Source organism: Amycolatopsis sp. NPDC102522 (assembly GCF_055584485.1).
Map to the genome: position 1 here is coordinate 280,202 of NZ_JBVJLY010000002.1, position 115,343 is coordinate 395,544.

Genomic DNA, 115,343 nt, shown 5'->3' on the forward strand with positions numbered 1-115,343 from the left:
CACATTTTGCTGCGCTCCACTCCCCCCCTCCCCCCCCCGGGGGGGTGTCTGCCTCGGGGGGGTGTGTTGTTGTGGGGTTGTTGCGTACCCCACCCCCCCCCCCCCACCCACGACCCACCCAGCCCGTACGGCGAAAGACCCCTTCAGCCGCCCGTCAGAAGGCGAAAGCGGCGCAGAACGACGTCGCCGTCTTGGCCGGGTCGGCGATCGACGTCGCGGTCAGCTTGATCTGCGCGATGTGGTCACCGCCCGCGGCCCGTTTGGCGTGCGCCGTCGCCGAAGACCGCCCACCGAACGGGACGGTGGACAGCTCGTTCGGCAGCCGGACCTCCCAGCCCTTCGCGGTGGTGGACGCGCTCAGGCGGTAAGTGTCGGTGTCGTAGGGCGCCGCGGCACCCTTCGCGTCGCCGGTGTTGAGTACCGGGAACGAGCAGGTCGCGAGCCCCTGCTTGGCGAACGCCGGGACCGACGGCCACAGCGAAACGCCCCTGGCCCGCGTGCCGCCGCCGTCGAGCGAGGCCACCGTGACGACGTAAGACAGCACGCCCTTGCGGTCGCGCTCGACGTCCGTGACGAGGAACTTCAGCCTGTTCGCCTCATCGGTGTACTCGTACTTGCTCGCCGAACCGGTGCCCGCCTTGAAGGCGGCGTCGTTGAGCTGCCGGTAGTCGCCGATGGGGATCGGGACCGGAGTACCGTCCGGCTTCTTGTAGTCGGTCATGCCGATGTCGGCCGGATGCGCGTCGACGATCCATTCGAACGGCGCGTTGTCCTGGTTCTTCGTCTTCGCGATGATGACGCCGGAATCGGGGGCGAAGGAATCGCTGCCCATCCGGTCGACGACCTCGAGGGTGTAATTGTCGAAGCCGCCGCCGTCGCAGAACGGATCCTTCGAGCGATCGCATTTCGGCGAATGGTCCCCGCCGGTCAGCGCGATGGTGATTCCACTGTAGGCGCCCTGTCCCGGCAGGACCGAACGCGCCGTGATCCGCGTCGAAACCGGGCCGGTCTCGGCGAGGGAGTTCCGGTCGAGCTTCAGCACGTCTTCCTGGTCGATGATGTCGAGCTTCATCTTGGTGCGCAGCATGTGGTGCGACCCCATCGAGCCGCCCTGAATCGCCGGGATCTGCCAGCGTGTGTGCGGTCCGCCGGGTCCGTTGAAGCTGCCGCGCGACATCATCTCCCACGGGCCGGTGTAGGTCCTGGACGGCGGAGTGCCGAACGGGTTGTTGTAGTTGTCGCCGATGCCGAGAATGTGACTCAATTCGTGCGCGTAAACCGCCTGGCCCGAGCTTTCGGCCTGGGTCGAGGAGCCGGTGACCGCGTTCGGCCAGATGCTCGCCGCGGATTTCCACGACGTCCACGGGACATAGCGGGTGGACGCGGCGTTCGGCATTCCGGCGACACCGGGACCGAATTCGGCGGGCACGTTGCCCGGCTCGCCGAATTTCATCACGCCGAATTCCTGCCAGGTCGCGCTCTCGTCCTGACCGGCGGAAAGATAGAAGACGAAGTCGAACTGTTTGGCGACGTCACCGACGTCCGCCTTCCAGGCGGCGCCCGCGTCGGCACGCAGGTCACGCTTGCAGTTCGCGCCGGGCGGGCACGCGTCGGGCTGGAACTCCATGCCGTATTCGAAGGACTTGCCGGGCAGCCGGTACGGCCCGAACGCGGTCAGTTCGACGCCCATCCTGCCGCCGGAGTCCTCCATCCAGTACTCGTTGATCGTGTGGCCCTGGTTGAGCGCCTGCGGCTTGTTGAGGAAGTCCTGGTAGAACTTCGCGACGTTTGCCCGCGGGATGTTGTTGGCGGCGGGGCCGGGGTTGCCGAACACCGTCGAACGCGGGGGCTGCGTGACGGCGAAGTCCTGGTCCGGGTAGTCCGCGAGGACCACGGCACCCCTGAACGTCCGCTTGGTCGGCTTCAGCGTGGGATCGGCCCAGTTGGTGCCGGGCGGCTTGCGGTAGTCGTCCCACGTCATGTGGTCCTGGTTCTCCCAGGTCGACCCGTCGATCGGGGCGGGCCAGCCCTTCGTCGGCACCGCGGCGGACGCCGGCTGGGCGACCAGACCCGGCAGCAGTACGACGGTGGCGAGGACGGCGAGTGTTCTGAGTGGGGCTCGTCGGAGAGACGATCGCATCGGGGTACACCTCCCAGTCGGACCGCCGAGGAGGCGGCCGTGATCGACGTTAGGAGGCGGGCTTTGTCCTGGGCACCGCCGGAAGTCGTGAGTCCCGCTAACTACCGCCGGATGCTTCGGCTCCCTTTCGCATTCAGTCCTCTGAACGCGGGGTGGGAGGAGCGTCAGGAGACGCGGAGGGCGGTGACGAAACGGGGGCGTCCGGCCAGGTCCAGGTGGCCTCGGACGTCGGTCAGCACGCGTCGCGCCCGCACCAGGGCCGGGACGGCGGAGCCGTGCGTGTCGTCGTGCTCGATCGCCATCCCGCCGGTGGGCCGCAGCAGCCGCGCGGCGGCGGCGATCGCGTGCCGGATCACGGCCAGGCCGCTTTCCTCCGCGAACACCGCCCGCGCCGGGTCGTGCTCGGCGACTTCCGCCGGTACCGGCGTGCCTTCCGGGACGTACGGCGGGTTGCACAGGACCAGGTCGACGAGCCCGTCGAGTTCGGCGAACATCGTGCTGTCCGCGACGTCGCCGGAGTACAGCCGGATGGGCGTGTCCCCCGCGTCGGCGTGGACGTCGGCGTTGTGCCGCGCCCAGGCGAGCGCCTGGGCGTCGATGTCGACGGCGTAGACCACGGCGTCCGGCCGCGCGTGCTGCACGGCCAGCGCCAGCGCCCCGGAGCCGGTGCACAGGTCGACCACCACCGGGTACTCGCGCCCGTGCAGCAGTTTGACGCCCCATTCCAGGAGCAGTTCGGTCTCCGGACGCGGGACGAACACCCCGGCGCCGACGTTGACCGTGATGTCGCCGAGCGCCGCCCAGCCGGTGAGGTACTGCAGCGGGATCCGTTTGGCCCGCTGGTTCACGAGCTGGCCGATCGCGTCGATGACCGGCGGGTCCACCAGCGGCACCATCGGCAGGCGGCCGCGTTCGACGCCGAGGACATGGGAGGCGATCAGTTCCGCGTCCGAACGTGGTGACGCCACGCCGGCCTCGGTGAGAATGCGGGTCGCTTCCATGATGGCGAGGCGCAGCGGCTGCCGGTTCACTGGTGTTCCTTCACAGAGTCAAGCCTGACACACGAGGCACGCGTGCCGGGGTCGATACACGCGGGCTCAGGGTATCGATTGCTTTCAGCGCACCCGCCACGAGAGCGACGACAACGTCAGCGCCGCTTCGGCTACTCGCCGCGCGAGGTCGGTCTGCAGGCTCTTCGTCGCCGAAGCGATCCACTCGTCGACGTTCTGTACGCCGACGTCGCGGTACTCGACGGCCTGAAGCAGCATCTCCAGCTTGTCCGCGTCGCGTGCGTACAGCGCCTCCGGGCTCTCCGCGGTTTCGTACTCGTCGACGGCGTCGCGGACCGAGCCGCGCGCGGCGCCGGGGAGCGCGGACGTCTGCGCGGCGGTGATCGCCCGGGGGTCCGGCTTCTCGACGAAACCCTTGATCGTGTGCGGGAGGTCGCCGGTCCGCGTCTCCTGCGTGTCGTGCCAGAGCGCGAGGTACGCCGCCCGCGCCGGGTCGGCGCCGCCCTCGGCCGCAAGCAGGCCAGCCAGCTGCGCGACCCGCGTGGTGTGCTCGGCGACCGACTCGGGATCACGGACCCCGGCCTGCCACCATCCGGCCCGCCGGATCCGCTTGAGCACACCCAGTTCGAATCCGAACCTGGCCAGGGCTTCCACGCTGCTTCCCTCCGTGTCGACGACGAGCTGTCCGGCCAGTCTCCTCTGCCGCCGCCCAGGCGTGCCGCCCTGGTTCGACAGGGCACGAACTGATCACCCTCCGGAATCTCCTAAGGTGGCGCGAGTGAAGATCCGGGAACTGAGACTGGCCTTGGGCGTGTTTTCCGCCGCGCTCGGTGTGCTTCTCGTCCGTTTCCTGCTTCCGCGTCCGATCGGCATGGCGGACAACGGCGACGGCTGGCGCATCCTGTGCCAGTTCGGCGCGCGCGAACTCGACAGGCCTTCGGAACGCTTCGTCCGCTTTTCCTACGGCCCCGCCCCTGCCTGCAACAGCGAGTACATCTCCAGCCAGAGCTGGATCGACAAGATCGCCAGTGAGATCGGGCAGCTGCTCGGCTCGTCCTCGATCCTGAACCTGCTGGTCCTGGGCGTGCTCGGCTGTCTGCTGGTCGCGGGCGGGATCGCCGCGATCGTGACCGGCCTGCGCCTTACGGTCCGCGGCAGTGTCGTCGCCACGGCCGCGCTGCTGCTGGTCGCGGCGGACTCGGCCTTCTTCGGGTACTTCGCCTCCGTGCTGAGCGAGGGCGCCGCCTTCATCGGCATGCTTCTGCTCGCCGGCGGGCTCCTGCTGATGCACCGCACCGGGCCTTGGCGCTACACCGGAGCCGCGGTCACCGTGCTCGGCGCGATGATCGGGATCAACGCGAAATCGCAGACGCTGCTGCTGATCCCGCTGTTCGCGCTCGCGCTGCTGTTCGTCCGGCCCGCGGGCAGCCGCGGCCTCGCACGCTGGGCGCTGCCGCTGGCCGTGCTCGCCGTCGTCGGCGCGGGTACCGCGCTGGTGCAGGGGGCGGGCGACTCGGCCAACGCGGAGTACCGCGAGGCCAACATGTACCACGTCGTGTTCAACGGGATCGTGGACGGGAAACACGACACCACCGGCGACCTCGCCGCGCTGGGCCTCCCGCCGGAGTTCGCGAAGTACGTCGGCACCGGCTGGTGGAGCGAGAACGCGGCCTGGCACGACCCCGTGTACGCCCAGTACCGCGACAAGATCAGCCGCCGCAACGTCGCCCAGTACTACCTGGACCACCCCGTGCGCGTCGTCGAGATGCTGCACCGGTCCGCGCAGGAGACGCTGACCGCGCGGGTGCCGAACCTCGGCAGCTTCGGCGAGCACGCCGGGCAGCCGCCGCTGGCCAAGGAGTACCGGATCCCGGTCCTGTCCGGGATCACCGGCTGGATCGCCCCGCTGGGGCTGTTCGCCCTGCTGCCGATCTGGCTGCTCATCGGCTGGGCGGGCCTGCGCGCCTTCCGGAAACGCACCGGACGCCGCGACGTCGGCATCGTGGTGTTCGTGTTCCTGTTCTTCGCGATGGGCCAGATGCTGGTCTCCTGCCTCGCGGAAGGCATCGAGAACGTCAAGCACCAGCAGCTGACGATCTACCCGACCCTGCTGGCCGCCGCGTTCGCCGCGCTCTCGTTCCTGCCTCGGCGCGAAGAAGAACCGTCGACGGCCGAAGAAGTCGAGCCGGAGACAGCGTCCGTCGCCGGCTGACGCTCAGCGTGCCGGTGCCCAGAATCCCGCGAAGCTGCCGCACGCGACCTTCGCGCCCGTGAGCTTCTCCCGGATCCGCGGCTCCACACTGCTGTACCCGGTCGTCGGCGCGTCCGGGGTGACGGCGTCGGGCACCGGTGCGCCCGCGGTCAGCGCGACGGCCTTGACCGTCTGGAAGAGCACGAGATAGTCCCCTTCCCGGTCGAGGCGTTCCGCCGCCTCGACCATCCTTTCCGGACTGTCACCGGTCAGTTCCAGCGCGAGCGGCCAGTCCAGCGGGAACGGGTTGCGGACCCCGAAGACCGGCGCGACGAACGGGTTGTCCGGCAGGATCGCCACCTTCGACGCCGGGTAGCGGTCGAGGCAGCCGCGGATCTGGGCGACGTAGGTGTACACGCTGGGATTCGTGCGGACGCCGCGTAACGACGGCGCGATGTCCCCGAGGTCCTTCGTCAGTTCACCCTGTGGCCTGTCCGCGTACGGCGCCTTGTCGTGCGCGGAGATCAGCAGCAGTCCGGCGAGCGTGAACGCGGTGGCACCGAGGACGCCGCCCACGAGCTTGGGCAGGCGTGGCGGATCCGACGGCACGACGGCTTCCAGCACACCCAGCGCGAAGATCCCGGTGAGCAGTCCCGGAAGCGGGTAGCCCCAAGACAGGCTGGCCATCCAGCCGAGAGCGGCGATCGCCAGGTGCTGCCAGGGCAACCGTCTTCGGACGACGGCGTCGAGCAGCGCGGCGGCCACGAAGAGCCACAGCAACGTGATCGGCCAGCTGCCCGCGTGTTCGAACCCGCCGTCAGCCACGACGAACACCACCACGGCCACGACGCACAGGCCCGTCACGACGCGGAGCCAGCGGCCCGGCTCGCCGAGCCGTTCGCGGGCGGACCACGTCACGGCGACGACGAGCATTCCGAGCACGACCGGGAGGAGGTACGTCCTCGGATCGGTGCGGCCGGTGAAATCCGCCGTCCAGAACCCGTAGAGGCCTTCACCCCACGTCTGTTTGCCGCCGGTGAGCTGCTCGATCGCCGAGCGCAGTCCCCCGGCGACGGTGACCATGCCGAAGTACAGCAACGGCGCCGCACCGAGCACGAGGACGTCGCCGAGCAGGCGCGGCCATTTCTTCGGCGGCGCGCCGGGGTGGAACAGCAGGATCAGCAGTCCGATCGGGGCGGCGAACAGGAAGCTCTGCTTGACGATGGCCGCGAACCCGAGGCAGAACAGGCCGAGCAGGCGTTGCCATCGCGAGCCGGAGCGCAGTCCGCTGTCGAGCTGCCACCAGCCGACCGCGACCAGGAAGACACCGTCGACGGTGTGCCAGGCCATCAGTGGATAGGTGTTCAGGCAGACCAGCGCGGCGGCGAAGACCAGCCCGAGCCGCAGCGGGCCCCAGTCCAGCGGCGAAGTCCTGGTCACCAACGCGGCGAGGGCGATCGTGGCGACGGTGAGTTGCACCATCATCACGAAACTCGAGCCGATCATCAGCGGCGCGGGGACGAGATGGTCGATCAGGTGCAGATAGGCCGAACCGAACGGCCTCGGCCCGAGGACGTCGACGTGCGGGATCTCCCCGTTCAGGACCCGCCGCACCTGTGCCAGCACGAATCCCTGGTCGGTCGGATTGAAACCGAACCGGCCGATCCTGGCGACGATGACCGCGCTGAGCAGGACCGTTCCGGCTCCGAGCACGAAGGCTCGCAGGAGACGTTTCCGAGTCTCCGGAAGCGGTCTTTCCTTGATGTCCACATCACTTGCACTGGCCACGAAACAGTGTTCCCCCGGGAAATGATTTTCTTACTACAAGGAACCGTAGCGGCGGCGGGGAATCATCGATAGGCCCGTTCGGCCGCACTACCGCGACGCCCGTACGCTGAACACATCCGCACTCGCCGAAGGGCCCGCGAAATAGTCATGGATCTCCGGGAAACAGCAGTTGTCACGCGGATATCCGCGAATGTCGAAACCGAGGATTTCGCCGCGGCCGCCGCGCTGGGCGAACGCTTCATCGGCGAGTTCGAGGCGACCGAGCTGGAGATCTGCCGGGCGGATCCCGAAGGCGGCTGGACGGGGTACTCGGTCTCCGTCGGCTATCGCACGCCTCCGGCGGAAGACGAGGAGCTCGCCGACACCCTGCACCGCGCCGCGGTACCGGCGCTTTTCCACTTCGGCCTGAACGCGGAATTCTTCGAAATCCGCGGCACGCCCGAGACCGGCCAATACGGAAGCTACGACGCCGCCGACACACCGATGGACGGCTGCACGCTCTATTCGCTGATGGCGGCCGTCGGCGGTACCGATCCGCGCGAACCGGCGTACGTCCCCCGGCACGATTTCTCCCCGCGCGCGGAAACCGATGTCATTTCGCGGGTACACCTTTACGTCCCCACCGGTGACCTCCGGCTGGCCGTGGGCCTGTGCGGCCGTCCCGCCGTCGACCTTTCGGCGTCCCTGGTCCGGATCAGCACGGACGCGGGCCCCTGCGAAGCAGTATTGCTGTCGGCATTCCCGGCTTTCGCCGGGGAAAGCGGCGAAGAAGCGCTCAGCCGGGTCACGGCCGAGGTGACCGACAGGCTCTCAGACGTGGGCATGTCCGTCCGGGCCATCCACACCGGACTCGAGGACGACCCCTTCTACACCGAACCCGGCTAGCGATCAGCCGGCGTGGGCGGCGAGCCGCTCCTCGCGGTCCGCGGTGATGAGCGCGTTCAGCACGCCGTCGAGGTCGCCGTCGAGGACCTGGTCCAGGTTGTAGGCCTTGTAGTTCACCCGGTGGTCCGCGATGCGGTTCTCGGCGAAGTTGTAGGTGCGGACCCGCTCGGAACGGTCGACGGTCCGGACCTGCGAGCGACGAGCGTCCGACGCCTTCGCGGCGGCCTCTTCCTCGGCGATCGCCTGGAGGCGGGCCTGCAGCACCTGCAGGGCGCGGGCGCGGTTCTGGATCTGCGACTTCTCGTTCTGGCACGAGACGACCACACCGGTCGGGAGGTGCGTGATGCGCACGGCCGAGTCGGTCGTGTTCACGCTCTGGCCTCCGGGGCCGGACGAGCGGTAGACGTCGATCCGCAGGTCGTTCGGGTCGATCTCGACCTCGACGTCCTCGGGTTCTGGGTAGATGAGCACGCCGGACGCGGAGGTGTGGATACGGCCCTGCGATTCGGTGGCGGGCACGCGCTGTACGCGGTGCACCCCGCCCTCGAACTTGAGCCGCGCCCAGACACCGTCGGCATCGGCCGAGCGGCTCTTGATGGACACGGTGACGTCCTTGAAGCCGCCGAGGTCCGAGTCGACCGAGTCGAGCACCTCGGCCTTCCAGCCGTGACGCTCGGCGTAGCGCAGGTACATGCGCAGCAGGTCGCCGGCGAACAGCGCCGACTCCTCGCCGCCTTCACCCGATTTGATCTCCATGACCACGTCGGATCCGTCATATGGGTCGCGCGGCAGGAGCAGTTCGGTGAGCTTGGCTTCGAGCACGGGGATCTTGGCCGAGATCTCCTCGGCCTCGGCCGCGAAGGACGAGTCTTCGGCCGCCAGCTCCTTCGCCGTCTCGAGGTCTTCGCGGGCGGTGTCGAGCTCGCGGACCGTCTTGACGACAGGGCTCAGCTCCGCGTAACGGCGGCCGAGCTTGCGTGCGCGCGCCTGGTCGGCGTGCACGGACGGGTCGGCCAGCTGCTCTTCCAGCCGGACGTGCTCTTCGAGCAGACCCTTGAGCGAACTCGAATCCACCACTCCACCTCTCAACACCCTGGATAGAAACCATGAAAAACGGCGCCTACCCGGACATGCGGGTAGGCGCCGTTGTTCAAGCTACTTGGCGTCTTCGGCCTTCTTGCGCTTGCCGTAGCGAGCCTCGAAGCGCGCGACGCGGCCGCCGGTGTCCATGAGCTTCTGCTTGCCGGTGTAGAACGGGTGGCAGTTCGAGCAGATCTCGACGTGGAGAGCGCCGGAGGTCTTGGTGCTGCGCGTGGTGAATTCGTTGCCACAGTCACAGTTCACGTGCGTGACGACGTACTCGGGGTGAATACCGCTTTTCATGGTGTCCTCTCTCGTTGGCCCCGGGTCCCCGTGCGGGGTGAACCGGTGCCGGACTTCAGCGGATGATTTTGCCAGAGGCGCTGGCAGTGGGGTTAACGCACCCCTCCCTCGGCATATTCCAACACGTTGAGTTATCAACTATCTACGCCGAGTTGTACGAAATTTGTACTCGCTCACGAGACAATCCTTCTGTTGGTTAATACTCAACAGGAGGTTTGCATCATGCGTACCATCCTCGCCAAGGTGGCGAAGCCGGCGGCCGTCGCCGCGCTGGCCATCGCGGCCCTCGCCGTGGCTCCGGTCGCCGGCGCCGCTCCGGCCGCCCCCGAAGCGGGCTCCACCATCACCGCCGCCGACATCAACCCGGCCGCGGGGACGTTCACCACCGTGCCCGAAGGTGACCTGTCCATCCAGGGCGCCGGCGACGGCACGCCCGCCGGCGCCGTCCAGTGGTACAAGAACCACGCCGGCTCCACCGCGTACCAGGGCCTCTGCGAAAAGGCCGCCGAGAACGCGTACGGGACCACCGGCGTCTGGGCCTCGGCCAACGCGCACTGGAACGGCGCCAGCCCGAAGCACACGACCGGGACGCCGCCGAAGGGCTCCTTCGTGTACTGGAACATCAGCCAGTGGGGCCACGTCGGCATCGCCGACGGCTCCGGCGGGATCTACGCCTCCAGCATCGGCGGCAAGATCGGCCACGCGTCGAGCGTGAACTACTTCAACAACTACCGCGGCTGGACCCCCGCGGCCGTTCCGCACCGCTGAGCATCTAAGCATCGGGGTCGCGCGTGAAGGCCCCCTTCCCTTCGCTGAGCGGAGGGAAGGGGGCCTTCACGCGCTTCAGGGTGTGGGCGCGGCGAGGACGGTTCTAGTGCGAAGAAGCGTGATCAGAGACGGATCTCGCGTGATCAGGCGGCGATCTCGCGTGATCAGAGACGGATCTCGCGTGATCGGACGACGTTCACCGAGTTCGCCGTCTGATCACGCGAGATCCGTTCCTGATCACGCGAGTTACGTCTCTGATCACCTCGGGTTCGGACACGACGGCGCCGTCGCCTTACCCCTCAACTCACGAGGGCCAACCAGCGCTTCGTCGCGCGCGGCGAGGTCAACCGCACCACCGGCACCTCCGGATCCGCGGCCCAGCCGCGGATCGTGCGCCGTTTGCGGGCGAAGGACTTGAAGTGCCAGAGGATGATCGAGTCGCGGGAGACCATCCCCCGCAGCGTTTCGACGTTGCCGTTGCAGATCCGGCGGCGCGTGACGCAGCGCACCACGGTCCGGCGCAGCAGCCTGCCCAGCGAGACCCAGCGCGGATAGTCCAGCGCCACGATCAGTTCGGCACGGGGCTGCGCGATGTCGCGCCATTTGCTGAACATGCCGTCGATGATCCAGCGGTCGCCCGCGACCAACGCGGTGATCCGGCGCCGTTGCTCGTCGTCGGGGACGGGCACCCAGCCCGGCTGCCAGCAGAGGTCGTCGTCGACCGAATGCCGCGGCAACCCGGTCCGCTCGGCCAGTTTCCGGGCCAGCGTCGACTTGCCCGAACCGGTGACCCCGTACACAACGATCCGCCCTGGTCCCGCAGCCACGACATCCTCCTGCGCCTCAAGTACATGAAGGCCCCCTTCCTTGCGTCTAGCGCAAGGAAGGGGGCCTTCATGTACTTACCAGACCGAGAACTCAGTCGTCGTCGTTCGAGCCGAGGGCCGTCTTCGAGACCTGCATGAGGAACTCGATGTTGGTCTTCGTCTTGCGCAGACGCGAGATCAGCAGGTCGATGGCCTGCTGCGAGTCCAGCGCGTGCAGCACCCGGTGCAGCTTGTGGGTGACAGCGAGCTCGTCCGGCGAGAGCAGCAGATCTTCCTTGCGGGTACCGGACGGGTTGATGTCCACCGCGGGGAACACGCGCCGCTCGGCGATCTTCCGGTCGAGCTTGAGGTCCGCGTTCGCGGTGCCCTTGAACTCTTCGAAGATGACCGTGTCACCGGTGGACCCGGTCTCGACCATCGTCGTGGCGAAGATCGTCAGCGAGCCGCCGTTCTCGATGTTGCGCGCCGCGCCGAGGAAACGCTTCGGCGGGAACAGCGCCGTCGAGTCGACACCACCGGAGAGGATCCGGCCGGACGCGGGGGCCGCCAGGTTGTAGGCACGACCCAGACGGGTGATCGAGTCGAGCAGCACGACGACGTCGTGGCCCATCTCGACCAGCCGCTTCGCCCGCTCGATGGCGAGCTCCGCGACCGAGGTGTGGTCGGACGGCGGACGGTCGAAGGTGGAGGCGATGACCTCACCCTTCACCGACCGCTGCATGTCGGTGACCTCTTCCGGACGCTCGTCCACGAGCACGACCATCAGGTGGCACTCGGGGTTGTTCGTCGAGATCGCGTTCGCGATGTCCTGCATGATCGTCGTCTTGCCCGCCTTCGGCGGCGACACGATCAGGGCACGCTGTCCCTTGCCGACCGGCATCACCAGGTCGATGACGCGGGTGGTGAGCTTGTGCGGCTCGGTCTCGAGGCGCAGTCGCTCGTTCGGGTACAGCGGGGTCAGCTTGGTGAACTCGGGACGGTGCTTGGACTCGTCCGGCTCCAGGCCGTTGATCGAGTCGACGCGCACCAGCGGGTTGAACTTCTGCCGCTGCTGCTCGCCGTCACGCGGCTGGCGCACGAAACCGGTGATGGCGTCACCGCGGCGCAGGCCGTACTTGCGGACCAGCGAAAGCGAGACGTACACGTCGTTCGGCCCGGCGAGGTAGCCCGAGGTACGCACGAACGCGTAGTTGTCGAGCACGTCCAGGATGCCCGCGACGGGCAGCAGGACGTCGTCCTCGCGGATCTCGGTGTCGGGCGAGCCGCCCTGCTCGCGGCCACCGCCGGTACCCCGGCGACGACGGTCGCGGAAGCGACGGCCGCGACGGCCGCCTTCCTCGTCGTCGTCACCCTGCGGGCCCTGGCCCTGACGCTGGCTGTTGTCCTGGCCGCCGCCCTGCTGGTTGCGCTGGCGGTTGTCCTGGCCGCGGTTGTCGCGGTTGCCGTCACGGCCGCCGTCGCGGTTGCCCTGGCGGTTGCCGCCCTGCTCACCACGGTCGCCCCGCTCGTTGCGGTCAGCACGGTCACCACGTTCGTTGCGGTCACCGCGCTCGCCACGCTCACGCTGCTGGCCACCCTGCTCGGGCGCACCCGCGGCGCGGTTGGAGCCACGGCGACGACGGCTGCGGCCGCCCTCTTCCTGCTGCGACTGGCCGTCCTGCTGCCCGTTGTCCTGCTGGGCGGGCCGCTCGGCGGGCGCGGAGCCGTTCTCCGAAGACCTCTCAGACTTTTCAGCCTTCTCGGCGCGCGGGGCTTCGGCCGGGGCGGCTTCCGTCTTGGGCGCTTCGGCCTTCGGGGCCTCCTGCTTCGGGGCCTCCGTCTTGGGCGCTTCGGCCTTGGGAGCCTTGCGCGGTGCATCGATGCCCTCGAGCGGAAGCGTTTCGCTCGCCGCGGCGGGGGTCTTGCGCTTGGTCTTGCCCTGGCGCTCGCGGATGGCCGCGATCAGGTCGCCCTTACGCATACCCGTCGTCTCGCCGATGCCGAGATCCCCAGCGATCGAGCGCAGCTCGGCGACGGTCTTGCCGGTCAATCCGCCGACCGTGCGCTTGGGAGCGACGGCGCCGTTCGACTCGGCGGCGCCACCTTCGACGTCGCTCAAAAGATCGGTGTTGCTCACAAATGTCCTTCCTGACCGATCCACGCCTCCAGGCGGATCAGCGGACCGCCGCTCGCGTCCGATTGCGAAACGGCGTAGTTGGCTCCCGATACGGGCGATCAGCTCCTCAGCCGTGTTGAACACAGCGGAGCTGTTCCAACAGGACCAAGAAAAGGCCTCCAGCACAGGGATTTGCGTCCTCCAAACGGAGGAAGCGGAATTCGGCACCGCCGGAACCGGGAACCCGCCTGTGTCGGTCTGTCAGCCCCGCTTGCCAGGCTGTGCTTTTGCCGGACTCTGTGCGGAACTGGCGGATCAACGAAGGATGCGGGCCAAGGATGACACTGGTCACCTGGACCGGCACCGGGTGCGGAAACGCACGGTGATCGAACGCCCCCGAGGGTAGACCGCGCCACGGCCGGGTGCAACAACCACCCCCCGCGTGGCGGGATGGGCTCCGGCATGTGACCGAGGCTTTACTGAGCCGCAACCTGAACGCCGCCAGGATCGATCGGCAGCTCGGTGACGTCGAAGGATGTAACGTCGACACCCGTCGGGAGTATTCCGCCGGTGGTCAGCGCGAGCACGGTCGGACCGGCTCCGGAGATGGCCGCGGCCACTCCTTCGGCCCTCAGCGCGCGCACCAGTTCGCTGCTCGCCGGGTACGCGGGCGCCCGGTAATGCTGGTGGAGCCGATCTTCGGTCGCGGAGAGCAACAGGTCGGGGCGCGCCGTGAGCGCGTGGACGGCGAGCGCCGCCCGGCCCGCGGTGAACGCCGCGTCCACGTGCGGGACCTGGGCGGGAAGCAGCCCGCGCGTCGCGTCGGTCGAGGACCGCAGCGCCGGGACGGCGACCACGGGCCGGATGTCGTGATGCGGCTGGAGCCGTTCGGCGCGGAACCGCTCACCCTCGTTCCAGGCGACCACAAAGCCGCCCAGCAGGCTCGCCGCGGCGTTGTCGGCGTGCCCCTCGAACCCGGCGGCCAGCTGCAGCGCGTCGTCGTCCAAGGGCTTCTCCGCCAGCGCGTACGCCGCCGCGACGCCGGTCACGACAGCGGCTGCGGACGAACCGAGGCCGCGGGCGTGCGGGATGGCGTTGAAGCAGCGCAGGTGCACACCGGGCGGCCGGAGGCCGAGGTGCTCGCAACCACGCCGGAAAGCCCTGATGACCAGGTGCGATTCGTCGGTCGGGACGTCGTCCGCGTCACCGGCGCCGGCGTCGACCACCTCGATCTTGAGCCCGGCGTCGGTGATCCGGAGTTCGACCCGGTCGTACAGCGCCAGTGCCAGGCCCAGCGTGTCGAACCCCGGGCCGAGGTTCGCCGAAGACGCCGGGACCTTGACCTTGAGCAGCGTCATCGCAGGTCCAGCGCGGCGGCGACGGCGGTCGGGTCGACGGCGAGCGGCTCGACCTCGACGTTGCCTTCCAGCGCCGTGGCCGGGTCCTTCAGCCCGTGTCCGGTGACGGTGCACACAACGGTCGAGCCCTTCGGCAGGCGTCCGTCGGCGGCCGTGGCGAGCAGGCCCGCGACGCTGGTCGCCGAAGCGGGCTCGACGAACACGCCCTCCTTCCGGGCGAGCAGCCGATACGCCTCGAGGATCTTCTCGTCGGTGATCGCTTCGAACAGCCCGGCGGACGCGTTCTTCGCCTTCATCGCGCCGTCCCAGGACGCGGGGCTGCCGATGCGGATCGCGGTCGCGATGGTGTCCGGATCGGCCACCGGTTCGCCGTGCACCAGCGGCGCGGCACCGGCCGCCTGGAACCCGAACATCCGCGGGGTGTTCTTCACCACACCGTCACCGGCGTACTCGGAATATCCGGCCCAGTAGGCGGTGATGTTGCCCGCGTTGCCGACCGGCAGGCAGTGGATGTCCGGTGCCTTGCCGAGGACGTCGCAGATCTCGAACGCGGCGGACTTCTGGCCGGCGATGCGCACCGGGTTGACCGAGTTGACCAAGGTCACCGGGTAGTCGATCGCGGTCTTCTGCGCCAGTTCGAGGCAGTCGTCGAAGTTGCCGTCCACCTGCAGGATCCGCGCGCCGTGCTGGACGGCCTGGGCGAGTTTGCCCATCGCGATCTTGCCCTGCGGGACGAGTACCGCGCAGGTGAGCCCGGCACGGGCCGCGTAGGCCGCGGCCGACGCGGAGGTGTTGCCCGTGGAGGCGCAGATGACCGCCTTGAGCCCGCTGGCGAGCGCGTGCGTGATGGCCACGGTCATCCCGCGGTCCTTGAAGGACCCCGTCGGGTTCACGCCCTCGACCTTGAGGTGGACCTCGCAGCCGGTGAGTTCCGAGAGGTGCGGCGCGGGCAGCAACGGGGTGTTGCCCTCGCCGAGGGTGATCACCTTCGCACCGGCCGGGACCGGGATCCGGTCGGGATAGGCCTGGATGATTCCTGGCCACGGTTGGGGAATCACTGGTCTTCGCCTTCCACGCGCATCACACTGACGACCTGGTTCACCACGTCGAGCTTGGCAATTTCGTCCACAGTGGACCGCAATGCCGCGTCCGGCGCCAGGTGGGTGACGACGACCAGGCTGGCCGTGTCGTCGGCGTCACGCTGCCGCACCGCGGCGATGCTGACGCCGTGCCCGGCGAACGCCTGGGCCACCTGGGCGAGGACGCCCGCTCGATCGGCCACGTCGAGACTGACGTGGTACCGCGTCGGCGTCTGGCCCATCGGCCTGACCGGGAGCGCGGCGTGCGCGGATTCGCGCGGGCCACGGCCGCCGACGACCCGGTTTCGAGCCACCGCGACGAGGTCGCCGAGCACGGCACTCGCGGTCGGCGCGCCACCGGCGCCCTGACCGTAGAACATCAGCTCACCGGCGGCGTCGGCCTCGACGTAGACGGCGTTGTACGCGCCGCCGACCCCGGCGAGCTGGTGCCCGCGCGGGATCATCACCGGATGCACGCGCGCCGAAACGGATTCGGTGCCGTCGTCGGAGGTGACGCGCTCGCAGATGGCGAGCAGCTTCACCGTGCGGCCCAGCACGTTCGCGGCGGCGAGGTCCGACGCGGTCACGTCGGCGATGCCTTCACGATGCACATCGGACGCCGTCACCCGGGTGTGGAACGCGAGCGAGGCGAGGATCGCGGCCTTGGACGCGGCGTCGTAGCCGTCGACGTCGGCTGTCGGGTCCGCCTCGGCGTATCCGAGCCTGCTGGCCTCTTCCAGTGTTTCCGCGTAGCCGGCACCGGTGGAGTCCATCGCGGACAGGATGAAGTTGGTGGTGCCGTTGACGATCCCCATCACGCGGGTGATGCGGTCGCCTGCCAGCGATTCGCGCAGCGGGCGCAGCAACGGGATCGCCCCGGCGACGGCCGCCTCGAAGTACAGGTCGACGCCCGCCGCGTCGGCGGCCTCGAACAGCTCCGCGGAATGCTCGGCCATCAGCGCTTTGTTCGCCGTGACAACGGATTTCCCGGCCTTGAGCGCGTCGAGCAGCCACTCCCGCACCGGTTCGATGCCACCGACCAGTTCGACGACGACGTCGACGTCCGGGGAGGTGACGAGCTTCGTCACGTCCGAGGTCACCAGTTCCGGCGGCAGCTCGGGGTGCTTGTCGGGGCGCCGCACCGCGATGCCCGCCAGCTCCACCCTGGCGCCCGCCCTGGCGGCGAGCTCTTCGGCCTGCTCGGTGAGCAGCCGGACGACCTCGCCGCCGACCGTTCCGCAGCCCAGCAGGGCGACCCTGATCACGCGTCCGTCCACAGTAGACACTTGCTAGACCTCCAGGCGCAGCATGTCGTCCGTCGTCTCCCGCCGCAACAGCAAGCGGGCGCTGCCGTTGCGCACGGCCACCACCGCGGGCCGCGGCTGCCGGTTGTACCCGCTGGCCATCGAGTAGCAGTACGCCCCGGTGGCCGCCACGGCGAGCAGGTCGCCGGGAGCAAGGGTGTCGGGCAGCCAGCAGTCGCGGACGACGATGTCGCCGGACTCACAGTGTTTTCCCACGACCCGGGACAGCGCGGCGGCGGCCTGGCCGTCCCCGTCGTCGTCGGAGGAGCGGGAAACGAGACGGCAGTCGTACACCGCGTCGTAGAGCGCGGTGCGGATGTTGTCGCTCATCCCGCCGTCGACGCTGACGTAGCGCCGGGCGGCCTTGTCTCCGAGCGAGACGTCCTTGATGGTGCCGACCTCGTACAGCGTGATCGTGCCGGGACCGGCGATGGCGCGGCCTGGCTCACCGGCGATCTTCGGCACCGGCAGGCCCGCGTACTCGCATTCCTTGCGGACGATCTCGCGGATCTGCGTGATCATCTGCGCGGGCGGGGGCGGGTTGTCCTTGTCGGTGTAGGCGATACCGAAACCGCCGCCGAGGTCGACGATGGACAGCTGGTCGAGCAGGTCGGTGCCGTGCTCCTTGGCGAGTTCGCCCAGCAGGCCGACCACGCGGCGGGCGGCGACCTCGAAGCCGTCGGCGTCGAAGATCTGCGAACCGATGTGGCTGTGCAGGCCGATCAGCTTGAGCGACGGCGCGTTGAGCACCCGGCGCACGGCCTCGGCCGCGTCACCGGAAGCCAGCGAGAAGCCGAACTTCTGGTCCTCGTGCGCGGTCGCGATGAACTCGTGGGTGTGCGCCTCGACGCCGACGGTGACCCGGATCAGCACGTCCTGCACGACGTCGTGCCGGGCGGCCACGTCGGCCAGCCGCGCGATCTCGTAGTAGGAGTCGACCACGACCGTGCCGACACCCCCCTCGACGGCCACTTCGAGCTCGGCGAGGGATTTGTTGTTGCCGTGGAAGGTGATCCGCTCGGCCGGGAAGTTCGCGCGCTGCGCGACGGCGAGTTCGCCGCCACTGCAGACGTCCAGGCTCAGCCCCTGCTCGGCCACCCAGCGGGCGATCTCGATGGACAGGAACGCCTTGGACGCGTAGTGCACGAGCGCCGGGTCGTCGAACGCCTCGGCGTAGTCGGCGCAACGGGACTTGAAGTCGGCCTCGTCGACGACGAACAGCGGCGTGCCGTAGTTCTCGGCGAGTTCGCGAACGTCGACTCCGGCGATGCGCACGACGCCGTCACCGCCGCGAAAGGTGTTGCGGGGCCAGACCTTCGGGTACAGCCTGTCGAGTTCCGCCGGACTCGACGGCGGGAAACCGGAGGCGTCGGCGTGGGGGTAGACGTCGGCGTGGCGGGGGCCCGCGGGGTGAGCCATCGATTACATCCGTTCCGGAGCAGAGACACCGAGCACGCGAAGGCCGTTCGCCAGCACCTGGCGGGTCGCTTCACACAGCGCGAGACGGGAGAACGTGAGCGGGGTGACCTCTTCGTCGCCCTTCGGCAGGACCCGGCCGACGGCGTTCCACTTGTGGTAGGCGCCGGCGAGTTCTTCGAGGTACCGGGCGACGCGGTGCGGTTCGCGCAGCTGCGCCGCTCGGCGGAGGACGGTCGGGAATTCGCCGAGTGTACGGATCAGGTCGCCCTCGGCGGGCAGGGTGAGCAGGCCGAGGTCGGCTTCGCCCTCGAATGTGACACCGAGGTCGGAAGCGTTGCGCTGCAACGAGGCCAGCCGCGCGTGGGCGTACTGGACGTAGTAGACCGGGTTGTCGTTCGAATGCTTGCGCAGCAGGTCGAGGTCGACGTCCAAAGTGGAGTCGACCGAGTAACGGATCAGCTCGTAGCGGGCCGCGTCGACACCGACGGTGCCGACCAGGTCCTCCATGGTGATCACGGTACCGGCGCGCTTGCTCATCCGGACGGGTTTGCCGTCGGAGACCAGGTTGACCATCTGCCCGATCAGGACCTCGACCACGGCCGGGTCGTCGCCGAAGGCGGCCGCGGCGGCCTTGAGCCGGGCGATGTAGCCGTGGTGATCCGCGCCCAGCATGTAGATGCAGAGGTCGAAGCCGCGCTCGCGCTTGTCCTGGAAGTAGGCGAGGTCACCGGCGATGTAGGCCGGGTTGCCGTCCTTCTTGATGACGACGCGGTCCTTGTCGTCGCCGTGCTCCTTGGACTTGAGCCACCAGGCGCCGTCCTCGAAATACAGGTTCCCGGAGTCCTTCAGCCGCTGGACCGAGGACGCGACCGCGCCGGACTCGTGCAGCGAGTTCTCGTGGAAGTAGACGTCGAAGTCGGTGCCGAAGTCGTGCAGGCTCTGCTTGATCTCGGTGAACATCAGCTCGATGCCGACCCTGCGGAACGTCTCGGCCCGCTCGTCTTCCGGCAGCGAAAGCGCGCTCGGCTCCTGGCGGATGACCTCGGCGGCGATGTCGTTGATGTAGCCGCCCGCGTAACCGTCCTCGGGGGCGGGCTCGCCCTTGGCGGCGGCGACCAGCGACCGGACGAAGCGGTCGATCTGCGCGCCGTGGTCGTTGAAGTAGTACTCCCGGGTGACCAGGCCGCCCTGCGCGGACAGCACGCGGCCCAGCGCGTCGCCGACCGCGGCCCAGCGGGTGCCGCCGAGGTGGATCGGGCCGGTCGGGTTCGCCGAGACGAACTCGAGGTTGATCTTGAGGCCGGCCAGCTCGTCGCCGAGGCCGTACTTCTCGCCGGCGTCGAGGACCTGCTGGACGATCTGGCCCTGCGCGTCGGCGGCGAGCCGCAGGTTGAGGAAGCCCGGCCCGGCGACCTCGGCCGAGTCGATGCCGTCGGTGGCGGCGAGGGCCTCGGCCAGCGCGTCGGCGAAGTCGCGGGGCTTCATCCCCGCCTTCTTCGCCACCTGCAACGCCAGGTTGGTCGCGTAATCGCCGTGCTCGGGGTTGCGGGGACGTTCGATCGTCACCTTCTCCGGCAGCACGGAATCGTCGAGACCGCGCGCGGTGAGAACCTGCACGGCTGAGTTACGGACCAGGTCGGCGAGAGCTGCGGGAGTCACTCGCGGAATTCTAGGTGTGACCTGGTCCGGGCTTCGCAGCGACCGCCGGAAGGTGTGAGCCAAGCCGGTGATCTTCCAGCTGTTCACGGTGATCAGACGCGCGGTCTCTACACTGGCCCGCGCAGGGACCACCCCCTTTGGAGAACGCAGGAGCCATGGCTAACGGGACAACAAGAAAAAAGGGCGCGTCGTCGAAGAACGCCATGAAGGCCGCCCGTAGTTCCGTCGTGTCCAAGAAGGGCACGCCCTGGGGCACGATCATCGCCGTCGTCGCGATCGTCGCCCTGGCGGCCTCGGTGGTCACCTACTACATGGTCGCCTCGGCACCGAAGCGCGAGCAGAAGACCCGCGAAGAGACCGCGGCCGCCTTCGCGCCCTCGCAGCAGGACCCGGATCCGTCCAAGCGGATCAACGGCGTGACCACGACCACCTACGAGGGCTCCGTGCACGTCACGGCCGCCGAGCGCGTGGCCTACGACAAGACCCCGCCCTACGGTGGCCCCCACGACCAGGCCTGGGCCGCGTGCAACGGCGTCGTCTACGAGAAGGCCGTCCGCAACGAGAACATGGTCCACGGTCTCGAGCACGGCGCGGTCTGGATCGCCTACAACCCGGCGCAGATCTCCGGCGACGCGCTGGAGCTGCTGCGGGTCCGCGTCGAGGGCAAGCCGTACACCACGATGTCGCCGTACCCGAACCTCGACAAGCCGATCTCGGTGCAGTCCTGGGGCCACCAGCTGAAGCTGGACAGCGCCTCCGACGAGCGGATCGACCAGTTCATCGCGGCGCTGCGCACCAACCCGTACGGCGCGTACCCCGAGCGTGACGCCACCTGCGACGCGCAGATCGAGCCGGGCGACTTCGACCCGACCCCGCCGGGGCCGGGCGCGAAGCCGATGGACTACAAGGGCACCGCGGGCACCCAGCAGGACCAGCCCGGCGCCGGTCAGAGCGGCGTGCCGTCCGTGCCCGCCACCCAGCCCTCGGCGCCCGCGAGCAAGTAATGAGCCAGACGGACCCCGATCTCCAGTACATCGACGAACCGGACGACACTTCGCGGTCGGCCAAGAGCCGTTGGCTGGTGGTCGGGGCCGCCCTGGTCGTCATGCTGATCGTCGGCTTCGGCCTCGGCGCCTTGACGACCAGGCTGGTCGACTCCGATCCGGAGCCGACGACCCCGGGGACGGGCTCGGTCGAGGTCGGCTTCGCGCAGGACATGTCGGTGCACCACCTCCAGGCCGTCACCATGGCGGGCTGGGCGCGGGACCACACGACCGATCCGGCGATCAAGACCCTCGCGTTCGACATCGAGCGCACGCAGACCGGCCAGGTCGGCCGGATGAAGGGCTGGCTGGGCCTGTGGGGCCAGCCCGAGCAGACGACCGGCGAGTACATGACCTGGATGACCGAGCCGATGGCGGGCCATTCCGGGCACGGCGGCGCCGACATGAAGCCGTCGAACGGCGCGCCGATGCCGGGCATGGCGACTTCGGCCGAACTCGCCAAACTGCGATCGCTGACCGGCAAGGAGATGGACGTCTTCTTCCTCCAGCTGATGCTTCGGCACCACATGGGCGGGACGGAGATGGCTCAGTACGGCAACGACCACACGTCCATCGCGGACGTGAAGTCGCTGACGCGGAGCATGCTCGTCTCGCAGGGTGCGGAGATGGACCTGATGAAGGGGCTGCTGCAGGAGCGCGGCGCTTCCCCGCTCCCCGCCTGACGGTCCTTTCAGCTCTCACGGATGTCATGAAAGGGTCGTTCAGGACATTTTTCGTCCTGAACGACCCTTTCATGACATCTGGCGGCTACCAGGAGAGTTCCCGGCAGCGTTGAGCGCACTGGGGCACTTCTATCTGCAGGGTCGCGTGCTCGATCGAGTAGCGGTTCGCCAGGAGGTTCTGCGCCTCGGTGAGCACCGCGGCCTGCTCGACGGTCGGCGCGATGGTGAGGTGCGCCGAAGCGACCTCCATCCCCGACGTCAGCGTCCAGACGTGCAGGTCGTGGACGTCCTCGACGCCCTTCAGCCCGCCAAGCTCGGCCTGTATCCCAGCGACGTCGACCCCCTTGGGCGCGTGCTGGAACAGGATCCGCAGGGCGCGCCGAGCCAGCGCGTACGTGCGGGGCAGGACGAACAAGCCGATCGCGACACCGATGATCGGGTCGGCGTAGCGCCAGCCGGTCAGCAGCGTGATCGCGCCGCTCAGCAGCACACCGACGGAGCCGATCAGGTCGGCGAGGACTTCGAGGTACGCGCCACGGACGTTGATGCTCTCCTCCGCGCCCTTGCGCAGGATCAGGAAGGAGATGATGTTCGCGACGAGCCCCGCGGCTGCGGCCAGCAGGACGGGCAGGCCGGGGACGGCGGGCGGGTCGCTGATCCGGCCGAGGGCCTCGACCAGGACGTAGCCCGCGACGCCGAACAACAGGATGGCGTTGCCCAGCGCCGCGAGCACTTCGGCCCGGTAGAACCCGAAGGTGCGGGTGAGGGTCGGGCCGCTGCGCCGGGCCAGCATGATCGCTGCCAGCGCCATGCCGACCCCGAGGACGTCGGTGAACATGTGCGCGGCGTCGGAGATCAGCGCGAGCGAGCCCGTGGCGAACCCGACGATGAACTCCATGACCATGAAGCCGGCGCCGATGACCAGGGCGATCGTCAGGCTCTTGAGGTATCGGCCTGACGCGCTCGACGGCGAGGCCGTCCCATGCCCGTGCCCGTGACCCATTGCTCCGCCTCTCGTGAAGTCGACAGGCCGAATATATTGTCACATGCGCATATGTGCAATACAGGTGAGCCTAAGTTCACCATGTCTTAAGCCACACAAGGAAGCCATCCCCCATGAGGGCCTTCCCGAAACTTGAACCCGACACGGACCGCTACCGAAGCGACCGGAAGAACCCCCGCAGCTGGCCGACGAAGATCTCGGGCTGCTCGAACGCGGCGAAGTGGCCGCCCTTGGACAGGACCTCGTACCAGCGAAGATCGGTGTAGCGCAGCTCCGCCCAGCGCCGCGACGGGCGGATGATCTCGCGCGGGAAGATCGAGATACCCGAAGGAACTTCAACCGCGGAGGCGTCCCGCTCCTTGTTCTCCCAGTAGATCCGCGCCGACGAAGCCGCCGTCCCGGTGAACCAGTAGACCGAGATCGCGTCGAGCATCTGCCGCCAGGACAACGCGGTCTCCGGCGAGCCGTCGTTGTCGGTCCACTCCCAGAACTTCTCGGCGATCCACGCCGCCTGCGCCGCAGGCGAGTCGGTGAGCCCGTAGCCGACCGTCTGGGGGCGCGTGGCCTGCTGCTGCGAGTACGCGGACCCGACCGCGCGGAACCGGGCCAGATCGCCGATCGCCGCCTTCTCCTCCGCCGTCGGCTCCCCCAGCTTGGCCTCGTCGTACGGCACGCCCGCCATGTTCACGTGGACGGCGATCAGCCGCTCCTTCGCGACCTTGGCGAGCATGTTCGTCACCCCGGCACCCCAGTCGCCACCCTGCGCGGCGTAGCGCTCGTAGCCGAGCCGCCCCATCAGCTCGTCCCAGGCCCGCGCGATGCGCTCGACGTTCCACCCCGTCGACGACGGCTTGTCACTCCAGCCGAACCCCGGCAGCGAGGGCGCGACGACGTGGAACGCGTCCGCCGGATCGCCGCCGTGCGCGGCGGGGTCGGTCAACGGGCCGAGCACGTCGAGGAACTCGGCCACCGAACCCGGCCAGCCGTGCGTGAGCACGAGCGGCGTCGCGTCCGGCTCCGGCGACCGCACGTGCAGGAAGTGGATCCCGAGACCGTCCACAGTGGTCTTGAAACCCGGGAAAGCGTTGACACGGTCCGCCAAACCGAAGTCGTAGTCCTCCGCCCAGTACCGGCACAGCTCCCGCGCGAACTCCAGCGGGACACCCTGTTCCCAGTCATCCACAGTGGCCGGCTCGGGCCAGCGCGTGGCCCGCAGCCGGGCCCGCAGATCGGCGATGGCGGCTTCGGGGATCCGTACTTCGAAGGGTTCGATCACGACGTCCTCCCAGTTCATTGGTGTCACCAACGCTACGCTTTCCTGATGAGTACCGCCCCCGCCCGACTTCGCGGCAAGGCCAGCTGGCTGGTCAATCAGGCCGCCACCGTGGCCCATCGGCTCGCGATGGACGAGTTCGCCCGCAGCGGCGCCCGCCGGTACCACTACGGGATCCTCGCGGCCATCGACGAGAACGGCCCGTCGAGCCAGGCCACCCTGAGCCGCTGCACCGGCATCGACCGCAGCGACGTCGTCGCCGTCATCAACGAACTCTGCGACGCGGGCTACGTCGAGCGCGCCCCCGACCCTGCCGACGGCAGGCGCAACCTGATCACCCTCACCGACACGGGCACCCACCGGCTCCAGCACCTGGAAGACCTGGTCAGCGAGACCCAGGACGTCTTCCTCGCACCGCTCGACCCCGCCGAACGAAAGCAGCTGACGCGGCTCCTCGCCCGCGTCGTGGAGCATCACCAGGGTTAACGACCACCTCGCGAGAGGAGGCCGGGCGGGGTGCGCTAAGCTTTCGAAGTCGCCCAGGCGGCAACGCCCTCGTAGCTCAGGGGATAGAGCACTGCCCTCCGGAGGCAGGTGTCGCAGGTTCGAATCCTGCCGAGGGCACACTTCCGATCGAACCAAACGCCGTTCGCCAGTCTGAGCTGGACGGTTACGTGACAAGACTTCCACAACTGTGAGTCACCGTAACGCTGTTCTCCGTCGCCATTCTGCGACTCCATCAGTCGGCTCACTCCGGGTGCGGGCCTACGTCTGCGGCGTCGTCTTGGCGAGCGTGTGGCACCGAGAAAGCCGCTATTGAGGAGAAGAGCAAAGGTGGCGTGACTCGGCCTGGGCGCCGTGACACAACACTCGCGTGCCCAGACCCGGATCTCGCGTGCTTGGAGACGGAACTCACGTGCTCAGACCCCGCACACCCGAGCGGGGCAACCAAGCACACGAGACGCCACCGCACCGACAGTCACCCCGGCAAACGAACCCACCCACGACTATGACACGTTTGCCTTACCTTCAATAGATCCGCTCTCCCTGCCGACGGATACCCCATGCCTCAAAGAGGGCCGACGCCAGCCAATGACGTCTTTGGAAGGCCATATGTTCGGCGGTAACACCGCAACCGCCATCCGAAGGACGCTTTGGGTCCGCTCCTCGCGCCAGCAAGTAGGCCGTGACGTCCACGTGCAGCGGCTCACCCGTCTGCGTGTGACTGTCGATCTCGACATCAACGGCATGGTGCAACAACGTGAACCCGCCACACTCTTCATTGATGTCAGCGCCGCCATCGAGGAGTTCACGAAGCAGCGGAAGATCACACATCTCGACAGCTCGATGGGCAGGACACAGGTCGTTCACCATCAACCATCCCCAATAGCAACACGAAGTCAAGCCAGCGTCGAGCGCCCGGTTTCGACGCTCGAAATCATATACCCATTCCAGCAATTCGAAAGAATTGTCCACACATTCGGAAATACTTCTGCGACGCTCGCAAGCACAAGCCATGCTACTCCAGGCGAGTGACACTTGCAGTCAATATGTCACACTGCCCGGTGATCTTTGCTAGCGTCCGGGCAACCGACTTGAGGGGGCTGGGGCGATGGCAGGGGATCTCGGACGACGGGCGGCCTTCGGGGTGGCGGCGACCGCTGGTGGCGCATTGCTGGCCGGTGGCACCGCGGGCGCGGCGGAGTCCACTGTCGACTCAGCGGTGAACGACAAGCACCAGGTGAGCCCGTCGTTCACCGTGGTGGACAAGCGAGGGCGGCAGCGATTCCTGCTCGACAGCCGTAAACCGCCGCTGATCATCGACGGCCAGACCTACCCGCCCGAGCGGCGCTCCGGGCCGGAGAACGGCTCTTATCTGATCTTCAACGACGAGACCGGCGACGAAAAGGGCGGCTTGCTCGTCCACCCCACCGGCGGCCACCTCGCCTTCGACTATCCGCACGCGGTGGACGGGATCAGCCTCAGCCTGTCCGCGAAGGACGGCGTGGGTGGCGCGGGTCTGACCATCAACGGCCTTCCGGATCCCGACGCCGGACCCGGCGCCCGTGCCACGCCGCGCGCGCTCTTCGGCTCCCACACCACCTTCGGCGCGCAACTGGCGTTGTGCGATTCCCGAGGGCGTCCGCGAATCGTGCTCCAGGTCGACGAGAACGACCGCCCGACCATCAAGATCCTGGACGGAGACGGCAAAACGGTCAACGAACTGGCCTAGCCGAGATCGTCCCGCTCGATCACTCTCGCGGCGAGTTCGTCTCCTCTTCGGCCGCCCTGTCCGCGTGCACGAGGGAGAACAAGGACGACAGGAGGCCGATCGAGCGCATGTTCATCAGCTGCCAGGCGCGGGCGATGCCGACACCGAGATTGGCCACCATCAGGTAGCACAGTGTCTGGAGCCCGTCCGTGACGTCGCCGTTCCGGACCAGCTCGACGCCGGCTCGGACTTCGAAACCCACGATGACGAGCAGCACCAGGACCAGGGTCAGGGAGCTCCACTTCCCGGTGCCCCGGCGGGCGGCGGTAATGATCGAGCGGGCGATCGCCGCCGCGAAAGCCGTCATCGTCACGGCCACCGCGAGGGCCCACCACCCGGCGGACACCCCCGGGATCAGCAGCGCCAGCGACAACAGCAGCGTATCCAGGAACAGCAGCAACGCGGCCGACGCGCGGGCGTGGTATTCGACGTGCGTCGCCGCTTTCCAGATGCGTTCCGGGAACACCGAAAGCGCGACGAACAGCAGACCTATCAAGGCGCCGCTGGCGCCTGCCGCGGCGACCGCGAACTCACGGAACTCATCGGGAAGGATCACCGGCACACCGTAGCCAGTGCCACCGGATGGAGATTTTCTCCACCCGGGTCGCCCAGGTCGGTTCGATCTTTGGTCAATTCCCGGACGGGACGCCGGTGTTGTCGCTACATTCCCCAGGTCCGATCGAACTGGGGGTTCGAATGAGGAAATTCCTCACCATCGGCCTGTCCGCGCTGCTCACGATGAGCACCGCGGCGGCCGTCAGTACACCGGCGCATGCCGATTCACAGCTCGACTTCGGGGCCTGCCCGGCGGATGTCGCCCAGGCGTACCCGGCGTTGAAATGCGCGAAGGTCAACGTCCCGCTCGACTATTCGCGGCCGTTCGGCGCGCGGATGGACGTGCTCGTCTCGAAACACGCCGCCACCGACCCGGCGAAACGACGTGGCGTTCTGTACGTCAACCCCGGCGGCCCGGCGGGGTCCGCGGTGCTGCAGGCGGGCAAACTGTCCCTTCCGGACGCGACCGGGTACACCCGGCTGCCCAAGGAAGTGCTGGACGCCTACGACATCGTCGGTCTCGATTCCCGCGGCACCGGCCACAGCCAGCCGCTCAGCTGTGTCGGCGAGGACTACTGGCGCCGGCTTCAGCCCGACCCGGACCGGCCCGAAGAACGGGACAAGAGCTGGGAACGTTGGAAGGCCTTCGCCCGCTCGTGCGCGGAGAAGAACGGCGAAAAGCTGAAGTACACCGGCAGCCGCAACGTGATCCGGGACATGGACCACGTGCGTACGCTGCTCGGCGAGGAAAAGATCAGCTACCTGGGCTATTCCTACGGCACCTATCTCGGCAGCGCGTACGCCGAGCAGTATCCGAACCGGGTCGACCGGATGGTCCTCGACAGCTCGATGAACCCGGTGGAACCGCAGATGTGGTACGGGAATTCGACCGGCCAGGTCGCCGCGGGAGTCGCCCGCGAACATGCCTACCTGAGCTGGATCGCCCAGTACGACAACGTGTTCCACCTCGGCAAGACCCACGACGAGGTGAACGCGGCCTGGCAGAAGCTGCTCGGCGACTTCCGGAAGGCGCCACGCGGGCCGTCGAAGAACGTCGGCGCGGTGGAGCTGTTGGACGTCTACATCGCCAACCTCTCCCACGAGCTTTACTGGGAGCCGCTCGCGAAGGCGATGGCCGACTACGTGCTGCGCGGCGACGATCGCGCCGTCCTGGACTGGGCGACCCCGTCGGGTGGCGCGGCGGGCGAGAGCTTCATCGCGGGAATGATCTCGATCGCCTGCGTCGACTCCGACGCTCCGACGGACCGGACGAAGATCGAACGCGACTTCGGCGAGCTGGCCAAGACCAGCGATTTCGCCTGGTACAACGTGTCGATCCCGTCCGCGTGCGCCAACTGGCCGGTGCATGAGCAGCGGATCGTGCCGTCGGGGAGGAACCTGCCGCCGATCCTGGTCTTCGGCGTCGAAGGAGACTCCGCGACGCCGTACGCGAACACGGTCGCGATGCACCGGCAGCTGCCCGGTTCGGTGTTGGTGACCGAACGCGGCGCGGGCACCCACTGCGTGTTCGGCAGCCACCCGGCGATGGTCAACCGGGAGGCCCAGCGGATCGGCAAGGACTACCTCGTCGACGGCCTGCTCCCGAATGGTGACGTCGACATCGCGCCGCATCCCCTGCCGGTGCCGACGGCGGGAACCGCGGTGGCCGCGCGGCCGGCCGTCGTTTCGCGGCACTCGTGACACCCGCTGACCCGCCCCGGTTCCCGCCGGGGCGGGTCAGCTGTCGTCAGGCCCGTGCGGCGAAGTACGCGGTGACGATTCTGACCTTGGTCGGCGGAGGGAACTCGGCGTTGTCCGCGCTGAGGCCTCCGACCAGCGCGGTCCACACGGGGGCCGACCTCTGGACGGGCCCGTCATCCTGTTTGCCCACAACGTAGAGCGACTCGCTTCCGCAGTCGTAGTAGCCGACGTAGTCGTCGGCGCGTCCCGGCCACGATCCGCCGTTGCGCAGCTGACACCGCGCACCGTTGGCCAGCTCCAACCCCCACGGCAAGGGTTCCGGCTCCGCGGCGATGGTGTCGACCTTGTCCGAGGTCTTCAACCGCCTGAGGGACTTTTCCCAAGGCGCGGTCCCGCAGAGCAAAGTGGGGCTGTTGGCTGTGGTCCAGCAGACATCCGCGCTCGCGGCCGTCGAGCCGCAGCGGATCACACCCGGGGAAACGGAAGCACGCGAGGCGAAGCAGCCGGTGATTTCGACGTCTTGCGAATCTTCTGTGACCGTATAGCCTGGCGCGGGATCGCCGGAGCTGGTCACGGCCACGACATTCACGACCGTCGTCGGAGTTCGTGGTTGCGGGTCGACGAAATGCGCGCCGGAGGTGCTGGCCGGCACAGAGGTCATGAGTGGCGCCGAGGTTCGCACCCCGGTGGTCGCCGGTCCCTCGCCGCTCAGCGATCTGAACACGAAGATCCCGGCCGCCGCGAGCAGAACCACGATCGCGACGATCCACAAAGCCCGGACGTTCATGGTGTTCTCGCGATTTCCGCGATCAGCGCCCGGATACCGCCGGGAGCGCAATCGCTGGTTCTGGAGTTGCCCGACGATTCGTCGATCACCGTGCCCGGCGGCGATGTCGAGCACGAGAAGGTCCCCTGCCGCATACTCGGCGAAACCGCGAGGCGCGCGAATTTCCCGGCGCTCACCCTGTCGAACCCGTCACGGTTTCCGTTTAGTGGCAAGAAAACAGTCTCGATCTGATCGCCGGTGGCAACATCGGCGACGATCCGGCCCGAGTAGCTGTGCCCGAGGTCGCCGAGCAGATGCAGCTCGATGTTCCCTTGTTCGCCCGGCGCCAGGTTGAAGGCGAACGGCTTCGTACCGCGGGAGTCGCTGTCGACCTGTTGTGCTTGAGGATCTTGGTCGAGCTTCAGGTGGAGGACCGCCGTATCCGCGTTGCCGCCGTCGGGACACACGAATCGGATGACCGGCTGAGGATCGTACCGGCGCAGGTCCGCGGCTCGCACGTTGCTGACCGCGAGCATCGCACCGTCCTGCGCGGTGTTCCGGAGGGACACCCGCTGATACGGGGGAACTTCTTTGCCGGTCTTGCGAAGCCACTCGGTCACCGCCTCGGAGCAGTAGCCGTTGACTCCGGCCGGCATCTCCTCGAGGCGCGCGTCCAGCGGAAGAACGTACTCGGTGACACCCCGTTTGTTGATCGGCTCCATGGTGAGACTGGCGGGTTTGGTCTCGCTCTTGAAGAGCTCGGGAGCCGGTCCGGTCACCGCCACGGCCAGACTCGCGCCGGCGACCGCCAAACTCGTGACGGCGGCCAGCGGGCTTTTCATGGCCTTGCTCAGGCGGCCGGGTTGCCGCGACTTCGATGCCTTCTTACGACGTCTCGCGGGTTTCCTGCCGGCCACACGCCCTCCCCACCACCGTCGATCCTGGTGACAAGTCGACGGTGGTGCCCGAGCCGTTACACCGGGGCGGGCGGCCGGCTCACAGCCGCCATGCCTCGCCCTGTTTGAAATCGTCCCAAACGGTGTCGTTCCAGTTCTTGCGCGGGTTGGCCATGCCGACCCCGCCGGGTGGTTTGACGAGGTTCAGTTCGATGGGCCGCCCGCTTTGCATGGCGGCGACGAGGGTGTGGTGTCTGTCGCCGATGAGCGACAGCTGGTTCGGGTTGTTCGGCGGGTAGTAGACGGGAACCTTGACCGGCGTGTTCATCTCGCCGTTGGTCTTCCAGACGTTGATCTTCTCGTTGACGATCGACGTACTGACCTTGTTCTGCATCGGAAGGATGTCGTTGTACCCGCTTCCCGGGATCTTCTGCGGGTCCGGCGTGAAGGTGTATTTGCCCTGAACGTTGAAGCGCCGGTACTTCTCCGGTGTCGGCGGCGCGACGAAGTCGTCCTTGGTCGGCATCTTGTTGTTCGGCTGAGGCTTCGGCTGCGGCGGGTAGTTCGGTTTCTTGGTGCGGTCCGGGACCGGGGGCTTCGGTTTCGGTTCGGGCTTCGGTTCGGGTTTGGGCTGCGGCTGATAGTTCGGCTTCTTGGTGCGATCCGGCACCGGGGGCTTCGGCTTCTTGGCGCTGCCGCCGGTGTTCCCCGCGTTGTGGCCACCGCCGGGTTTTCCCGGTGCCCCGCCCGAGCCGGTGCCGCCGCAGTCCATCAGCCCGAGCGGATCCGACGTCGCGTAGGGATCCCCCGGGTAGGCGACCGGGTTCGGCCCCGCTTCCAGGCCGAGCGGATCCTGGCTGAGGTACCGCGCGGTCGCCGGGTCGTAGTAGCGGTGCACGTTGTAGTGCAGGCCGGTCTCGTCGTCGGCGTACTGCCCGGGGAACCGGAGCGGGGTACGCGTCTTCTCGCCCGCGGACGGCAGATGCCTGCCCCACACGGTCCTTCGCCCGTACCACGCCATTTCCCCGTCGGCGTCGAGCAGTTCGAGCGGGGTGCCGACGGCGTCGTTCACCACCGAATGGAAACTTTCCCCGCCTGGCCCGCGTTCCCGCTGGGTCACCGGTTCACCGCTGTCCGGATGGCGATCCCACGTGATGACGTGGCGAGTGCCGTCGGGGGCGGTGCGCACCTGCTCGATCAGGATGTCGCCGTCCCAGGCGAACTCCACCGACTCGGCGACGCCGCCGTCCTGACCGAGCCGGTGTTTGGCGATCCGGCGGCCGAGCGGGTCGTAGCGGTATCGCCAGCGGCCGCCGTCGGGTGTCGCGACACCGATCAGCCGGTCGGCCGCGTCCCAGACGTAGCGCCAGATCCGTTCGCCGGACGGGTGTGCTTCCCGGCGCAGCACCCGGCGCCCCAGCGGATCGTGTTCGTAGGTGACCGCGCCCGCCGCCTTGATCGTATTGCGTTCGTAGAACCGAGGCCCCGCCTCCGCCTCGGCAGCCCACGCACCGGTGACCGTCCCGACTGTCAGGTTGCTCGCCGCGTCGTAGCCGAAGTCCTCCCGGAATCCGTTGGAGGCCACCGTGGTGAGGCGGCCCAGCGCGTCACGGCCGAAGGTCGTCCGGCCGGCGATCGGGTCCGAGGTGGCGGCGAGGCGGCCGTCCGGGGTGTAGTCGAACGTGCGCGCCCGGCCCGGTCCGTCGTTCGTGAAGAGCGTCTGTGTGGCGAGCCGGTCATCCGGCCCGAAGGTCTCTTGGAACAGGTACGCGTCGTCGATCGTCCGGCCGGCCGGTTGCCCGGCGTCGTCGTAGGCGTACCGGACGGTGTGCCCGGCGCCGAGCAGGGAGATCGGCCGGTCTTCGACGTCGAAGAACCATTCGCTCTCGGCGCCGGAAGGGGTCCGGCGCCGCAGCGAGTTGCGCTCAGCGTCGTAGCCGAAGGTGACCGCGCGGCCGTCGATCGTCTCGCGAACGACACGGCCGTAGGCGTCCCGCTCGAACTCCACGACCGAATCCGCCGAGGCGACGCGCACCGCTTCGCCGACCGGGTCGTAGGCGTACCACGTGCTCCCGGCGGGAGCGTGCACCTCGATCAGGTTGCCGAGGACGTCGTAGCGGTATTCGGTGCTACGGCCGTGAAGATCCACCGAGTGCGTCAGCCGGCCTGCCGCGTCATAGTCGTAGCGGCCTGTCCGGCCGTCGAAGTCGGTCTGCTCGATCAGCAGGCCCCTCGGGTCGTAACGATAGGTCCAGGTCAGCCCGTTCGGATTGGTGACCGACACCGGCCGCAGTTCGGTGTCGTAGCGGTAAGTGGTGCGTCCGCCCGCGGGATCGATCGTGGCGGTCAGCCGGTCGAACGGCCCGTATTCGCTCCGGACCGCCCGGCCGAGCTCGTCGACGTGCTCGATCTCGTTGCCTTCACCGTCATAGCGCCAGGTCGCGCGGTCTCGCCCGGCGCGGATCCGCAGGGCAGGCAGGCCGCTCACCGTCCAGCCGAGCTGAGTCCGCACGCCGGTGCCGTCGGGGACCGAGCGCGGGCGGCCGAACTGATCCCGATCGTCGGAGTCCCGCGTCGCGCCGGGTTCCACGCCCGGGTCGAGCCGGATCGGGGTGGCGACACCGACGGGTTCCCGCAGCGGGTCCGGCGCCGACTCGTCGTAGAACCGCCGGAACGACCTGTCGCCCTCGTGCACCGTGATCGAATACAGCACTTCGCCGTCGTGTTCGAGCAGCGCGACGCTGCCGTCCGGACGGGTCACGCTCGTGACCCTGCCCTCGTCGTCGTAGCCGTACCGGGTGGTGTGGCCGAGTGCGTCGGTGCGGGAAAGAAGGCTGTCGTACCGGTTCCACTCGAAGGTCGTGGTGTGCCCGAGCGGGTCGGTCTCCGCCACCGTCTGATTCGCCTCGTTGAGCTGGAAGACGGTGCGGTGCCCCAAGGAATCCGTATACGTGGTGACCAGGCGGGCACGGTCGTAGTCGAAGGTGCCGTCGAGAAAACCGTCCGTGCCGACGGCGCGCACGCAGCGACCGTGCCGGTCGTAGACGTGGCGGTACCAGACCCCGTTGCGATCCTGCCAGCCGGCGAGGCGGCCGTCGGTGTCGTAGTCGAGCAGGAGGGGGATACCCGACGAGTTGACGATCCCGGTCAGGTGCCCGGACGCGTTGTACCGGTAGCTCATCACCACGACGTCGGCGTCCGCCTGATCGCCGAGGACACGCAGTTCGGTGACCCTGCCGCGTTCGGTGCGCAGCCCGACCGCCACCCCCGCGGAATGCCGGAGAACGGTGGGAGAACCGGATTCGTCGTACTCGACGTCGACGCGGTGGCCGTCGCCTTCGATCGCGCGCAGCGGCAGCACTGCCCCGCGCCGGGCGGCGAACCGCAGGATCTGCCCCCGGCGATGATCGGTCACGGTGGCGGTGCCGTCCGGACCGAGCGACAGCGGCCACCGCGGCCCCTCCACCGGCAGCACCGGGCGGGCGTCGGCGGGCAGCGGGTAGACCAGGATCCTGCCGTCCGGCGAGAAGTAGCAGACATGTTCGTCGTCCACTTCGAGGCGTTGGTCCACAAAGGACGACCAGGTCCGGCCGAACCGGCGGCCCGCGCGATACGAGGAGACATGCGTCCGTTCGAACAGCAGTTTCAGCGGGCCCGGCAGTTCCAGGTCGACCTGGGTCAGCACAACTTCACCGGTCGCGACGTCCACCGGATCGGATCGGTAGTTCCGGTTTTCCGGGCCGGCCGAACGATCACGGGGATTGTCCGGCTTGTTCGACGACGAGGACGAGGTGCCTTCGTCGGGGCCCCGGCCGCCCCGGGATCCGCCGCCGGGGCCGCCTTCGCCACCCTGGTTGCCATCGCCGCCGCGATGGTTGTTGTCGCCGGAGGAGTGGTTGTTGCCCCCGCCTCCGCCGCCACCGCCGCGGTGGTCATTACCGGCGCCGGAGCTGTGGGTGGAGCCATCGCCCTCCGGATTGCCCCTGGTGTTGTCGCCACCCCTCGGCTTGGTGTCGATGTCCTTGGGCTTGCCGGAGGGTTTGACCGTCCCGCCCTTGAGGTTCTTCAACGCCTTCGAGGCGTCGCCGAACAGATTGTCCACCTTCTTCAGCAACGGCATCAGCGCCTTGAGCGCCTTCACCAGCTTCGTGGTCAGACCGGCGATCTTCGACGCGGTCTTGGCCACCGCCGCCACGACCTGCGGCACCACCCATGTCAGCCCGATCCCGAGTGTGAACACCACCTGCAACGCCCAGGAGATCAGGTGTCCGATGAGTTCGGCGATGATGTCCCGGACCAGCGTCCGGACCGCGGCGACGACCTCTCCCGCGGTCTTCACCCCGCTGCCCGCGCCTTCGCTGCCCTTCTGCGCGCTCTGGATCAGTGTCGAGGTGTTCTTCGCCTGCTTCCGGTACGCGTCGGCCGCGTCGCCTGTCCAGCTACCGAGGTCCTTCTCGACCAGGTCCACCAGCTCGACCGAGACTTCCCCGAGCTCCTTGGCGATATTGGTCCAGGTCTCCGCCTGTGCGGCGATCTCGTCCGCGTTCCCGGTCAGCGCGTTGAGCGCTTCCTTCAGAGGACCGACATGCTCGATCAACCAGCCCACACCGGCCGCGAACACCGTCCCGAACGGGTCCATCACCGCTGTCAGCGCGTCCAGCGCGGTCCCGACCGCGCCCATCGCGACCGACGCCCAGTCGCCGCTCTCGATCGCCGACTTCAGGTCGAGAGCACCCTCCAGCAACGGCACACCCGACACCGCCGTCGTCGAATCCTTCACTGGCGCGACCAGCGGATTACTCACCGGATCCCCCTTCGACACAGCTGACCGAGCACACGGACAGCTGAATCGAAGGTATCGCGACGGTGACAGTCAGCTACAAGGGTTGCTCCGGGCTTGCCCATTCGCACAACCACACTTGCCTGTGCGACCACTTCGACCGGTACCACCGCTTCCCAGGGTGGTGACGGCCCTCACGTCGCCGGTCGCGCGGGCGGGAGGATGCGAAGGACGGGCGTCGCCGCGACGGCTTTTTGTCAACTCTTTTCGAGTGCGAATAATTGCATGCAGCGATGTCGAATAACCGCCGGTTCCGATCGTGACTTCACGCCACTTTCACTCGACGCTCTTTTACCACTCTTTTACCGAGGATGGACATTGTCGTCGTTCACCGGCCGATCCGTTGCACGATTCGTCCCCCAGTCTGCGATCCCTTGTGTGCGACACCTCTTCGACCAGGCTGCCCGGAAGGCGCACTCCCGTCAAGAAGAGCCCTTGGACACCGCTGTGACCGGGCCGGAGAGGCATTCGAGTTCATCGAGTCTGCGGTCGAACACCCCAGCGAGCGGGAACACCCGATTACGACTCACGGCCCTTGACAAGTTCACACACTAGATCGAATATTGGAAAAGGTTTGACATGAACCAAGTGCTCTGGGGGCTAGAAGATGTTGAACTGGCACAAGGAAAAACAGGCGGATAGCGCCCAGATCCCCGTGGCCAGACGGGAAAGCGACTGGTCCGCGGCCGGCTCGGATCCACCGCTCGGCGAGGTCGTCGAGGTGGCGCTCGACGCGCTGTCCGCGGAAGAATCGCCGAGGGTGGCGGGCGTGGATCCCGCCTATGTCCTGGTGCTCGCCGAAACAGACGCCCCGCTGCCACCCATTCTCGTGCACCGCCCCACGATGCGGGTGATAGACGGGCTACATCGGCTGCAGGCGGCCAAGATCAGGAAAGCCACCGCGATCACCGCGCAGTTCTTCGACGGGGACGAGCAGAGCGCCTTTATTCTCGCCGTGAAGTCGAACATCGCGCACGGGCTGCCGCTCTCGCTGGCCGACCGCAAGACCGCCGCCCGCCGGATTCTCGAAGTCCGCCCGCAGTGGTCCGATCGCGCCATCGCGGCGGTCACGGGCCTTTCCCACAAGACGGTCGGCAAGGTGCGCCGGTGTTCGACTGGGGAAGTTCCCCAGTCGAACGCCCACGTCGGCCGGGACGGCCGCGTCCGCGCACTGGATCCGGCCCAGGGCCGCCGTCGCGCGCACGAGCTGATCACGAGCAACCCCACCGCTTCGATTCGTGAAATCGCGCGCAATGCGGGCGTTTCCGTCGCGACCGCGCACGATGTGCGTCATCGGCACCGCCACAGCGAGGCGCCAGCACCCGCGGCGGCACGGAGCGGGAGCCCGGCGCGCACCTCGACGAGACCACGCGCTCGACAGGCCGACGCGGGCGACCTCGGCGCAGCGCAGGTCGCCGACAACCAGGCGGCGGTGGAGCGGCTCCGGTCGGATCCCACCATCCGGTACACCGAGTCCGGGCGGACCCTGGTCCGCTTGCTGGACGGGCATCTGAACGACCGCGACCAATGGGATCAGGTCGCCAGGAACATCCCCGAGCATCGGCTGGAACTGATCTCCGAGCTCGCCAGGGCGCGCGCGGAAGACTGGCGGCAGTTCGTGGAACTGCTGCAGAAGCGCAAACGCTGAACCACCAGGTGACGCCGTACGGAAGCGGCGGGCCTGAACCGAAGGGGCTTTCCTCGCGCGTGACGCGGGGGAAGCCCCTTTTTCCTTGCTGTGCAACAAGTTCTCGTCCTGCGACGACGAAATAATCAGGAAGACCGGCGACGCGCACTGTTGCGGACCGCCGACGGATCGGGTGAGAATAGTGCGAACTCGCCCGCACTGACGGGCACCTGGGGCTCGGCCGGCGTGGATCACCCGAAACCGCTGATCCACTTTTCCGACGGCCACATTCAAAGCGAAGACACCATTCCGAACTCGTCTGCACGCGATCGTCCGTGCAGGTCAAACAAAAGGGGACACATGAACGCGGTAGACGCGCGGGCTGAACTGCGCCAGCAGATCTTTTCGCTCCTGACCGAGGTCGCGGGCGGCGTTCTGGAAAACCAGACCATCGAGGCGGACACCGAGTTTCCCGAAACAGGCATGAGCTCCATCGAATACCTGGCGCTCATCGAGAAGATCGAAACGAAGCTCGACGTGTTCATCGACCTCGAAGAGAACGAAGATCTGACCACTGTGGACAAGTTCTGCGACTACCTGCTGGAACAGGTTCCGACGGCCTGAGGCCGAACCGCGATCACCTCCACAGACAAAAGATTAAGGGGTTCTCGGCATCATGAGCACAAAGGCATTCGGCTGTTTCCTGCCCCCGTTCCACGACCCCGCGGTCAGCCCCCACGCGTCGCTGCGGCGCGATATCGAACTGTGCGGCCTCGCCGACGACCTGGGTTTCGACGAGCTCTGGCTCGGCGAGCACCACTCCAGCGGCTGGAGCACCCTCAGCTCCCCCGAAATGCTGATGGCGGCGCTGGCCCGTGAGACGCGCCGCATCCGGTTCGCCACCGGCGTGATCCCGCTTCCCTATCACCATCCGCTGCATGTCGCGGAACGGATCGTGCTGCTCGATCACCTCACCGCGGGCCGGGCGATCCTGGGCGTCGGGACCGGGACCTACGTCCACGACATGGAAATGATCGGCGTGGATCCGGCCTCCGTCCGCGATCACTTCCGGGCCGCGCTGGGGACGGTGCAGGCGCTCATCAACGGCGAGACGGTCAACACCACGACACCGTGGTTCACCGTGAAGAAGGCCGTGCTTCAGCTCCAGCCGCTGAGGGGTCCCGGCGCCATCGAGACCGTCGTCGCGTCTTCGCTGAGCCCGGCCGGGATCGAGCTCCTGACCGACACCGCGACGACCCCGACCGTGCACGTGGCGCCGCCCTGGGGCTCCATCCGGCCCGGCATGGACCCGGATCCGGTCGGCGCGCTGATCGAGCGCGTCGAGTCCTACCGGAACAAGTCCGCGGGCAGCACCCGGATCCGGTGCAACGTCTTCGTCCACGTCGCCGACTCCCCCGCTGCGGGGATCGAAGAGCTGCTTGAGGGCTTTTCCGCGCTGCGCCGCGGTTTGTACCGGAACACCCTGGGCATGCCCATCCCGGACTCCCCCGTCGCGCACCGCAAGACGTTGCAGAACCTCGTCGACACGGGCGGGTTCATCGTCGGCGACGCCGCGACCTGCGCCGAGCGGATCCGCGATCTGATCGACCGGATCGGCGACCCGGTGTCGCTGAACTTCTTCGTCCCCCGGTGGGTTTCGCACCGGGCGACGCTCGATCAGCTGACGGCGATCGCGCACGAGATCGTACCCACCCTCGTCGGCGGGTACGAGGGCACCGCGGAGTCCATCCGGCTCACGTCGGAAGAGGCCGCGCGCCAGCTGAAGTCCCGCACCGAACTGGTCGGCAACGGAGGCGACAAATGAGTCCCACGAAGGTAAGTCTCGACTTCAGTTCGGACGAATTCCTCGCCGACCCCTGGAACATCTACAAGGAACTCCGGCGATCGGACCCGGTGCACTGGTCGGCGGCCTTCAACGCCTTCCTGGTCACCCGGTTCGAGGACGTGCAGGAACTGCTGTCGGACCGGCAGGTCGGCAGCGGGTTCCCGATGCGCAGCAGCCGCCGTCTGTTCGGCCGCACGCTGCTGGACACCGACGGGCCGCGGCACCGCGATCTGCGCAAGCTGTTCATGCCGCTGTTCGCGGGCGGCTCGGTGAAGCGGCTGCGCACCGAGATCCTCGTTCCCGCGGTGGACCAGGTCCTCGACTCGATCGAGGCCGAAATGGGGGCCAAGGACGAGGTCGACGTCGAGTTCATGGAGCGGGTCGCTGTCGGGGTGCCCTACGCGATGGTCACCCGGCTGTTCGGGTTGCCGCCGGAGGACGCGGCCTGGCTGCGGCCCCGGGTCCTGCCGCTGGCGGGCGCGATCGAGTTCCCGGCGACCTCGCTGGACTCGGCGCTCACGGCCAAGGCGGAGCTGATCGAGTACCTGAAGGACAAGCTCGCCGATCGCGCCGACGGCGGCCGGATGCCGTTCCTGGATCTGGTCTTCCCGCCTGGCGAACCTGTCGACGAGTCGATGCTGGGGACGGCCACGCTGTTCCTGCTGGCCGGCACCGAGACGAGTGTCGCCACCATCGGCAAGATCATGTACGCCGTCTTGGCACACGATGTCGACTTGTCGACCTTGGCGGACCAGGAGTACCGGACCCAGGTGGTCCGCGAGACGCTGCGGTGGGAACCGCCGAGCCACACCATCCTCAGGTACGCGACCAGGGACCTGACCCTCCACGGGGTGGACATCCCGCGCCGGTCCGCGCTGCTGCTGTCGCTGGGCAGCGCCAGCCGCGACGAGAACGCGTTCGAAGACCCGGACAGCTGGCGCCCGGACCGCACGGACCAGCGGCTGCTGGCGTTTTCGGCGGGACCGCACACCTGCCTGGGCATCCAGCTGGCCTTGGCGGAGTTCGACACGCTGTTCGAGCGGTTGTCGCACCGGTTCGGCGGCGTCCGGCTCGGCGGTTCGCTCGACGGCATCCGTCAGGGTTTCTGGCGGCTGCGGGAGCGGGGCCACATCTTCCGGCGGCCCGACCACCTCCACGTCCGGCTGGAGCGCAAACGCGCGGGAAGCAGCGAGGCCGATGCCTGATGTGCTCGCCGCTCCCTACGATCTGACGGCCGAGCTCGCGGCCGAGACCTCCGAGTACCACCGCGCGAAGCTGGTGCTGGCCGCGTTCGCGGTGACCTTCTGCCGGTGGACGGCGGCGAGCGAGCCCGCGATCTCGGTCGCGGGACGGGTGATCCGGGTCCGGGTCGACGACCAGGCGCTCGTCGGTGACTTCCTGGAGTCGGTCCATCCGATCGGAGTCGTCGAAGACGGGCCTGTGGATCTCGTGATCGCCTCCCTGCACGAGGATCTGCGATCCGGCGAGATCCGCTTCGTCACCGAGGTGCCGGACGCCGCGCACGGGTTTGTCGCCGACGTCGCCACCGCGCTGTACGAGCTGGCCTCCTTCGACAGCCGCCTTGAGGACGTGCGCTGCATCGCGCCGGAACGCCGCCGGCTCCTCGACGAGCTGGCCGGCGAAGACACTCCGCCGTCCGGCATCGAAACCCTGTTCCTGGAACAGGTCCGGCTCCGGCCGAGGGAGATCGCGGTCCGGCGCGCGAACACCGAGCTGACCTACGGGCAGCTCGCGTGGGCCGCTGATCAGTACGCCGGTGTCTTGCGGCGTGCCGGGGTCCGGCCCGGCGACACGGTGCTCGTCGCGACCAGGAGGTCCGTCGGCGAGATCGTGGCACTGCTCGCGATCATCCGGGTCGGCGCCGCCTACGCGGGATTCGACGACGACGCGCCGGACGCCCGGTTGGCGAGGATCATCGGCAAACTGGCGCCCTCGGCCGCGGTGGTCGACGCCGCCACAGCAGGCCACCCCGTCCTGCGTGCGCTCACCCGCGTCGATTCCTGGCTTCCCGACGCGGAAATCGACGCGGACCCCGAGCCGCCCGCTCCCGGCATCGACGATCCACGGCGGACGGCGTACATCGCGTTCACCTCGGGATCCACCGGCGAACCGAAAGGCGTCGTCGTCCCGCATCGCGCGGTCACGCGCCTCGCACGGACGACCGCACTCCGGACCCGCCCCGGTGACCGCGTGCTGCGGATGGCGCCGCTGGCGTTCGACGCGTCGACGTACGAGATCTGGGTGACCCTGCTCAACGGCGCGACACTGGAGGTCTTCGCCGGGCGGCTTCCGTCGGCGAGGGGGCTCGAAAAGTTCTTCACCGAGCGGGAAGTGTCGGTCGCCTGGCTGACCGCCAGCCTGTTCCGGCTGGTCGTCAAGTCCCGGCCGCAGGCGCTCGCCGGACTCCGCTGGCTCCTGAGCGGAGGCGAGGTCGTACCGCACGACGCGGCGGCGCAGGTGCTCCGGTCGTACCCCGGAATGGTGCTCACGAACGGCTACGGGCCCACCGAGAACACCACTTTCACCACCACGCACACCGTGCGGACGAGCGCGGAGATCACCGGCCCTCTTCCCATCGGGAGGCCGATCGCCGGTACCCGGATCTTCGTCCTCGACCGGAACGCCCGTCTCGTCCCGCCAGGCGGGGTGGGCGAGCTGTACACGGCAGGATCGGGGCTGGCCGACGGTTATCTCGGCGACGAGACCGAAACGGACAAGCGGTTCGGCTTCTTCTCGCCGGATACCGGGGAACGCCTGTACCGCACGGGCGATCTCGTCCGGCTCGACCCGAACGGCGACGTGCTCTTCCTCGGCCGTGCGGACAAGCAGCTCAAACTCGACGGCCATCGCATCGAGACCGACGAGATCGGCGCCCTCCTCGCGCGGCACCCCGGTGTCCGCGACGCCGTGATCGTCGTCGACCGGCAACCGGGCCGAAGCCACCGGCTCGTGGCGGCCGTCGTCGTGCACCCCGGTGCCGACGCGGATCCCGCTTCGCTGCGCACGTTCCTGTCCACCCAGCTCCAGAGCTACGCGCTGCCCGCACTGTGGGCCGTGGTCGACGAGATCCCGTTGACCCGTAACGGGAAAGTCGACGAAAAAGCACTGATCGAATCCGCGATGCCGCCGGTATCCGCGAGAAGTGGAGACCGCGATGTCCTCGTCGCTCGACAGCCCTGACACCCGGACGAAGGAGGAATCGATGAGGTTGTCGCTCGGGCAGGAGCGGCTGTGGCTGGTGCAGCAACTCGACCGCACCAGTGCCGCGTACAACATCCCGATCGTCCTGCGGTTCCGCGACGGCGTCGATTTCGAGGCACTCGGCAGGGCGCTCGGCGCGCTCGTCGAACGTCATCCGGTGCTCCGCTGGGCTTTCGTCGTGGACGGATCGGGGACGCCGGTCGCCACCACGATGCCGGGCTTCCGTATCCCGGTGGCGCGGCGGACCGCCGGGGCAGGCGAGAACGCCTGGCAGGCGCATACGGCCGACCTGGTCTCCGAACCGTTCGACCTCGCGGCGGCACCGCCGGTGCGGGTGATGGTCGTCGAATGCGCCGACGGCTCGGCCATGGTGTGCGTGGTGATGCACCACATGATCACCGACGGCCGGTCCATCCAGATCGTGACCGAGGATCTCGTCGCCCTCTATCGGTCGGAGACCCCCGCCCCGCTCGACGTGACCTACGAGGAGTTCGTCGCGGCGCAGCGCGCCGGCACCGGCTCGGTGGCGGACCACCTCGACTACTGGCGGCGGGAGCTCGACGGGTTCCAGCCGCTGCGGCTGCCGACGGACAGGCCGCGTTCGGGTAACCCCGGATTCGCCGGCGACCACGTCGACTTCGAGCTTCCCGCCGAGCTCACCAAGGCCTTTTCCGCTTTCGCCCTGCGGAATCGGTGCGCGCTCTCCAGCGCCGTGGCCGCCGTGTTCCAGGCGCTGTTGTCCCTCCATTCCGGACAGGAGGACATCACGATCGGAACGGTGCTGGCCGGTCGCGACGACCGCCGGTTCGCCGACGTCCTCGGCTTCTTCGTGAACACCGTGGTGCTGCGGACCCATCTCACCCCCTCGATGACGTTCCGCGAGCTGCTCAAGGTGGCCCGTACCAAGATGGTCGACGCCTACGCGCATCAGCAGGCGCCGTTCGACCAGGTGGTCGCGGAGGTCCGGCCCGAACGCGACGCGGGGCGCAACGCGATCTTCGACGTCGTGGTCGTGCACAACGGGGAAATCCCCCTGTCCGGCGAAGGCGAGATCTCCAGCGTGCCGTGGGCGGGCGTGGCGACCCGGTTCGATCTGGAGCTGGTCACGCACCTGCAGGACGGCAAGCTGCACGGCTCGCTGGTGTTCCGGTCCAGCCTTTTCGAACGCTCTACCGCTACACGGCTCGTCAACCGACTCGTTCGGCTTGTCGAACACGCGCTGCGGAACCCCGACGAGCCGCTTTTCGGGGCACTGCGCGGACAACTCGACTACTGGCGGAAGCAGCTCGACGGCGCGCCCACGGTGCTGGAACTGCCGACGGATCGCGCCCGCCCGCCGGTGGCGGCCTACCGCGGCGACTCGCTCTCCTTCGCCGTGGACCCCGGTGTCGCCGAGGGACTTCGAGGCTTGAGCGGCCGCCACGACGTCACCCTGTTCACGACGCTCCTGGCGACCTTCGACGTCGTCCTGTCCCGTTACGCCCGCACCACCGACGTGCTGGTCGGAACCCCCTCGGCCGACGCCGAGACGCTGGTGCTGCGCACCGACCTGTCCGGCGATCCCACCTTCCCGGAACTGCTGGGCAGGGTGCGGGAGGCCACGCTCGGCGCGGAAGCGAACCCGGATGTCCCCTTCGAACGTCTCGTCGAGGAACTGGTGCCCCGGCGGGACTTCAGCCGCAACCCGCTCACCCAGGTCGCCTTCCGGCTGGTGGACGTGCCGTCGCCGGAACCGTTCGATCTCGCATGCCAGGTGTCCGACCGGAACGGCGTGCTGGAAGCGCGGATCGACTACAACGCCGAGCTGTTCGACAAGGTCACGATCGAGCGCTTCAGCGAGCACTTCCGGCAGCTGCTCGCGTCCGTCGTCGCCGACGCGGAGCGGCCGCTGTCCGCCTTGCCGATGATGAGCGATCCGGAAATCCATCGGCTGACGGAAGGCTGGAACGACACGGCCACGACGTCGCCCACCCTGGCGACCGTGCCCGCGGTGTTCGACGGACAGGTCCGGCAGCGTCCACAAGCGACAGCCCTGATCTGCGGCGAAGATTCCCTGACCTACGCCGAGCTCGACGTCCGGTCCAACCGGCTCGCGCACCGGTTGCGGACGCTGGGCGCCGGACCCGGCACACTCATCGGCGTCTGCCTGCCCCGCTCCATCGGGCTGATCACCGCCCTGCTCGCGATCCTCAAGACCGGCGCCGCGTACCTGCCGATCGACCCCGCGTATCCCGAGGAACGCCAACGGCTCCTGCTCTCCGACGGCGGCGCCGAACTGGTCGTCACCACCGACCCGACCGGCGATCCGACGCTCGCCGAGGAACCGTCGACAGCGCTCGAATCCGGCGTGGGACCGCGGGATCTGGCCTACGTCATCTACACCTCCGGCTCGACCGGACGCCCCAAAGGCGTCGAAATCGAGCACCGGTCGATCATCCGTCTCGTCACCGGGCTGCCGGAAGGCATCCTCGGCCCGGACGAAGTGGTGCTGCACGCGTCGGCGATCTCCTTCGACGCCGCCACTTTCGAGATCTGGGGCGCGCTCCTGTCCGGTGCCACCTGCGTCATCTCCACCGAACGGGTCCTCACCGCCCGGCCGCTCGCCGACGCGATCACCCGGCACCGGATCAGCACGGCCTGGCTGACCTCGTCGTTGTTCAACCACATCGTCGACGAGAACACCGCCGCGCTCACCGGGCTCCGTCAGCTGCTCGTCGGTGGCGAAGCGCTGTCCGTCACCCATGTCCGCCGCGCCGCCGCCGCGCTGCCCGGCACGCGGTTCTTCAACGGCTACGGGCCCACCGAATGCACGACGTTCGCCACCTGCCACCCCATCGCGACGCCGGTTCCCGCCGGACTCACCGGCATCCCCATCGGCCGCCCGCTCGGCAACACCCGCGTGTACGTCCTCGACGAGCACGGCCGGGTCGCGCCGACAGGCGTGCCGGGGGAACTCCACGTGGCCGGGCCCGGTGTCGCGCGCGGGTATCGAGGACAACCGGGCCTCACCGAGGAGCAGTTCGTCCCCAATCGCTTCGACACCACCAGCGACCGGCTCTACCGGACCGGGGACATCGTCCGCCACAACGCCGACGGCGACATCGAGTACCTCGGCCGCGTCGACGACCAGGTCAAGATCCGGGGCTTCCGCATCGAACCCCGGGAGGTCGAAACGGCACTTCTGTCCAATGAGGACATCACACAGGCCGCTGTCGTCGTGCGCGAGGACTCGTCCGGGCAGAAGAGTCTCGTCGCCTATCTGAAGGTGTCGGGCGTTTTCGATGAGACCGCTCTGCGCAACCGACTGCGCGGCGTACTGCCGGAGTACATGGTGCCCGCGGCGTTCGTGGCGCTTCCCGAGCTTCCCTTGACCATCAACGGAAAGCTCGACACCAAGGCCCTCCCGGAGATCAACGGTGGCATCGGACCGGACAAGGCCACGCCGTTCGCTCCGCCGCGGAACCCGACCGAGGAGACCCTGGCGGCGATCTGGGCCCAGGTCCTCGACCGCGAAACCGTCGGCCGGGACGAAAGCTTCTTCGACGTCGGCGGGCACTCCTTGAAGGCCGCGCAACTCGCCGTCCGGATCGGGGAGACACTGCAGATCGAGCTGCCGTTGCGGACGCTGTTCGAGCGGCCCACGATCGCCAAGCTGGCCGAAGAGATCAACGGCGGGCGGCGGACGACCGGTGCCCGCGCCTTCGACCCCGTGGCCATGCTGCACGGCGTCCTCCCCGACCGGCTGCCGCCTCGTGGGCCCGGCGAGATCTCGGACATCCTGCTCACCGGAGCGACCGGCTTCGTCGGGGCATATCTGGTCCGCGAGCTGCTGACCCGGAAGAACGTGCGCGTGCACTGTCTCGTCCGGGCGGCGGACGAAAGCGCGGGATGGCGGCGACTGCGCGAAAATCTCGACCGCTACGGCCTTTCCCCCGAAGTCGACCACGAGCGGATCACGGTCGTTCCCGGCGATCTCGCGGCGCCCGGCCTCGGCCTCACCGGCGCGGCCTTCGAGCGGCTCGCGGGCGAGATCGACCTGGTCTGTCACAACGGCGCCTGGGTCGACGCGCTGGCCGGCTACGACCAGCTGGTGGACGCCAACGTGGGCGGCACCCGCGAGCTGATCCGGCTGGCGGCCACCACCCGGCTCAAGCAGGTGCAGTTCGTGTCGACCATTTCCGCCGGTGCGGAGAACGGTTCCCGCAGCGGGTACGCGGAGACCAAGTCGCACGCGGAACAGCTGATCACCACCGCGTACGAACGCGGGCTGCCGGCGGCGATCTACCGGCTGCCCCGGATCGTCGGGGATTCGCGCACCGGGCAGGGGAACACGCGGGACATCATGCTGCGGGTGCTGCGGGTCATTCTCGAACTCGGCTCCGCGCCCGACACCGAGATCGAGGAACCCTGGATCGCGGTGGACGAGACCGCGGGCGCGCTCGCCCGGCTCGGCATCGAGCAGCCGCGGGACGGCAGCCGGTTCGTGCTGGCGAGCAGGCGGCCTGTCCGGCTCACGTACCTGGTGGATCTCGTGCGGAGCGCCGGAACGGAGATCGGCACGCTGCCGGTGGCCGACTGGCTCTCGGTGCTCGAGGCCCGCTCCCCCGAGGAACACGCCATCCTGAAGCTGCTCTTCGAGTCCACTTCGGACACCAGCGACGAGGGCAGGCCTAGCGGCGACTTCACCTCGATCGTCGTGCCGAGTCCCGATGACGGCGCGCTGCTCCGGTACATCGACAGGATGCTCGTCCGGTCCCGTCCCACCACCGAACACGAAGGGCTGTCGCGGAAATGACTCGTGAACGTCAGAGGGCCCTTTACCGGTCCATGAAACTGATCCGGGAGTTCGAAGAACGCTGCCTGGCGATGGCGATCGCCGGTGAGATCAACGGCGGGATCCACCCGTACATCGGGCAGGAAGCCGTGGCCGTGGGCATCAGCGCGAACCTGACGGACCAGGACTTCATCACCAGCACGCACCGAGGGCACGGGCATGTGCTGGCGAAGGGCGCGGATCCGCGCCGCCTGCTCGCCGAACTCCTCGGTACCCTCGAAGGGTTCAACAAGGGACGCGGCGGATCGATGCACGCCGCGGACATGAAGCTGGGCATCCTGGGCGCCAACGGGATCGTCGGTGCCGGCGGGGCGATCGCCTCGGGCGCCGCTTGGGCGGCCAAGGCCCGGGGGAACTCGGAAGTCGTCGTCAGCTTCTTCGGCGACGGCGCGATGAGCCAGGGTGTCCTGCTGGAGGCCTTCAACCTGGCCTCGATCTGGTCCCTGCCGGTCTTGTTCGTCTGCGAGAACAACGGGTACGCGACAAGCCTCAAGCTCGAAACGGGGCTCGCGGGCAGCGCGGCGCGTCGTGCCGAAGGCTTCGGGATGGTCTCGCGCACTGTCGACGGCATGGACGTCGAAGCGGTGGCGGATGTCGCGGCGGAACTGGTCGAAGGATGCCGCGCGGGCCAGGGCCCTGCGTTCCTGGAATGCCGGACCTACCGGTTCTTCGGCCATCATTCCGTCCTCGAACTGCTGGGCGTCGAATTCCGCGACCGCGACGAAGTGGCCCAGTGGCGCGAACGAGATCCGATTCCCTTGCTGGGCGGGAAGTTGGGCGACGACGTCGTCGCCGAGATCGATGAAGCCGTCAAAAACCAGATCGACGAGGCCGTCGAGTTCGCGAGGAACGCCCCGTCGCCCGATCCGAAGGACGCACTGATGTACCTCTACGCGGGAACTGCCGCTGTCCGGCCGGGCGTGATCCTGTGAGCGAGCTGCCTTCTCCGGAGAACTTCGGCTACATGCACGCGATGAACCTCGCCCTGCACGCCGAAATGGCGGCCGACGAGGACGTTTTCCTACTCGGCGAGGACGTCGGCGTCGGCGCGAGCGGGGTGACCTCGGGGCTGCTGCCCCGGTTCGGCCCGGAACGAGTGCTGGACACGCCCCTTTCGGAACAGGCCTTCACCAGTTTCGGGACCGGCGCGGCGATGGCGGGCAAGAAGCCCGTGATCGAGTTCCAGATCTCTTCGCTGATCTACCTGGTGTTCGAGCAGATCGTGAACCAGGCCCACAAGTTCTCCTTGATGACCGGCGGGCAGGTGCGGATCCCTGTCACGTACCTCGTTTCGGGGTCGGGGTCGAGGTTCGGCTGGGCGGGTCAGCATTCGGACAACCCCTACAGCCTGCTCGCCCACGCCGGGATCAAGACGGTCGTCCCCGGACTACCGGCGGACGCGTACGGGCTGCTGCGGGCGGCGATCCAGGATCCTGACCCGGTGGCGGTGTTCGCTCCTTCTCCGCTGCTGGGGGCGACGGATCCGGCCTACGGGGGCGAAGACGAGATCGTGCCGCTGGGGGAGGCGAAGGTCGTCCGCGAGGGCGGCGACCTGACGGTGGTGGCGGTGGGCCAGCACGTCGGCACGGCGCTCGAAGTCGCCGAGAGTTTCAGCGACCGGGCGGACATCGAGGTCATCGACCCGAGAACGGTCTACCCCTTCGATTGGGACTGCCTCCGCAAATCGGTGAACAAGACCGGGCGCCTGGTCGTGATCGACGACTCGAACCGCATGTGCGGGTTGGGGGCGGAGATCGTCGCGACGGCGGCCGAAGAGTTCGACCTGGTGGCGCCGCCGAAGCGGGTTTGCCGTCCGGACGGAACCGTCATCCCGTACGCGCTCGCGCTCGACACGGCCCTGGTGCCGGGAGCCGGCCAGCTGACGGACGCCATCGAAGCGACGTTGAAGTAGGGAACCATGGAAGCCAACGAGACCTTGGACCGCTACCAGCGGACACAAGACGCCTTCGACGCCGTGCTCACCAAAGTGTCGCCGGAACAGTGGAACGCGGCGTCGGCGTGCGAACACTGGACGGTGCGCGACGTGGCGGGTCACGTCACCTGGGGGCTGGAGGTGCTGCGCCACCACCTGACGGGCCAGGAGTACACGGTGCGGAACGGACCTGCGGGCTCCGAAAATCCCGGCGAGCTGGCCGGTGAGGATCCGCTGGCCGGGTGGCGCGAGACCCGCGAAGCGACGGCCGCCCTCATCACCGATGACGTCCTCGTCCGGCCCGCCCCTGCCTGGTACGTGGCCAACCGTCCTGACGCGACCGTCACGGACTACCTGGCCTTGCTGACCTTCGACACCCTGGTCCACACCTGGGACGTCGGCTCCGCGCTCGGCGTGGACGTGCCCATGGAGCCCGACATCGTCGCGCCGTCGTTCTCCCTCGCCCGGCTGATCATCAGCCGCACGCCGGGCACCTTCGGGCCCAAGGTGAAACCGGCGCCGGGCGCCGATCAGCGGACGCGGTTCCTGGCGTTCCTGGGCCGGGTCTCGTGAGTGTTTTGGGTCGTTCTAACGACACTTACCACTCACGACCCCCTCGACCGACCAGTCCAGCCACAGAGACGCGGCGCTCGTAAGCCTCCTTGAAGGCCGCCTTCACGTCACGACACGGAGTCCCACGCGGCCCCGGAATGTCCCCAATGTGGCGTTGGGGACGCTCAACGTCCCCAACGCCACATTGGGGACACCTCTCCTCCTTGACGCGCGCCCAACTATCGCTATAACCTCTAACTATAGCGATAGCCACTAACGCGACCCAAGGAGAACCCTCATGTTCGGTCTTCGCACCGCCCTGCTCACCGTCCCGCTGGCGATCGCGGGCGTCCTCGGCGCCATCGCGCCCGCCCAGGCCGCCGTTCCCGACGCCAAGCCGACTTCACTTACCTGCCAAGGAAGAGGCATCGACCGCGCCGCCAAGGTGCGCTACCGGACCGAGACCTTCGTCAAGGCGCCGCTGCGCACCATCTGGGACCTGCAGACCGACGTGGAGGCCTGGCCGTCCTGGCAGAATCCCGCCATCCCCGTCACCATGAAACGCCTGGACCCAGGCCCGCTGCGCGAGCGTTCGCGGTTCCAGTGGACGATTCCCGTCCCGCCCGGCATGCCCTACCCTCCCGGCGACGTCACCATCGTTTCCACCGTCCGGCAGCTCCAGCCCGGCAAGTGCCTCCGCTGGACAGGCCCCCTGGACGGCCCCGGGGGCATGCACATCGACGGCGTCCACGTCTGGAACTTCGTCAAGGTGCGCGGCGGCGTCATCGTCCGCACCGAGGAAAGCCACACCGGCCCGCAGGTGGACAAGGACGTGCCGGGCTCCACCGAGATGCTCGGCCAGGGCCTCGAAATCTGGTTGAAAGATCTCAAGAAGGCCGCCGAAAACCGGTAGGGCCGAGCCCCGGCCTCTCCCTATGCTCCCGGCATGGAGATCATCGGGCCGGACGACGCCCTTCCCGGACGGCGCGTCCGGCGGGCCGCGGTGGCGGGTCCCGCCGGATCCGGGAAGTCGACGCTGGCGCGAACCCTGTGCGAGCGCATGGGGCTGCCGTTCGTCGAGTTCGAGTCCTTCTTCCACGCTCCGGGTTGGACGGTGCGCGAGACCTGGCAGGCCGACGTCCTGGAGTTCCTCGACGGCGACGAGTGGGCCATCGAGTGGCAGGGCGAAGAGGTCCGGGAGCGGATGACCGAACGGCTGGACGTGCTGGTCTGGCTCGATCACCCACGTGTCATGACGATGACCCGCACTGTGGTCCGGACGCTGAAGCGTCGCGTCGGGCGCGGCTCGAAGATCGCCGGTGGCAACGTCGAAGGTCCGCTGTACACGTTCTTCACCGATCCCGGGCACATCATCAGGCTCGCCTGGCGCTACCACCCGATGATTCGAGCCCGGGTACACAAGGTCATCGAGCAGAACCGCCACCCGGACCTCGTCATCGTCCGCCTGCGTGGCCAGCGTCAGGTCGACCGCTGGCTCGACGGGGCCCTCGCCCGGAACCTCCGCTAGCGAAGATCGCGGACGCGCCACACCACGGCTCCGCTGGAACTCGGTTCGATCCTGTCCACTGTGAACCCTTCGCGCTCGTAGAACGCGCCCGCGCGTTCATTGGCCGCGAAATGCTCGATGTAGAGCCGCCCGGCGTCCTCTGGCAACTGTCCGATGAGGGCGTCGAGCAGCCGACGGCCCAAGCCGCTCCCACGATGACGTGGATGCGCGTACAGCTTGTAGATCACGTGGTCTTCGCCGTCGCGGCCGCGCTGTCCGACGCCGACGAGGTGCCCGCCGTCGTCGGCGACCACCACCGCACCGCGAGCCACGGCACCGGCGATGTTCGTCTCGTGCCACCACATCCGGACCTGCTTGGCCGCGGCTTCTTCGCCGATCAACGGCGCGTAATGAGCTCGGACGTGCTCCTCTCCGAAGCCGCAGATGGCCATGACGTCGTCCCGTTCGGCGTTCCGCACCACCGGTCCGGTTCCCATCGCACCGTCCTTTCGCCACACGATGGCCTGATCTGCCACCCCGACCGGACCTTTCGGGCATTCCTTGGCCGCCGGGGTTGTCCGAATACCTACTTGGTGGTAACGATACGGTGCGGATCATGGCACGGCCGCCTTTTCATCGGACTTGGCTCGATGCCAGCGGGGAACGGCTTCACCTTGGAGATCGCGTGAGGCGGCGTGCCCACAACGAATCAGCCGTTACAGGGAGCAAGGTGTGGAGCCGGATCTGAAGCCAGGCGAAGACCTCCAGTACTACCTCGAACGACAAGCCCGTGAAATGCAGGAGAAGGCGACCCAGCTGGAGGAAGCCTTCTCCACCGCCGGCGCCACGGTGACTTCGCCGGACGGTTCCGTCACGGTGACGCTGGCGCCGAACGGCGCGCTGAGCAACATCCAGCTCGGCAGGCGGGCGTGCGCGCTGGGCGAGCCCCGGCTGACGGCGACGATCATGGCGACCGTGCGCGAGGCGCAGAGCAAGACCGCGCGTGCCGTGACAAGCGCGGTGGAGACCATCGTCGGTGACGGTGAAGCCGTCGAGATGATGAAGAGCTTCCTCCCGCCGGAACCGGCTGTCGACGCCTACATCGACCAGGTGAACAAGTTCGCCGAGACCCCCGAGCCGGACGAAGCTCCCCCGCCGCCGCGGCCCTTCACGCCGCCGCCACCACCGCAGCAGCAACAGCCGCCGACGAGGCCGGCACCTCCCCCACCACGACGTCGTCCGGCCCGTGACGACATGGACGAGGACGAAGGGAACCCCTGGTGAGCGGCGGACAAGACATCCCGGCTGCCGAAGCTTTCGACACCTTCGGCAAGAAGCTGGCCGGGCACGCGGACGACGTGCGCCAAACCGGTGACCTCGTCGGCCACATGGTCGCCGATCCGGGTCTGTACGGAGTCCTCATGGGTCAGATCATCGGCGCGGCAGCTTCCGCCTACTGCGCCGAGACGCGGGACGCCTTCAACAAGTACGGCGAGTCTCTCCAGAAGCACAAGGAGAAACTCGACAAGGCTTACAAGGAATACCAAGCCAACGAAGACCACGCGAAAGAGCAGATCTCGAAGGTCGACCAATGAGCGGCGCGGACACCGGAAAACTCGGTGACAAGAACAAATACGAAGACAATGTCGATTACAAGCCCAACGATTTCTGGCACAATCCGAAGGACCTGATCACTTCCGATGACACCCGCACCAACGGCGCGGGAATCATCAACACGATCGACCAGCTGCAATTCGCCGTCAAGGACAACGACAAGGTGATGCAGGGGATCGCGGGTGCGGGTCTCGTGCTCGAGACCCTCGGCCTGGTGATCGACCCGCTCGGCAGTGTCCTCGCCGCGGGAATCGGCTGGCTCATCGAGCACATCACCCCGTTCAGGATTCCGCTCGACATGCTCCTGGGTGACCCCGAGGGCATCTCGACAGCGGCCGCCGCCCTCGGCAAGGAAAAGGAAAAGATCGAGGGGCTGGCCCAAACCCTGAAGGACGAAGTCGGCAAACTCGTCGACTCATGGAAGGGCAACGCCGCCGACGCCTTCAAAAAGGCCACCGAGGACCTCGCCGCGGGCGTGGACGCGCTGGGCACGTCCCTTGAGTCCGCGAAGAAGACCGTGTCGATCTGCGGCGCCGTCATCGGTGCCGTCCGAGGGATCATCCGCGACCTCGTCTCCGGCGTGCTCGGCGGCATCCTCGCGGGCGCGATCGCCGCGATCGCGGCCATGCCGTTCACGTTCGGCACCTCGATCGGCATCTTCCTCGGCACCGTCTTCGCGACGGTCGCCGTGGCGCTGTCCAAGATCGGTATCCAGATCACGAAGCTGACCAAGGCGATCACCTCAGCGGCGAAGTCCATCAAGAACCTCTCGAAGAGCACCAAGGGTTTGGCCGACGACGCCGCCAAGGCGGTGGACGACGTCGTGCCCGCGCCTGGTGGTGGCGGACGCGGCTCTGGCAGTGGCGGTGGCTCCGGGAGCGGTAGCGGCTCCGGTGGTGGATCCGGCTCTGGATCCGGAAGCGGATCCGGCTCGGGCAGTGGGTCCGGTTCCGGTAGCGGCTCGGGTAGTGGCACCGGATCGGGCAGCGGTAGCGGGTCCGGTAGTGGTAGCGAGTCCGGAAATGGAAGCGGCTCGGGCAGCGGCAGCAACAGCGCCGACGGCTCCGGTTCCGGTAGTGGTTCCGGTTCCGGCAGTGGCTCGGGCTCGGGCAGCGGTGGCAACAGCCCTGACGGCTCCGGCTCGGGCAGCGGGTCCGGCTCCGGCAGCGGCTCGGGCTCGGGCAGCAACAGCGCCGACGGCTCCGGCAGCGGTGGCCCTGGCGGCCCATACCGTGACAACGGCGATCCCACCTACAACCCCTGGACAGACCCCAAGGCCGACAACGGCGCCGGTAGCGGTTCCGGCTCTGGCAGTGGCTCAGGCTCTGGTAACGGCTCGGGATCAGGTTCCGGCAGCGGCAGCGGTGGAACCAACAACGCTGACGGCAACGGTGGCACCGGCGGGACGGACAGCGGCGGCACTGGTGGCTCCGGCGGCCCATACCGCGACAACGGCGACCCCACCTACAACCCCTGGACAGACCCCAAGGCCGACAACGGCGCTGGTAGCGGCTCCGGTAGCGGTTCAGGCTCTGGCAGTGGTTCTGGCTCCGGCAGTGGCAGCGGGTCCGGCAGCAACAGCCCCGACGGCTCCGGCAGTGGTTCAGGTACCGGCTCCGGCAGCGGGTCCGGTTCCGGTTCTGGCAGCGGCAGCGGGTCCGGCTCCGGTACTGACAGCGGCAGCGGTTCCGGCTCTGGTAGTGGTTCCGGTTCAGGCTCTGGCTCCGGCAGTGGCAGCGGGTCCGGCAGCAACAGCCCCGACGGCTCCGGCAGTGGTTCAGGTACCGGCTCCGGCAGCGGGTCCGGCTCCGGTACTGACAGCGGCAGCGGCTCCGGCTCCGGTACTGACAGCGGCAGCGGCTCCGGCTCCGGTAGTGGTTCCGGTTCAGGCTCTGGCTCCGGCAGTGGCAGCGGGTCCGGCAGCAACAGCCCCGACGGCTCCGGCAGTGGTTCCGGCTCCGGCAGTGGTTCAGGTACCGACTCCGGCAGCGGCTCTGGCAGCGGGTCCGGTTCCGGTACTGACAGCGGCTCCGGCTCCGGCTCCGGCTCCGGCTCCGGTACTGACAGCGGCAGCGGTTCCGGCTCTGGCAGCAACAGTGCCGACGGTTCCGGCTCCGGATCGGGCGGAACCAACAACGCTGACGGCAACGGCGGAACCGGCGCTCCCCCCAAGGACGACAAGTCCTGGCTGTTCAACAGCAAGGAAAAGACGCACGACCTGTTCATGGACGGCGCGAAGAAGTACGCCAACGAGCACCCGGGCTCGATCAACCAGTACCAACTCGATGCCTTCGACAAGAAGATGAACGAGATCCTGAAGGTCATGGACGGGCCGGCGGGGTGGGCCGACAACAAGGAGTTCACCAAAGTCGTCGACGTCATCAAGCACATCACCGATCCGAACCACAACGGTTATGCGCTGATCACGAAGGGCACGATCGACATGATCCGCGGAGCGGTGCTCCCCGGCGTAGCGGCCGGAGGAGGCTTCTCCGACGAGTCACGCGGGAACAACGCTCCCTGATCCGGAGTAGAACGAATTGAGCCCGGTGCGGGTGTCCACACAGGACATCCGCACCGGGCTTTTCAAAGTCACACCGCGTTGCCGCTCAGCGGCGAATCCGGCGGCGCGCGGACCACAGCATCCAGGCCCCTGCCAGCAACGCGGCGAAGGCCAGCGCCAGCAGGTCGCTGGTGTGCGAACCGGTCGAAGCCAACGGCCCGGGACCAGGGTGCGTCGGGCCTACCGGCGGCGTCGGATCGTCAGGAGGATCGACCGGCGGCTCGCCGGGCGTGACCGGAGTTTCGGTCGAGCAGCCCGGTTCGTCCGGGGTGAGGCAGTTCGCGCCGGGAGTGGTGGAGGTGACCGCGTTGCGCAACTTCCCTTCCCCGGATCCGGCGGTGACCGAATATGTCACGACGACTTTCTGCCCGACAGCGAGCTTTCCGTGCCAGCGAAGCAGCTTTCCGCTCAGTGCCACGGATCCGCTCGTGGCCTTCGCGTCGCCGTTGTACGTTGCTCCATTGAGGACACTGGCCAAGTCGTCGGTCACGACGGCGTCTTCATAAACACCGGTGCCGGTACTGGTGATGGACAGCGTGTAGGTGACCTTGTCTCCGGGAGCGACTCCGCTCGACGGCGACGCCGTCTTGGCGATGACCATCGAGAGCACCGGGGTGCGGGTGGAACAGGCGGGATCCCGCTGCCCTGACGGCGGGCAGTTGGTCCCCTCGTCGCTCGAAACGGCGTTGTCCAGGAAGTGGTCCCCTCGAACGGGTTTCGCCACGGTGACCGAATAGGTGATGGTCGCCGACGCACCGGCGGCAACCGTGCCCGTCCAGGTCAGCTTCGGCGCCGTGTACGCCACGGTGCCCGCGGTGGCCCCCGCGTCGTCGTTGTAGGTCGCGTCGTCGAGGACCTTGGTCAGGTCGTCCGCGAACGAAGCACCCGGATACGGCGCCTGACCGGTGTTGCGCACGACCACCGTGTACGTGACCTTGCCGCCCGGTGCGGCCACCGCCGGGGTGGCCGACTTCGTGATGCGCAACGCCGGGGTGGGCAGCTCGTTGCGGCAGTCCGGGTCTTCGGAGCCCTCTTCACAGTTGGACCCCGCGCCGGTGACCACGTTGACCAGGCGTTTGTCGCCCTTGTTGGTCACGACGACCGAGTAGGTGACGGTGGCCTTGTCGCCGGGGGCGAGGGAACCGGTCCAGGTCAAGGTCGGCGGGCCGACGGCGACCGTCACCGTGCCGGAATCCGCTTTGGCGTCACCGTTGTAGGTGGCGTCGTCCAGCACCCCGGAAAGGTCGTCGGTGAACGACGCGGCGGGATCCGTTGCCGCGCCGACGTTTTCGACGGTGACGGTGTACGTGATGGTGTCGCCGGTCTTGACCTCGTCGGGGGTGGCCGTCTTGCGGATCTTCAGCGACGGCACCGGCGTGACCGTCCCGCAGTCCGGATCGGCCGAATCCGGCGGGCAGTTGCCGTCCGGGGTGCCGACGACGGCGTTGGACAGCTTCTTGTCGCCGCCGGGCGGGCGGTTCACGGTGACGGAATAGGTGATGGTGACGGTGGCACCGGCCGCGACGTCGCCGGTCCAGCTCACCACCGGGGCCTCGTAGCCGGTGGTGCCGCCGGTCGCCGTGGCGTCGTCGTTGTAGGTCGCGTCGTCGAGGACACCGGTCAGGTCATCGGTGATCCGCGCTCCCGGGTACGCCGCGGTTCCGGTGTTCTGGACGCGCACCGTGTAGGTGAGCCGCTCGCCCGGCCGGGGAGCGGCCGGTGTGGCGGTCTTGGCGATCCGCAGGGCCGCGACCGGGGTGACGGCGGAGCAGTCCGGGTCCGTGGAGCCGGGCGGGCAGGTCGAGTCGTCGGTGCCGGTCACGGCGTTGCGCAGCGTCCGGTCCCCGGTGGGCGGCTTGTTCACGGTCACCGAGTAGGTGATGGTCACCGTGGCGCCCGCCGGGAGGTCCGCCGTCCAGGTCAGCTTCGGCTCCGCATACGCGACGGTGCCCGCGGTGGCCCGCGCGTCCCGGTTGTAGGTCGCGTCGTCCAGGGCGCCGCTCAGGTCGTCGGTGAACCGGGCATCGCGGTAGACGCCGCTCCCGGGATTGCTCGCTGTCACGGTGTAGGTGACGACCTGGCCCGGCTTCGCGCTCGCCGGTGCCGCGGTCTTGGCCAGCACCAGTACCCCGATCGGGGTTTCGGTCGCGCAGTCGGGATCCGAACCATTTTCCGGGCAGGTGGAGCCGTCCGGGCCGACGACGACGTTGGTCAGCCGCCGATCCCCGGCGGGCGGTTTGCCGACGGTGACCGAATAGGTGACCGTCACCGTGCTTCCCGCGGGGACATCACCGGTCCAGGTGAGTTTCCGGCCCGGCTCGTCGAAGGTGGTGGCGCCCGAGGTGGCGGAGGCATCGCCGTTGTAGGTGGCGTCGTCGAGGACACCGGTCAGGTCATCGCTGAACGAAGCCCCCGGGTAGGCCGCCGGGCCGACGTTGCGCACCTTCACCGTGTAGGTGACCTTGTCCCCGGGCATGGCCGAGGCCGGGCTCGCCGTCTTCTTGATCTCCAGGGCGCCGATCGGGGTCTCAGTGCCGCAGGCCGGGTCGGTACTTCCCGGCGGGCACGTCGAGCCGTCCGGACCGGTGACCGCGTTACGCAGCACCTTGTCCCCGGCCGGCGGCGTGCCGACCTTCACCGAATAGGTGATGGTGACGGTCTTCCCGGCAGGGATGTCGCCGGTCCACGTCAACGTCGGACTGTCGTAGGCGGGTTGTGCCGGAGTGGGCGTCCCGTCTGCGGCGGCGACGGCGTCACCGTTGTAGGTGGCGTCGTCGAGGACGCCGGACAGATCGTCGCTGAGGGTCACTCCTGTCGCGGCCGAACCGTCGAGGGTGCGGGCTGTCAGGGTGTAGGTCACGACGTCGCCGGGTTTGGCTGTTTCCGGAGCGGCCGACTTCGTGATCACGAGCCCGTTGATCGGCTCGTCGGTGCCGCAGGCCGGATCCGCACTGCCTTCGGGGCAGGTGGAGCCGTCCGGGCCGACGACGACGTTGGTCAGCCGCTTGTTCCCGCCCGGCGGGTTCGCGACTGTCACCGAATAGGTGATCGTGACCGTGCTGCCCTTCCCGACGGCACCGGCCCAACGCAGAGTCTTGTCAGCCCCGGAGTAGGTCACGACGCCGGTGGTCGCGGTGGCGTCGCCGTCGTACGCCGCGTCATCGACCACATCGGACAGATCGTCGACGGCGGTGGCGTCCGCCCAGTCGGCCGTGCCGTCGTTGGTGAGCTTGACCGTGTAGGTGACCTTCTGGCCGGGCATGGGCTTCTTCGGCGCGCTGCTCTTGGCGATCTTCAACGTCGCCACGTCGACCCGCGCGGCGCAGTCCGGGTCCTTCCCGCCCTCGGCGCAGTTGCTGTCCGGCACGGTCACGACGTTGTCGAGCTTCTTGTCGCCGCCCGGTGGCGAACCGATCGTCACCGAATAGGTGATCGTCACGGACGCACCGGGGCCGAGGTCGCCGGTCCAGGTCAGCCGTTTCCCCGCGGCGTCGTACTGGGGTTTCCCCAGCTCGGCGCCGTTCGACAGGGCCTTCGCGTCGTCGTTGTAGGCGGCGTCGTCCACCACTCCGGACAGGTCGTCGGTGACGACCGCCCCGGGCGCCGTCGCCGTACCCTCGTTGGCGACCGTGACGGTGTAGGTGACCTTGTCACCCGGTTTCGCCTCGGTCTTGTCCGCCTTCTTGGCGACGACGAGCCGTTTCGTCAGATCCGGGGCGATAGAGCAGCTGGCCAGGTCGGTGATGGGCCAGGTCCCGCCGGATTCGGAGATGATCCGGCCGACCTGGTTGGTGTGCGCGTTGCCGCCGGGCACCTGCCGGGAAACGCCCGTGCGCGGATCGACCTTGTACAGCGCGCCGCCGTGGTAACCGAGGTAGATCGAGCCGTTCAGGAAGGCCATGCCGTAGTTGTCGAAGCCGTTGGACGAGCCGGGGCCGGTGACCTTCACCGCCTGGGTGGTCTCGCCGGTGCCCGGATCGAACCGGTAGATGTAGCTCTGTCCGCCGTAGACGATCCCGTAGTACACGCCACCGGAGGAGTCGACGAACAGGTCGGGAACGAGCGATCCCCCGGCGAACACGGGGTCGTTCGCCGGGACGGGCTTCAGCGTGGAGCCGCGGGAGAAGGTCTTCGTCGCGCCGCTGGCCAGATTCATCGCGAACAGCACCGGCGCCCCGCCGTTCTGCGCGCCGTAGAGCATCCCGGTGGCGGGATCGGCGCCGAGTCCTCCCCAGTTGGTCCCGGCGGGGAGCTTGCGGGGCTCGCCCCCGGCGATCTCGTCGGTGACGGTGTTCGTCCCCGACACGTGCTTGTAGAGCGTGAGATTCCCGGTGGTGTAGCTGGAGTAGAAGGCGGCGACCCGGCCGGTGTCCGGATCCTTGCCCAGCGCCATGTTCGTCGACCAGTAGTCCGGCAGGCCCGCGCCCGCCCGCTTGCTGATCACCGTGTTCTGGATCTCCGCGTCCCCCGCGGCGCCGGCGCGGAACTGCATGCCGGACCGGAAGTTGCTGTAGTAGAGGTGGTCGCAGTCGAACGTCGACGGGTCGTTCTCGCCCTGCACCGGCCAGGTCGCCGCCTGCGCCGTCCCCGTCGTGACGAGGGTTCCGAAAAGGACAGCCAGCACCGTGCCGAACGCCAAAACCCGGCGTGACAACGGTTTCGGTACACGGCGCCGACGTTGTGCGACGACCATGAAGAGCCTCCCGGTGGCGAGCGAACTCAGCCCGACGCTACAAGCCGCACCACGAGCCTCAACTCGAAAGCCGAGGCGCCACCTGAACGTGTTCGATCATGGGTGAGACGAAATCGGTTCCGCTCAAGCAGCCGCTGTGCTTTCGTTCGGGCATGACTGAGCGGGTGAACATCTCCTCCGGTGGGGACTTCGAGCAGATTTTCGGCTACAGCCGCGCGGTGCGCGTCGGCGACCACATCCATGTTTCCGGGACGACGGCGCGTGAACCGTTCCGTTCGGGGGACGCGTACGAACAGGCCTCGGCCGTGCTTTCGATCATCGAAACCGCTTTGCGGGAAGCTGATTCGAGCTTGGCCGCGGTGGTGCGCACGGTCACCTACGTGACCGACATCAAGGACGCCGACCTGGTGGCGCGGGCGCACCGCGAAGCCTTCGGCGACGTGCTGCCCGCGGCCACCATGGTCGAGGTCTCGGCATTGCTCGACCCGAAGATGAAGGTCGAGATCGAGGCGTACGCCATCGAGAAGTAACTACTTCCCGAACGACCCGACCAGCGCTTCGGGAGCCTCACGAGTCTCGTAGAGCTTCCAGAAGGCGTCGGCGAAGACATCCGGGTGGATCACTTCGGGCTCGAAGTCCAGCGGGCTCGAGGTGAGCACCCGATGCGGAACGCTGCCCTCGATCAGCGCGCCGACGTTGACGGCTCCGGCGTAGACGCCCTTCTCGGCGAGCACGGCGTTCAGGTTGTGGAAGTAGTTCCGCAACGCGGCCTGCGCCATGCCGATGTTGCCGAGGAACGGCGACGGATACAGACCGGACTGGCCCGCGGTGAACAGGATCGCGCCGTCGCCGCGCTCGGTCATGTCCGGCAGCACGGCGCGGACCAGCGCCACCGCGGACACCAGGAACCGGTCCAAGATGAGCCGCAGGTTCTCCGGATCGACGTCGAGCACCGGCGCGATGCCCTCCCCCATATCCCCGCCGCCGGGGTTGAAGGCGACCGCGTCGATCCGGCCGATGGCGGCGACGGCGGACTCGATCCGCGCCGGCTCGTAGACGTCGGCGACGTACCCCTTCGCCTCGATGCCGTCGCCGTCGAGTTCGGCGACGAGCGCGTCGAGGTTCTCGGTGGTGCGCGCGACGAGGGCGATACGGAAGCCCTCGCGGCCGAAGCGGCGGGCGAGAGACAGCCCCAACACCGGTCCGGCGCCGAAGATCGCGAGCGTCTTGGTCATTTCGTCCTCCCGGAATCACTAAGTTGAGGATGCCCTCAACTTCTTCGAACGTACACGCAACTTGAGGCCACCTTCAACTTGACTAGGATGTGGTCATGAGGAAGGACGCCCAGCGCAACCGCGACCTGCTGGTCGAGGCCGCCAGGGGGCTCTACGCGGTCCGCGGCCTCGACGTCGCGCTCGAAGAGATCGCCAGGGCCGCCGGCGTCAGCATCGGCACGCTGTACAACCACTTCCCCCAGCGCGCGGATCTGGTGAGCGCCGTCTTCGCCGACCGGACCGAGACCGTCGCGAAGCTGGCCGAGCACGCGCTGTCCCTCGACGACGGCTGGGCCGGATTGACGTCCTTCGTCGAACGGGTCTGCGAACTCCAGGCCGCCGATCGCGGCTACAACGAACTCGCCTCGACACGGCCGCCACAGACCGAGGACCTCGAACGCGGGTACGAACTCATGAACCGGATCGTCGAACGCGCCAAGGAGAGCGGGGCTCTGCGCGCCGACTTCACCCTCGAAGACATGGCCTTCGTGACCTGGGGGATCGCGCGCACCGTGGAGGCGACGGCGGACGTCCGGCCGGAGGTCTGGCGCCGCCATCTCGCCCTGCTGTTCGACGGGATGCGTGCGCCCGCCGCGAACCCGTTGCCGGAACCGCCGATGCTGCCCGGCGAGCTGGCCCGGGTCATGGGCGGCTGCGGCTGAAACCCGCGGGCAACCCAGACCTCCTCCGGAACGTGTTCACCTCGGAGGGAAGGTCCGATGAAGACGAAATTTCTGCTCGTTGCCCTGCTGGGGGCCCTTTTCGCGACGACGGCTTGTTCCGGGGAGCCACCACCGGCGCCCGTGACCGTCACAGCCACTCCGTCGTCCACAGCGCCTATTGCGCCTGCCGGGCCGGACGCCAAGACGGTCGAGTGGCTCGACGGGGTGTGCGGCACGGTGTACGGCTACATGAAGGCCCATGACGAGTACTCGCGCAAGCAGCGGTCGGGAACGGAAGTGACCCGCGGCGCGCTGAAGGAAGAACTCGGGATCCGCGCGGGATTCGCGGGCAAGGTCGTCGACGACCTGACAGCGCTGCCCCCGTCGCCGATTCCCGGCGGCGACGCGGTGAAGAAGTCCCTTGTGGACCGGTACACCGCGGCCAGGGACGCGGCGAACGCCGGGAAGCAGCGCCTGGAGAAGTCCGGGAACGGAGCGGCCATGGACGCGGCGATCAAGGCGATGGACGAAACCCAGAAGCCGGTCACGGACACTCCCGATCTCCTGCCCTCACTCAAACTCGAGACGCCGGAGCTGATGGCCGCCGCGGCCACGGCCAAGAACTGCGCGTCCCCTCGCTGACCGGAGTCCCCATGAAAACGAAAACTCTGCTCGTGTTCCTCACAGGAGCGCTGTTCGCGGTGACGGCCTGCTCGGGCGAGGCGGCTCCCCCACCGCCGACAGTCACCGTCACCCCGACGTCCACCACACCCCAGCCGGACACCAAGACGGTGGCCTGGCTGGACGGGATGTGCGGCGCGATCTTCGGTTACGTGAAGGCCAGCAACGACCACGCGAGCAAGCAGGGCTCCGGCGTCGAGGTGACGCGACCCTGGCTGAGCGACAGCCTCGGGGTCCGGGCCGAATTGGCGGGCAAGGTCGTCGATGGGCTGAATGCCCTGCCCGCGTCCCCGATTCCCGATGGGGACACGGCCAAGAAGTCCCTTGTGGACAGTTACACGACGGCGAGGGACGCGGCGGCGGAAGGAAAGCGGAAGCTGGACGCCTCCAAGAGCCAGACCGCGCTGGACGCCGGCCTCAAAGCCCTGGAGGCGGCGCAGAAACCGCTCACGGAGACCACCGATCCGTTCGCGGCGGTCAAAATGGACACGCCGGAAATGCTGGCCGCCATGGCCGCCGCGAAGAAGTGCGTGCCCACTCCCTGACCCGCTTGAGGTACGTGAAGGACCCCTTCATTGCGCCTAGCGCAGTGAAGGGGTCCTTCACGTACTTGGAGAAGGGGTGAAGGTCGAGTTTCTTCGGCTGAGCCGAGGGAAGGAGGCCTTCACGGACACGGCCTGGGATCAGGAGCAGGTACCTAAGACGCCTTTGGTTCCAACCGTCCTTATCGCTCACGAGGCACTTGGCCGACGCCTGCCGCGGCCCACGCTCCGGGGCGTGTTGCGAAAGTGGCTTTCGCAACACGCCGAGTGCGTACCCGCGCGAAGCCCGTCCCCGCCGACGCCTCATCGCCGCTTCTCGTGTCGCGAAAGCCACTTTCGGGACGTCTGATGTCGCGAAAGTGGCTTTCGCGACACTCACCGGTGCCTCCAGCGCTCAGGAAGGAGGGGTGAACCCCGGCGGCATGACCATCGGCCGTCCGGTGTTCAAGCCGCCGTCGACGAGCACCGAAGTCCCGGTCAGATAGCCGAAATCCGGCGACGCCAACGCGAGTACGGCCGAAGCGATCTCCGACGCCTCGCCCATCCTCGGCAGACCGTGGACGTTCAGCGGCCCCCAAGCCTTCTTGAACTGTGCCCACAGGTCGTCCGGGATACCCGGCGGACGCACCAGGCGGGTGTCGATCGTTCCGGGGTCGATCGACAGTACCCGGATCCCCTTCGCGCCGTAGTCCAGCGCGGCCGCGCGCACCAGACCTTGCACGGCGCGTTTGCTGGAGGTGTAGGCGGCGTGTCCCGGCCTGGTCTGGTCGGCCTGCGCCGAAGCGGTGCAGATGATCGCCCCGCCGCCCGCCTTCAGCAGATGCGGCACCTCGTGTTTGATCGAGAGGAAAACCCCGCGCGCGTTGGTGCGCTGCACGTCTTCCCATTCGTCGAGGGAGATCTCGTGCAACGGCTTGCCGATGTGGATCCCGGCGTTGTTGAACGCGATGTCAAGCCTGCCGTACCGGCGGGCGACACCGTCCACAAAGGCCTGTACCTGCTCGGGAACCCGGACGTCGGCCCGGAAGTAGGTCGCCTCTCCGCCCGCGTGACGGATCTCCCGTTCGACCTCGCGGCCGAGCTCTTCCCGCCTGCCACAGAAACCGACTTTGGCACCGGCCGCGGCGAAGGCGATGGCCGTCGCCCGGCCGATCCCCGACGTCGCTCCCGTGACGATCACGACCTTGCCCGCGAACCGCCGCCGGTCTTCCCCCGCCGCGGCGGGGTTCGCGGCCAGCATCGCGACACCGGCCGCCGCCGCGCCCCCGAGTACCGCGCGCCTGCCCACTGCCTTGCCCACAGGTTCCTCCCAGATGGATAGTCTCACTTTCCAAAACAGAAAGTAGAACTATCTATCTGAGAGAACTCTCAAGAACCGATCTCCGGCGTGATCCCGCCCGCCGCGGCGAGTGCTCGATGCAGCGCGAGTTCCGCCGTCGGCCCTTCGGCCAGCACGATCCCGGTGCAGGACCGCTGATCCGCGAGGTGCCGGATCTCGTCACCGGGACTCGCCGTCGGATACCACTCCGGCGCACCGGGCAGGCCGGGCAGCCTGTCGAGCCCGGACCAGCCCTTGAGCACGCCTTCCCCGGCCGGGTACGCCAGGACGAACCCGATCCCCGGTCCCCCGCCGATCTCCTGGGTGAGCAGAGCGGGCTCCTCGCCCAGCGCCATCGAGATCATCGCGGAATAGACGTTGGTGCCCAGCGACCGGCACAGCGCCTCGCCGAGCATCGCCCCGCCGATCCGGATGTTGATCTCGACGACCTCCGGCCCGTCCGCGGTGAGCACGAACTCGGTGTGCGCGAAGCCCTGATCGTGTCCGGCAGCCTTGAGCACCCGGCCGATCCAGTCGGCCAGTTCGGCGTTTTCGGCCTCGGGGAAGACCACCGGGAACGCGGCGGCCTCCTCGCGTCGCACGGGTTCGGGCGACAGCTGACGCGAGAGGACGCCGAGCAGCCGGGTCATTCCTTGCCAGGTGACGGTTTCCGCGCTGTAGAGCGGCCCGGCGAAATACGGTTCGGCGATCAGGTGCCCCTTGAGCGGCGTGTCCTTCGCCTCCTGCCGGGCCCGGTCGAGTTCGGCCGCGTCGCGGACGAGCCACACGCCACGTGACGACGTTCCCGAAGAATCCTTGACCACCAAAGGAAAGCCGAGTTCTTCGGCAGCCTCGACGGGTACCGGCCTGCCGCGGGTGAGCCCGTGTTCGTACAGCAGATCGCGCACCGCGCCCTTGTCCCGCAGCACGCGGACGGCCGCCGCGTCCGGGCCGGGCAGGCCGAGCCGGGCGGTGAGCTCGGCACCCGGCAGCGCCCAGGTGTCGGTCGAGTTGATGATCCCGGCGAGATCCGGGATCGCGCGCAACGCGGTTTCGCAGGCCGCGATGTCGGTGGTGTCGATGTCGACGACCTCGACCCTGCCCGGCGCGAGGATGCCGAGTTCGTAGCGGTAGATCTCGCGGTTTCCGGTGAACAGCACCAGTTTCCGCCCGGCTTCCGCCGCGGCGTCGGCCAGCCTGCCCAGCCCGAAGGTGAGCGCTTCCAACAAGACGATGGTCACGAGACCCGTTCCTTCCGGTACAACTGCTGCGCGGGTATCCCGAATCGGCGGCGCCGCCACTCCATCGCCGCCCACGGCAGGGCGAGGTCGTCCAGCGAGGCGATCTCGCGCGGCGCGAGCCCCGCCGGGTCGACAGCCTCCCGATGCCGGGCGAAGACCCTTGCCGTGTAACGGTGTCCGGTGTCCGCACCGATCACGACGTGCGTCCGCTCCGGGTTCAGCGCCGCCTCCCAGCCCGCGACGAGGTACGCGGCACCGGTGGAAAGCCCGGCGAAGATGGCGTGATCGCGCATCAGGCCGATGGTCGCGGCCATGGCGTGCACGAAGTCCAGCCAGTGGATCCGGTCGTACAGTTCGTGATCGACGTTGCCGAACGGGATGGCGGAACCGATCCCCGCGATGATCGCGTCCGGATCGGTGAACCGCTCGCTGCCGAAGGTGACACTGCCGAACGGCTGGACCCCGGTCAGGCGGACGTCCGGATCGCGTTCGCGCAGCGACCGCGCGATCCCGCCGGTGGACGCGCCGGTGCCCACACTGCCGACGACGGTCAGCGGGCCGGACGGCAGCGCGCGGGCGACGAGGTCCGCGACCTCGCCGTACCCCAGGTAGTGCACGGGATCGTGGTACTGCCGCATCCAGTGCATGTCCGGATGCCGTTCCAGGAGTTCGTGCACGCGCGCGACCCGGCGCCGCTGGTCGAGGCGGAGATCCTCGGACGGCGGCATCTGGTCCACCGTCGCGCCCAGGATCTCCAGCTGCGAGCGCATGGTGAGATCGACGGTGGTGGACGCCACGATGTGGCAGCGCAGGTCGTAGCGGTGGCAGGCCATCGCCAGCGCGAGCGCGTAGATCCCGCTGGAGCTGTCGATCAGCGTCTGTCCTTTTCGGACGGTACCGTCGGCGAGCAGCGACCGGACGGCGCCGAGCGCCGCGTAGACCTTCAGGGTTTCGAAGCGGATCAGCACGACGTTCGAGGTGAGCCGGATCAACGCCGGTGTCTTGATGGCGTCGGTGACGTGTTCGTGGACCGGCGCGGTCATCGCGGTCACCGGCCGATCGAGCGCAGGTACGCGGCCAGTGACTCGGCGCCCGCCGCGTTGCGCGGACCGCTCACGAGGTCCCCGTAGGAGACGACGTGGAACCGGTTGTCGCGCACGGCGGGCGTGTTCTTCAGTTGCGGCGCGGCTTTGATGAACGCGATCTTGTCCGTCGCGGGCTGGTCGGCGTAGTCCACCACGACGATCACCTCGGGTTCGGCCTTCACTACCGCTTCCCAGCCGACGCTGCCCCAGCCGTCCTGGAGGTCGCGGAAGACGTTGCTTCCGCCCGCGGCGTCGATGATGTCGTTGGGAGCGGCGTGTTTCCCGGCGGTGTAGGGCTGGTCGGTGCCGGAGTCGTAGACGAACACCTTGGCGGGCGGGGTCTTCGGCGCTCCGGCGCGGACCTTGTCGAAGCGTCCCTTGAGTTCCGAGACCAGTTCGTCGGCCCGCTGGCGGACACCGAAGATGTCGCCGAGGTTGCGCAGGTCGGTGTAGAGCGCCTCCAACGGCGTCACCTCCGACTTCGCGGTCGGGTACTCCCAACAGGTCTCGGTGTGCAGATAGCTGCGGATACCGACCTGCTCCAGCAGTTTCGGAGTGATTCCGCGTTCCTCGCTGAACCCGGAGTTCCAGCCCGCGATCACCCAGTCCGCCTTGGCGTTGACCAGGATCTCGCGGGTGACCCGCGAGGTGCCGAGCCGTTCGACTTTGGCGTAGTCGTCCTTCCATGGCGAGCCCGCGATCGACGGATCGCCGAGCGAGTTCATGACGTAGCCGCGCATCCGGCCGGCGAGCCCGAGCGCGAACATCTTCTCGGCACCGGAAACGTCGTAGGCCACCGGACGCTGCGGCGCCGGGAAGCTGACCTGCGCGCCGCAGTTGGTCACCGTGGCCTGTGCCGGCGCGGCCGGTCCGGCCTCGACCTGGGCGCCGCAGGCACTCAGGAGCAGTGCCGCGGCGAAGAGCGCGATCACCCTGGACGGCTTCATCGTGAGATCCCCTCGGTTTCATCGGCGGGAAGGTCGTAAAGCAACTGGAGCGCGCCGGTCACGGGATGGGTCACCTGGGTGACCTCGACGCCGAAGACCGTGCGGACCGTTTCGGGCGTGAGCACTTCGGCCGGGGTGCCGCAGGCGGCGAGCGTTCCACCGCGCAGCAACGCGATCCGGTGACAGACGGCGGCGGCGAGGTTGAGGTCGTGCAGGGCGACGAGCACGGTGAGGCCGCAGTCGCGCAGGAACTTCAGCAGTTCCACCTGGTGCCGGACGTCGAGGTGGTTGGTCGGCTCGTCGAGGACCAGCACTTCGGGTTCCTGCACGAGCGCCCTGGCCACCAGGACCCGCTGTCGTTCGCCGCCCGAAAGCGTCAGCACGCTGCGCTGGGCGAGGTGGGTGATGTCCAAGCGCCGCAACGCTTCCCGGCACAGCGCGCGTTCGCGGGCCGAAAGCCGGAGGTTGCCGCGCTGATGCGGCGACCGGCCGAGCGCGACGACCTCCTCGACGGTGAAGTCCAGATCCGCCCGGCTGTCCTGGGTGAGCGCGGCGATCCGGCGGGCGGTGTCACGCAAGCCCTGCTCCGCGAGATCGGTGCCGTCGAGCAGGACAGCGCCGCCGGACGGTGTCAGCGCCCGGTAGACGCAGCGCAACGCCGTCGACTTGCCGCTGCCGTTGGGTCCGAGGAGGCCGACGACCTCGCCCGCGCCGACGTCCAGGTGCAGCTCGCGGATCAGCGTCGATCCGGCCACCTCGACGGAAAGTTCGTTCAGGGACAGCATCAGCGACCTCCGAACGCGTAGCCGCGGCGCCGCATCACGACGAGGAACACCGGGACGCCGATCAGCGCGGTGATCACGCCGAGCGGAAGCTCTTCGGGCGCGACGAGGGTACGGGCGAGCAGGTCGACCCACACCAGGAAGACCGCGCCCACCAGCGGCGCGAGCGCCAGCACCCGGCGGTGTCCCGAACCGGCGACCATCCGCACCACATGAGGCAGGACCAGTCCGACGAACCCGATCGAGCCGCTCACGGCGACCAGCAGCCCGGTGACGACAGCGGTGAGCAGGAAGAGCCAGCGGCGTAACGCGGCCGCGTCGGTGCCGAGGCTCATCGCGGTCTCGTCGCCCATGGACAGGACGTCGAGCGCGGTGCCGTAGCGCAGCAGGACCACGATCGCGACGGCCACGCCGAGCGCGGCCAGCGGCAGGGACGCCCAGGTCGCCGACCCGAGGCTGCCGAGCAGCCAGAACAGCACGGTCTGCGCGGCCTGGCCGTTCGGCGAGAGGTAGACGAGCACGCTCATCACGGCCTGGAAGGCGTAGGTGAGCGCGACCCCGGTGAGCACGAGACGCAACGGCGTCAGGCCGAATCGGCTGCGGGCGGCGAGGTAGACCAGCGCCGTCGCGGCCAGCGCGCCGAGGAAGGCGGCCGTCGACAACGCCAGCACGCCGAGCCCCGCGAACAGGCCGAATACCACGACGGCGGCGGCACCGACCGAGGCACCCGAGGAGATCCCGAGCACGAACGGATCGGCGAGGGCGTTGCGGACCAGGGCCTGCACGGCGACCCCGACCACCGCGAGCCCCGCGCCGACCACGGCCGCCAGCAGCACCCGAGGGGTGCGGACCTGCCAGACGATCGAGTACCCGGTGACCTCGTCGCCGGTGATGACGCCGCCGGTGATCGCCTTTCCCAGGTAGCGCAAAACATCCGGGAGGGCGACGGTGGTCGGGCCGAGCGCGATGCCCGCGATCAGTGAGAGCACGAGCGCCGCCGAAAGCAGGAGCACCGGGCCGGTGAGCCGGAGCGGACGAGCGGCTCTGTCGTCGTCCGGTTCCGCGAACAGGCGGAGCGGTTCAGCCGGCACGTTCACCGCGCACGATCAGGCGGCGCGCGTGGTTGTCGTAAGGCGATCCGTCGAAGTCGCCGAAGCACTCGACACCGGTGAAGCCCACCGTTTCGAACAGTGCCTTCAGTTCCGCGGCGCTGTAGAGAAAGGACAGGATCGACGCCTGCCTCGCCGCGCCGTCGCGGACCAGGGTCCACTCGGTCTCGAGCCGGGTCCAGTCGTCGAGGATGGTGTCGCGCATGAACACCGTCCCGCCCTCGACGTCGACCGCCTTCGGGCGACCGACCCAGCCGGCCAGCACTTCCTTGCCGAGCACGTCGATCAGCAGCCTGCCGCTGGGCGCGAGGCTGGCGTAGGCGTTTCGCAGCACGGTGAGGTTGTCGCCGGGCTCGGTGAAGTAGCCGAACGAGGTGTACATGTTGACGATCAGGTCGTACGCGCCGGGCTCGACGTATTCGAGCATGTCGGCCTGGATCAGCTTCGCGGCGACTCCCGCGCTTTCACAGGCCTCGCGCGCCCGTTCGAGCATGGCCGGGCTGAGGTCGACGCCGGTCACGTCGGCGCCCTTCCTGGCCAGCGGTACGACGTGGATCGCCGGGCCGCACGCCAGGTCGAGCACCTTCGCGCCATCTGCGAACTCGAACAGCGGTGACGTGGCCGTCAGGCGTTCGGCCTCCTCGGCCCGGCTGGGCGGGAACATGACGTCCGCGAAGCCGACCCACAGGTCGTCGTCCTCGTACCAGTGCATCTCTCTCCGCTCGCCACGCCGCAGGATTCAGCCCCACAAGTCGTCGGAGAGTCGTCTTCGGTTCCCGGTGTGCCGACCTTTCTCGTGGAGTGATCACGCGACCGCGGTCACGGAGGCGGGATCAGGTCGATGAAGAACGTCTGATCAGGCGCGTCGGAGCAGCGTTCGCGGACGACCTCGGTACCCGCGACGGTGTCCAGATCACGCAGGCCGAGGCATTGACTGGTGCCGACAGGGCGGATGACGAAGCGCCCGACCTCCGCCGGCCCGGCCGAGGCGATGGTGAACAGCTGGTCCATACCATCGTCGTCACAGTCGTCGCGGGGTTCGACCAGGTCGTGCCCCAGTCCTTCGTTCACGACCGTGAGGCAGCCGACCCCGGTCTCCGGATGGTGCCACTGGATCTGCACGGCGTTCTCGTCCCCGACGGGGTCGATGAACACCCGTGGCGACGTTTCGCCACCGCAAGGCTGCTGGGCGACGATCGTGCCGGAGTAGAGCTGGGTCCGGTCCGTCCCCTCGGCCAGGCAGAATTCGGGAGAGCGGGCGGGCCGGATCTGTGCCCAGCTGCCCACTTCCCGCACGTCCAGCCCCGGCACCGCGGCCACGGGGGCCTTGTTCTTGGGGGACGCGACGAAGGACCGGGTCAGATATCCCAGGGTGCAGACGAAGACGACGCTCACGATCGCGATCACGATGGTCGGCAAGCGCCGGCGCCGACGGCGAGGCGGTCCCGATGCGGGCCCCGGCACCGGTTCCGGTTCGGGTTCCGGCGACGGGACGGCGGTCACCGGCACGTCGTCGACGATCCGCAGCGGAACCCCCATCGCGATCCGCGTCCGGACGTCGAGCCAGCGCCGCACCTGTTCGTCGTCGAGCCCGCACGCGCGCGTGAACGTCTCGACGAACGATTCACGGGGCAGCGTGGTACGGCCGAGCGTGGTCGCGACCGTACTCGCCGGAAGTGTGCCCCCGAGCTCTTTCGCCCGTCCGGCCAGCTGCCGATAAGTCAAGCCGGACCACGTTCTCAATACGCGCAGTGCCGCCGTGAACTCAGCCGGTGAAGCCCCTGAGTCCGGTGGTTGAACTGACGCCGGCGACTCCCCGTCGTCGCCCCCCTCATCAACGATCATCGTTCTAGATTGACGGAGCCGATCTGAGCCGCGATACCGCCGTTCAGCGGTGTCGGAATCTGCTGTTCGGGCCACTCGAACAGTTTCGAACAAGGCCGAACTACTCGAAGGTTGCCCACGCGCTGGTCAGGAAGTCAGGCTGACCTCAGTCGGCACCACGCCGGCCACACCGGGGGAGGCTCGGGAATTCCGGGCTCCGAACGTGAGCAAACGAGAAGAATCCGTGAGTCCATCGTCAAGGGCGACGGTGAACCCGGCGGAAACACCTGGTTCACCTCGGAAGGCATCCACTGAAATCTCTGCTTTGAACACCGGGTGACGCTTGCCGTCACCCGGACTGGGCGGCTGATCCACCGATTCCGAAGAAATACTCTCGCATGCCGACAATTCCAGCATAGGCGAGGAAATAACGCTGCGTTTTCAGCAGCGGAATCGGTCGACCACAAATGGCGAACATCCGATTATCTGGAGCGTTGCTGATGTACAGCGGGCAAAGTGATGCGGCCGAAAGGCAGGTCGTGGTCGTCGGCGCGGGTAATGCCGGTCTCTGCGCGGGGATAGCCGCACTGCAGGCGGGCGCGACCTCCGTCGCCGTCCTCGAAGCCGCGCCGAAGGAACTGCGCGGCGGGAACAGTTCTTTGACCAGGACCATGCGGTTCTCCTGGCAGGGAAGCCCCTTCATCGCCTCTCTGTTGCGGGAGGCGGACAAGGACCGGGTCGAAGAGATACTGGCAGGCCGGTCCGGATACCGGGACGAGCAGTACCTCGACGACTGGTTGCGGGTGTCCGGGGACCAGGTGGACGTCGCCCTCATCGAATCGATCATCCGCCGTTCGACGGACACGATCACCTGGATGCGCGACTTCGGCCAGCGCTGGGCCCCGAGGCCGACCCCGCTGCCCGGCGACGTGCCGATCGTTCTCGACGGCGGTGGCCAGAGCCTGCAGGACCGGAACTTCGACCGGTTCGAACGGCTCGGCGGAACGGTCTTCTACGACAGCGCGGTCACCGGCTTCGAGAAGACCGCCGACGGCCGGTACCTGCTCCACGGTTCCGGGCCCGCGTTCCCGGTGATCGCCGGCGCGCTGGTGCTGGCATCGGCCGGGTTCGAGGCGAACACCCGGCTGCGTGAGCGCCACCTCGGCGCGCGGTGGCGGGACGTGAAGCTGCGGGGCGTGCCGTTCAACGAAGGCGCTCCGCTCGCCGCCGCCGTCGAGATCGGCGCCGACACCGCGGGCAACTGGGAAAAGTGCCACACCACGCCGCAGGGCACCGCGCTGCCCGACCACATGCTGCCGGGGCAGATGCACAAATCCCACGGCCTCGCCCGGTACGCCTTTCCGCTGGGCGTCGTCGTCAACCGGAAAGGACGCCGTTTCTTCGACGAATCCGGCTACAGCAACCTCACCTACGTCACGCTGGGACAGCAGATCCAGGAGCAGCCGGGCCGGATCGCCTTCCAGATCTTCGACGACAAGGTCGTCGCGGCGGGCTCGCTCCCGAACGGCTACCTCGGCGACCCTGCGTCGGTGAGCGTCTCCTCGATCGAGGAAGGCGCCCGGCGGCTCGGCATCGACGCCGCGAACCTGACCGCCGAAATCCAGCGGCTGAACGCCTCGGGTGAGGCGAAACGGCTCGACACGCCGCCGTTCCTGTTCGTCCCGGTGGTCTGCGGCCTGACCTTCACCTACGGCGGGCTGTCCGTGACGCCCGACGCCGAGGTGCGCGGCGGCGGCGAACCGATCAGCGGCCTCTACGCGGCGGGCGTGATCGTCGGCGGCCTTTACGACCAGGGCTACCCGGGCGGCACCGGACTGATGGCGGGCGCCGTCCTCGGCCGGGCCGCGGGCACGTCCGCCGCCCGCCACGCCATCCGGTCACGAGGAGGGAAGGCCCATGCCGGCACCGTCGCCGACTGAGAAGAGGATCGTGATCGTCGGCTTCGGCAAGATCGGGTCGCTGTACGCCGCGTGCTACGGGCAGGCGGGGCACCGGATCGGCACCGTGGACACCGGGAACGGCGCCGACTGGGGCCGGGTGGACCGGGTGCCGGATCCCGCGGGGGTCGATGCCTGGGTGGTCGCCACCCCGACGGCCACCCATCTCTCCGTGGTCGACGAGATCCTGCGGCTTCGGCCCGATGCCCGTGTCCTGCTCGAAAAACCGGCCTGCTACCCGGACGAACTCGCCGGTCTCCGCCGGACGATCCAGCGTCATCCCCGCGCCCGGATCATCGTCAACGACGTCTATTCGCACAGCGAGGCCGTGCGGCGATTCGCCGCGTCAGTCCGGGAATTCGGCGAGTTCGATCCGATCCGGAAGATCACCGTCGAATTCACCAAGAACCGGGAACTCGACGTCGCGAACGGCAGGTTCGTCGACACCCAGTACGGCGAGGCCGGCTACGAGGGTTTTCACATGCTGAGCATTCTTCGCTCGGTCCTTCCGGCCGATCAGTACCGGAGGTATCTGCGCACGGTGCCGACGTCGGTGACGGCGGAACTGCGGGTGCGCACGTCGGCGCCCGGCCTGCCGGAGGTCGAGCTCTACACGTCGTCGACCGGTGCCATCGCCTTCCCCGACCTGGCCGGATTCGCCTTCCCCGAAGACGTTTCGAGGGACTTCATCGCACCCTCGGTCATCCCCTACGGCTCCGAGTTCCGGTACCGCTTCGCGGACGTGGAACTGCGCTCGGGCAAAAACGTCACCTTGGTCTTCGAACCGTTCTTCGGCGCGGATCCCGACCACAAGAACATCCACGCCGTGCACATCCGGAACACGGCGCGGGCGCACCACTTCCTGATCGCCGTCAACCATTTCGAGGAGGCGCTTCTGGCGCAGCTGAACCTCTTGCTGCACATCGACGAGGGCACCTCGGTGACCCGGCCCGCCGAGCACCGGTTCCTCGCCGCGCTGGGTTCGGCCATGGTCACCGGAACCTTTCCGGAGAAAACACTCACCCGAATTGGGAGCGAAGCATGACTCGAAGCATTGAGGACCTTTCGACGCTGTTGCGACCGGCCAAGGACATGCTGGCCGAAGTCTCGGACCGGGAGGTGGCACTCGCCGAGGTCACCGGCCAGATCAAGAACGACGACGACGCCCGCGCGCTGTTCGGAAAGGCGTGCCGATTCGAGGCTCCCTTCACCGCGAGCTGGATCCACGGTCCCGGCGACGAATCCCCTTACCTGTCCTTGGAACTGGCCGCGGACTCCCTGGACGACGACCGGTATCGCGCCCTGCTCGCCGATGTCGTGCTGTCGACGTCGACCTCCATCCCCTACGACTACCGGGCGCTGGCCGCGGAAAGGCTCGTCCGGATCGGGACGGGCCGGTTCGCCGACGCCCTCAAGGAGGTCGTCGACTCGTACGAACCGCTGCCCGTTCGCGGCCTGCAGGCGAAGATCGCCGTTCCCACCGACGGCATCGACCACCTTTTCGACATCCCGGAAACGGTGACCGGCAGGCTCAACATCCTGATCGCGGCCAGCCGGGCGAAGACGCTGGAGAGCAGGCACCTGCTCGCGCAGCGGATCATCGGAGGCGGTGTCCGGCAGGCGGAATCCGTGGGAGAGGCGGAACGGCTGATCCTCGAAGACGTCGGCACGACCATGGTGGCGCCTTCGGACTACCTGGTGCCGTGGGACCAGGAGTTCCCCGGCGAGAACGGCAGCAACCTCACGCTCGCGGAATTGATGCGCATCACGCTGATGTGCGGGGAATACGCGCTACCGGACACGACCGTCCGGCCGATCCTGGTCGACTTCTACCGATCGGTGCTGCGGACCTGCGGCCGCTCGATCATCGGCCTCGCGGCCGGTGTGTTCCATGTGGAGCACGGCACGCTCGCCACGCCCTCGTACTACTACCAGGGCCGCGACGCGATCCTCGGCAAGGGCTGCGTGATCGACTGCGTCGGCGGGGCCGTCCTGCAGGCGGGGTCGTTCCTCGGCGGCGGCTACATGCCGATCCTGATCCACACCCACAAACACATCCGCAAGAGCAACCAGGCCGCCGCCTCGGAGCGGAAGCAGATCCTTCCGTGCGTTTTCGCGGCGGAAGCGGGCGCCCGCTATCCGATGGGCGCGATCGGCCTGTTCGAAACGGTGGACTACCTCGGCAAGGAGACCCCGTACCCGGGGATCCGCGCGATTCCGCACGCCAAGTGACGCACGGCTTGTTCGGCTGAAATCCGTATTTCGCGATGCCATCGGGCGGGGCGGCCCCGTCCTGCCCGACGGCGTCGAAAACTGGAGGGTGAGGGAAATGGACGCATCGTCGGTGGCCAAGGTCGCCGTGATCGGCGCGGGCTACGTCGGGCTGACCACGGCCGCGTGCCTGTCGTCGTTGGGACACCAGGTCGTCTGCGCGGACGTCGACCGGGAAAAGGTCGACGCGCTGCGGCGTGGTGAGGCGACCTTCCGGGAGCCGGGGATCTGCGAACTGGTGGTGGACGGTTTGGCGTCCGGGCGGCTGGGATTCGTCCTCGGCGCGAGCACGGCCGCCGCCGATGCGGACATCGTGATCCTCTGCGTGCCGACACCGATGGGCGCGACCGGCGCCGCCGACCTGCGCACGCTGGAATCCGTCGTGACCGAGGTGCGGGATCTGCTGAAGCCCGGCTGCGTCGTGGTGAACAAGTCGACGGTTCCCGTCGGCACGGCGGCCCGTGTCGCGGGGCTGATCGATCGCGCCGACGTGGCGGTCGTGTCCAATCCCGAATTCCTGCGCGAAGGATTCGCTGTCCACGACTTCCTGAATCCCGACCGGATCGTGGTCGGCTCGGCCGATCGTGATCCGGTTTCCGCCCGCCGGGTCGCCGAACTGTACGAGAAGCTCGACACCGCCGTGCTGGTGACCGATTCCGCGAGCGCGGAGATGATCAAGTACGCGTCCAACTGCTACCTGGCGACGCGTCTGTCCTTTGTGAACACCGTCGCCGAACTGTGCGAGTACCTCGACGCGAGTATCGACGACGTGACGGCGGGAATGGGGTACGACGAACGGATCGGCAAGTCGTTCCTGCGCCCCGGACCGGGCTGGGGCGGCTCCTGCCTGCCGAAGGACACCTTCGCCCTGCTGCGCATCGCGGAATCGGCAGGCAGCGATTTCGCCTTGCTGCGAGCGGCCATCGAGACCAACCTGAAGCAGCAGGAGCTGGTGGTCGACAAGGTGCGCAAGGCCGTCGGCGGCGAACTGGCCGGCACTCGGATCGGCCTGCTGGGCTTGACTTTCAAGGCCGGGACGGACGATCTGCGGGATTCCCCGGCGCTGGCTGTCGCCCAGCGGCTCGCGGCCGAAGGCGCGGAACTGGTCGGCTACGACCCCAGCGTCCACGCGCCGGTGGCGGGCGTGACCGACGACGTGCGGATCACCGGAACCGCCTATCACGCGGCGAACGGCGCGGCGGCGATCGTGCTGCTGACCGAATGGCCGGAGTTCCGCGCCCTCGATTGGGCGCGGATCGCCGACCGGCTCGACGGCCGTTCCGTCATCGACACCCGGAACCTCCTCGATCCGCTCACCGTGGCGCGGACGGGGCTTTCGTACCAGGGCATCGGCCGTCCGGACAGCGTCAGGACTCCCCTGTCGCGCACCGCCGACATGGTCGGCCAAGCGGGTTGACCCCGGGGTGGACGACGAGTGGCCCTGCTCGTCGTCCCCCTTCCGGTGCCGGGAACGGGAGGACCGATGACGAAGCGAACCAAATCCTGGCACGCGCTTTTCGCGCTGTGCCTGGGTTTCTTCATGGTCATGCTGGACATCAGCATCGTGAACATCGCGGTGCCGTCGATGGTGCGCGAACTCGGCACCGAACTGACCGCGGTGATCTGGGTGACCAGCGTGTACCTGCTCGCCTACGCCGTCCCGATCCTGCCCGCGAGCAGGCTGGGTGACCGGTTCGGGCCGAAGCGCGTCTTCGTGGCCGGGCTCCTGGTGTTCACCGGAGCGTCGCTGTGGTGCGGGCTTTCCGGCGAAGTGGAGACGCTGATCGTCGCCCGCGCGGTGCAGGGTTTCGGCGCCGCGCTGATGACCCCGCAGACCACGGCCTTCATCACGTATCTCTTCCCGCCGGACGAACGCGGCCCGGCGATGGGTGCCTGGGGCGGTGTCGCGGGCCTCGCCATGATCGCCGGTCCGGTGCTGGGCGGTGTGCTCGTCGACCATCTCGGCTGGGAGTGGATCTTCTTCGCGAACGTCCCTGTCGGGCTGATCGCGCTGGTGCTCACGCTCGTCCTCGTCCCCGACTGGCGACCGGGGAACTCGCACCGCTTCGACGTTCCCGGGATCCTGCTCTTCGGCGCCGGTCTCGTCTGCGTCGTCTTCGGAATCCAAAATGGACAGACCTACGACTGGGGAACGGTCGGCGCGGGAATCGGGATCTTCCCCGTCATCGGGGCGGGTGTGCTGCTGCTGGGCGGTTTCGTCCTGTGGCAACGGGCCAACCGCCGTGAGCCGCTGCTGCCGTTGCGGATCTTCCGCCACCGTGACTTCTCGCTGGGCACCGCGTCCGCGGTGATGGTCGGCTTCGCGATGACAAGCATGCTCCTGCTGCTCGTCATCTACGTCCAGTCGGTACTCGGCCTGTCCCCCGCCGACGCCGGTCTGCTCATCGCGCCGCTCGCCGTCGTGTCCGGCACCGTCGCGCCGTTCGCCGGCCGCTTGTCGGACCGGGTGAGCCCCCGGTACCTGCTGATGTTCGGATTGGTCTCGCTGGGCGGCGGCCTCGGCGTCGTTTCGCTGGTGATCATCCCGGCGAGTTCGCCGCAGGCCCTCGTTCCCGGTCTGCTGCTGTGCGGTCTCGGGGTCGGGTTCACCTTCTCCCCGATGAACAACGTGACCCTCAACTCGGTCGAGCGTTCACTGGTCGGCAGCGCGTCGGGCATCTTCAACACGGCGCGTCAGGTCGGCGGGGTGCTCGGCAGCGCGGCTGTCGGCGTCCTGCTGCAAGCACAGACCAGCGCCTCACTGGCGGCGAGGGCGACCGAGGCCGCGGCCGCGTTGCCCGCCGAATTCCGGCGACAGTTCGTCAGCGGCTTCACCGGCGAGGCCGGGTCGGCGGCCGCCGCGACCGAGTTCGGCGGCACCCCCGCGCTTCCGTCAGGTCTGCCGCCGGAGGTCGCCGGGCACGCGCGGGAACTGGCCGCGCAGGTCACCGGCGCGGCGCTCACGGACGCGGTCAAGGCCGCCTTCCTGCTTCCTGTCGGCGTGCTGGTCCTCGGCCTGCTGTGCACAGCAGGCATGCGAGCGACCCGGCGACGGCCGATCGGGCAGCACAGATCGCCCGATCGGATGACCGCGACCCGGTGATCACCGGCGCCGGCCTGGCTACCGTCGCAGGATGACTCTCGTACCGACGGTCGACCTGAGCACGTGGGACGGCGGAGACCGCGCGAAGCTCGCGCACGACGTCGACGAGGCCTTGACGCGCGTCGGGTTCCTGCAGGTCGTCGGGCACGGCATCCCCCAGGCGAGGATCCGTACGGCTTCTTCGCCCCCAACATCTGGCCCGGCCCGCCGGAGCGCCTGCGGCCCGCGCTCACCGGGTACGAGGCCGAAGCGCACCGCGTCGCGCGAGTGCTGCTGGAGATCTTCGAGAAGGCGCTAGGGCTCCCTGACGGCTATCTCGGCGCCTACACCCGCCATCCGACGCGCAACCTTCGGGTCAACCACTTCGAGCGCCGCGCCGGAGCGCCCGAACCGCTGCCGGGCCAGATGCGGCTCGGCGCGCACACCGACTACGGCATCGTCACCGTCCTCTACGCCGATCCCGTCCCCGGCCTGCAGATCCACGGTCCCGACGGCGCCTGGCACGACGTCATCCCCGCCGAGGGCGCACTGGTGGTGAACCTCGGCGACCTCACCGCGCAATGGACCAACGACCGCTGGCGCTCCACCCTGCACCGGGTCGTACCGCCGTCCGGGCCGGGGCCGTCGCGGCGGCGGAGTGTGGCGTTCTTCTTCGACGGCGACCACGACGCCCGTTTCGCATGCCTCCCGACCTGCCAATCTCCCGAAAACCCGCCGAAGTATCCGCCGGTCCTCGGCGGTGCGCATCTCTACGCGAAGATCACCGGCGGACGGACCCTCGAACCGGCCGACGCGATGAACACCGCCGCCGACCGCGGCTGAGGGAGAATTCCCGGCGAACGATGTCCGGTCCTGTCCGGCGGCTCCGACGTCTCCGGCAGAAGGCGCCGAAACGGTGCCCGCCGAGAGGAGAGAACCGTGAAGTACATGATCATGATGATGGGGTCGCAGAAGGATCTCGAAAGCATCGGTGGCAACTGGAGCGCCGACGAGGTCACGGCGCTGCACGAGTTCATGGGCAAATGGAACAACGACCTGGTCGAGACCGGTGAGTTCGTCGACGCGCAGGGTCTCTCCCAGCCGGCGCACGCGCGCCGCATCTCCCTGCGCGACGGTGCCCCCGTGGTGACCGACGGCCCCTACGCCGAGACGCAGGAGGTCCTGGTGGGGTACACGATCGTCGACTGCGCGAGCTACGACCGCGCGACCGAGATCGCGGCCAAGCTGGCGAACACCCCGTATCCGGCGGGCAGCGACCTCGGCCGCGAGTGGTACGTCGACATCCGGCCGTGCGCCGACAGCTTCGAAGAGCTGGAGCTCTAGGTGCCGGACAGCGGCGTCGAAGACCTGCTGCGCGAGCTTTCGCCGCAGGTCCTCGGCGCCGTCGTCCGCCGGTACGGCCACTTCGACTTGGCGGAGGACGCGACGCAGGAGGCGCTGCTCGCGGCCGCGACGCACTGGCCCGCCGAGGGGCGCCCGGACAATCCGCGCGCTTGGCTCATCACGGTCGCCTCACGTCGGCTGACGGATCTGCTTCGCGCCGAGCAGTCGCGGCGACGTCGTGAGGACACCGTCGTCCAGTGGACGCTGCCGGAGGAGCACCTCGCGCCCGCGGCGGACCGGCGGGCCGCCGACTCCGACGACACGCTCATCCTGCTCTTCCTGTGCTGTCACCCGTCCCTGTCACCCGCGTCGCAGATCGCGCTGACACTGCGGGCTGTCGGCGGGCTCACCACGGCGGAGATCGCGCGCGCGTTCCTGGTCCCCGAAGCGACGATGACGCGGCGGATCAGCCGCGCGAAGACCGGTATCAAGACCAGCGGCGTCCCGTTCGGCATGCCGGCGGAGGCCGAACGGCTCGCCGCGGTGCTCCACGTGCTGTACCTGATCTTCAACGAGGGCTACGCGAGCACGTCCGGCCCCGAACTGGTGCGGGCCGAGCTTTCCGCCGAAGCCATCCGGCTGACCAGGATCGTCCATCGGCTGCTGCCGGACGACAGCGAGGTCACCGGGCTGCTCGCGCTGATGCTGCTCACCGACGCGCGCCGTCCGGCGAGGACGGGGCCGGACGGCGCGCCGGTACCGATGTCGGAACAGGACCGGAGCCGCTGGAACAGCGAGTACGTCGCCGAGGGCATCGCGCTGCTGTCCGAAGCGCTGCCGCAGGGGCCGACCGGGCAGTTCCAGATCCAGGCGGCGATCGCCGCGCTGCACGACGAGGCGCCGACTGCGGAAGAGACCGACTGGCCGCAGATCGAGGCACTGTACGAACTTCTGCTGCGGCTCTCCGACAATCCCGTGGTGGCGCTGAACCACGCCGTCGCCACCGGGATGGCCCGCGGACCGCGAGAAGGGTTGGTGGCGTTGGAAAAGCTCGGCGACCGGATCTCGGGCGACCACCGGTTCCACGCCGCCCGCGCGCATCTGCTGGAGATGGCCGGCGAGACCGCCGAGGCCGTCGAGTCCTATGTGGAGGCCGCGCGCCGCGCGACGAGCCTGCCGCACCAACGCTATCTGCACTCGCGCGCTACCCGCTTACGCTCGTGAGTGGTTCGGGTTCCTGAGGGGTGGGCGAAGGTGTCTTGTTGGTGGGTGGGCCGAGGTGGTCGTGAGTGGCGCTTCGGCTTATTGAGGGGTAAGGCAAACCTGGCGTGTTTGTGGACGGTGTCGGTGACTCTGCGCGACACCGGGTCGTTGACCTCGACTGTGTGGATTTTGGTGCGTTGGATGACCAGAAATCCACACAGTCCTGTCGTGACCAGACCGGTCACGACAGTCGAACAGGGGGCGTGTGGAAATAGGGACGTTGAGCGTCCCTATTTCCACACACCCCTCACCCTGAGTGACAACTCGCGCCCTCGTCGACCCGACACCTCTGCCTTACCCCTCAACAGAACCCGAAACGCCACTCACGACCACCCGGACCGACACCTCACCGCCACCCTGGTGTCGCGAAAGTGGCTTTCGGGACGTCTGATGTCGCGAAAGTGGCTTTCGCGACATAGACGTGGCGGTGAGGGTCGTTGCGGCGGGTCGTGAGTGGCAAGTGTCGTTCTAACGCGACTTACCACTCACGAGTCCTGCGGCGCTAGCAGGTAAGCAGCAGACCGGTGATCGCGGTGCAGGTCGACGACGCGGTGTTGTTGGCCGCGTTCGGGTCGGCGACGGAACTCTGCGTGATCGTCGCGGTCGTCTTGACCGGCCCGAGGGTCAGCAGTCCGGCGGCCGCCGTGAACTTGGCCGTGACGCTGGCTCCGGACGCGAGTGACGGGAAGTCGCAGTTCACGACCTTCGTGCCGCTCGGGTTCGAACAGGCGGAGGAACCGGTGAAGCCCAGTCCGTTGCCGAGGGTCGACGCCACCCGGATCCCGGACGCCGCGGCCGGGCCCGCGTTCGTGACCTTGACCGTGTAGTCGATCGACGACGTCAGGATCCCGCGCGGGGACGCGGTGAGCGTGACACCGAGGTCGGCGGCGCTCGGCGTGCCGGTGACGGTCAGCACCGGGCCTTCGAGGATCTCGAAGCTGTAGTTTTCGCCGACGAACTGGTGCTGCAGGGTGACGCTGCCCAGCGGTGCGTCGTCCTTGACCCGGAAGGTGAACAGCACGGTCTTGCTCTGGCCGGGGGTCACGGAACCGACCCCGCCGCGGATGCTGCCGCCGAGCATGTCACAGGCGAACGCGCCGGGACAGGACACCAGGTCGACGATCCCCGGCATCGAGGATTCCTTGCCGTAGAGCGTCGCCTTGCCACCTTCGATGGTGGAGGTCGCGTCGGCGTTGTACACCGTCTGCTTGACGGTGAACGTCTGTCCACGTTGGACAGTGGTCGGGGATACCTCCACCGCACTGGTCGGCGGAGCCGCGACGGCGGACGCCGGCGCGACGAGCATGATCGTGGCCACTGCGGCCACCAGAGACAGAAGTGAGGCTCTTCGAAGCTTCATCGGTTCTCACTATTCCGGTCGGGGGCGTCGCGCCGATCGGTGCGGACAACGATCAGTCGCCCCGGATCGGATATTCGTTACCGGCTTTTCCCGCCGGGTGGCCCGCCGCTCTCACCCGCTCGGAGTAACCGTACGCGCGTTCCGAGTGCGCAGCGCCCGTCTTCGGTCAGCAGTTCGATCAAGGCTCGTTCCCAAGCTGTGACAAAAGCGGCCGCTCAGGGCGACTGTTCGCCGTCGCCGCGAAGCGCCGGGAGAAGATTCGCCTCCTCGTAGGCGAAATGCTCTTCGAGTCCATTCGCGACCCGCTCGAACTCCTCACGCAGTGCGGCGCTTTCGAGTTCCCCCTTGCCCTGCAGCAGATCGTCGAGGTCGAGCAGCGCGCGGGATACGGTTTCATGCTCTTCGCGCAGCCGGTTCACTGTCGGCGCGAGTCCGGGATGGGCCTTCTCGATCGCGGTGAACGCGCCGTCCTCACGGAGGTGGTGCATGCGCAGGCCGTTGCAGAAAGTCACGCAATGGCCGAGCAGTTCGCGTCGCAACCCGGGCGGGCCCGCGATCGGCACGCCGTCGAGTTCGGCCCGAGCGGCCGCCAGCGCCTTGCGGAGTTCGCCGTGGTGGACGAGCAACTGATCGGCGATCGCCCAGCCCCGCGCGGCGTCGATTTCCAGCAGGTACAGCGCGACACCCCGCTCCCCGCCTTCGAGCGGCACGGCACGCGCGGCGTGCGGCATCCCGTCGATTTCGAGTGTCGCTTGTGGACTGACGAGAAGGTCTTCGTACCAAGGCGAATCGACGTCCGGCGCGTACGCCAGGTACCCGCTCCCGGACCGGCGGCAGTCGACATGGGTACGACGGGGACGCCCTGTCCCGGCGTCCGCGGTGGTCATCAGCAACGGTACTCCCCAGGTAACATCGTCCTGAAAGCCATTTTGCTTTGCAAGCAAAGCTTCTTTGCTTGCAAAGGTATCCAGGAGGGTGCCCGGTGTCAACCGAGGACATGGAAGTCGACGACGCCGTCCGGGCCTTGCTGCTGCTCATGCCACGGATGGTCGGCCGCGCGAAGCGGATCAAGATCCCCGAAGAACTCCAGTCGCTGTCGCTGGCTCCGCGTCACTTGTCTCTGCTGTCGTACCTGCTCTTCGACGGGCCGATGACGGTGAACGAACTGGCCGAACGGCTCGAGGTCGCCCCGACCACGGTGAGCCTGATGGTCGGGGAACTGACCAAGAAGGACGTGCTCGACCGGCGTGAGGACGAGGCGGACCGGCGGCGGCGGATCGTCGCCATCACCGCCCGGATGCGGCCCGCGATCGACGGCTGGCTCGCCCAGGGCGCCCGCGCCTGGCAGAAGGCGCTCGAACCCCTCACACCGGCCGAACGACGGCTGTTCATCGATACGTTGCGAGCCTACGAAAACGGGCTCACGGACTAGGACGCGTTACCCGTTCATGCCGTGATCCGCGCGGTGACCTGGTTGTCGGCGTAGGTATAGGCCACGTATTCGAATTCGACGCCGGTGCGCTCGACGTATTCCAGCCACGCCTTGTGCTCGTGGTGCTGCCAGCCGGGGTAATTGAAGAATTCGTCGAAGTGCACGATGCTGCCCGGCCGCAGGCGCGGGCCTGCCAGGTCCAGTACCGTTTTCGCCGAGCTGTACAGATCGCCGTCCACGTGAAGGAAATCGACGACGCCTTCGTGCTGCTCCAGAAAGCCGGGAAGCGTGTCGGCGAAGAGGCCGACGACGAGTTCGGCGCCGGGGACGTCCGGCAGATCGTCCCGCGCGAACGAACCGGCGGGCATCCCGTTGAGCCAGTTCTCCGGCAGGCCCTGGAACCAGTCGAACCCGTAGGTCTCGACACCGCCGCGTGCCTTGGCGATCACCCGCAGCGTGTTCCCGCTCGCGACGCCGAATTCGAGGGCCATTCCCCCCGACGGGGCAAGGGAAAGCGCGTACGCGAGTGTCTCTTGTGGACGCGCGAAGTGCTTTGTCCCGGTCAGGTGCTCACGAGCGAACCGGTTGCTGTCCCGCGCCGCGTCCTGATCGCCGGCGTAGATGATGTCGCGGCGGCTCCGGATTTCGAACTCGATGACGCGATCGAAACAGCGATCCCCTTGCCGGACGATCTCCTCGCGCAGTTCCGCGGCGACCCGTTCCAGCTGTTCCGGATAAGGATCATGGAATCGCCGGGCGAGCCGGTGCAGGCCCCGGCCGACGGTGCCGCGGGCCGATCGGCCCAAGGTCTTCAGGGCTGAATGGGGTACCAGGTGACGCATTCCGGGACGATACACCAGCACCATTCGGGTGAACGGGCCCAGAAGGTCCGGGGGTCGGTTTCGTTGCGGTAACCGAGGGGTCCGCTCCTACCATCGCGTCCGGCGCCGGTGATCGGTTACCGGCAAGGAAAAAGGGAGCACGATGAGCAGGATCGTCATCTTCGGGGCCGGCGGACGCGGAGGACGCCGGGCCGTCGCCGAGGCCGTGAGCCGCGGGCATCAGGTCACCGCCGCCGTCCGGGATCCCCGGCGGCACGCGGATCTCGCCGGGGACAACGTCACCTTGACCGCCGCCGACGTCACTGTCACCGGCGACGTCGCGAAGGCGGCCGCCGGGCACGACGCCGCGATCAGTTCCATCTACCGCGCGGATCTCCCGTCGCGGGAGTACTACCCGGCCGCCGCGCACGCGTTGATCGACGGTCTCGGCCGGGCCGGCGTGCCGAGACTGGTCGTCGTCGGCGTCGGATCGGCGCTGGAGATCTCACCGGGTGTGGCGTTCCACGCCCAGCCGGGCTGGCCGTCGGCGCACCGTGAGTTCTCGCTCGGGCACACGGCGGAACTGGAGGTCTTCCGTGCGTCCGACGGCGGGCTCGACTGGGTAGTCGTCGCGCCGCCGCCCGCGATGATCGACGAACACGCCGACCGCACGGGCGAATACCGCACCGGGGACCACCGGGTGCTGCCGCGCGCGGAGGACGCGGGGCCGTTCTCGTACGCGGATCTCGCCGTCGCGCTGGTCGACGAGATCGAACGGCCGAAGCATTCGAGGGAAATGATCGCCATCGACCACTGACGGGGCAACCTTCCGGCAGGGCAGTTCGTAAAGAGTTCACACATACCCCTGCGACAACTGGAAGGGTCCCAGATGCGAGGCGTAGCAAGACGATCCACGCTGACCGTGTCCGGCCTGGTCCTCGGCTTGTCCGGCCTGCTCACGAGCACGGCCTCGGCGAGCGAGGGTTGGCAGCTGGAACAGCCACTGGACAGTACGGCGAACCGGATCTATTTCGGTGTCACGGCCACCGGCGCGAACGACGCCTGGACCGTCGGCAGCACCTGGACCGGCAGCGCCGAGGTCCCGGTCGCCCTCCGGTGGGACGGCACGAAATGGGCCGACACCACCCTGGCCCCGGTCGGCGGCGCCGGTGCCCGGCTCACCGACGTCTCCGCCTCGGCACCGGACAACGTGTGGGCCGCCGGCGACCGCACCACCGAAGTGGGCACACGGCGGCCCGCACGCCTGCCTTCCGCGGCGGGTCCGCGGGCCGCCGAGTCGACGTCCACCGTGGTCCAGCGGTGGGACGGCAAGATGTGGACCGACATCGAACGCCCGAAACCACCGGCGGGCATGGACGGTTTCGCGGCGGACATCACCGCGTTCTCACCGAGTTCGGTCTGGCTGGTCTCCTCCGACTTCGACCCGAAGACGGGCAAGTCGGCGAGCCATCTCGAACACTGGACAGGAAAGGCGTGGGAGCCGGTCGAGATCCCGCAGACCGGCGCCCGCCCGCTCCAGCCGTCGCGCGTCAGCGGCACCGGCGACGACGACCTGTGGGTCGCCGCGTCCGCCGCGGCCGCGGACGGGAAGGAGACGCCGTTCCTGCTGCACTGGAACGGCAAGAGCTGGCGGCAGACCGAGGTTCCCGTGCCGTCGGAGCACAGCACCGGCTGGCTGGTCAACCACGTCGTACCCGACGGCCGCGGCTCGGCCTACGTCGTCGGCCGGGTGAACGAATGGAACGCGACCGGCATCCCGGCGTTCGTCACGCGCTGGGACGGACAGAAGTGGAGTCCCCTGCCGTCCGGTCCGTTCGACGAGATCAACGCCGCCGCGCTCGACGGCTCCGGGAAGCTGTGGACCGCGGGCTGGCTGCCCGGTGACGGCCACATCCTGATGAACACGTGGAACGGGACCGAATGGCGGAAGGACGCGCTTCCGCCGGAGGTGGCCAAGACGGCCGAGGGCAGTTCGATCCTCGGCTTCGCCGCCGTTCCCGGGACCACGGGCGTGCTGGCCGCCGGTCTCGGCAGTTCGGGCGGGCTGCAGAGCACCTGGGGCGTGATCGCCTCGTCCGGCCTGCGCTGACCCTGCCGCGTGTGACAGTCCGTGAAGGCCTCCTTGCCTACCTTGAGGGTAGGGAAGGAGGCCTTCACGAACTTGAGCTCAAGGGAACCTCAGCGCTCGGGGGTGTTCCCGTAGCCCTCAGGATCGGCGAGGTAGCGCTCGAACTGGGTGCCCAGCTCCTCGGCGGTCGGCATGTGCTCGACCGACTCCGCGAGCAGGCTTTCCTTGCCGGACGCCTCCATGAACGTGTCGTACTGCCGCTCCAGCGCGCGCACGACGTCGGCGACCTTCTCCGACTCGGCGACCTGACGGTCGATCTCGGCGTCCGCCTCGCGCGAGGCCTCCCGCAGATCCTCGTCCGGCAGGTTCAGCCCGGTCACCCTGGCGACAGCCTCGAGCAGGTGCAGCGCCGAGCTCGGGTACGACGACTCCGCCAGGTAGTGCGGCACGTGCGCGGCGAAACCGGCGGCGTCGTGCCCCCACTCGCCGAAGCGGAACTCCAGCAGCGCGGCGACGCTGCCCGGGACCTGCATCCGGTTGGGCAGCGGCCGGTGCTCGCCGACCAGTTCGTCCCGCGTCGCGTGCGCTGTCACGCCGAGCGGGCGGGTGTGCGGCGCGCCCATCGGGATGCCGTGGAAACCGGTGGTGAGCCGGACGTCCCAGCGTTCGACCAGCCCGCGCACGGCCGCGCAGAACCGCTCCCAGTCGTGGTCCGGCTCCGGCCCGGTGAGCAGCAGGAACGGCACGCCGTCGGCGTCGTTCAGCAGGTGGACGACCAGTTCGGGGGCGTCGTAGGCCTCCCAGTGGTCGATGGCGTAGGTCATCGTCGGGCGGCGCGAGCGGTAGTCGATGAGGCGGTCGACGTCGAAGCGCGCGATCACGCGGTGCTCGGAGGAGTTCAGAAGGTGCTCGGCGACGAGCTTGCCCGCCGAACCCGCGTCCATGAACCCTTCGAAGTAGTGCAGGAGCACGGCCCCGCCGAGGTCAGGGACGTCCGAGTCCACCTCGTACAGGTCTTCCGGGTCCAGCGCCACCAGATCCTCCAGATTTCGTGCGTACAACCTTCTACGGGTGGCAACGCCCCGATAGGGGGCATCCATTCCGCCGAACGTGGCCCGGATCCTATCGGGGGGTGACACTTGTCGTGGGCGGCCCGCGCCCAGGTGGTGCAGGCTGAAGGGGTGACAGAAGAGACAGCAACGGCGGAACGGTTCACCCTGCGCCCGCCCGCCAACCGGGTCAGCCGTCGTGCCATCGGCTACTGGACGGTGTGGGCCGCGGTCGGCTGGGTGATCCTCGTCGGCGTACAGGCCGTGTTCGTCTTCACCAGCGACGACGCCCCGACGTGGCTCACGGTCGCCTTGACGATCTCCTGCGTGCTCGCGCCGCTGCATCTGCTGGTCATGCCGCAGTGGCGCTACCGGATCCACCGCTGGGAAGTCACCGGCGAGGCCGTGTACACCCAGGAAGGCTGGCTCAAGCAGGACTGGCGGATCGCGCCGATCTCGCGGATCCAGACCGTCGACATCGAACGTGACCCGGTCGAGCAGCTGTTCCGGCTGGCGAAACTCACCGTGACGACGGCGTCGGCCGCGGGCCCGGTGAAGATCTCCGGTCTCGACCACGCCGACGCGCTGGCGCTGGCCGCGGAACTGACGAAGACCACCCAGGCCACCGCCGGTGACGCGACATGAGCACCGAAGCGCTGCCGGAAGCCGCCGTCGACCAGTGGCACCGCCTCGACCGCCGGATGCTGCTGATCCGGCCGGTGCTCGACATCGTCAAATCACTGCCGGTGCTGATCGGGACGGTGGTCCTCGGCCGGGGCAACGGCTGGGAGTGGATCGGGCTGGGAGTCACCGCGCTGACCGTGTTCGTCGGCATCTCGCACGTGCTCACTTCGCGCTACCGCATCACCAGCGGCCAGGTGGAATGGACCACGGGACTGTTGCTGCGCAAGCAGCGCGCGATCCCGCTGGACCGGATCCGCACCGTCGACGTCACCTCGGAGCCGAAGCACCGCCTGTTCTCCCTCAGCGCGGTGCGCATCGGCACCGGACGGCATTCGATCGGACAGGGCTCGAGCAACGACCAGCTGGTGCTCGACGCCGTCAGCGAGACCGAGGCGCACCGGTTGCGCACGGTTCTCCTGCACCGCAAGGAAGCCGCGGGGATCTCCTCGGAAGCCGAGGCCGCGCCACCGCCGCCGGAGCAGGTCGTGGCGGAGGTCGACCGGAAGTGGGTGCGGTACGCGCCGTTCACGCTGTCCGGGCTCGCCGTGGTGGGCGCGGTGTTCGCCGCGGTCTGGCATTTCGCGCACCAGCTGAACATCGACCCGGAGAACGTCGGGCCGCTGCGGGACCTCATGGACGGCCTGGCGAACACGGCGGTGTGGCTGATCGTGGTCGTCGCGGCGGTCGTCCTGCTGGTGGTCGTCTCGCTGCTTTCCGTCGGCGGCTACGTGCTCTCGTTCTGGAACTTCAAGCTCACCAGGGAATCCGAGGGCACCCTGCACATCCGGCGCGGGCTGATCACCACGCGTTCGGTGTCCATCGAAGAAGAACGGCTTCGCGGCGTCGAGGTGAAGGAAACGCTGCCGCTGCGGATCGCGGGCGGAGCGCGGCTCACCGCGATCGCGGGCGGGCTGCGCGAGGGCAAGGGCGCGGACAAGGGCGGCGGGCTCCTGCTGCCGCCCGCGCCGGTCGGCCGGGTCCACGAGGTCGCGGCCGAGGTGCTTCGGGAGAACTTCGACCCGGCCACCGTGTCGCTGGACAGGCATCCGCGACGGGCGCTGACCCGGCGGCTCACCCGGTCGATCGGCGGCGTGCTGATCCTGGCGGCGGTGCTGTTCGGCTTGTCCTGGATCGACTTCCTGCCGTCGTGGATGTGGCAGGTCGCGCTCGGCCTGGTGCCGTTCGCCGCGCTCGTGGGCTGGGACGGCTACCGCAATCTCGGCCACGCGATCGTCGGGCGGTATCTGGTCAGCCGCTCCGGTTCGCTGGCGCGCGCGACGGTGGCGATCCGGCGCGAAGGGCTCACCGGGATCGTCGTCAGCCGCTCGTTCTTCCAGCGCCGCGCCGGGCTGATCACCGTGACCGCCCCGATCGCGGCGGGCAGGGGCGGCTATCAGGTCGTCGACGTCGGCGAATCAGCCGGGCTGGCGATGGCGGAGCAGGCCGCGCCCGGCCTGCTCACTCCTTTCCTGCGACGGGAGGCTCAGCGGTAGCCGGTGACGTCCGCCGGTTTTCCGGCGTCCTGGACCTCGACGAGATAGAGCCAGGCGTCGGGGCGACTCCCGTCGAGGTCGGTGAATCCGTATTCCTTCGCCAATTCACCACTGGACACCGATTTCCCGTTCCAGCGGGCGACTTCCGGGTCGCCGGCCAGCGCCGCGACCGCCCGGCCGACGAACGCCGGGCTTTCAGAAATCGCGAAATGGGGCTGCACCTTCGTCGCGTCCCGCCAATTCTCTTCGGTGACCTGATAAGCGTCGAGCATCGCCTCGGAACGCAACCAGCCCGGCGTGACCGCCACCGCGGTACCGCCGTGCGGTTCCAATTCGTGGGCGAGCGCGAACGCCATCCGGTTCACCGCGGTCTTGGCAAGGTCGTAGAAGAAGGAAACGCGGTAGTTCTCCGAGTTGTACTCGGTGGTCCCGTCGTTGACCTCGACGACCAGCGCGCCCGGCGTCCTGATCATGAGCGGGAGCGCGAAATGACTGGTGATGGCATGGGTGTCGACGGCGAGCCGCAACGTCCGCAATCCGGTGTCCAAAGTGGACTCCCAGACGGTCTTGTCCCATTCGATGGGCGCGCCGTAGATGTCGTTGACCAGCACGTGCAGCGCGCCCTGTTCGGCGTCGATCCGTTCCACCAGTTCGCGGACCTGGTCGGCCTCCAAATGGTCGACCCGGATCGCGATCCCGTGCCCGCCCGCTTCGTCGACGAGGGCCGCGGTCTCCTCGATCGTCTCCGGGCGATTCATTTCCGATCTCCGGGAACCGGTACTGCGGCCGGTCACGTAAACGGTCGCGCCGGCGGCCCCCAGCCGGACCGCTATTCCCCGCCCGGCCCCGCGAGTCGCCCCGGCGACCAACGCGATCTTGCCCGCCAATGGCTTTTCCATCGTCCGAACCTAGCAAGAAGTCCGCTTGTTAGTGGACCAAAGTCCCTGGTCCGCATTTCACACAATGTGCTACGTTCTTGACTCTTTGTGATTGCCCCGGCGAGAGGTCAAGATGACACCTGCCGCACGATCCCTGGACACCACCGCTCCACCGAAACGCACCCCCGGCGCCAGCAGCTCGCGCAAAGTACTGCAGCTGCTGCTCTCCTTTTCCGAACGCCGGTGGGACGCGAGCGTCGCCGAACTCGCCGCGAGGATCGGCACTCCGGTCGCCACGACATATCGCTATGTCGCGCTGCTGAAGGAACTCCAACTCCTGGAGGAGGGCAAGACAGGGCGCTACCACGTGACGAGCCAGGTGATGCCGCTCGCGCGAGCGGCGCAGCTGGCCAACGATCTCGCCAGGCTGGCGCGCCCGGCGATGGAAGAGGCCGCACGCGACCTCGGCGAGACAGTCCTGCTGTTCCAGCATTTCGGCGATTCCGCGGTCTGCGCGGACCGGGTCGAATGCGAGCGCGCGATGCGCTTCACCTTCCAGCCGGGCCATTCCGTCCCGCTCGGCGCCGGCGCGTCGGGCAAGATGCTGCTCGCCATGCTGCCGGAAGGCGAACGCGAAAGGCGGCTTTCCGCGATCGTCCAACGGCGCGGCCCGAGCGTGCGGGAAGAGGTCAAACGCGCCGGGGCGAACCGGTATTCGGTCAGCTGGGGCGAACTGGACGACGGCGTCTGGTCGTGCTCGGTACCGATCCCGAGCACCGGGCACCGGCCCGCGGTGCTGACCCTGGCCGCCCCCGCGACCCGGATCAGCGACGACGCGAAACGGGCCGCCATCGTCGCGCTCCAGTCGTACGCGAGCAGGATCCACCGGGCCGTGTCGTCGTTCTCGCTCTAATTCGCGCGCGTCCGCTCGTCGCGACGGAGTAGAACTCGACTCGTGATCCGACTCGCCGTACCCGAAGACCTGCCCGCGCTCCAGGACATCGAGCGCGCCGCGGGCGAACCGTTCCGCGCGCTCGGCATGGCCGCGATCGCCGACGACGACCCGCCGTCGATCGAGGAGCTCGCGAGCTACCAGCGCGCGGGCCGGGCCTGGGTGCACGACACCGGCGACGGCCCGGTGGCGTACCTGATCGCCGAGGTCGTCGACGGCCACGGCCACATCGAGCAGGTGTCCGTCCGTCCGGATCACGCGCGGCAAGGCCTCGGGCGGCGGCTGATCGAGCACGCCGCGGCGTGGGCCGCGAGCGAAGGACTCGCGGGACTGACGCTGACGACGTACGCCGAGGTGCCGTGGAACGCGCCGTACTACGCCCGGCTCGGCTTCGCGACGCTCGACGAGGAGGCTCTCACCGAGGGCCTGCGAGCCGTCCGGGCCCACGAAATCGCCCGTGGGCTGGACGTGTGGCCGCGGGTGACCATGCGGCGATGACCCGCGCGGGGGGTCGGATTGGCGACACCTGTCGAACGTGTGTTCTACTGTCCGCGCCGGCCCCGGAGGGGGAAGCTCCGCGGGCCGGCACCGGACTCAGGAGGCACGGATGGCGGTCAAGATCACCCATCTCACCAATGGCCAGCAGGTGCGCTTCGCCAACGCGGACGGCGCCCGGCGCTACGCCGAGATCATGGGCGGCGGGGTCGACAAGTGGCGGTTCACCGTGGTCAGGGGGCATGAGCTCCCGGAATTGTCGGGGCGGGTGGTTAATGTGCCGGTATGGCGTATGACTTCGAGGTGACACCGAGACCGTCCGCGTGGATCACCACCGCGGACTTCGAGGGCGAAGAACTCCGCCTCCACTGAGGCGGGCCCGCGTGGGCCCGTCGCACTGGGGGTGTCATGAAGGGACCTGGTCCCGTCGGCTGTGCCCTTCATGACCGAGCGCGAGGCCCTCGTGCACGTCAGGCCCGGCGATTCGGCACCGAATCGCGGGGTGTGACCTGGAAGGGGCCTTTCATGGCATCTGCCATGAAAGGCCCCTTCGTCGCGTCTGCCGTGGGGCAGGAGGCGGAGTGAGCGGTCAGTCCGGGTGGGTCGCGAGTGACGATTCGGGTCAGGGCTGGCAGGTCTTGAGTACCTACTGGATTTCGGCTAAGGCCTGATCCCAGGCCGTAGCCGTGAAGGCCTCCTTCCCTACCTCCCCCAAGTACATGAAGGTCCCCTTCACTGCGCCAGGCGCAATGAAGGGGACCTTCACGACACGGCTGCCTTACCCCCAATAGAACCCGAATCGCCACTCACGCCCCACCCTGCCCACCGTCTGCGTGTCCGGGTTCCCGAACTGTCACTTGGGGTTGCTCCCCCGCCACGCGACATAGTCGGCGACGGCCGCCGCGACGTCGAAAACCGGTTCGAAGCCGGTGTCTTCGACGAGCCGGGTGATGTCGAGGTGCGGTCCAGTCTCTCCTCCCGTCCGGAGGTCGAGCCGAAGTCCAGGGGTGATCGCCTCCAGCGCGCCCGCGAGTTCCCGGTTGAGCAGCGGCCGTCCGCGGGACACGTTGTAAGTGTTGTGCCGCAGGGTGTCCGCGGTCGCGAGCAAGGCGATCGCGCGGCCCGCGTCAGGCGCGTAACAGCTGTCACCACCGTCGTCGGCGAGCAGTGGCGACGGCCGCTCACCGCGAAGGACGGCGCTGATGTACGGCGGAATGGGGTTGAACGGCGATTCCGGATCCATCAACGGCCCCCAGATACTCCCGATCCGGAGCACGACCGGCTGGACCTCGCTGCCCGCGAGAGCGTGCGTGGTGACCGCCTCCACGACCTTCTTGAAAGCGATGATCGGATGCGGTAGCGCCACGGAGGGCAGGGCGAGCTCCTCGTGCCAGGGGGAAACCGTCTGTCCGATGTAGACACCGAGGCTGCCGGCGACGGCGAATCTGCGGACGCCCCAGGTGCGCGCGGCGTCCAGCGCGTTGAGCAGGGCGGTGGTGTCCGCGCGGAAGAAGCCGACCGGGTCCTCGCCGGGGATCGTTCCGGCGAGGTGGACGATGTCGCCGATGTCGTGGCGATCGGCGAGCGCCAGGAAGGCCTCCCGATCGGTGACGTCGAGGGGTTCGACGGTCACCCGGCCTTCGAGGAACGACGGGACCTCGGTGCGTCGATGGGCCGTGACCACGACGTCGTGGCCGAGGTCGGTGAGCGCGCGGGCGGTGTGGGCGCCGATCATGCCCAGTCCGCCAGTGACGAGGATCATCGGCCGACGCCCCCTCGTTCAACCCCGTAGTGCAGGTGAGTCACGCCCGGAGCCGGGATCGCTTGCAGCAGACGGAGTTCCACGTGTTCCGGGAGTTCGTTGAAGAACCTCCTGCCCCGGCCGAGCAGGAGGGGCACCTGGTGGAGAATCACCTCGTCGACCAGCCCCGCGGCCAGCGCGGAGGTGACCAGCCCGCCGCCCATCAGGCCGACGTCCTTGTTCCCGGCGATCTCGCGTGCCGCGGTGATGGCGTCCTCGACGCCGGTGGTGATCACGGTCTGCTCGGCACCGGCTTCGGGCACCTGACAGTGGCTGACGAGGACCATCGGCGCCGTCGGGTGCGGGCTCCCGCCGCCGAAACGGCTGGAATGCTCGTAGGTGGTGCGCCCGACGACGATCGCGCCGATCCGGCTCGCGATGGTGTCGAAGAACCGCGCGCTCGGTTCGCTCAGCTTGAATCCGTCGAACACCTCGCTCGGGGTGTCGCCGTCGAAGTACCAGTCGAACAGCGTCGGCGCGTCGCCGAGCCCACTTCCGAACTCTTCGGCGCCCTCGGGCAGCTTTCCGCTGATGAAGCCGTCCACCGAGACGGCGAGGCCGGTGAAGACCTTGCTCATGTCATTCCTCCACGATTCGTTTCGATTTCCCGAGGTGGGCGGCGATACCCCCAGGACCGCCGTCCACCTCGCGGACCGGCGGCCAGCCCTGCTCCCTCGCGTACTTCGCGACGCGCGCGGCCAGTTCGGCCCCCGCTCCTTCCCCCGCGATCAGCACCGGGCCCGGATCGGCCCCCAGGCTCCGGGGGTGCGCCGCCGCCCACTCCAGTAACGCCCGCGCCGCCGGGAACGCGGGCAGTCCGGCGGCGATCACCACCGCCCCGCAGCCCGCGACCCGTTCGGCGCCTGCCCCGTCCGGGGCGAACCAAAGCACCAACGGGGCCGTGGCACGCAGCCCGGAAGGCCAGTGCACCCGCGCGACGCCGCCCCGCATCCGCAGCTTGGCAACGCGCTGACCTGCTGTTTCGGCCATGACCAACCCTGTCACGAGCGGGGCGGGGAAGGGAAAGACCGATCCCGCATCACCTTCTTGCGCGAAACGCATCACCACGGCCGGGTTCGGGCGGGGATACTCGACGCCATGTCCGAACGTCCCGCCGGGCCGCGGCTGCTGGGCACGCCTTCGGCCGCCGACGCGATCGAGTTCAAACATCTGCGGGCGTTCGTCGCGGTCGCCGGCGAACTCAACTTCAGCCGGGCGGCGAACCGGCTGTTCGTCTCCCAGCCCGCCCTCAGCCGCCAGATCAAGGCGTTGGAGCAGCTGATCGGCTGTCAGCTGCTGCGCCGCTCGACCCACCGCGTCGAGCTGACCCTCGCCGGCGAGGCGCTGCTCGGTGCCACGCTCCCGCTGCTGTCCGATATGGACGACGCGATCGCCCTCACCCGGTCGGTCGGCGGCGAGGTGAACGCCCGGGTCACGCAGCTGTGGAATTCGGTCGTCGAGGACGGCGGAAGCGGTCTCGCGGAGATGCGCGAAGCCTTCGAAGCGCTCAACGCGCAAATGCCCATCCCGGAAGGCACGGTAGTGAGGCCGGTCCAGGCGGACGGCGTGTCCTCACTCGTGGTCGCCCCCGGGCCGGAGCACCGGCCGGGCGTGCTGCACCTGCACGGCGGCGGGTACATCGCGGGCTCGGCCTTCGGTTACCGCCCGCTGGCCGGTGCGCTGGCGGCGGCCAGCGGTGCCGCCATCCTGCTGCCGGACTACCGGCTCGCGCCGGAGCACCCCTTCCCCGCCGCGCTTGACGACGCGTTCCGGGCGTACCGGTGGCTGCTCGACCAGGGCACCGATCCGTCGCGGCTCACCATCAGCGGCGACTCGGTGGGCGGTGGGCTGGCCGTCTCGCTGCTGCTCGAACTGAAACAGCAGGGTCTGCCCCAGCCTGGGAAAGCGGTGCTGCTGTGTCCGGTGGTGGACGTGGTGGATCCGCCGGACGGCGGCACCCCGGTCACGCGATGGTTCTCGCACTACGTCCGCGAGCACCCGTCGTCGGATCCCCTGCTGAACATCTTCGAGGCCGATCTGTCCGGGTTGCCGCCGCTGCTCGTCCAGTCCGGTACCGAGGACGTGACGCTGCCCGAGACACGCCGCTTCGTCGACCAGGCCCGCGAGCAAGGACTCGACGTGCGCTTCGACCTGTACCCGGTCGGCACGCACGTGTTCCACCTGTTCTGGTCATTCCTGCCCGAAGCCGCGGACGCCCTCGAACAGGTCGCCGGTTTCCTCGGCACGGGCGAGAGCGGAGCCACGGCCGAAGCCGGCTAGACCAGCCTGTCCAGCGCGCGTGGCAGGGCCGAAGCGAGCAGGTCCAGTTCGGCTTCCCCGGCGATCAACGGCGGCGAGACCGCGATGCCCTTGGCCAGGTTTCGCACGAGGACGCCTTCCTCCCGCGCCATCCGCTGCAGCCGGTTCGGCGCACCGGCGTCGGACGCGAGGAACTCGGCCTTCAGTTCCACCGCGGCGAGGAATCCCAGCCCGGCGCGGACTTCCGCGACCAGCGGATGCGAAACCAGTCCGGAAAGCGCGTCCGCCAGCGGCTTCTCCAGCTCCCGCCCGCGCGGGATGAGCCCGTCGCGCTCGTAGATGTCCAGCGTCGCGTTGCCCGCCGCGCAGGCGACCGGATGTCCCGCGTAAGTCGCGCCGTGCCGCAGCACCGGCGCGCCCGGCTCGCCGGTGAAGAACGGCTTGGCCACCCTCGGCGCGACGATCAGCGCACCCAGCGGGATCGTGCCGCCGGTGATGCCCTTCGCGGTCGTGATCATGTCCGGTTTCACAGCCCACCGGTCGATCCCGAACCAGGTGCCCAGCCGCCCGAACGCGGCGATCACGCAGTCCGCGACGAACAGCACGTCGTACTTGCGGCAGATCTCGGCGACCGTCTCGATGTACCCGTCCGGCGGCAGCAGGACCCCGCCCGCGCCGATCACCGGTTCGCAGAAGAACGCCGCGACCTGCTCCGACCCGACCCGCAGGATCTCCGCTTCGAGCGCTTCGGTGCTGTCGTACGGCACGTGCGAGATGTCGCCCGGCAGCGGCCCGAACCCCGCGGCGTTGGCCGCGATGCCGCCGACGGCCGTGCCGAACCCGTGCGTGCCGTGGTAGCCCTGCACCCGCCCGATGACGTGCACCTTCTCCGGGCGTCCGGTGTGCGCGAAGTACGAGCGGGCGATCTTGACCGCGGTGTCGACGACGTCACCGCCGCCCGAACCGAAGAACACCTTCGAACCCGGCTCCGGCGCCAGCGCGGAGACCCGTTCGGCGAGTTTCAGCGCGGGCTCGTTGGCGTTGTAGCCGAACAGGTTGTACGAATCGAGCGTCCGCAACTGGTCCGCGACGGCCTGCGCGATCTCCTCGCGCCCGTGCCCGAAGTTCGCGTACCAGAGCGACGCGGTCGCGTCGAAATACCGCTTACCCTCGTCGTCCCAGACGTAAGAACCCTCACCGCGGGTGATGACGAGCCGGTCGCCGTCGACCGCTCCCATGTCCGCGAAGGGGTGCCACAGCGGATTGCGCGCGGACGCCGACGAAACCATGATCTTCCTCCTCGTGCTCGTGCCCCCATCCTCACCCGGATCCGGCCGCGACGCGAACACTCCATCGTGCACAGTTCGCCCGACGGACCTCGCCGGTCTGTCCGCGCAACCGACGGTGAATTTCCGACACCATCCCAACGGCCCTTGACCAGCACCGGTCGATCCTGTTGTTTGATGAGTGAGTTTGTTCAGAGTTGAGCATTCTGGGAGGAACTTATGCGTCGTCTCGCTGGCGCGCTCGTCGCTGTCTGCACGCTCACCGCCCTCTGCGCCGTTCCGGCCGCAGCCGCCGAGAGTCCACAATCACCACCTGTCTCGACCCCGCCGATGGGCTGGAACAGCTGGAACAAGTTCGGCTGCGACATCACCGAACAGCTGATCCGGGAAACCGCCGACGCCATGGTGTCGTCCGGGATGAAGGCCGCGGGCTACCAGTACGTCAACGTCGACGACTGCTGGGCCGAAAAGAACCGCACCCCCGACGGGAAGTACGAGCCGAACCGGACCCGTTTCCCCAGCGGTATCAAGGCACTGGCCGACTACGTGCACGGCAAGGGCCTGAAGCTCGGCATCTACACCAGCGCCGGCACGGAGACCTGCGCGCGGACCATGCCCGGTTCGCTCGACCACGAAGAGGTCGACGCGCAGACGTTCGCGGACTGGGGAGTCGACTACCTCAAGTACGACAACTGCCACAACCAGGGCCGCCCCGCGCTGGAGCGGTACACGAAAATGGGCGAGGCGCTGAAGAGGACCGGCCGCCCGATCGTCTACGCGCTCTGTGAATGGGGCGAGAACAAGCCCTGGGAATGGGGCAAGGGTGCGGGCGCGCAGCTGTGGCGCACCACCGGAGACATCAGCGACAGCTGGGGGAGCATGACGAACCTCCTCGACCAGCAGGTCGGTCTGGAGGGCTACGCCGGGCCGGGCGGCTGGAACGATCCGGACATGCTCGAGGTCGGCAACGGCGGCATGACCGACACGGAATACCGGTCCCACTTCGCGCTCTGGTCACTGCTCAACGCCCCGATGCTGGCGGGCAACGACCTGCGCTCGATGTCCGACGCGACCAAGAAGATCCTGCTGAACAAGGATGTTCTCGCGGTCAACCAGGATTGGGGCGGCAAGCAGGGCCACAAGGTCCGCGACGACGGTGACACCGAGGTCTGGGCCAAGCCGATGTCCGACGGCTCGGACGTCGTCGTGCTGTTCAATCGCGGCGGCGCCCCGGCGACAGTGTCCGCCACCGCCGCCGAGATCGGCGCCCCGGCTTCCTCCGGCTACCGGGTCCGGGACCTGTGGACCGGCGCCGAGACCGAGTCCGCCGGAACCCTGAGGGCCGGGTTGCCGAGCCACGGATCGGCGACGTTCCGCGTGTGGCCGTCCACCCAGCCGCAGGCCGCGCCGCATACGACACTTTCCTTGCGGTCGCCCGAATACGCCGCCGCCGACAAGCCGTTCACCACGACGCTCAAGGTGTTCAACGACGGCCGGACGCCGGTACGATCGGGCACGGTGAAACTGACGGTCGGAGCGGGCTGGAAGCCGGACGGCCGGACCGAAGTGCGGATTCCCGCCGTCGCGCCGGGGAAGTCGTGGGAGCAGTCCTGGACGGTGCGCCCGTCGTCCCCTGGCGGTGATCGCGTCGAGGTCTCCGGGCGGATCGACTACCGGACGTCCTGGGGCGCGCGATCGTTGACCGCGAACGGGAGCGCTCCGCTCGTGAAAGCGCCGGCCACCGGGACGAGCGCGCTGTCGAAGGCGGCGTTCATGACGACGGAAAACGGCTACGGCCCGGTGGAACGCGGGACCAGCAACGGTGAATCGGGGGCCGGTGACGGCCACAAGATGAGCATCGGCGGGGCGACCTACGAAGACGGGCTGGGCGTCCACGCGCCGTCGAAGGTCCGGCTGTATCTCGGCGGCGGATGCGCGTCGTTCACTTCGTCCGTCGGGGTCGACGACGAGAAGGCCGGTGGCAGCGTGGCCTTCGAGGTCGTCGGTGACGGCAAGCGGCTGGCGAACACCGGCGTGCTCAAGCGCGGTCAGGCCGCCCAGAAGCTTTCCGTGCCGCTGAGCGGGGTTCAGGTGCTCGATCTGGTCGTCACGGACGGCGGTGATGGTGTCGATTCCGACCACGCGGACTGGGCCGGTGCCGCTCTGAGCTGCTGACGCGCGTGCTATGAAAGGCCCGTTACTCGCAAATTTTGCCAGTAACGGGCCTTTCATAGCACGTCGCGAGGCTCAACCCCGGCGCTCGTAAGCGGCCAGAAGCTGCTTCTCAGCATCCCGCAGGTACTTCTCCAGCGCCGTCTCCGCGGGCCCGAACCGCCCTCGCTCCAGATCCCGCAGGATCCGCTCGTGCCGCTCCAGGAACGGCTCGAAGAACGCGCGTGTGTTCTCCGCCAGCACGAAGAACAGCCGCGTCTCCGCCAGCACCTGGCGCATCGTCGTGCTGACCCGCTCGCTGTCCGCCAGGTCGCCCACCGCTTGGTGGAAAGCGATACTGGCGGTTCCGACGGCCTGCCAGTCACCCTCGTCGGCCGCGGCGCGGCCCGCCCGCATCGCGGCTTCGAGAGCCGAAAGATCCACAGTGGACAGTTCGGACGCGCGGCGCAGCGCACCGCATTCGGTGACCCGCCGCATGACGTAGATATCCGAGATGTCCTGCGCGGTCAGCTCCCGCACGAAGACGCCGCGGTTGAGTTCGTGCACCGCCAGCCGTTCGTGCGCCAGCAGCTGGAAGGACTCGCGCAACGTGTTGCGCGAAACACCCAGCGCGGCGCTGATCGACGGTTCGGAAAGCCTCGACCCGGGCGGGAAAACGCCTTCCGTGATGCGCTGTCGCAGGATCTCCGCGACCCGTTCCGCGGTCCCGCTCCGTTCGAGCAAAGGTCTGTCGCGGGCCAGTGTCTCCTCGGCGGCAGGAGTGGACATGGCGTTACCTGACACCGAGTTCGAAGTCGAGACTGTACCGATTGCCCGGCATGGCACCGGCGGCCTTGGCACCGTCGATCGGGAGCGCGACCCCGCTGATGAACCTGGATTCGTCGCTCGCCAGGAAGACGACGGCTTTCGCGACCTCCCAAGCCTCGCCGACCCGGCCGGCGGGCGTGCTCGCGGTCAGTTGGTGTTGCCTGGCCTCGAAGTCCTCCGGCGACGCGAGTGTGCCGCGCAGCATGTCGGTGTCGATGGCGCCCGGGTTGATCGTGTTCGCGCGGATCCCCTGGTGCGCGTGCGCGACGGCGATCGACTTCGTCAGCCCGACCAGCGCGTGCTTGGTGGCGTTGTACACCGGGTCGGCGGGGCGGCCCATCACGCCGCCGTTGGACGACGTCGTGATGATGCTGCCCGCCCTGTTCGCGATCATGTGCGGCAGCACCGCACGCGTGCCGAGGAAGGCCGCCCGCACGTTCAGCGCGAAGATGTTGTCGAATTCCGCCAGTGTGGTGTCGGCCAACGGTTTCCCGAGGTGGATGCCGACGTTGTTGAACAGCACGTCGATCCTGCCGGTTTCGGCGAGCACGCCGCGCACGAACTCGTCGACCTGTCCCTCGTCGGTGGCGTCCACAAGGGAGTGTGCGACTCCTTCGACGGGTTCCGCGAGTTCGCGGATGTCGCTGGAGAACACGGTCGCGCCTTCGGCGGCGAACTCCCTCACGGTGGCAAGGCCGATGCCCCTGGCACCGCCGAAGACCACCGCGACCTTGTCTGCCAGCCGACCCATGCTCATCTCTTACCTCTCGACGAAATCGCTGTGTAGTCCTCCGGAAGGCGCACCAGTGCCCCGGGTTCTCCGTGGTAGGTGACCTCGACGCCGTACAGTTCGCGCGCCGCTTCCACCGAGACGTAGCCGTCGACGACGTCGGCGAGCACGGCTTCCGGCTCCCGTTCGCGCGGGTCGCCGTATCCGCCGCCGCCGGGCAGGACCACGTCCACCACGTCGCCCGGCCGCAGGGTCACCCGGCTCTTCGACGGCAGATCCGTGCCACTGGAGAGCCCGAACCGGCCGACCGCGCCATCATGCCCCGAGTCCACACCGGACGCAGGACGAAGCACTCGATCGATGTTCCCGTTGACACTCCAGGAAATCTCGCCGCGCGCCGACATCGACGTACGCTGGCCGAGGCCGCCTCGCCGCCGCCCGGCACCGCCGGAGTCCGTGCGCAGCACGCGTTCGCGCTGGACCAGCGGCGCCATCGTCTCGATCACCTCGGTCGGGGTGGACCGCAGCCCGCTCGGGAATCCGGTGGTGCTGAGACCATCCTTTGTGGACCGCGCGCCGATCCCACCGGTCTGGAAGACGTTGAGCATGAACTCGCCACCCCCGGCGTCGGTACCGCGCCAGATCGTCATCCACAACGCGTCCGCGCTGTGCGCCAACGCGTTGCCGGGCAACGCTTCACGCAAGGCGGTGATCAGCAGCGAGGGCAGGAAGTGCCCGATCAGATGCCGGGACGCGACCGGCGCGGGCGGCGTGCAGTTGAGCACCGATCCCTCCGGCGCGGTGACGTGCACCGGCCGGAACGAACCCGCGTTGTGCGGCACTTCCGGGGAAATGGCCGCCTTGACCGCGAACGAGGCGTACGCCCTGGTGTAGTTCAGGACGACGTTGATCCCGCGGCGGCTCTGCGGCGACGACCCGGCGAAATCGAGGTGGATCTCCTCGCCGTCGACGGTCACGGCGACTTTGAGGACGACCTCCTCGTCGTCGAAACCATCGGTCATCAGTTCGCTGGTGTAGGTGCCGTCCGGCAGCTTCGCCAGCGCGTCCCGCAGCGCGCGCTCGGACCGGTTCATGATCTCCGCGGCGACGTCGTCCAGCGACTCGAGAGCGAATTCCTCCAGCAGCCGCACCAGGCTGGCGGCACCGACCTCGTTCCCGGTGACCTGGGCGTACAGATCGCCGATGGTCTCCTCCGGGGTGCGGACGTTCGCGCGGATCAGCAGTTCGAGATCCGCGTTGACCTCGCCCGCGCGGAGGAACTTCATGATCGGCAGGCGCAGGCCCTCTTCGAAGACCTCGGCGGCCTCGGCCGAGACCAGCCGCCCGCCGATGTCCGGGGCGTGGCAACAGGAAGCGAACCACGCGACCAGCCGTCCCCGCAGGAACACCGGAGTGGCCACGGTGATGTCGTTGATCTGCCCGGCTGTCTGCCAAGGATCGTTGGTGAGCAGGACGTCGCCGGGTTCCAAGGTCTCCGGCGGATAAGCCGCGACGAAGTGGTGCATCCCGGTCGCCATCGCGTTGATGTGACCGGGAGTCCCGCCGACGGACTGGCCGATCATCTCGCCACGCGAGTCGAACACCGCGCAGGCGAGGTCGAGCGATTCCCGCACCACGGATGAGAAAGCCGTGTTGACGAGCGCGTTCTGCTGCTCGGCCAGAATCGAGTGCAGCCGGTTTCCCAGCACACCGACCAGGATCGGGTCCACGCTCACACCGTCACCATCAGACTGGCGTCCGCGCCGACCACGCACTGAGCGCCCGGCGGAATGACCACAGTGGACTCTCGTTCCTCGACGATAGCCGGGCCCTCGACGCGATCGCCGGGCTTGAGCCGGTACCGGTCGAACACCGCCGTGTCCACGAAACCACCCACGGCGGGAAAGTACGCCGGACGACTCCCCTTGCGCGCGTCACCTTCGGCCTCGGCGGCCGCGAGTTTCAGCGTGACTCCGGGTACCGGGCCACTGGAGACGACCCGCCAGTTGAGCACCTCGACCCCGACGTCCGGCCCGGTCCTCCGGTACAGCGTCCGATAGGTCTCGGTGAACGCGTCGATCAGCGACTCCGGCCACTCCCCCTGCTCGACAGGCACGCGGATCTCGTAGCCCTGCCCCGAGTAGCGCATCTCGGCGATCCGGCGGTGCGTCACCTTCGCACCGTCCACACCGGACTTCTCCAGCAGTTCTCTGCCCTCGGCCTCCATCTCGGCGAACAGCGCGTCGACCTGGTCTCCCGAGAGATCGTGGACCGCCGAGCGAGCCGAACGCACGAAGTCGAAGGCCAGCGGCGCGGTGAGGAAGCCCGCCGCGCTCAGCACTCCCGCCGCCGGCGGGGCAACCACCTCGGGGGCGCCGAGTGCCCGCGCCACGCCGACGCCGTGCACCGGCCCCGCGCCGCCGAAAGTGAACATCGGCAGCTTCGCCGGATCCTTGCCCCGCTCGACGGCGTGGACACGCGCGGCGTTGGCCATGTCCTCGTTGACACTCGTGTGGATACCCCAGGCGGCCTCTTCGACACTGACGCCCAGCGGCTCGGCGATCTTCGAGCGGATCGCCTCGCGCGCGCCCTCGGCGTCCAAAGTCATTCCGCCACCGAGGAAGTACCCGGGATCCAGATAGCCGAGCACGAGGTCGGCGTCGGTCACGGTCGGCTCGGTGCCGCCACGCCCGTAGCAGACCGGTCCGGGCTCGGACCCCGCCGAATCCGGGCCGACGGTGAGCAGGCCGAGCGCGTCGATGCGGGCGATCGAGCCGCCACCGACACCGATCTCGATCATGTCCGTGACCGGGACCTTGACCGGCAGCCCGGATCCCGGCAGCAGCCGGTACTTCCGGTCCACTTCGAACTCGTGCGTCACCAACGGCGTGCCACCGGAGATCATGCACAGTTTCGCCGTCGTGCCGCCCATGTCGAAGGCCAGCAGGTCCTCGACACCGGCTGCAGATCCGATCGCGGACGCGGCGAGTGCCCCGCCCGCCGGACCGGATTCGAGGATGCGGATCGGGTACCGCGCGGCCGTGTCGACGGTCGCGATCCCGCCGTTGGACAGCATGATGTGCGGCGACGGCCGCACCCCGGCCTCGTGCAGGCGCCGTTCCAAATCACGCAGATAACGTTCGGTGAGGTCTTGGACGTAGACGTTCGCGACCGTCGTCGACGCGCGTTCGAATTCGCGGATCTCGGGTACGACCTCGCCCGACAGCGCGATCCGCAGCCGCGGCGCGGCCTCTTGGAGCACTTCAGCGGCCCGCCGTTCGTGCGCGGGATTCGTGAAGGCGTGCAGGAAACAGATCGCCACCGCGTCGATCCCGCGGGCGTCGAGCTCGCGGCCGAGGCGCGCGACGTACTCCTCGTCCAGTCCTGTGTGGACTGTCCCGTCCGCGAGGATCCGCTCGGGGACGTCGAACCGCAGATGGCGCGGGACGAGCGGTTCGGGGAGTTCGATGAGCAGGTCGTACAGTTCGTACCGGTGTTCGCGCCGCATCTCCAGCACGTCACGGAAACCGGCGGTCGCCAGCAGCGCGGTGCGCGACCCCTTGCGTTCGATCAGCGCGTTCGTGACCAACGTCGTGCCGTGCACGAACTGCTCGACGTCGGCCGCGTCCAGCCCGGCTTCGGCGAGCGTCCTCTTGAGACCCTCCTCGACAGCGCGAGCGGGTTCGTCGTGCGTCGTCAGCACCTTGCCGACGGCGACGACACCCCTCTCGCCGAGCACGCAGAGATCGGTGAAGGTCCCGCCGATGTCCACGCCGACACGGAGGCCGGTCACGAAGAACCCTTTCGGTACCAACGCGGCGAAGTGTTGAGCGGCGGCGCCATCTTCGCGCGGACGACCAGCACATTCGGCTCGTCGGATTCGACGAACTCGCCGAGCAACCGGCGGAACGCGCGCCCGAATCCGGAGACGCGGTCCGCGTGCACCCCGAAGGACCTCGCCAGCCCGACGAAATCGGGACTGTCCCAGTCGACACCCCGGCGCGGCAGGCCGGCGCGATCCTGGTCGTAGCGGAGCATCCCGTATCCGCCGTCGTCGACGATGATCACCGTGACCGGCAACTGTTCCTGCGCCAGCGTGGCGAGATCACCGCAGCCGAACAGGAAACCGCCGTCGCCGCTGACGCAGATCGCGCGGCCGGTCCCCGCGGCACCGACGCCGAGCGCGGCGGGGAAACCGTAGCCGAGCGTGCCCCAGCCCATCGGATAAGCGAGCTTGCGCGGGGCGCGGACGCGATGGAACCCGCCGATCCAGTACCCGGCCACGCACATGTCCGCGACCACGACGGCGTCGGCGGGCAGCACCTCGTCCAAAGTGGACAGCAGATCCGCGGCCTGCGGTTCCTCTTCCTTGATCCGCTGCCGGACCCGGGCGGAGACCTTGGCGAGCCTGCCGACGAGCGCCGCGATCCCGGACCGTTCCTCGACTTTCAGCGCCTCGGTGAGCACGCGGGCGTCACCGACCAGCGTGATGTCCGGCTGGTAGTTCTTCGCCGCGTCGTCCGGGTCGACGTTGATCGCGATGAGTTTCTTCGGCTTCGGCATCAGCCAGTTCTGCGTCATCAGCCCGTCGAAGTCGGTGCCGATGGCGAGGACGACGTCGGCCTCGTCCCACAGCGCGCCGACCTCGGGCGCGTGCACCGGGTTCGGGGCGAGACAGGGATGGTCGACCGAAAGGAGCCCGCGGGCGCCGAACGTGGTGAGCACCGGAGCGGCCAGCCGTTCGGCGAGTTTCCCGATCGCCTCGCCCGCCTCGGCCCGCAACGCGCCGCCACCCGCCCAGATCAGCGGCCTGTCGGCGGTGGCCAGCAACGCCTCGGCCTCGGTGAGATCCGGGATCTCGGACGGGCGGGCGTGCGACCTCGGCGGACGGCGGGCGGGCGTCCGCTCCGAGAGGAAGTCGGTGGGGATGCCGAGGTAGACCGGCCCGCTCTGCGGCTGGAGCGCGAGCCGGGCCGCGCGGTGCAAGGTGGCGGCTACCTGGTCGGCGCTCGGGACGGTGAACCCTGCCTTGGTGACCGGCGCGAACATCGCCTGCTGATCCGACGTCTCGTGCAGCACGCCGCGAACCACGCCGGGCCGCCGCAGCGTCGACGGGATGTCGGTCGCGATGATCAGCACGGGCGCGGCCGAGGCCATGGCCTCACCGACGGCGGCGAGGGTGTTCGCGGCACCTGGCCCCGTGGTCACGAGCGCGACGCCGAGCTTCCCCGTCGCGCGGGCGTACCCGTCGGCCGCGTACCCGGCCGTCTGCTCGTGCCGGACCCCGACGAGCCGGATGTCCGTATCGGCCAGCGCCTCCCATAACGGCAGGTTGTGCACCCCAGGGAGACCGAAGACCACCTCGGTCCCCAGAGCGGTCAGCGCGTCGGCGAGATGCTGGGCTCCGGTGGGTGCAGGCACCCCGCCGATAGTGCCAGATCGTTCAACGATCCAGCAACCATCCGGCCCAGTGCCTCGTGAGTGGCAAGGACGGTTAGAACCATCCTAACCACTCACGAGGTCAGTACAGGCCCGCCGCGTACCGCCCCGGCTCGTAGTACGCCTCAAGGTCGGCCATGCTCTCCTCCGGCCGTTCGAAGGTCTTCGCGATCGCCGCGCGGGACGGCATCACGTCCGGCGTCCAGCTCTCGGGCGACCAGAGCTTCGACCGCATGAACGCCTTCTGGCAGTGGTGGAAGACCTCGTCGATGTCGACCACCAGCGCGAGCTTCGGCCTGCTGCCCTTCACGATCATGTCGTCGAAGAACGGCGCCTCCCGCACGAGCCGCGCGCGGCCGTTGATCCGCAGCGTGTCGCCGCGGCCCGGGATCAGGTAGATCAGCCCGACGTGCGGATTCGACAGCACGTTGTGGAAGCCGTCGGCGCGCCGGTTGCCGGGACGCTCCGGGATCGCGATCCGCGTGTCGTCCAGGACCAGCGTGAACCCGGCGGGGTCGCCCTTCGGCGAGACGTCGCAGGTGCCGTCCGCCGCCGACGTCGCGATCAGCACGAACGGCGACTCCGCGAGCCACTGACGGTCCAGGTCGTGCAGCTTCGGCCGGGCCTTGTTCGCGGTCCGCTCCAGCGGCGGCGGCAGGATCTCGCGCAGCTCGGCTTCGGTGGTGACCTCGACGAAGTCCTCAGACAATGTTGTGCTCCCTCGTCACGGCCCGGTCGCCGGCGAACCGGCGGACGTCGAGCCCGGTGATGTCGATGGCCGGGACCCGCCCCAGGTAGAGGTCCCGCACGAGCTCCCCCACCGCCGGGCCCATCTGGAACCCGTGTCCCGAAAACCCGGTCGCGTAGAAGAACCTCGACAGGTGGACACTTTCCCCCACGATCTGGTTACGGTCGGGCGTGACCTCGTACAGCCCGGCCCAGCCGCCGCGGATCCCCGCGTCGAGCACGGCGGGCACCCGTCGCGCGGCGATCTCGGCGAGCTTCGGCAGCCAGTCGCCGGGCTCGTACCGGGTGTCGAAGCCGGGGTCGCCGTCACCGTCGCAGAAGGACATCGCCAGGCCGAGACCCTCGCGGTGGAAGTAGAAGGCCGACGGCATCTCGATGGTCAACGGCACGGACTCGGGCAGGTCCGCGACCGGGCCGGTGAACACGACCTGCCGCCGGTACGGCCGCACCGGGAGATCGACGCCGGCGAACTCGCCGATCCGCGCCGACCACGCACCCGCCGCGCAGACCACCGCGTCCGTCCGGACGAAACCGTCGCGGGTCCGGACGCCGGTGATCTCGTCGCCGTCGCGTTCGATCCCGACGACCTCGACCCCGGTCTTCAGCACCGCGCCGTGTCCGCAGGCCGCCCGCGCGTAACCCTGGACAGCGGAGTCCGGGGTGGCCTTGGCGTCGTCCGGCGACCACAGCGCCGCGACCACGCCTTCGGTGTCGATGAGCGGGGAGAACCGCCGCGCTTCGGCGGGCTCGACGAGCCGGCTGCGGACGCCGTAGGAGTTCTGCAGTTCGGCGCAGCGCTCGAACTCGGGCAGGTCCGCGGGGTCGGTGACCAGGTACAGGTAGCCGTCGCGGCGGAAGTCGATCTCGGTCCCGTACGTCTCGGCGAAGGCGGCGTACTCGGCCAGCCCCCGCAGCCCGATCTCGATGTTGACGTGCGTGGTGAACGACGACCGGATCCCGCCCGCCGCCTTCGCCGTCGAGCCCGCGCCCAGGCTGTCGCGTTCGAGCAGCAGCACCGAGACCCCGGCGGCGGCGAGCCGGTACGCGCAGCTGACCCCGATGATGCCGCCGCCGATCACGACGACGTCGGTGCGTTCAGGAAATGGCTCCATCCGTGTCCCCGATCCGTTCGCTTTCGGGCGGCGGTCCCGGCGGCGTGCCGTCGCCGAACGGGCGCCCGCCCAGCTGCTCCCGGTGGTGCGGCGTCGTCCAGCCGGACAGGTCCGGTCCCAAAGGGACGATCCGCGTCGGGTTCACCTGCTCGTGCACCGCGTGGTAGTGCCGCTTGATGTGGTCGAAATCGACGGTGTCACCGAAACCCGGCGTTTGGAAGAGGTCACGGGCATAGGCCCACAGCACCGGCTGTTCGGTCAGTTTGTTCCGGTTGCATTTGAAGTGCCCGTGGTACACCGAGTCGAAGCGGACCAGCGTGGTGAACAACCGGATGTCCGCTTCGGTGATCGTGTCGCCGACGAGGTAGCGCTGCCTTTCGAGCCGGTCGGAAAGCGCGTCCAGCATGGCGAAGATCCGGTGATACGCGTCGTCGTACGCTGCCTGCTTGGTCGCGAAACCCGCTTGGTAGACAGCGGCGTTCACATCGGCGAAGACGCCCACGTTGACGTCGTCGATCTCGCCGCGCAGCCGCTCGGGATAGAGGTCGGGCGCGCCGGGCCGGTGGAGGCTGGTCCATTCGGTGGAAAAATCGAGCGTGATCCGCGGATAGTCGTTGCTCACCAGCCGCCTGCTCGGAATGTCCACAATGGCCGGAACACTGATCCCGCCCATGTAGTGCGGATCGGCCGCGTGATAGGCCTCGGCCAGGTATTTGATGCCCAGCACCGGGTCCCGGTCACCGGGATCGAGGGTGAACCGCCAGCTCTTGTCGTCCTGGATCGGGTCGGCGACGGCCACGCTCAGCGCGGACTCGAGACCGAGCAGCCGCCGGACGACCAGGCCCCGGCTCGCCCAGGGACAGGCCCGGCTGACCACCAGCCGGTACCTTCCCGCCTCCACCGGCCAGCCGTCGCGGCCGTCCGCGGTGACGCGCGCGTCGAAATGGTTGGCGGACCGACGGAACTCACCGGTCTGCGGATCGGTCGGGATCGTCATGTGAGCCACCCTAAAGCGTGAGAAGGTGGTTTCGGTGTGCGTAGACTCTGGCACCCGGCGTGCTCGCACGCCGCCGCGCGGAAGGTGGTCCCCACGATGCCGTTCATGCCCGTCACCGACTCGATGTTCCTCCTCGTGGAAACGCGCGAACATCCGATGCACGTCGGCGGACTGCAACTGTTCAAGAAACCCGAGGACGCCGGGCCGGACTACTTGCGGGACCTTCGCCGGAAACTGCTCGATTCCGACAACATGCGCGACGTGTTCCGCCGTCGTCCCGCCCGGCCGGTCAACACCGCCGGTCACGTCGCCTGGGCGACGGACAACGACCTCGAGCTGGACTACCACTTCCGGCATTCGGCGCTGCCCCAGCCCGGCCGGATCCGCGAGCTGCTGGAACTGACCGGGCGGTGGCACGGCACCCTGCTCGACAGGCACCGCCCGCTGTGGGAGATCCACCTGGTCGAGGGCCTGCAGGACGGCCGGTTCGCGATCTACAGCAAGATCCACCACGCGCTGATGGACGGTGTCTCGGCGCTGCGGCATCTGCAGGGCACGCTGTCCGACGACCCGGCCGACCTCGACTGCCCGCCGCCGTGGGGCCGTCGGCCCAAGCCGGACGCCGGCCGCAACGGCAAGGCGGCACCCTCGGCGCTCAGCACCTTCGGCAAGACGGTCAACCAGCTGGCCGGTATCGCGCCCGCCGCGATGAAGGTGGCGCGGGAGGCGTTCCAGGAACACACGCTCACGCTGCCGTCACAGGCGCCGAAGACGATGCTGAACGTGCCGATCGGCGGGGCCCGCCGGTTCGCCGCGCAGTCGTGGTCGCTGGACCGGGTGCGCAAGGTGGCGACCGCCGCCGGGGTGTCGCGCAACGACGTCGTCCTCGCGATGTGCTCGGGCGCGCTGCGGGACTACCTCATGGAGCAGAACGCGCTGCCGGACGCGCCGCTGACCGCGATGGTGCCGGTCTCCTTGCGGCGCAAGGACAGTGGCGACGCGGCGGGGAACAACATCGGCGCGCTGCTGTGCAACCTCGCCACCCACCTGACCGATCCGGCCGCCCGGCTCGCGACGATCAGCGCGTCCATGCGGAACGGCAAGAAGCTGTTCTCGGAGCTGAGCCCACTGCAGACGCTGCTGCTGTCCGGGATCAACGTCGCCCAGCTCGGCGTGTCGCCGCTCCCGGGCTTCGTGAACAACACGAAACCGCCGTTCAACCTGGTGATCTCCAACGTGCCGGGGCCGCGCAAGCAGATGTACTGGAACGGCGCGGCGCTCGACGGCATCTACCCGGCGTCGGTGCTGCTCGACGGGCAGGCGCTGAACATCACGCTGACCAGCAACGGGGACAACCTGGACTTCGGCATCACCGGTTGCCGACGCAGCGTTCCGCATCTGCAGCGCATCCTGACCCACCTGGACACCGCGCTCGCCGAACTCGAACACACCGTGTCTGTCGGGCGCAGCTGACGAGAACATTCCGCAGGGCGCCGGGACACTTGAACGTCACGTTCTCGTGCAGGCGCCCTGCGAAATGTTCTCGTGGGTTAGCTGCCGTCGGAGACGTAGATGGCGCCCGGGGTGATCGTGTACAGCTGCCCGTCGGGACCGGCGGTCGCGTCACGCGTGCGGCCGAGGTTGGTCCAGAGCTTGCCGCCGTTGCCGTTCAGGTCCAGCTTGAACGTGCCGCCCTTGAGCGAGGCCATGTACAGCGAGCCCTTGTAGGCCGCCAGCCCGCTCGGCGTCGCCGCAGACGTCGGCCACGCCTTGACCGGGTTGGTCATCCCCGCCGTGTCGCACGGGCCTTCGCAGGTCGGCCAGCCGTAGTTCTTGCCGGGCTCGATCTTGTTCAGTTCGTCGAGCTTGTTCGCACCGATGTCGGAGACGTACAGCTGTCCGTTCGCCCAGGTCAGGCCCTGGACGTTGCGGTGGCCGTAGGAGTAGACGCGGCTGTTGAACGGGTTGCCGGGCGCGGCGGCGCCGTCGGTGGTGACGCGCAGGACCTTGCCGCCGAGGGAGTTCTTGTTCTGCGCGTTGGCGCCGTTCTGGCCGTCGCCGGTGCCGGCGTAGAGGTAGCCGTCGGGGCCGAACCTGATCCGCCCGCCGTGGTGGAAGCTCGCGCCACGCGGAATGCCGGTGACGATCGGCGTCGGCGTCTGGCCCAGCTTCAGCTTGGCGATCCTGTTGTCGGAGCTGGTCGTGTAGTAGATGAAGACCGTCTGGTCGGTGGCGTATTTCGGCGAGACGGCGATGCCGAGCAGGCCCGCCTCCTGGGTGACGCTCACCCCGGGAATGGTCTGGACCGTGGTGACCTTGCCCGCCTTGTCGATCTTGCTGATCGTCTTGGCGTCCTTCTGCGTGAAGAGACCGGTGCCGTCGGGCAGGAAGTCGATCGACCAGGCCTGGTTGAGGCCGCTCGCGATCTGCTTGATCGCCTGGACGGACGGCGTTTCGGTGGCCGCGGCGGGAACGGCCGCGATCGACGCGGCCGTCGCGGCGGCGAACGTGATGGCGAGAGTACGACGTAAGGACATGGGACGCCTCCTTCAGCTACACCCCTGGAGCTCGGATGGCGGCGGACGACGAGTGGTCGGGGTTCACCCGTCGCGTTGGATAGAAACACACCACGGAATGAAACGGACACCACTGGACGGGCTATCACAGCCGCGGGAGGTTAACCGGCGTATGCGCCGAGCGTGACGATCGGGTCAGCTCGATCGGCCATAGGTAGGAAACTTTACGAAATGGCTCGAGAACTTGGACCTTGCGTCTGGTCAGAATCGGCGGCCCGCTTCTAGGGTGACGGGGCTCGTCCCCGTTCGATCCCATGTGGACGTTAGGAGCAGGAAATGATCGAGACCATCGAGGTATGGACCACGCCGGACTTCGTCGAGTACGAAACTCCCATGGAGGTCACCGCATACGCGGCCCGCATGGAGGACTGAATTCCCATCCGGTGGTGGGGGCCGTCCCCCACCACCGCGCCGCCGTCCCGATCAGCGAGCCGCTGGAGGCAGCACCGTGTCTCTTTCCCTTTCCGCCGCGCCGATGTCGCCGTCGGAATTCATCGCGGCCCTGCGTGGACTTTCCCACCGCTATTGGGGTACTCACCCGTTCCATCGGCGGATGCACGACGGCGAACTGTCCGAGTACGAACTGAAGATCTGGGCCGCGAACCGCTGGTACTACCAGTGTGTGCTCCCGCAGAAGGACGCGGCGATCATCAGCAACTGCCCGGTACCGGAAGTACGCCGGGAATGGCTCGACCGCATCGTCTATCACGACGGGACGGAAGCCGGAGACGGCGGAACCGAGCGGTGGCTCCGCTTGTGCACCGCGGTCGGGCTCGACCGCGAAGAGGTTCTCGATCAGCGGCACGTCGCCCCCGGCACACGCTTCGCCGTTGACGCCTACGTGAATTTCGCGCGCACGAAACCTTGGCTCGAAGCGGTCGCTTCGGGGCTCACCGAAATGTTCGCCGGCCATCTCATGCAGCGGCGCGTCGCCGACATGCTGGCGAACTACCCGTGGATCGCGCCGGACGACCTCGCCTATTTCACCAATCGCATCGACAAGGTCTCCGGCGAGGGCAAGGGGACGCTCGACATCGTCGTGCGGCACGCCGTCACCCGCGAACAGCAGGAGAAGGCGATCGCCGCGCTGTCGTTCAAGACCGACGTGCTCTGGTCCCTGCTCGACGCCATCGAGCGCGCCGCGGCCAAGGAGTAGCGATGACCACCCTCGAAATGGGCTCGGTGCCGCGGCTGCGGCGCGGGGTCCGGCTGAGCTACGACCAGACCAGGGAAACGCACGTCCTCCTGTTCCCCGAAGGTGTGCTCGTCCCGAATCCGACCGCCGCGGCCGTGCTCTCACTCTGCGACGGCGTCGAAGATGTCACGGCGATCGCATCGGCCTTACGCAAGCGCTACGCCGGTGTCCGCGAGGAAGAGATCCTGGAAGTCCTTTCCCGGCTGGGAGATCGGCGGATCGTCGAATGGACCTGAACACCTCCACCGCGGCACCGCCGCTGGGCATGCTGGCCGAAGTGACCCATCGCTGTCCGCTGCACTGTCCGTACTGCTCGAATCCCGTCGAGATGGTCGCTCGTGACGGCGAACTGTCCACAGAGGAATGGTTGTCCGTGCTCACGCAGGCACGGGAACTCGGCGTGCTCCAGGTGCACATGTCCGGCGGCGAACCACTCGCCAGGCCGGACCTGCCCATCCTGGTCGAGCACGCCACGAAACTGGGCTGCTACGTCAACCTCGTGACGTCCGGACTCGGGCTGACGGAGTCCCGATTGGACGATCTCGTCGAACGCGGCATCGCGCACATCCAGCTGTCCGTCCAGGGCGCGACCGCCGAACGCGCGGACCGGCTCGCCGGCGCCCGGGCCCACGACCGGAAACTGGTCGTCGCCGAGCTGATCAAGAAGGCCGGGTTGCCGCTTTCGGTGAACGTCGTGCTGCACCGGCAGAACCACGACCAGCTCGCCGGGATCATCGACCTGGCCGAGGAAATGGGCGCGGACAGGCTCGAACTGGCCAACACGCAGTACTACGGCTGGGCGCTGCGGAACCGCGACGCCCTGATGCCGACCCGGCGCCAGCTCGACGAGGCCGAGCCGATCGTGCGCGCGGCCACCGAGCGGCTGCGCGATCGGATGGAGATCATCTACGTCGTCGCCGACTACTACGAGAAATACCCGAAGCCCTGCATGTACGGCTGGGGCGCGCGGCAACTGACCGTGGCGCCCGACGGGAGCGTGCTGCCGTGCCCCGCGTCGACAGCGATCAAGACGCTGAAGTTCGACAATGTGCGGGACGTTCCGCTGGCACGGATCTGGTACGAATCCAGTTCCTTCAACGCCTACCGCGGTGAGGACTGGATGCCGGACACCTGCGGCACCTGCGATCGGCGCGCGATCGACTTCGGCGGCTGCCGGTGCCAGGCGTTCCAGCTCACCGGTGACGCCTCGGCGACGGACCCGGTGTGCTCTCGTTCGCCGCAGCGCGACGTCGTCGACCTCATCCTCGCCACACCCCCGAAAACGGACGAACTCGTGATGCGGGGGCCGCGATGAGGGTGATCCTGCTCGGCACCGCGGCGGGCGGCGGTTTCCCGCAGTGGAACTGCGCCTGCGCGCTGTGCGTTTCGGACGCGCCGCCGCGGACGCAGGACTGTGTCGCGGTGAGCGCGGACGGCGAGGGCTGGTACCTGCTCAACGCGTCACCGGACATCCGCGCCCAGATTCTCGCCACGCCGGCGCTGCGAGCCGGGCCGGGCCCGCGGGAGATCCCGTTGCGCGGGGTGCTGCTCACCGATGCCGAACTCGACCATTCGCTCGGCCTGCTTCTGTTGCGGGAAGCGGGTGGGCTGCCGGTCTGGGCACCTGACGCCGTTTTGGGCGCGCTGTCCGCACAGTTCCCCGCGCGGTCGATCATCGACGGTTACGGTGGCTGGGATTGGCTGCCGTCATCGGAGGTCTCCATCGACGGGCTCCGGGTAAGTACGCTTCCCGTGAGCGACAAGCGGCCGAAGTACGCGCGTTCGTCCACTGAGGACGGCCCGTGGGTGGTCGCGTATCGGATCGAAGACGTCGAGACCGGCGGTGTCTTCGTGTACGCGCCTTGTTTGAAGAGCTGGCCGGACGGATTCGACTCCTTCACCCGCGACGCCGGTCTGGTGTTGCTGGACGGGACTTTCTACGCGCCGGACGAAATGTCGGGTGCCACCGCGGCCGAGGTCGGCGACGGCGCCCAGCTGGCGATGGGACACCTGCCGATCACCGGCAGTCTCGCGAAGCTCCGGCCCGGACCGCGTTGGGCGTACACACATCTGAACAACACGAACCCGGTGATCGACCCGTCCTCGCCGGAGCACGCCGCCGTACTGGACGGCGGCGCCTCGCTTCCCCTGGACGGTACCGAATTCAAGCTCTAGGCGACGCCTTCGGGGCTGGCGCCCGAAACGGGAACGGCGTCGGCGGTGAGGCTGTCGATCTCCGCGAGTTCGTCCGCGGTCA

At 68.4% G+C, this 115,343-nt stretch carries 101 protein-coding genes and 1 tRNA gene (1 of these 102 cut by a window edge); 52 read left to right on the forward strand and 50 right to left on the reverse strand.

The window, feature by feature from the left end; translation table 11 throughout:
• Positions 1-154: 154 nt before the first annotated feature.
• The 3 genes from ACZ6YV_RS07285 to ACZ6YV_RS07295 form a co-directional block, all read right to left on the reverse strand.
• A complete protein-coding gene (locus ACZ6YV_RS07285) occupies positions 155-2,140 on the reverse strand; it encodes a M6 family metalloprotease domain-containing protein (RefSeq protein ID WP_465508798.1) in 1,986 nt (661 codons plus the stop codon).
• 164 nt (positions 2,141-2,304) lie between these two features.
• Positions 2,305-3,171 (reverse strand): peptide chain release factor N(5)-glutamine methyltransferase, encoded by an 867-nt coding sequence (gene prmC / locus ACZ6YV_RS07290; protein WP_378243561.1) that lies wholly within the window; start codon positions 3,169-3,171, stop codon positions 2,305-2,307.
• Between the two features lie 84 nt (positions 3,172-3,255).
• Positions 3,256-3,804: an HD domain-containing protein gene (locus ACZ6YV_RS07295; RefSeq protein ID WP_378243563.1), complete on the reverse strand. Its 549-nt coding sequence runs from the start codon at positions 3,802-3,804 to the stop codon at positions 3,256-3,258.
• A 124-nt stretch (positions 3,805-3,928) separates the two neighbouring features.
• Here ACZ6YV_RS07295 and wsfD point away from each other — a divergent pair, with 124 nt between their 5' ends.
• Positions 3,929-5,362, forward strand: coding sequence for a glycan biosynthesis hexose transferase WsfD (gene wsfD, locus ACZ6YV_RS07300; protein ID WP_465508799.1), 1,434 nt, complete (start codon positions 3,929-3,931; stop codon positions 5,360-5,362).
• Between the two features lie 3 nt (positions 5,363-5,365).
• Here the strand turns inward: wsfD and ACZ6YV_RS07305 are convergent, their stop codons facing one another.
• On the reverse strand, positions 5,366-7,129 hold the full coding sequence (locus ACZ6YV_RS07305) for a hypothetical protein (RefSeq protein ID WP_465508800.1): 1,764 nt from the start codon (positions 7,127-7,129) through the stop codon (positions 5,366-5,368).
• Positions 7,130-7,276: 147 nt separating this feature from the next.
• On the opposite strand from ACZ6YV_RS07305, the gene ACZ6YV_RS07310 reads away from it, so the two are divergent.
• Positions 7,277-8,014: a hypothetical protein gene (locus tag ACZ6YV_RS07310; protein ID WP_465508801.1), complete on the forward strand. Its 738-nt coding sequence runs from the start codon at positions 7,277-7,279 to the stop codon at positions 8,012-8,014.
• A gap of 3 nt (positions 8,015-8,017) precedes the next feature.
• Here the strand turns inward: ACZ6YV_RS07310 and prfA are convergent, their stop codons facing one another.
• Positions 8,018-9,088 carry a peptide chain release factor 1 gene (gene prfA / locus ACZ6YV_RS07315; RefSeq protein WP_465508802.1) on the reverse strand — a complete coding sequence of 357 codons (1,071 nt, stop codon included), beginning with the start codon at positions 9,086-9,088 and terminating at the stop codon, positions 8,018-8,020.
• 81 nt (positions 9,089-9,169) lie between these two features.
• On the reverse strand, positions 9,170-9,397 hold the full coding sequence (gene rpmE, locus ACZ6YV_RS07320; RefSeq protein ID WP_465508803.1) for a 50S ribosomal protein L31: 228 nt from the start codon (positions 9,395-9,397) through the stop codon (positions 9,170-9,172).
• A gap of 222 nt (positions 9,398-9,619) precedes the next feature.
• On the opposite strand from rpmE, the gene ACZ6YV_RS07325 reads away from it, so the two are divergent.
• Complete coding sequence (locus tag ACZ6YV_RS07325) at positions 9,620-10,165, forward strand: CHAP domain-containing protein (protein ID WP_465508804.1); 546 nt, start codon at positions 9,620-9,622, stop codon at positions 10,163-10,165.
• 299 nt (positions 10,166-10,464) lie between these two features.
• Here ACZ6YV_RS07325 and ACZ6YV_RS07330 read toward each other — a convergent pair whose 3' ends face one another.
• The 7 genes from ACZ6YV_RS07330 to argS form a co-directional block, all read right to left on the reverse strand.
• Entirely contained in the window at positions 10,465-10,992 is a 528-nt protein-coding gene (locus ACZ6YV_RS07330) for an AAA family ATPase (protein WP_465508805.1), read from the reverse strand.
• Positions 10,993-11,083: 91 nt separating this feature from the next.
• Positions 11,084-13,108: a transcription termination factor Rho gene (rho, locus tag ACZ6YV_RS07335; protein ID WP_465508806.1), complete on the reverse strand. Its 2,025-nt coding sequence runs from the start codon at positions 13,106-13,108 to the stop codon at positions 11,084-11,086.
• 455 nt (positions 13,109-13,563) lie between these two features.
• Positions 13,564-14,445, reverse strand: coding sequence for a homoserine kinase (gene thrB, locus ACZ6YV_RS07340; protein ID WP_465508807.1), 882 nt, complete (start codon positions 14,443-14,445; stop codon positions 13,564-13,566).
• The gene (thrC, locus tag ACZ6YV_RS07345) at positions 14,442-15,503 is read right to left on the reverse strand and encodes a threonine synthase (protein ID WP_465508808.1); all 1,062 of its coding nucleotides are present in this window, start codon (positions 15,501-15,503) and stop codon (positions 14,442-14,444) included. The genes thrB and thrC overlap by 4 nt, the downstream gene beginning before the upstream one ends.
• Complete coding sequence (locus tag ACZ6YV_RS07350) at positions 15,500-16,810, reverse strand: homoserine dehydrogenase (RefSeq protein ID WP_465508809.1); 1,311 nt, start codon at positions 16,808-16,810, stop codon at positions 15,500-15,502. Before ACZ6YV_RS07350 ends, thrC begins: the two co-directional genes overlap by 4 nt.
• A 3-nt stretch (positions 16,811-16,813) precedes the next feature.
• Positions 16,814-18,247: a diaminopimelate decarboxylase gene (gene lysA, locus ACZ6YV_RS07355; protein ID WP_465508810.1), complete on the reverse strand. Its 1,434-nt coding sequence runs from the start codon at positions 18,245-18,247 to the stop codon at positions 16,814-16,816.
• Positions 18,248-18,250: 3 nt separating this feature from the next.
• Positions 18,251-19,906 carry an arginine--tRNA ligase gene (gene argS, locus ACZ6YV_RS07360; protein ID WP_465508811.1) on the reverse strand — a complete coding sequence of 552 codons (1,656 nt, stop codon included), beginning with the start codon at positions 19,904-19,906 and terminating at the stop codon, positions 18,251-18,253.
• 203 nt (positions 19,907-20,109) lie between these two features.
• On the opposite strand from argS, the gene ACZ6YV_RS07365 reads away from it, so the two are divergent.
• Positions 20,110-20,910 carry a DUF3105 domain-containing protein gene (locus ACZ6YV_RS07365; RefSeq protein ID WP_465508812.1) on the forward strand — a complete coding sequence of 267 codons (801 nt, stop codon included), beginning with the start codon at positions 20,110-20,112 and terminating at the stop codon, positions 20,908-20,910.
• Positions 20,910-21,632, forward strand: a complete 723-nt coding sequence (locus ACZ6YV_RS07370) for a DUF305 domain-containing protein (RefSeq protein ID WP_465508813.1) — start codon at positions 20,910-20,912, stop codon at positions 21,630-21,632. The genes ACZ6YV_RS07365 and ACZ6YV_RS07370 overlap by 1 nt, the downstream gene beginning before the upstream one ends.
• Before the next feature lie 85 nt (positions 21,633-21,717).
• Here ACZ6YV_RS07370 and ACZ6YV_RS07375 read toward each other — a convergent pair whose 3' ends face one another.
• Positions 21,718-22,635, reverse strand: coding sequence for a cation diffusion facilitator family transporter (locus tag ACZ6YV_RS07375; RefSeq protein WP_465508814.1), 918 nt, complete (start codon positions 22,633-22,635; stop codon positions 21,718-21,720).
• Positions 22,636-22,786: 151 nt separating this feature from the next.
• Positions 22,787-23,911, reverse strand: coding sequence for an epoxide hydrolase family protein (locus ACZ6YV_RS07380; RefSeq protein ID WP_465508815.1), 1,125 nt, complete (start codon positions 23,909-23,911; stop codon positions 22,787-22,789).
• A gap of 45 nt (positions 23,912-23,956) precedes the next feature.
• On the opposite strand from ACZ6YV_RS07380, the gene ACZ6YV_RS07385 reads away from it, so the two are divergent.
• Both ACZ6YV_RS07385 and ACZ6YV_RS07390 read left to right on the forward strand, forming a co-directional pair.
• A complete protein-coding gene (locus ACZ6YV_RS07385) occupies positions 23,957-24,394 on the forward strand; it encodes a MarR family winged helix-turn-helix transcriptional regulator (protein ID WP_465508816.1) in 438 nt (145 codons plus the stop codon).
• A gap of 65 nt (positions 24,395-24,459) precedes the next feature.
• A tRNA-Arg gene (locus ACZ6YV_RS07390) sits at positions 24,460-24,532 on the forward strand.
• A 405-nt stretch (positions 24,533-24,937) separates the two neighbouring features.
• Here ACZ6YV_RS07390 and ACZ6YV_RS07395 read toward each other — a convergent pair.
• Entirely contained in the window at positions 24,938-25,282 is a 345-nt protein-coding gene (locus ACZ6YV_RS07395) for an ankyrin repeat domain-containing protein (protein ID WP_465508817.1), read from the reverse strand.
• Positions 25,283-25,520: 238 nt separating this feature from the next.
• Here ACZ6YV_RS07395 and ACZ6YV_RS07400 point away from each other — a divergent pair, with 238 nt between their 5' ends.
• Positions 25,521-26,141 (forward strand): hypothetical protein, encoded by a 621-nt coding sequence (locus tag ACZ6YV_RS07400; RefSeq protein WP_465508818.1) that lies wholly within the window; start codon positions 25,521-25,523, stop codon positions 26,139-26,141.
• Between the two features lie 19 nt (positions 26,142-26,160).
• On the opposite strand, the gene ACZ6YV_RS07405 is transcribed toward ACZ6YV_RS07400, so the two are convergent.
• Complete coding sequence (locus ACZ6YV_RS07405) at positions 26,161-26,736, reverse strand: hypothetical protein (RefSeq protein ID WP_465508819.1); 576 nt, start codon at positions 26,734-26,736, stop codon at positions 26,161-26,163.
• Positions 26,737-26,876: 140 nt separating this feature from the next.
• On the opposite strand from ACZ6YV_RS07405, the gene ACZ6YV_RS07410 reads away from it, so the two are divergent.
• Positions 26,877-28,436, forward strand: a complete 1,560-nt coding sequence (locus ACZ6YV_RS07410; RefSeq protein ID WP_465508820.1) for an alpha/beta hydrolase — start codon at positions 26,877-26,879, stop codon at positions 28,434-28,436.
• Positions 28,437-28,482: 46 nt separating this feature from the next.
• On the opposite strand, the gene ACZ6YV_RS07415 is transcribed toward ACZ6YV_RS07410, so the two are convergent.
• The 3 genes from ACZ6YV_RS07415 to ACZ6YV_RS07425 form a co-directional block, all read right to left on the reverse strand.
• Positions 28,483-29,223: a hypothetical protein gene (locus ACZ6YV_RS07415; RefSeq protein ID WP_465508821.1), complete on the reverse strand. Its 741-nt coding sequence runs from the start codon at positions 29,221-29,223 to the stop codon at positions 28,483-28,485.
• Positions 29,220-30,119, reverse strand: coding sequence for a hypothetical protein (locus ACZ6YV_RS07420; protein ID WP_465508822.1), 900 nt, complete (start codon positions 30,117-30,119; stop codon positions 29,220-29,222). The genes ACZ6YV_RS07415 and ACZ6YV_RS07420 overlap by 4 nt, the downstream gene beginning before the upstream one ends.
• A gap of 79 nt (positions 30,120-30,198) precedes the next feature.
• Positions 30,199-34,902, reverse strand: a complete 4,704-nt coding sequence (locus ACZ6YV_RS07425; protein ID WP_465508823.1) for a DUF6531 domain-containing protein — start codon at positions 34,900-34,902, stop codon at positions 30,199-30,201.
• Between the two features lie 691 nt (positions 34,903-35,593).
• Between ACZ6YV_RS07425 and ACZ6YV_RS07430 the strand changes: the two genes are divergently transcribed.
• The 11 genes from ACZ6YV_RS07430 (at position 35,594) to ACZ6YV_RS07480 (ending at position 50,480) form a co-directional block, all read left to right on the forward strand.
• On the forward strand, positions 35,594-36,586 hold the full coding sequence (locus ACZ6YV_RS07430; RefSeq protein ID WP_465508824.1) for a ParB/RepB/Spo0J family partition protein: 993 nt from the start codon (positions 35,594-35,596) through the stop codon (positions 36,584-36,586).
• Between the two features lie 90 nt (positions 36,587-36,676).
• Positions 36,677-37,189, forward strand: a complete 513-nt coding sequence (locus tag ACZ6YV_RS07435) for an acyl carrier protein (RefSeq protein WP_465508825.1) — start codon at positions 36,677-36,679, stop codon at positions 37,187-37,189.
• 52 nt (positions 37,190-37,241) lie between these two features.
• Positions 37,242-38,390: an LLM class flavin-dependent oxidoreductase gene (locus ACZ6YV_RS07440; RefSeq protein WP_465508826.1), complete on the forward strand. Its 1,149-nt coding sequence runs from the start codon at positions 37,242-37,244 to the stop codon at positions 38,388-38,390.
• A complete protein-coding gene (locus ACZ6YV_RS07445) occupies positions 38,387-39,616 on the forward strand; it encodes a cytochrome P450 (RefSeq protein WP_465508827.1) in 1,230 nt (409 codons plus the stop codon). Before ACZ6YV_RS07440 ends, ACZ6YV_RS07445 begins: the two co-directional genes overlap by 4 nt.
• Entirely contained in the window at positions 39,609-41,612 is a 2,004-nt protein-coding gene (locus tag ACZ6YV_RS07450) for an amino acid adenylation domain-containing protein (RefSeq protein WP_465508828.1), read from the forward strand. The genes ACZ6YV_RS07445 and ACZ6YV_RS07450 overlap by 8 nt, the downstream gene beginning before the upstream one ends.
• A 22-nt stretch (positions 41,613-41,634) precedes the next feature.
• Positions 41,635-46,428, forward strand: a complete 4,794-nt coding sequence (locus tag ACZ6YV_RS07455; RefSeq protein ID WP_465508829.1) for an amino acid adenylation domain-containing protein — start codon at positions 41,635-41,637, stop codon at positions 46,426-46,428.
• Positions 46,429-46,460: 32 nt separating this feature from the next.
• Positions 46,461-47,399 (forward strand): thiamine pyrophosphate-dependent dehydrogenase E1 component subunit alpha, encoded by a 939-nt coding sequence (locus ACZ6YV_RS07460; RefSeq protein WP_465508830.1) that lies wholly within the window; start codon positions 46,461-46,463, stop codon positions 47,397-47,399.
• Positions 47,396-48,379 (forward strand): alpha-ketoacid dehydrogenase subunit beta, encoded by a 984-nt coding sequence (locus ACZ6YV_RS07465; protein WP_465508831.1) that lies wholly within the window; start codon positions 47,396-47,398, stop codon positions 48,377-48,379. The genes ACZ6YV_RS07460 and ACZ6YV_RS07465 overlap by 4 nt, the downstream gene beginning before the upstream one ends.
• Before the next feature lie 6 nt (positions 48,380-48,385).
• Positions 48,386-48,973, forward strand: a complete 588-nt coding sequence (locus ACZ6YV_RS07470) for a TIGR03086 family metal-binding protein (protein WP_465508832.1) — start codon at positions 48,386-48,388, stop codon at positions 48,971-48,973.
• Positions 48,974-49,250: 277 nt separating this feature from the next.
• A complete protein-coding gene (locus ACZ6YV_RS07475) occupies positions 49,251-49,865 on the forward strand; it encodes an SRPBCC family protein (protein ID WP_465508833.1) in 615 nt (204 codons plus the stop codon).
• 33 nt (positions 49,866-49,898) lie between these two features.
• Positions 49,899-50,480, forward strand: a complete 582-nt coding sequence (locus tag ACZ6YV_RS07480) for a P-loop NTPase family protein (RefSeq protein WP_465508834.1) — start codon at positions 49,899-49,901, stop codon at positions 50,478-50,480.
• Here the strand turns inward: ACZ6YV_RS07480 and ACZ6YV_RS07485 are convergent.
• Complete coding sequence (locus ACZ6YV_RS07485) at positions 50,477-50,956, reverse strand: GNAT family N-acetyltransferase (RefSeq protein ID WP_465508835.1); 480 nt, start codon at positions 50,954-50,956, stop codon at positions 50,477-50,479. The genes ACZ6YV_RS07480 and ACZ6YV_RS07485 overlap by 4 nt on opposite strands.
• 235 nt (positions 50,957-51,191) lie before the next feature.
• Here ACZ6YV_RS07485 and ACZ6YV_RS07490 point away from each other — a divergent pair, with 235 nt between their 5' ends.
• Genes ACZ6YV_RS07490 through ACZ6YV_RS07500 form a run of 3 tightly spaced genes read left to right on the forward strand, consistent with a single transcriptional unit; the run spans position 51,192 to position 54,597 of the window.
• Positions 51,192-51,743 carry a YbaB/EbfC family nucleoid-associated protein gene (locus ACZ6YV_RS07490; RefSeq protein ID WP_465508836.1) on the forward strand — a complete coding sequence of 184 codons (552 nt, stop codon included), beginning with the start codon at positions 51,192-51,194 and terminating at the stop codon, positions 51,741-51,743.
• Positions 51,740-52,054, forward strand: a complete 315-nt coding sequence (locus tag ACZ6YV_RS07495) for a hypothetical protein (RefSeq protein WP_378245513.1) — start codon at positions 51,740-51,742, stop codon at positions 52,052-52,054. Before ACZ6YV_RS07490 ends, ACZ6YV_RS07495 begins: the two co-directional genes overlap by 4 nt.
• A complete protein-coding gene (locus tag ACZ6YV_RS07500) occupies positions 52,051-54,597 on the forward strand; it encodes a WXG100 family type VII secretion target (RefSeq protein WP_465508837.1) in 2,547 nt (848 codons plus the stop codon). The genes ACZ6YV_RS07495 and ACZ6YV_RS07500 overlap by 4 nt, the downstream gene beginning before the upstream one ends.
• Positions 54,598-54,682: 85 nt before the next feature.
• Here the strand turns inward: ACZ6YV_RS07500 and ACZ6YV_RS07505 are convergent, their stop codons facing one another.
• Complete coding sequence (locus ACZ6YV_RS07505; RefSeq protein WP_465508838.1) at positions 54,683-59,329, reverse strand: DUF7927 domain-containing protein; 4,647 nt, start codon at positions 59,327-59,329, stop codon at positions 54,683-54,685.
• Between the two features lie 152 nt (positions 59,330-59,481).
• Between ACZ6YV_RS07505 and ACZ6YV_RS07510 the strand changes: the two genes are divergently transcribed.
• Positions 59,482-59,859 carry a RidA family protein gene (locus ACZ6YV_RS07510; protein ID WP_465508839.1) on the forward strand — a complete coding sequence of 126 codons (378 nt, stop codon included), beginning with the start codon at positions 59,482-59,484 and terminating at the stop codon, positions 59,857-59,859.
• Here the strand turns inward: ACZ6YV_RS07510 and ACZ6YV_RS07515 are convergent, their stop codons facing one another.
• Entirely contained in the window at positions 59,860-60,564 is a 705-nt protein-coding gene (locus tag ACZ6YV_RS07515) for an SDR family NAD(P)-dependent oxidoreductase (protein ID WP_465508840.1), read from the reverse strand.
• A 95-nt stretch (positions 60,565-60,659) separates the two neighbouring features.
• Here ACZ6YV_RS07515 and ACZ6YV_RS07520 point away from each other — a divergent pair, with 95 nt between their 5' ends.
• From ACZ6YV_RS07520 to ACZ6YV_RS07530, 3 genes are read left to right on the forward strand one after another with little or no spacing between them, the layout of a single operon-like run.
• Positions 60,660-61,265 carry a TetR/AcrR family transcriptional regulator gene (locus tag ACZ6YV_RS07520; protein WP_465508841.1) on the forward strand — a complete coding sequence of 202 codons (606 nt, stop codon included), beginning with the start codon at positions 60,660-60,662 and terminating at the stop codon, positions 61,263-61,265.
• A gap of 57 nt (positions 61,266-61,322) precedes the next feature.
• Positions 61,323-61,907: a hypothetical protein gene (locus tag ACZ6YV_RS07525; RefSeq protein ID WP_465508842.1), complete on the forward strand. Its 585-nt coding sequence runs from the start codon at positions 61,323-61,325 to the stop codon at positions 61,905-61,907.
• Between the two features lie 11 nt (positions 61,908-61,918).
• Positions 61,919-62,491, forward strand: a complete 573-nt coding sequence (locus ACZ6YV_RS07530; RefSeq protein WP_465508843.1) for a hypothetical protein — start codon at positions 61,919-61,921, stop codon at positions 62,489-62,491.
• Positions 62,492-62,882: 391 nt separating this feature from the next.
• Here ACZ6YV_RS07530 and ACZ6YV_RS07535 read toward each other — a convergent pair whose 3' ends face one another.
• From ACZ6YV_RS07535 to ACZ6YV_RS07570, 8 genes are all read right to left on the reverse strand, one after another.
• Positions 62,883-63,788: an SDR family NAD(P)-dependent oxidoreductase gene (locus ACZ6YV_RS07535; RefSeq protein ID WP_465508844.1), complete on the reverse strand. Its 906-nt coding sequence runs from the start codon at positions 63,786-63,788 to the stop codon at positions 62,883-62,885.
• A gap of 68 nt (positions 63,789-63,856) precedes the next feature.
• Positions 63,857-65,047: an ATP-grasp domain-containing protein gene (locus tag ACZ6YV_RS07540; RefSeq protein WP_465508845.1), complete on the reverse strand. Its 1,191-nt coding sequence runs from the start codon at positions 65,045-65,047 to the stop codon at positions 63,857-63,859.
• Positions 65,044-66,099 (reverse strand): cysteine synthase family protein, encoded by a 1,056-nt coding sequence (locus ACZ6YV_RS07545; RefSeq protein ID WP_465508846.1) that lies wholly within the window; start codon positions 66,097-66,099, stop codon positions 65,044-65,046. Before ACZ6YV_RS07545 ends, ACZ6YV_RS07540 begins: the two co-directional genes overlap by 4 nt.
• Positions 66,096-67,079, reverse strand: a complete 984-nt coding sequence (locus tag ACZ6YV_RS07550) for an ABC transporter substrate-binding protein (RefSeq protein ID WP_465508847.1) — start codon at positions 67,077-67,079, stop codon at positions 66,096-66,098. The genes ACZ6YV_RS07545 and ACZ6YV_RS07550 overlap by 4 nt, the downstream gene beginning before the upstream one ends.
• On the reverse strand, positions 67,076-67,864 hold the full coding sequence (locus ACZ6YV_RS07555) for an ABC transporter ATP-binding protein (protein ID WP_465508848.1): 789 nt from the start codon (positions 67,862-67,864) through the stop codon (positions 67,076-67,078). Before ACZ6YV_RS07555 ends, ACZ6YV_RS07550 begins: the two co-directional genes overlap by 4 nt.
• Positions 67,864-68,952, reverse strand: coding sequence for a FecCD family ABC transporter permease (locus ACZ6YV_RS07560; protein ID WP_465508849.1), 1,089 nt, complete (start codon positions 68,950-68,952; stop codon positions 67,864-67,866). Before ACZ6YV_RS07560 ends, ACZ6YV_RS07555 begins: the two co-directional genes overlap by 1 nt.
• Positions 68,942-69,682: a class I SAM-dependent methyltransferase gene (locus ACZ6YV_RS07565; protein WP_465508850.1), complete on the reverse strand. Its 741-nt coding sequence runs from the start codon at positions 69,680-69,682 to the stop codon at positions 68,942-68,944. Before ACZ6YV_RS07565 ends, ACZ6YV_RS07560 begins: the two co-directional genes overlap by 11 nt.
• 107 nt (positions 69,683-69,789) lie before the next feature.
• On the reverse strand, positions 69,790-70,815 hold the full coding sequence (locus ACZ6YV_RS07570) for a helix-turn-helix domain-containing protein (RefSeq protein WP_465508851.1): 1,026 nt from the start codon (positions 70,813-70,815) through the stop codon (positions 69,790-69,792).
• Positions 70,816-71,294: 479 nt separating this feature from the next.
• Between ACZ6YV_RS07570 and ACZ6YV_RS07575 the strand changes: the two genes are divergently transcribed.
• From ACZ6YV_RS07575 to ACZ6YV_RS07615, 9 genes are all read left to right on the forward strand, one after another.
• Positions 71,295-72,734, forward strand: coding sequence for an FAD-dependent oxidoreductase (locus ACZ6YV_RS07575; protein WP_465508852.1), 1,440 nt, complete (start codon positions 71,295-71,297; stop codon positions 72,732-72,734).
• A gap of 10 nt (positions 72,735-72,744) precedes the next feature.
• Complete coding sequence (locus ACZ6YV_RS07580) at positions 72,745-73,797, forward strand: Gfo/Idh/MocA family oxidoreductase (RefSeq protein WP_465508853.1); 1,053 nt, start codon at positions 72,745-72,747, stop codon at positions 73,795-73,797.
• On the forward strand, positions 73,794-74,984 hold the full coding sequence (locus tag ACZ6YV_RS07585; protein WP_465508854.1) for a hypothetical protein: 1,191 nt from the start codon (positions 73,794-73,796) through the stop codon (positions 74,982-74,984). Before ACZ6YV_RS07580 ends, ACZ6YV_RS07585 begins: the two co-directional genes overlap by 4 nt.
• A gap of 97 nt (positions 74,985-75,081) precedes the next feature.
• Entirely contained in the window at positions 75,082-76,440 is a 1,359-nt protein-coding gene (locus ACZ6YV_RS07590; RefSeq protein WP_465508855.1) for a UDP-glucose dehydrogenase family protein, read from the forward strand.
• A 66-nt stretch (positions 76,441-76,506) separates the two neighbouring features.
• Positions 76,507-78,126 (forward strand): DHA2 family efflux MFS transporter permease subunit, encoded by a 1,620-nt coding sequence (locus tag ACZ6YV_RS07595; protein WP_465508856.1) that lies wholly within the window; start codon positions 76,507-76,509, stop codon positions 78,124-78,126.
• Positions 78,127-78,157: 31 nt separating this feature from the next.
• Positions 78,158-78,424, forward strand: a complete 267-nt coding sequence (locus ACZ6YV_RS07600; protein WP_465508857.1) for a 2-oxoglutarate and iron-dependent oxygenase domain-containing protein — start codon at positions 78,158-78,160, stop codon at positions 78,422-78,424.
• Complete coding sequence (locus ACZ6YV_RS07605; protein WP_465508858.1) at positions 78,394-78,948, forward strand: 2OG-Fe(II) oxygenase family protein; 555 nt, start codon at positions 78,394-78,396, stop codon at positions 78,946-78,948. Before ACZ6YV_RS07600 ends, ACZ6YV_RS07605 begins: the two co-directional genes overlap by 31 nt.
• A gap of 105 nt (positions 78,949-79,053) precedes the next feature.
• Complete coding sequence (locus ACZ6YV_RS07610; protein WP_465509282.1) at positions 79,054-79,449, forward strand: YciI family protein; 396 nt, start codon at positions 79,054-79,056, stop codon at positions 79,447-79,449.
• Positions 79,450-80,673 (forward strand): RNA polymerase sigma factor, encoded by a 1,224-nt coding sequence (locus tag ACZ6YV_RS07615; protein ID WP_465508859.1) that lies wholly within the window; start codon positions 79,450-79,452, stop codon positions 80,671-80,673.
• Positions 80,674-81,214: 541 nt separating this feature from the next.
• Here ACZ6YV_RS07615 and ACZ6YV_RS07620 read toward each other — a convergent pair.
• Both ACZ6YV_RS07620 and ACZ6YV_RS07625 read right to left on the reverse strand, forming a co-directional pair.
• A complete protein-coding gene (locus ACZ6YV_RS07620) occupies positions 81,215-82,030 on the reverse strand; it encodes a hypothetical protein (protein ID WP_465508860.1) in 816 nt (271 codons plus the stop codon).
• 257 nt (positions 82,031-82,287) lie between these two features.
• Positions 82,288-82,959 (reverse strand): hemerythrin domain-containing protein, encoded by a 672-nt coding sequence (locus ACZ6YV_RS07625; protein WP_465508861.1) that lies wholly within the window; start codon positions 82,957-82,959, stop codon positions 82,288-82,290.
• A gap of 110 nt (positions 82,960-83,069) precedes the next feature.
• On the opposite strand from ACZ6YV_RS07625, the gene ACZ6YV_RS07630 reads away from it, so the two are divergent.
• Positions 83,070-83,504, forward strand: coding sequence for a MarR family transcriptional regulator (locus tag ACZ6YV_RS07630; RefSeq protein WP_465509283.1), 435 nt, complete (start codon positions 83,070-83,072; stop codon positions 83,502-83,504).
• A 14-nt stretch (positions 83,505-83,518) separates the two neighbouring features.
• On the opposite strand, the gene ACZ6YV_RS07635 is transcribed toward ACZ6YV_RS07630, so the two are convergent.
• Positions 83,519-84,346, reverse strand: coding sequence for a class I SAM-dependent methyltransferase (locus tag ACZ6YV_RS07635; RefSeq protein ID WP_465508862.1), 828 nt, complete (start codon positions 84,344-84,346; stop codon positions 83,519-83,521).
• Positions 84,347-84,488: 142 nt separating this feature from the next.
• Here ACZ6YV_RS07635 and ACZ6YV_RS07640 point away from each other — a divergent pair, with 142 nt between their 5' ends.
• Entirely contained in the window at positions 84,489-85,142 is a 654-nt protein-coding gene (locus tag ACZ6YV_RS07640; RefSeq protein ID WP_465508863.1) for an NAD(P)-dependent oxidoreductase, read from the forward strand.
• 72 nt (positions 85,143-85,214) lie between these two features.
• Positions 85,215-86,435 carry a hypothetical protein gene (locus ACZ6YV_RS07645; RefSeq protein WP_465508864.1) on the forward strand — a complete coding sequence of 407 codons (1,221 nt, stop codon included), beginning with the start codon at positions 85,215-85,217 and terminating at the stop codon, positions 86,433-86,435.
• Positions 86,436-86,524: 89 nt separating this feature from the next.
• On the opposite strand, the gene ACZ6YV_RS07650 is transcribed toward ACZ6YV_RS07645, so the two are convergent.
• Positions 86,525-87,448: a proteasome assembly chaperone family protein gene (locus tag ACZ6YV_RS07650; RefSeq protein WP_465508865.1), complete on the reverse strand. Its 924-nt coding sequence runs from the start codon at positions 87,446-87,448 to the stop codon at positions 86,525-86,527.
• 147 nt (positions 87,449-87,595) lie between these two features.
• Here ACZ6YV_RS07650 and ACZ6YV_RS07655 point away from each other — a divergent pair, with 147 nt between their 5' ends.
• Positions 87,596-88,108, forward strand: a complete 513-nt coding sequence (locus ACZ6YV_RS07655; protein ID WP_465508866.1) for a PH domain-containing protein — start codon at positions 87,596-87,598, stop codon at positions 88,106-88,108.
• Positions 88,105-89,640: a PH domain-containing protein gene (locus tag ACZ6YV_RS07660; RefSeq protein ID WP_465508867.1), complete on the forward strand. Its 1,536-nt coding sequence runs from the start codon at positions 88,105-88,107 to the stop codon at positions 89,638-89,640. The genes ACZ6YV_RS07655 and ACZ6YV_RS07660 overlap by 4 nt, the downstream gene beginning before the upstream one ends.
• Here ACZ6YV_RS07660 and ACZ6YV_RS07665 read toward each other — a convergent pair.
• Positions 89,631-90,539, reverse strand: a complete 909-nt coding sequence (locus tag ACZ6YV_RS07665) for an SDR family oxidoreductase (protein WP_465508868.1) — start codon at positions 90,537-90,539, stop codon at positions 89,631-89,633. The two genes, ACZ6YV_RS07660 and ACZ6YV_RS07665, sit on opposite strands and share 10 nt — an antisense overlap.
• Before the next feature lie 112 nt (positions 90,540-90,651).
• Here ACZ6YV_RS07665 and ACZ6YV_RS07670 point away from each other — a divergent pair, with 112 nt between their 5' ends.
• From ACZ6YV_RS07670 to ACZ6YV_RS07680, 3 genes are all read left to right on the forward strand, one after another.
• Positions 90,652-91,431 carry an IclR family transcriptional regulator gene (locus ACZ6YV_RS07670; protein ID WP_465508869.1) on the forward strand — a complete coding sequence of 260 codons (780 nt, stop codon included), beginning with the start codon at positions 90,652-90,654 and terminating at the stop codon, positions 91,429-91,431.
• 42 nt (positions 91,432-91,473) lie between these two features.
• Complete coding sequence (locus ACZ6YV_RS07675; protein ID WP_465508870.1) at positions 91,474-91,968, forward strand: GNAT family N-acetyltransferase; 495 nt, start codon at positions 91,474-91,476, stop codon at positions 91,966-91,968.
• 109 nt (positions 91,969-92,077) lie between these two features.
• Positions 92,078-92,272 (forward strand): hypothetical protein, encoded by a 195-nt coding sequence (locus ACZ6YV_RS07680; RefSeq protein WP_465508871.1) that lies wholly within the window; start codon positions 92,078-92,080, stop codon positions 92,270-92,272.
• Positions 92,273-92,818: 546 nt separating this feature from the next.
• Here ACZ6YV_RS07680 and ACZ6YV_RS07685 read toward each other — a convergent pair.
• Genes ACZ6YV_RS07685 through ACZ6YV_RS07695 form a run of 3 tightly spaced genes read right to left on the reverse strand, consistent with a single transcriptional unit; the run spans position 92,819 to position 94,756 of the window.
• On the reverse strand, positions 92,819-93,727 hold the full coding sequence (locus ACZ6YV_RS07685) for an NAD-dependent epimerase/dehydratase family protein (protein ID WP_465508872.1): 909 nt from the start codon (positions 93,725-93,727) through the stop codon (positions 92,819-92,821).
• Complete coding sequence (locus ACZ6YV_RS07690) at positions 93,724-94,344, reverse strand: dihydrofolate reductase family protein (RefSeq protein WP_465508873.1); 621 nt, start codon at positions 94,342-94,344, stop codon at positions 93,724-93,726. The genes ACZ6YV_RS07685 and ACZ6YV_RS07690 overlap by 4 nt, the downstream gene beginning before the upstream one ends.
• Position 94,345: 1 nt before the next feature.
• A complete protein-coding gene (locus tag ACZ6YV_RS07695) occupies positions 94,346-94,756 on the reverse strand; it encodes an alpha/beta hydrolase fold domain-containing protein (RefSeq protein WP_465508874.1) in 411 nt (136 codons plus the stop codon).
• Between the two features lie 108 nt (positions 94,757-94,864).
• On the opposite strand from ACZ6YV_RS07695, the gene ACZ6YV_RS07700 reads away from it, so the two are divergent.
• The gene (locus ACZ6YV_RS07700; protein WP_465508875.1) at positions 94,865-96,046 is read left to right on the forward strand and encodes an alpha/beta hydrolase fold domain-containing protein; all 1,182 of its coding nucleotides are present in this window, start codon (positions 94,865-94,867) and stop codon (positions 96,044-96,046) included.
• Here the strand turns inward: ACZ6YV_RS07700 and ACZ6YV_RS07705 are convergent.
• Entirely contained in the window at positions 96,043-97,314 is a 1,272-nt protein-coding gene (locus tag ACZ6YV_RS07705; protein WP_465508876.1) for an aminotransferase family protein, read from the reverse strand. The genes ACZ6YV_RS07700 and ACZ6YV_RS07705 overlap by 4 nt on opposite strands.
• Positions 97,315-97,530: 216 nt before the next feature.
• Here ACZ6YV_RS07705 and ACZ6YV_RS07710 point away from each other — a divergent pair, with 216 nt between their 5' ends.
• Positions 97,531-99,486, forward strand: a complete 1,956-nt coding sequence (locus tag ACZ6YV_RS07710; RefSeq protein WP_465508877.1) for an NPCBM/NEW2 domain-containing protein — start codon at positions 97,531-97,533, stop codon at positions 99,484-99,486.
• Between the two features lie 72 nt (positions 99,487-99,558).
• Here the strand turns inward: ACZ6YV_RS07710 and ACZ6YV_RS07715 are convergent, their stop codons facing one another.
• The 8 genes from ACZ6YV_RS07715 to ACZ6YV_RS07750 all read right to left on the reverse strand — a co-directional run bounded on the left by ACZ6YV_RS07715 (position 99,559) and on the right by ACZ6YV_RS07750 (position 109,315).
• Positions 99,559-100,251, reverse strand: coding sequence for a GntR family transcriptional regulator (locus ACZ6YV_RS07715; protein ID WP_465508878.1), 693 nt, complete (start codon positions 100,249-100,251; stop codon positions 99,559-99,561).
• 4 nt (positions 100,252-100,255) lie between these two features.
• A complete protein-coding gene (locus ACZ6YV_RS07720) occupies positions 100,256-101,041 on the reverse strand; it encodes an SDR family NAD(P)-dependent oxidoreductase (protein WP_465508879.1) in 786 nt (261 codons plus the stop codon).
• Between the two features lie 2 nt (positions 101,042-101,043).
• Entirely contained in the window at positions 101,044-102,756 is a 1,713-nt protein-coding gene (locus ACZ6YV_RS07725; protein ID WP_465508880.1) for a hydantoinase B/oxoprolinase family protein, read from the reverse strand.
• A complete protein-coding gene (locus ACZ6YV_RS07730) occupies positions 102,753-104,813 on the reverse strand; it encodes a hydantoinase/oxoprolinase family protein (protein WP_465508881.1) in 2,061 nt (686 codons plus the stop codon). Before ACZ6YV_RS07730 ends, ACZ6YV_RS07725 begins: the two co-directional genes overlap by 4 nt.
• Positions 104,810-106,441, reverse strand: coding sequence for a thiamine pyrophosphate-binding protein (locus ACZ6YV_RS07735; protein WP_465508882.1), 1,632 nt, complete (start codon positions 106,439-106,441; stop codon positions 104,810-104,812). Before ACZ6YV_RS07735 ends, ACZ6YV_RS07730 begins: the two co-directional genes overlap by 4 nt.
• Positions 106,442-106,541: 100 nt before the next feature.
• Positions 106,542-107,168: a pyridoxamine 5'-phosphate oxidase family protein gene (locus tag ACZ6YV_RS07740; protein ID WP_465508883.1), complete on the reverse strand. Its 627-nt coding sequence runs from the start codon at positions 107,166-107,168 to the stop codon at positions 106,542-106,544.
• The gene (locus ACZ6YV_RS07745; protein ID WP_465508884.1) at positions 107,161-108,318 is read right to left on the reverse strand and encodes an NAD(P)/FAD-dependent oxidoreductase; all 1,158 of its coding nucleotides are present in this window, start codon (positions 108,316-108,318) and stop codon (positions 107,161-107,163) included. The genes ACZ6YV_RS07740 and ACZ6YV_RS07745 overlap by 8 nt, the downstream gene beginning before the upstream one ends.
• Positions 108,302-109,315 (reverse strand): glutathione S-transferase family protein, encoded by a 1,014-nt coding sequence (locus ACZ6YV_RS07750; protein ID WP_465508885.1) that lies wholly within the window; start codon positions 109,313-109,315, stop codon positions 108,302-108,304. The genes ACZ6YV_RS07745 and ACZ6YV_RS07750 overlap by 17 nt, the downstream gene beginning before the upstream one ends.
• A gap of 96 nt (positions 109,316-109,411) precedes the next feature.
• On the opposite strand from ACZ6YV_RS07750, the gene ACZ6YV_RS07755 reads away from it, so the two are divergent.
• Entirely contained in the window at positions 109,412-110,788 is a 1,377-nt protein-coding gene (locus ACZ6YV_RS07755) for a WS/DGAT/MGAT family O-acyltransferase (RefSeq protein ID WP_465509284.1), read from the forward strand.
• Between the two features lie 77 nt (positions 110,789-110,865).
• Here ACZ6YV_RS07755 and ACZ6YV_RS07760 read toward each other — a convergent pair whose 3' ends face one another.
• Positions 110,866-111,852, reverse strand: a complete 987-nt coding sequence (locus tag ACZ6YV_RS07760) for a PQQ-dependent sugar dehydrogenase (protein ID WP_465508886.1) — start codon at positions 111,850-111,852, stop codon at positions 110,866-110,868.
• A gap of 315 nt (positions 111,853-112,167) precedes the next feature.
• Here ACZ6YV_RS07760 and pqqA point away from each other — a divergent pair, with 315 nt between their 5' ends.
• The 5 genes from pqqA (at position 112,168) to pqqB (ending at position 115,261) form a co-directional block, all read left to right on the forward strand.
• A complete protein-coding gene (pqqA, locus tag ACZ6YV_RS07765; protein ID WP_007033797.1) occupies positions 112,168-112,263 on the forward strand; it encodes a pyrroloquinoline quinone precursor peptide PqqA in 96 nt (31 codons plus the stop codon).
• Between the two features lie 103 nt (positions 112,264-112,366).
• Positions 112,367-113,047, forward strand: coding sequence for a pyrroloquinoline-quinone synthase PqqC (gene pqqC, locus ACZ6YV_RS07770; RefSeq protein ID WP_465509285.1), 681 nt, complete (start codon positions 112,367-112,369; stop codon positions 113,045-113,047).
• Positions 113,048-113,049: 2 nt separating this feature from the next.
• Complete coding sequence (gene pqqD / locus ACZ6YV_RS07775) at positions 113,050-113,322, forward strand: pyrroloquinoline quinone biosynthesis peptide chaperone PqqD (RefSeq protein ID WP_465508887.1); 273 nt, start codon at positions 113,050-113,052, stop codon at positions 113,320-113,322.
• Complete coding sequence (pqqE, locus tag ACZ6YV_RS07780; RefSeq protein WP_465508888.1) at positions 113,313-114,401, forward strand: pyrroloquinoline quinone biosynthesis protein PqqE; 1,089 nt, start codon at positions 113,313-113,315, stop codon at positions 114,399-114,401. The genes pqqD and pqqE overlap by 10 nt, the downstream gene beginning before the upstream one ends.
• The gene (gene pqqB, locus ACZ6YV_RS07785) at positions 114,398-115,261 is read left to right on the forward strand and encodes a pyrroloquinoline quinone biosynthesis protein PqqB (RefSeq protein WP_465508889.1); all 864 of its coding nucleotides are present in this window, start codon (positions 114,398-114,400) and stop codon (positions 115,259-115,261) included. The genes pqqE and pqqB overlap by 4 nt, the downstream gene beginning before the upstream one ends.
• Here the strand turns inward: pqqB and ACZ6YV_RS07790 are convergent.
• Positions 115,258-115,343, reverse strand: the 3' portion of a protein-coding gene (locus ACZ6YV_RS07790; RefSeq protein WP_465508890.1) for an aldo/keto reductase. It continues 889 nt past the right edge of the window; only the last 86 of its 975 coding nucleotides appear in the window; its start codon lies beyond the right edge, outside the window — the gene reads right to left on this strand; the stop codon is at positions 115,258-115,260. The genes pqqB and ACZ6YV_RS07790 overlap by 4 nt on opposite strands.

Bases quoted from the DNA above. Each gene is read 5' to 3' on its own strand.
- ACZ6YV_RS07710 (WP_465508877.1), top strand. From the start codon at position 97,531: ATGCGTCGTCTCGCTGGCGCGCTCGTCGCTGTCTGCACGCTCACCGCC.
- ACZ6YV_RS07550 (WP_465508847.1), bottom strand. From the start codon at position 67,079: ATGAAGCCGTCCAGGGTGATCGCGCTCTTCGCCGCGGCACTGCTCCTG.
- ACZ6YV_RS07630 (WP_465509283.1), top strand. From the start codon at position 83,070: ATGGAAGTCGACGACGCCGTCCGGGCCTTGCTGCTGCTCATGCCACGG.
- ACZ6YV_RS07365 (WP_465508812.1), top strand. From the start codon at position 20,110: ATGAAGGCCGCCCGTAGTTCCGTCGTGTCCAAGAAGGGCACGCCCTGG.
- ACZ6YV_RS07670 (WP_465508869.1), top strand. From the start codon at position 90,652: ATGACACCTGCCGCACGATCCCTGGACACCACCGCTCCACCGAAACGC.
- pqqC (WP_465509285.1), top strand. From the start codon at position 112,367: ATGTCGCCGTCGGAATTCATCGCGGCCCTGCGTGGACTTTCCCACCGC.
- ACZ6YV_RS07760 (WP_465508886.1), bottom strand. From the start codon at position 111,852: ATGTCCTTACGTCGTACTCTCGCCATCACGTTCGCCGCCGCGACGGCC.
- ACZ6YV_RS07525 (WP_465508842.1), top strand. From the start codon at position 61,323: ATGAAGACGAAATTTCTGCTCGTTGCCCTGCTGGGGGCCCTTTTCGCG.
- ACZ6YV_RS07460 (WP_465508830.1), top strand. From the start codon at position 46,461: ATGAAACTGATCCGGGAGTTCGAAGAACGCTGCCTGGCGATGGCGATC.
- ACZ6YV_RS07685 (WP_465508872.1), bottom strand. From the start codon at position 93,727: ATGATCCTCGTCACTGGCGGACTGGGCATGATCGGCGCCCACACCGCC.
- lysA (WP_465508810.1), bottom strand. From the start codon at position 18,247: ATGGCTCACCCCGCGGGCCCCCGCCACGCCGACGTCTACCCCCACGCC.
- ACZ6YV_RS07575 (WP_465508852.1), top strand. From the start codon at position 71,295: ATGTACAGCGGGCAAAGTGATGCGGCCGAAAGGCAGGTCGTGGTCGTC.
- ACZ6YV_RS07410 (WP_465508820.1), top strand. From the start codon at position 26,877: ATGAGGAAATTCCTCACCATCGGCCTGTCCGCGCTGCTCACGATGAGC.
- thrB (WP_465508807.1), bottom strand. From the start codon at position 14,445: ATGACGCTGCTCAAGGTCAAGGTCCCGGCGTCTTCGGCGAACCTCGGC.
- ACZ6YV_RS07385 (WP_465508816.1), top strand. From the start codon at position 23,957: ATGAGTACCGCCCCCGCCCGACTTCGCGGCAAGGCCAGCTGGCTGGTC.
- ACZ6YV_RS07690 (WP_465508873.1), bottom strand. From the start codon at position 94,344: ATGAGCAAGGTCTTCACCGGCCTCGCCGTCTCGGTGGACGGCTTCATC.
- ACZ6YV_RS07325 (WP_465508804.1), top strand. From the start codon at position 9,620: ATGCGTACCATCCTCGCCAAGGTGGCGAAGCCGGCGGCCGTCGCCGCG.
- ACZ6YV_RS07480 (WP_465508834.1), top strand. From the start codon at position 49,899: ATGGAGATCATCGGGCCGGACGACGCCCTTCCCGGACGGCGCGTCCGG.
- ACZ6YV_RS07700 (WP_465508875.1), top strand. From the start codon at position 94,865: ATGTCCGAACGTCCCGCCGGGCCGCGGCTGCTGGGCACGCCTTCGGCC.
- ACZ6YV_RS07695 (WP_465508874.1), bottom strand. From the start codon at position 94,756: ATGGCCGAAACAGCAGGTCAGCGCGTTGCCAAGCTGCGGATGCGGGGC.
- ACZ6YV_RS07625 (WP_465508861.1), bottom strand. From the start codon at position 82,959: ATGACCACCGCGGACGCCGGGACAGGGCGTCCCCGTCGTACCCATGTC.
- ACZ6YV_RS07640 (WP_465508863.1), top strand. From the start codon at position 84,489: ATGAGCAGGATCGTCATCTTCGGGGCCGGCGGACGCGGAGGACGCCGG.
- ACZ6YV_RS07565 (WP_465508850.1), bottom strand. From the start codon at position 69,682: ATGCACTGGTACGAGGACGACGACCTGTGGGTCGGCTTCGCGGACGTC.
- ACZ6YV_RS07415 (WP_465508821.1), bottom strand. From the start codon at position 29,223: ATGAACGTCCGGGCTTTGTGGATCGTCGCGATCGTGGTTCTGCTCGCG.
- ACZ6YV_RS07745 (WP_465508884.1), bottom strand. From the start codon at position 108,318: ATGGAGCCATTTCCTGAACGCACCGACGTCGTCGTGATCGGCGGCGGC.
- ACZ6YV_RS07450 (WP_465508828.1), top strand. From the start codon at position 39,609: ATGCCTGATGTGCTCGCCGCTCCCTACGATCTGACGGCCGAGCTCGCG.
- ACZ6YV_RS07400 (WP_465508818.1), top strand. From the start codon at position 25,521: ATGGCAGGGGATCTCGGACGACGGGCGGCCTTCGGGGTGGCGGCGACC.
- ACZ6YV_RS07285 (WP_465508798.1), bottom strand. From the start codon at position 2,140: ATGCGATCGTCTCTCCGACGAGCCCCACTCAGAACACTCGCCGTCCTC.
- ACZ6YV_RS07750 (WP_465508885.1), bottom strand. From the start codon at position 109,315: ATGACGATCCCGACCGATCCGCAGACCGGTGAGTTCCGTCGGTCCGCC.
- ACZ6YV_RS07660 (WP_465508867.1), top strand. From the start codon at position 88,105: ATGAGCACCGAAGCGCTGCCGGAAGCCGCCGTCGACCAGTGGCACCGC.
- ACZ6YV_RS07705 (WP_465508876.1), bottom strand. From the start codon at position 97,314: ATGGTTTCGTCGGCGTCCGCGCGCAATCCGCTGTGGCACCCCTTCGCG.
- ACZ6YV_RS07310 (WP_465508801.1), top strand. From the start codon at position 7,277: ATGGATCTCCGGGAAACAGCAGTTGTCACGCGGATATCCGCGAATGTC.
- ACZ6YV_RS07635 (WP_465508862.1), bottom strand. From the start codon at position 84,346: ATGCGTCACCTGGTACCCCATTCAGCCCTGAAGACCTTGGGCCGATCG.
- ACZ6YV_RS07720 (WP_465508879.1), bottom strand. From the start codon at position 101,041: ATGGGTCGGCTGGCAGACAAGGTCGCGGTGGTCTTCGGCGGTGCCAGG.
- ACZ6YV_RS07455 (WP_465508829.1), top strand. From the start codon at position 41,635: ATGAGGTTGTCGCTCGGGCAGGAGCGGCTGTGGCTGGTGCAGCAACTC.
- pqqD (WP_465508887.1), top strand. From the start codon at position 113,050: ATGACCACCCTCGAAATGGGCTCGGTGCCGCGGCTGCGGCGCGGGGTC.
- ACZ6YV_RS07395 (WP_465508817.1), bottom strand. From the start codon at position 25,282: ATGGTGAACGACCTGTGTCCTGCCCATCGAGCTGTCGAGATGTGTGAT.
- ACZ6YV_RS07610 (WP_465509282.1), top strand. From the start codon at position 79,054: ATGATCATGATGATGGGGTCGCAGAAGGATCTCGAAAGCATCGGTGGC.
- ACZ6YV_RS07595 (WP_465508856.1), top strand. From the start codon at position 76,507: ATGACGAAGCGAACCAAATCCTGGCACGCGCTTTTCGCGCTGTGCCTG.
- ACZ6YV_RS07370 (WP_465508813.1), top strand. From the start codon at position 20,910: ATGAGCCAGACGGACCCCGATCTCCAGTACATCGACGAACCGGACGAC.
- ACZ6YV_RS07515 (WP_465508840.1), bottom strand. From the start codon at position 60,564: ATGACCAAGACGCTCGCGATCTTCGGCGCCGGACCGGTGTTGGGGCTG.
- ACZ6YV_RS07510 (WP_465508839.1), top strand. From the start codon at position 59,482: ATGACTGAGCGGGTGAACATCTCCTCCGGTGGGGACTTCGAGCAGATT.
- ACZ6YV_RS07570 (WP_465508851.1), bottom strand. From the start codon at position 70,815: ATGATCGTTGATGAGGGGGGCGACGACGGGGAGTCGCCGGCGTCAGTT.
- ACZ6YV_RS07680 (WP_465508871.1), top strand. From the start codon at position 92,078: ATGGCGGTCAAGATCACCCATCTCACCAATGGCCAGCAGGTGCGCTTC.
- ACZ6YV_RS07530 (WP_465508843.1), top strand. From the start codon at position 61,919: ATGAAAACGAAAACTCTGCTCGTGTTCCTCACAGGAGCGCTGTTCGCG.
- pqqE (WP_465508888.1), top strand. From the start codon at position 113,313: ATGGACCTGAACACCTCCACCGCGGCACCGCCGCTGGGCATGCTGGCC.
- ACZ6YV_RS07505 (WP_465508838.1), bottom strand. From the start codon at position 59,329: ATGGTCGTCGCACAACGTCGGCGCCGTGTACCGAAACCGTTGTCACGC.
- rpmE (WP_465508803.1), bottom strand. From the start codon at position 9,397: ATGAAAAGCGGTATTCACCCCGAGTACGTCGTCACGCACGTGAACTGT.
- pqqA (WP_007033797.1), top strand. From the start codon at position 112,168: ATGATCGAGACCATCGAGGTATGGACCACGCCGGACTTCGTCGAGTAC.
- ACZ6YV_RS07555 (WP_465508848.1), bottom strand. From the start codon at position 67,864: ATGCTGTCCCTGAACGAACTTTCCGTCGAGGTGGCCGGATCGACGCTG.
- ACZ6YV_RS07475 (WP_465508833.1), top strand. From the start codon at position 49,251: ATGTTCGGTCTTCGCACCGCCCTGCTCACCGTCCCGCTGGCGATCGCG.
- ACZ6YV_RS07500 (WP_465508837.1), top strand. From the start codon at position 52,051: ATGAGCGGCGCGGACACCGGAAAACTCGGTGACAAGAACAAATACGAA.
- ACZ6YV_RS07755 (WP_465509284.1), top strand. From the start codon at position 109,412: ATGCCGTTCATGCCCGTCACCGACTCGATGTTCCTCCTCGTGGAAACG.
- ACZ6YV_RS07445 (WP_465508827.1), top strand. From the start codon at position 38,387: ATGAGTCCCACGAAGGTAAGTCTCGACTTCAGTTCGGACGAATTCCTC.
- pqqB (WP_465508889.1), top strand. From the start codon at position 114,398: ATGAGGGTGATCCTGCTCGGCACCGCGGCGGGCGGCGGTTTCCCGCAG.
- ACZ6YV_RS07600 (WP_465508857.1), top strand. From the start codon at position 78,158: ATGACTCTCGTACCGACGGTCGACCTGAGCACGTGGGACGGCGGAGAC.
- ACZ6YV_RS07485 (WP_465508835.1), bottom strand. From the start codon at position 50,956: ATGGGAACCGGACCGGTGGTGCGGAACGCCGAACGGGACGACGTCATG.
- ACZ6YV_RS07645 (WP_465508864.1), top strand. From the start codon at position 85,215: ATGCGAGGCGTAGCAAGACGATCCACGCTGACCGTGTCCGGCCTGGTC.
- ACZ6YV_RS07585 (WP_465508854.1), top strand. From the start codon at position 73,794: ATGACTCGAAGCATTGAGGACCTTTCGACGCTGTTGCGACCGGCCAAG.
- ACZ6YV_RS07715 (WP_465508878.1), bottom strand. From the start codon at position 100,251: ATGTCCACTCCTGCCGCCGAGGAGACACTGGCCCGCGACAGACCTTTG.
- ACZ6YV_RS07440 (WP_465508826.1), top strand. From the start codon at position 37,242: ATGAGCACAAAGGCATTCGGCTGTTTCCTGCCCCCGTTCCACGACCCC.
- ACZ6YV_RS07665 (WP_465508868.1), bottom strand. From the start codon at position 90,539: ATGGAAAAGCCATTGGCGGGCAAGATCGCGTTGGTCGCCGGGGCGACT.
- ACZ6YV_RS07470 (WP_465508832.1), top strand. From the start codon at position 48,386: ATGGAAGCCAACGAGACCTTGGACCGCTACCAGCGGACACAAGACGCC.
- ACZ6YV_RS07375 (WP_465508814.1), bottom strand. From the start codon at position 22,635: ATGGGTCACGGGCACGGGCATGGGACGGCCTCGCCGTCGAGCGCGTCA.
- ACZ6YV_RS07590 (WP_465508855.1), top strand. From the start codon at position 75,082: ATGGACGCATCGTCGGTGGCCAAGGTCGCCGTGATCGGCGCGGGCTAC.
- ACZ6YV_RS07520 (WP_465508841.1), top strand. From the start codon at position 60,660: ATGAGGAAGGACGCCCAGCGCAACCGCGACCTGCTGGTCGAGGCCGCC.